Origin of the sequence: Parafrigoribacterium mesophilum (assembly GCF_039652555.1) — a bacterium.
GTDB lineage: Bacteria > Actinomycetota > Actinomycetes > Actinomycetales > Microbacteriaceae > Parafrigoribacterium > Parafrigoribacterium mesophilum.
On sequence record NZ_JBDJAF010000001.1, the window covers coordinates 1,772,362 to 1,886,417 of the forward strand.

Annotated in this window: 109 protein-coding genes, 4 tRNA genes and 1 pseudogene; 64 read left to right on the plus strand and 50 right to left on the minus strand. The window is 64.5% G+C overall.

Features of this window, described 5'->3' with window-relative positions; translation table 11 throughout:
- The 5 genes from ABFX56_RS08470 to ABFX56_RS08490 all read right to left on the minus strand — a co-directional run.
- The coding region (locus ABFX56_RS08470) for an amidohydrolase family protein (RefSeq protein ID WP_346232815.1) at nt 1-488 on the minus strand (488 nt) is incomplete at its 3' end.
- A 13-nt stretch (nt 489-501) separates the two neighbouring features.
- On the minus strand, nt 502-1,380 hold the full coding sequence (locus ABFX56_RS08475; RefSeq protein ID WP_346232816.1) for a polysaccharide deacetylase family protein: 879 nt from the start codon (nt 1,378-1,380) through the stop codon (nt 502-504).
- 43 nt (nt 1,381-1,423) lie between these two features.
- Nucleotides 1,424-2,491 carry an asparaginase gene (locus ABFX56_RS08480; RefSeq protein ID WP_346232817.1) on the minus strand — a complete coding sequence of 356 codons (1,068 nt, stop codon included), beginning with the start codon at nt 2,489-2,491 and terminating at the stop codon, nt 1,424-1,426.
- Between the two features lie 118 nt (nt 2,492-2,609).
- Nucleotides 2,610-3,605, minus strand: a complete 996-nt coding sequence (locus ABFX56_RS08485) for a LacI family DNA-binding transcriptional regulator (RefSeq protein ID WP_346232818.1) — start codon at nt 3,603-3,605, stop codon at nt 2,610-2,612.
- Nucleotides 3,606-4,490: 885 nt separating this feature from the next.
- Nucleotides 4,491-4,577, minus strand: a tRNA-Leu gene (locus ABFX56_RS08490).
- On the opposite strand from ABFX56_RS08490, the gene ABFX56_RS08495 reads away from it, so the two are divergent.
- The 8 genes from ABFX56_RS08495 to pknB all read left to right on the plus strand — a co-directional run bounded on the left by ABFX56_RS08495 (nt 4,548) and on the right by pknB (nt 15,117).
- Nucleotides 4,548-6,197 carry an HNH endonuclease signature motif containing protein gene (locus ABFX56_RS08495; RefSeq protein WP_346232819.1) on the plus strand — a complete coding sequence of 550 codons (1,650 nt, stop codon included), beginning with the start codon at nt 4,548-4,550 and terminating at the stop codon, nt 6,195-6,197. The genes ABFX56_RS08490 and ABFX56_RS08495 overlap by 30 nt on opposite strands.
- Nucleotides 6,198-6,304: 107 nt before the next feature.
- Complete coding sequence (locus ABFX56_RS08500; RefSeq protein ID WP_346232820.1) at nt 6,305-7,036, plus strand: FHA domain-containing protein; 732 nt, start codon at nt 6,305-6,307, stop codon at nt 7,034-7,036.
- Nucleotides 7,033-7,566, plus strand: coding sequence for an FHA domain-containing protein FhaB/FipA (locus ABFX56_RS08505; RefSeq protein ID WP_346232821.1), 534 nt, complete (start codon nt 7,033-7,035; stop codon nt 7,564-7,566). Before ABFX56_RS08500 ends, ABFX56_RS08505 begins: the two co-directional genes overlap by 4 nt.
- Before the next feature lie 4 nt (nt 7,567-7,570).
- A complete protein-coding gene (locus ABFX56_RS08510) occupies nt 7,571-8,815 on the plus strand; it encodes a PP2C family protein-serine/threonine phosphatase (protein WP_346232822.1) in 1,245 nt (414 codons plus the stop codon).
- Complete coding sequence (locus ABFX56_RS08515) at nt 8,808-10,226, plus strand: FtsW/RodA/SpoVE family cell cycle protein (protein ID WP_346232823.1); 1,419 nt, start codon at nt 8,808-8,810, stop codon at nt 10,224-10,226. The genes ABFX56_RS08510 and ABFX56_RS08515 overlap by 8 nt, the downstream gene beginning before the upstream one ends.
- Complete coding sequence (locus ABFX56_RS08520; RefSeq protein WP_346232824.1) at nt 10,227-11,666, plus strand: peptidoglycan D,D-transpeptidase FtsI family protein; 1,440 nt, start codon at nt 10,227-10,229, stop codon at nt 11,664-11,666.
- The gene (locus ABFX56_RS08525) at nt 11,663-13,354 is read left to right on the plus strand and encodes a serine/threonine-protein kinase (protein WP_346232825.1); all 1,692 of its coding nucleotides are present in this window, start codon (nt 11,663-11,665) and stop codon (nt 13,352-13,354) included. Before ABFX56_RS08520 ends, ABFX56_RS08525 begins: the two co-directional genes overlap by 4 nt.
- Before the next feature lie 68 nt (nt 13,355-13,422).
- Nucleotides 13,423-15,117, plus strand: a complete 1,695-nt coding sequence (pknB, locus tag ABFX56_RS08530) for a Stk1 family PASTA domain-containing Ser/Thr kinase (protein ID WP_346232826.1) — start codon at nt 13,423-13,425, stop codon at nt 15,115-15,117.
- Nucleotides 15,118-15,131: 14 nt separating this feature from the next.
- Here pknB and ABFX56_RS08535 read toward each other — a convergent pair whose 3' ends face one another.
- Genes ABFX56_RS08535 through ABFX56_RS08545 form a run of 3 tightly spaced genes read right to left on the minus strand, consistent with a single transcriptional unit; the run spans nt 15,132 to nt 16,711 of the window.
- Nucleotides 15,132-15,779: an anthranilate synthase component II gene (locus ABFX56_RS08535; RefSeq protein ID WP_346232827.1), complete on the minus strand. Its 648-nt coding sequence runs from the start codon at nt 15,777-15,779 to the stop codon at nt 15,132-15,134.
- Nucleotides 15,776-15,934: a hypothetical protein gene (locus tag ABFX56_RS08540; RefSeq protein WP_346232828.1), complete on the minus strand. Its 159-nt coding sequence runs from the start codon at nt 15,932-15,934 to the stop codon at nt 15,776-15,778. Before ABFX56_RS08540 ends, ABFX56_RS08535 begins: the two co-directional genes overlap by 4 nt.
- 3 nt (nt 15,935-15,937) lie before the next feature.
- Nucleotides 15,938-16,711 (minus strand): class E sortase, encoded by a 774-nt coding sequence (locus ABFX56_RS08545; RefSeq protein WP_346232829.1) that lies wholly within the window; start codon nt 16,709-16,711, stop codon nt 15,938-15,940.
- An 80-nt stretch (nt 16,712-16,791) separates the two neighbouring features.
- Between ABFX56_RS08545 and ABFX56_RS08550 the strand changes: the two genes are divergently transcribed.
- Nucleotides 16,792-17,031 (plus strand): cell division protein CrgA, encoded by a 240-nt coding sequence (locus ABFX56_RS08550; RefSeq protein WP_346232830.1) that lies wholly within the window; start codon nt 16,792-16,794, stop codon nt 17,029-17,031.
- 58 nt (nt 17,032-17,089) lie between these two features.
- Here the strand turns inward: ABFX56_RS08550 and ABFX56_RS08555 are convergent, their stop codons facing one another.
- Nucleotides 17,090-17,752: a rhomboid family intramembrane serine protease gene (locus ABFX56_RS08555; RefSeq protein ID WP_346232831.1), complete on the minus strand. Its 663-nt coding sequence runs from the start codon at nt 17,750-17,752 to the stop codon at nt 17,090-17,092.
- A 251-nt stretch (nt 17,753-18,003) separates the two neighbouring features.
- The gene (locus tag ABFX56_RS08560) at nt 18,004-18,543 is read right to left on the minus strand and encodes a peptidylprolyl isomerase (protein WP_346232832.1); all 540 of its coding nucleotides are present in this window, start codon (nt 18,541-18,543) and stop codon (nt 18,004-18,006) included.
- Between the two features lie 121 nt (nt 18,544-18,664).
- On the opposite strand from ABFX56_RS08560, the gene ABFX56_RS08565 reads away from it, so the two are divergent.
- Nucleotides 18,665-19,210, plus strand: a complete 546-nt coding sequence (locus ABFX56_RS08565) for a DNA helicase (protein WP_346232833.1) — start codon at nt 18,665-18,667, stop codon at nt 19,208-19,210.
- A gap of 47 nt (nt 19,211-19,257) precedes the next feature.
- Here ABFX56_RS08565 and ABFX56_RS08570 read toward each other — a convergent pair.
- The 10 genes from ABFX56_RS08570 to dnaA all read right to left on the minus strand — a co-directional run bounded on the left by ABFX56_RS08570 (nt 19,258) and on the right by dnaA (nt 30,386).
- Nucleotides 19,258-19,330 (minus strand) — tRNA-Ala (locus tag ABFX56_RS08570).
- Nucleotides 19,331-19,374: 44 nt separating this feature from the next.
- Nucleotides 19,375-19,448: transfer RNA gene (locus ABFX56_RS08575), tRNA-Ile, on the minus strand.
- A gap of 49 nt (nt 19,449-19,497) precedes the next feature.
- Entirely contained in the window at nt 19,498-19,905 is a 408-nt protein-coding gene (locus tag ABFX56_RS08580; protein ID WP_346232834.1) for a DUF3566 domain-containing protein, read from the minus strand.
- A complete protein-coding gene (gene gyrA / locus ABFX56_RS08585; RefSeq protein WP_346232835.1) occupies nt 19,898-22,561 on the minus strand; it encodes a DNA gyrase subunit A in 2,664 nt (887 codons plus the stop codon). Before gyrA ends, ABFX56_RS08580 begins: the two co-directional genes overlap by 8 nt.
- 93 nt (nt 22,562-22,654) lie before the next feature.
- Nucleotides 22,655-24,637 (minus strand): DNA topoisomerase (ATP-hydrolyzing) subunit B, encoded by a 1,983-nt coding sequence (gyrB, locus tag ABFX56_RS08590; RefSeq protein ID WP_346232836.1) that lies wholly within the window; start codon nt 24,635-24,637, stop codon nt 22,655-22,657.
- A 166-nt stretch (nt 24,638-24,803) separates the two neighbouring features.
- Nucleotides 24,804-25,316: a DciA family protein gene (locus ABFX56_RS08595; RefSeq protein WP_346232837.1), complete on the minus strand. Its 513-nt coding sequence runs from the start codon at nt 25,314-25,316 to the stop codon at nt 24,804-24,806.
- On the minus strand, nt 25,313-26,515 hold the full coding sequence (gene recF / locus ABFX56_RS08600; protein ID WP_346232838.1) for a DNA replication/repair protein RecF: 1,203 nt from the start codon (nt 26,513-26,515) through the stop codon (nt 25,313-25,315). The genes ABFX56_RS08595 and recF overlap by 4 nt, the downstream gene beginning before the upstream one ends.
- A gap of 28 nt (nt 26,516-26,543) precedes the next feature.
- The gene (gene gnd, locus ABFX56_RS08605) at nt 26,544-27,434 is read right to left on the minus strand and encodes a phosphogluconate dehydrogenase (NAD(+)-dependent, decarboxylating) (RefSeq protein WP_346233175.1); all 891 of its coding nucleotides are present in this window, start codon (nt 27,432-27,434) and stop codon (nt 26,544-26,546) included.
- Between the two features lie 41 nt (nt 27,435-27,475).
- The gene (gene dnaN, locus ABFX56_RS08610; RefSeq protein ID WP_346232839.1) at nt 27,476-28,618 is read right to left on the minus strand and encodes a DNA polymerase III subunit beta; all 1,143 of its coding nucleotides are present in this window, start codon (nt 28,616-28,618) and stop codon (nt 27,476-27,478) included.
- Nucleotides 28,619-28,979: 361 nt separating this feature from the next.
- Nucleotides 28,980-30,386 (minus strand): chromosomal replication initiator protein DnaA, encoded by a 1,407-nt coding sequence (gene dnaA, locus ABFX56_RS08615; protein ID WP_346233176.1) that lies wholly within the window; start codon nt 30,384-30,386, stop codon nt 28,980-28,982.
- Nucleotides 30,387-30,650: 264 nt separating this feature from the next.
- Here dnaA and rpmH point away from each other — a divergent pair, with 264 nt between their 5' ends.
- From rpmH to ABFX56_RS08655, 8 genes are all read left to right on the plus strand, one after another.
- Nucleotides 30,651-30,788 (plus strand): 50S ribosomal protein L34, encoded by a 138-nt coding sequence (rpmH, locus tag ABFX56_RS08620; protein WP_346232840.1) that lies wholly within the window; start codon nt 30,651-30,653, stop codon nt 30,786-30,788.
- A gap of 20 nt (nt 30,789-30,808) precedes the next feature.
- Entirely contained in the window at nt 30,809-31,180 is a 372-nt protein-coding gene (rnpA, locus tag ABFX56_RS08625) for a ribonuclease P protein component (RefSeq protein ID WP_346232841.1), read from the plus strand.
- Complete coding sequence (yidD, locus tag ABFX56_RS08630) at nt 31,177-31,536, plus strand: membrane protein insertion efficiency factor YidD (RefSeq protein ID WP_346232842.1); 360 nt, start codon at nt 31,177-31,179, stop codon at nt 31,534-31,536. The genes rnpA and yidD overlap by 4 nt, the downstream gene beginning before the upstream one ends.
- A 9-nt stretch (nt 31,537-31,545) precedes the next feature.
- Nucleotides 31,546-32,520 (plus strand): membrane protein insertase YidC, encoded by a 975-nt coding sequence (yidC, locus tag ABFX56_RS08635; RefSeq protein ID WP_346232843.1) that lies wholly within the window; start codon nt 31,546-31,548, stop codon nt 32,518-32,520.
- A 62-nt stretch (nt 32,521-32,582) separates the two neighbouring features.
- Nucleotides 32,583-33,098, plus strand: coding sequence for a Jag family protein (locus tag ABFX56_RS08640; protein WP_346233177.1), 516 nt, complete (start codon nt 32,583-32,585; stop codon nt 33,096-33,098).
- A 507-nt stretch (nt 33,099-33,605) separates the two neighbouring features.
- A complete protein-coding gene (rsmG, locus tag ABFX56_RS08645) occupies nt 33,606-34,238 on the plus strand; it encodes a 16S rRNA (guanine(527)-N(7))-methyltransferase RsmG (protein WP_346232844.1) in 633 nt (210 codons plus the stop codon).
- Between the two features lie 528 nt (nt 34,239-34,766).
- Nucleotides 34,767-35,612 (plus strand): ParA family protein, encoded by an 846-nt coding sequence (locus ABFX56_RS08650; RefSeq protein ID WP_346233178.1) that lies wholly within the window; start codon nt 34,767-34,769, stop codon nt 35,610-35,612.
- Entirely contained in the window at nt 35,612-36,556 is a 945-nt protein-coding gene (locus ABFX56_RS08655; protein WP_346232845.1) for a ParB/RepB/Spo0J family partition protein, read from the plus strand. Before ABFX56_RS08650 ends, ABFX56_RS08655 begins: the two co-directional genes overlap by 1 nt.
- 39 nt (nt 36,557-36,595) lie before the next feature.
- Here ABFX56_RS08655 and ABFX56_RS08660 read toward each other — a convergent pair whose 3' ends face one another.
- The 5 genes from ABFX56_RS08660 to ABFX56_RS08680 form a co-directional block, all read right to left on the minus strand.
- The gene (locus ABFX56_RS08660; RefSeq protein ID WP_346232846.1) at nt 36,596-37,888 is read right to left on the minus strand and encodes an aminotransferase-like domain-containing protein; all 1,293 of its coding nucleotides are present in this window, start codon (nt 37,886-37,888) and stop codon (nt 36,596-36,598) included.
- A 135-nt stretch (nt 37,889-38,023) separates the two neighbouring features.
- Nucleotides 38,024-38,350 carry a thioredoxin gene (gene trxA / locus ABFX56_RS08665; RefSeq protein ID WP_346232847.1) on the minus strand — a complete coding sequence of 109 codons (327 nt, stop codon included), beginning with the start codon at nt 38,348-38,350 and terminating at the stop codon, nt 38,024-38,026.
- A gap of 41 nt (nt 38,351-38,391) precedes the next feature.
- Nucleotides 38,392-39,369, minus strand: a complete 978-nt coding sequence (trxB, locus tag ABFX56_RS08670; protein WP_346232848.1) for a thioredoxin-disulfide reductase — start codon at nt 39,367-39,369, stop codon at nt 38,392-38,394.
- Between the two features lie 49 nt (nt 39,370-39,418).
- Complete coding sequence (gene murJ, locus ABFX56_RS08675; protein WP_346232849.1) at nt 39,419-41,080, minus strand: murein biosynthesis integral membrane protein MurJ; 1,662 nt, start codon at nt 41,078-41,080, stop codon at nt 39,419-39,421.
- Nucleotides 41,073-43,175, minus strand: coding sequence for a DUF6049 family protein (locus ABFX56_RS08680; RefSeq protein WP_346232850.1), 2,103 nt, complete (start codon nt 43,173-43,175; stop codon nt 41,073-41,075). The genes murJ and ABFX56_RS08680 overlap by 8 nt, the downstream gene beginning before the upstream one ends.
- A gap of 139 nt (nt 43,176-43,314) precedes the next feature.
- Between ABFX56_RS08680 and ABFX56_RS08685 the strand changes: the two genes are divergently transcribed.
- Complete coding sequence (locus tag ABFX56_RS08685; RefSeq protein WP_346232851.1) at nt 43,315-44,745, plus strand: CCA tRNA nucleotidyltransferase; 1,431 nt, start codon at nt 43,315-43,317, stop codon at nt 44,743-44,745.
- Nucleotides 44,746-44,815: 70 nt separating this feature from the next.
- Here ABFX56_RS08685 and ABFX56_RS08690 read toward each other — a convergent pair whose 3' ends face one another.
- Nucleotides 44,816-45,889: an inositol-3-phosphate synthase gene (locus tag ABFX56_RS08690; protein ID WP_346232852.1), complete on the minus strand. Its 1,074-nt coding sequence runs from the start codon at nt 45,887-45,889 to the stop codon at nt 44,816-44,818.
- Between the two features lie 146 nt (nt 45,890-46,035).
- Here ABFX56_RS08690 and rpsF point away from each other — a divergent pair.
- The 7 genes and pseudogenes from rpsF to ABFX56_RS08725 all read left to right on the plus strand — a co-directional run.
- Nucleotides 46,036-46,383: pseudogene (gene rpsF / locus ABFX56_RS08695) on the plus strand (30S ribosomal protein S6); the annotation flags it as partial.
- Nucleotides 46,384-46,515: 132 nt separating this feature from the next.
- Nucleotides 46,516-47,013: a single-stranded DNA-binding protein gene (locus tag ABFX56_RS08700; RefSeq protein WP_346232853.1), complete on the plus strand. Its 498-nt coding sequence runs from the start codon at nt 46,516-46,518 to the stop codon at nt 47,011-47,013.
- A gap of 59 nt (nt 47,014-47,072) precedes the next feature.
- Nucleotides 47,073-47,336 carry a 30S ribosomal protein S18 gene (rpsR, locus tag ABFX56_RS08705; RefSeq protein ID WP_346232854.1) on the plus strand — a complete coding sequence of 88 codons (264 nt, stop codon included), beginning with the start codon at nt 47,073-47,075 and terminating at the stop codon, nt 47,334-47,336.
- A gap of 12 nt (nt 47,337-47,348) precedes the next feature.
- Nucleotides 47,349-47,801 carry a 50S ribosomal protein L9 gene (gene rplI / locus ABFX56_RS08710; RefSeq protein ID WP_346232855.1) on the plus strand — a complete coding sequence of 151 codons (453 nt, stop codon included), beginning with the start codon at nt 47,349-47,351 and terminating at the stop codon, nt 47,799-47,801.
- A gap of 509 nt (nt 47,802-48,310) precedes the next feature.
- Nucleotides 48,311-49,684 carry a replicative DNA helicase gene (gene dnaB, locus ABFX56_RS08715; protein ID WP_346232856.1) on the plus strand — a complete coding sequence of 458 codons (1,374 nt, stop codon included), beginning with the start codon at nt 48,311-48,313 and terminating at the stop codon, nt 49,682-49,684.
- A 133-nt stretch (nt 49,685-49,817) separates the two neighbouring features.
- On the plus strand, nt 49,818-50,543 hold the full coding sequence (locus ABFX56_RS08720; protein WP_346232857.1) for a hypothetical protein: 726 nt from the start codon (nt 49,818-49,820) through the stop codon (nt 50,541-50,543).
- Between the two features lie 2 nt (nt 50,544-50,545).
- Complete coding sequence (locus ABFX56_RS08725; RefSeq protein ID WP_346232858.1) at nt 50,546-50,788, plus strand: hypothetical protein; 243 nt, start codon at nt 50,546-50,548, stop codon at nt 50,786-50,788.
- 8 nt (nt 50,789-50,796) lie between these two features.
- Here ABFX56_RS08725 and purB read toward each other — a convergent pair whose 3' ends face one another.
- Entirely contained in the window at nt 50,797-52,182 is a 1,386-nt protein-coding gene (gene purB / locus ABFX56_RS08730) for an adenylosuccinate lyase (protein ID WP_346232859.1), read from the minus strand.
- A gap of 197 nt (nt 52,183-52,379) precedes the next feature.
- Between purB and ABFX56_RS08735 the strand changes: the two genes are divergently transcribed.
- Both ABFX56_RS08735 and ABFX56_RS08740 read left to right on the plus strand, forming a co-directional pair.
- Nucleotides 52,380-52,667 carry a hypothetical protein gene (locus ABFX56_RS08735; RefSeq protein WP_346232860.1) on the plus strand — a complete coding sequence of 96 codons (288 nt, stop codon included), beginning with the start codon at nt 52,380-52,382 and terminating at the stop codon, nt 52,665-52,667.
- Between the two features lies 1 nt (nt 52,668).
- Complete coding sequence (locus ABFX56_RS08740; RefSeq protein WP_346232861.1) at nt 52,669-54,084, plus strand: hypothetical protein; 1,416 nt, start codon at nt 52,669-52,671, stop codon at nt 54,082-54,084.
- 19 nt (nt 54,085-54,103) lie between these two features.
- Here ABFX56_RS08740 and ABFX56_RS08745 read toward each other — a convergent pair whose 3' ends face one another.
- Nucleotides 54,104-54,499: a phage holin family protein gene (locus ABFX56_RS08745; RefSeq protein WP_346232862.1), complete on the minus strand. Its 396-nt coding sequence runs from the start codon at nt 54,497-54,499 to the stop codon at nt 54,104-54,106.
- Between the two features lie 66 nt (nt 54,500-54,565).
- Here ABFX56_RS08745 and ABFX56_RS08750 point away from each other — a divergent pair, with 66 nt between their 5' ends.
- The 14 genes from ABFX56_RS08750 (at nt 54,566) to ABFX56_RS08815 (ending at nt 66,422) form a co-directional block, all read left to right on the plus strand.
- On the plus strand, nt 54,566-55,669 hold the full coding sequence (locus ABFX56_RS08750; RefSeq protein WP_346232863.1) for a histidinol-phosphate transaminase: 1,104 nt from the start codon (nt 54,566-54,568) through the stop codon (nt 55,667-55,669).
- A 93-nt stretch (nt 55,670-55,762) separates the two neighbouring features.
- The gene (locus ABFX56_RS08755; RefSeq protein WP_346233179.1) at nt 55,763-56,917 is read left to right on the plus strand and encodes a thiamine pyrophosphate-dependent dehydrogenase E1 component subunit alpha; all 1,155 of its coding nucleotides are present in this window, start codon (nt 55,763-55,765) and stop codon (nt 56,915-56,917) included.
- A complete protein-coding gene (locus ABFX56_RS08760; RefSeq protein ID WP_346232864.1) occupies nt 56,914-57,897 on the plus strand; it encodes an alpha-ketoacid dehydrogenase subunit beta in 984 nt (327 codons plus the stop codon). The genes ABFX56_RS08755 and ABFX56_RS08760 overlap by 4 nt, the downstream gene beginning before the upstream one ends.
- Before the next feature lie 9 nt (nt 57,898-57,906).
- On the plus strand, nt 57,907-59,226 hold the full coding sequence (locus ABFX56_RS08765) for a dihydrolipoamide acetyltransferase family protein (protein WP_346232865.1): 1,320 nt from the start codon (nt 57,907-57,909) through the stop codon (nt 59,224-59,226).
- A gap of 108 nt (nt 59,227-59,334) precedes the next feature.
- Nucleotides 59,335-60,243 (plus strand): metal ABC transporter solute-binding protein, Zn/Mn family, encoded by a 909-nt coding sequence (locus ABFX56_RS08770; protein ID WP_346232866.1) that lies wholly within the window; start codon nt 59,335-59,337, stop codon nt 60,241-60,243.
- Nucleotides 60,236-61,060: a metal ABC transporter ATP-binding protein gene (locus ABFX56_RS08775; protein ID WP_346232867.1), complete on the plus strand. Its 825-nt coding sequence runs from the start codon at nt 60,236-60,238 to the stop codon at nt 61,058-61,060. Before ABFX56_RS08770 ends, ABFX56_RS08775 begins: the two co-directional genes overlap by 8 nt.
- Complete coding sequence (locus tag ABFX56_RS08780; protein ID WP_346233180.1) at nt 61,060-61,974, plus strand: metal ABC transporter permease; 915 nt, start codon at nt 61,060-61,062, stop codon at nt 61,972-61,974. Before ABFX56_RS08775 ends, ABFX56_RS08780 begins: the two co-directional genes overlap by 1 nt.
- Nucleotides 61,971-62,381, plus strand: coding sequence for a Fur family transcriptional regulator (locus ABFX56_RS08785; protein ID WP_346232868.1), 411 nt, complete (start codon nt 61,971-61,973; stop codon nt 62,379-62,381). Before ABFX56_RS08780 ends, ABFX56_RS08785 begins: the two co-directional genes overlap by 4 nt.
- Nucleotides 62,382-62,624: 243 nt before the next feature.
- On the plus strand, nt 62,625-62,861 hold the full coding sequence (rpmB, locus tag ABFX56_RS08790; RefSeq protein WP_346232869.1) for a 50S ribosomal protein L28: 237 nt from the start codon (nt 62,625-62,627) through the stop codon (nt 62,859-62,861).
- Nucleotides 62,861-63,028 (plus strand): 50S ribosomal protein L33, encoded by a 168-nt coding sequence (rpmG, locus tag ABFX56_RS08795; protein ID WP_096419968.1) that lies wholly within the window; start codon nt 62,861-62,863, stop codon nt 63,026-63,028. The genes rpmB and rpmG overlap by 1 nt, the downstream gene beginning before the upstream one ends.
- Before the next feature lie 3 nt (nt 63,029-63,031).
- Nucleotides 63,032-63,337 (plus strand): 30S ribosomal protein S14, encoded by a 306-nt coding sequence (gene rpsN / locus ABFX56_RS08800; RefSeq protein ID WP_346232870.1) that lies wholly within the window; start codon nt 63,032-63,034, stop codon nt 63,335-63,337.
- A 178-nt stretch (nt 63,338-63,515) separates the two neighbouring features.
- A complete protein-coding gene (locus ABFX56_RS08805; protein WP_346232871.1) occupies nt 63,516-63,803 on the plus strand; it encodes an HU family DNA-binding protein in 288 nt (95 codons plus the stop codon).
- A gap of 95 nt (nt 63,804-63,898) precedes the next feature.
- Nucleotides 63,899-64,432 carry a hypothetical protein gene (locus tag ABFX56_RS08810; RefSeq protein ID WP_346232872.1) on the plus strand — a complete coding sequence of 178 codons (534 nt, stop codon included), beginning with the start codon at nt 63,899-63,901 and terminating at the stop codon, nt 64,430-64,432.
- 10 nt (nt 64,433-64,442) lie between these two features.
- Nucleotides 64,443-66,422: a bifunctional copper resistance protein CopD/cytochrome c oxidase assembly protein gene (locus tag ABFX56_RS08815; RefSeq protein WP_346232873.1), complete on the plus strand. Its 1,980-nt coding sequence runs from the start codon at nt 64,443-64,445 to the stop codon at nt 66,420-66,422.
- 12 nt (nt 66,423-66,434) lie between these two features.
- On the opposite strand, the gene ABFX56_RS08820 is transcribed toward ABFX56_RS08815, so the two are convergent.
- Nucleotides 66,435-67,430: a hypothetical protein gene (locus ABFX56_RS08820; protein ID WP_346232874.1), complete on the minus strand. Its 996-nt coding sequence runs from the start codon at nt 67,428-67,430 to the stop codon at nt 66,435-66,437.
- 89 nt (nt 67,431-67,519) lie between these two features.
- Between ABFX56_RS08820 and ABFX56_RS08825 the strand changes: the two genes are divergently transcribed.
- On the plus strand, nt 67,520-68,821 hold the full coding sequence (locus ABFX56_RS08825) for an ATP-dependent DNA helicase (protein ID WP_346232875.1): 1,302 nt from the start codon (nt 67,520-67,522) through the stop codon (nt 68,819-68,821).
- Nucleotides 68,822-68,955: 134 nt separating this feature from the next.
- Here the strand turns inward: ABFX56_RS08825 and ABFX56_RS08830 are convergent, their stop codons facing one another.
- The gene (locus ABFX56_RS08830) at nt 68,956-69,600 is read right to left on the minus strand and encodes a biliverdin-producing heme oxygenase (RefSeq protein WP_346232876.1); all 645 of its coding nucleotides are present in this window, start codon (nt 69,598-69,600) and stop codon (nt 68,956-68,958) included.
- A gap of 47 nt (nt 69,601-69,647) precedes the next feature.
- Nucleotides 69,648-70,262: a hypothetical protein gene (locus ABFX56_RS08835; protein WP_346232877.1), complete on the minus strand. Its 615-nt coding sequence runs from the start codon at nt 70,260-70,262 to the stop codon at nt 69,648-69,650.
- A 42-nt stretch (nt 70,263-70,304) separates the two neighbouring features.
- Between ABFX56_RS08835 and ABFX56_RS08840 the strand changes: the two genes are divergently transcribed.
- Nucleotides 70,305-70,820, plus strand: a complete 516-nt coding sequence (locus ABFX56_RS08840) for a DinB family protein (protein ID WP_346232878.1) — start codon at nt 70,305-70,307, stop codon at nt 70,818-70,820.
- Nucleotides 70,821-70,847: 27 nt separating this feature from the next.
- On the opposite strand, the gene ABFX56_RS08845 is transcribed toward ABFX56_RS08840, so the two are convergent.
- Both ABFX56_RS08845 and ABFX56_RS08850 read right to left on the minus strand, forming a co-directional pair.
- Nucleotides 70,848-71,492, minus strand: a complete 645-nt coding sequence (locus ABFX56_RS08845; RefSeq protein WP_346232879.1) for a dienelactone hydrolase family protein — start codon at nt 71,490-71,492, stop codon at nt 70,848-70,850.
- Between the two features lie 162 nt (nt 71,493-71,654).
- Nucleotides 71,655-72,215 (minus strand): YceI family protein, encoded by a 561-nt coding sequence (locus ABFX56_RS08850; RefSeq protein WP_346232880.1) that lies wholly within the window; start codon nt 72,213-72,215, stop codon nt 71,655-71,657.
- A gap of 373 nt (nt 72,216-72,588) precedes the next feature.
- Between ABFX56_RS08850 and ABFX56_RS08855 the strand changes: the two genes are divergently transcribed.
- Together ABFX56_RS08855 and ABFX56_RS08860 are read left to right on the plus strand one after the other, a co-directional pair.
- On the plus strand, nt 72,589-74,166 hold the full coding sequence (locus tag ABFX56_RS08855; protein WP_346232881.1) for a glycosyltransferase family 39 protein: 1,578 nt from the start codon (nt 72,589-72,591) through the stop codon (nt 74,164-74,166).
- 164 nt (nt 74,167-74,330) lie between these two features.
- Complete coding sequence (locus ABFX56_RS08860; protein ID WP_346232882.1) at nt 74,331-75,101, plus strand: enoyl-CoA hydratase/isomerase family protein; 771 nt, start codon at nt 74,331-74,333, stop codon at nt 75,099-75,101.
- Here ABFX56_RS08860 and ABFX56_RS08865 read toward each other — a convergent pair.
- Together ABFX56_RS08865 and ABFX56_RS08870 are read right to left on the minus strand one after the other, a co-directional pair.
- Entirely contained in the window at nt 75,058-76,629 is a 1,572-nt protein-coding gene (locus tag ABFX56_RS08865) for a fatty acyl-CoA synthetase (protein WP_346232883.1), read from the minus strand. The genes ABFX56_RS08860 and ABFX56_RS08865 overlap by 44 nt on opposite strands.
- 14 nt (nt 76,630-76,643) lie before the next feature.
- Nucleotides 76,644-77,474, minus strand: a complete 831-nt coding sequence (locus tag ABFX56_RS08870; protein ID WP_346232884.1) for an isocitrate lyase/PEP mutase family protein — start codon at nt 77,472-77,474, stop codon at nt 76,644-76,646.
- Nucleotides 77,475-77,597: 123 nt separating this feature from the next.
- Between ABFX56_RS08870 and ABFX56_RS08875 the strand changes: the two genes are divergently transcribed.
- A complete protein-coding gene (locus tag ABFX56_RS08875; RefSeq protein WP_346232885.1) occupies nt 77,598-78,254 on the plus strand; it encodes a recombinase family protein in 657 nt (218 codons plus the stop codon).
- A gap of 47 nt (nt 78,255-78,301) precedes the next feature.
- Here ABFX56_RS08875 and ABFX56_RS08880 read toward each other — a convergent pair whose 3' ends face one another.
- The 4 genes from ABFX56_RS08880 to ABFX56_RS08895 are packed head-to-tail and all read right to left on the minus strand — an operon-like array spanning nt 78,302 to nt 82,745.
- Nucleotides 78,302-79,303 carry a LacI family DNA-binding transcriptional regulator gene (locus tag ABFX56_RS08880; protein WP_346232886.1) on the minus strand — a complete coding sequence of 334 codons (1,002 nt, stop codon included), beginning with the start codon at nt 79,301-79,303 and terminating at the stop codon, nt 78,302-78,304.
- A gap of 37 nt (nt 79,304-79,340) precedes the next feature.
- Nucleotides 79,341-80,828: an aldehyde dehydrogenase family protein gene (locus ABFX56_RS08885; protein WP_346232887.1), complete on the minus strand. Its 1,488-nt coding sequence runs from the start codon at nt 80,826-80,828 to the stop codon at nt 79,341-79,343.
- Complete coding sequence (locus ABFX56_RS08890; protein ID WP_346232888.1) at nt 80,828-81,607, minus strand: glucose 1-dehydrogenase; 780 nt, start codon at nt 81,605-81,607, stop codon at nt 80,828-80,830. The genes ABFX56_RS08885 and ABFX56_RS08890 overlap by 1 nt, the downstream gene beginning before the upstream one ends.
- Nucleotides 81,608-81,635: 28 nt before the next feature.
- Nucleotides 81,636-82,745 (minus strand): mandelate racemase/muconate lactonizing enzyme family protein, encoded by a 1,110-nt coding sequence (locus ABFX56_RS08895; RefSeq protein WP_346232889.1) that lies wholly within the window; start codon nt 82,743-82,745, stop codon nt 81,636-81,638.
- 266 nt (nt 82,746-83,011) lie between these two features.
- Here ABFX56_RS08895 and ABFX56_RS08900 point away from each other — a divergent pair, with 266 nt between their 5' ends.
- The 6 genes from ABFX56_RS08900 to ABFX56_RS08925 all read left to right on the plus strand — a co-directional run bounded on the left by ABFX56_RS08900 (nt 83,012) and on the right by ABFX56_RS08925 (nt 89,535).
- Complete coding sequence (locus ABFX56_RS08900) at nt 83,012-84,088, plus strand: ABC transporter substrate-binding protein (RefSeq protein WP_346232890.1); 1,077 nt, start codon at nt 83,012-83,014, stop codon at nt 84,086-84,088.
- 99 nt (nt 84,089-84,187) lie between these two features.
- Nucleotides 84,188-85,738 carry a sugar ABC transporter ATP-binding protein gene (locus ABFX56_RS08905; RefSeq protein WP_346232891.1) on the plus strand — a complete coding sequence of 517 codons (1,551 nt, stop codon included), beginning with the start codon at nt 84,188-84,190 and terminating at the stop codon, nt 85,736-85,738.
- Nucleotides 85,735-86,703: an ABC transporter permease gene (locus ABFX56_RS08910; RefSeq protein ID WP_346232892.1), complete on the plus strand. Its 969-nt coding sequence runs from the start codon at nt 85,735-85,737 to the stop codon at nt 86,701-86,703. Before ABFX56_RS08905 ends, ABFX56_RS08910 begins: the two co-directional genes overlap by 4 nt.
- Nucleotides 86,700-87,698, plus strand: a complete 999-nt coding sequence (locus ABFX56_RS08915) for an ABC transporter permease (RefSeq protein WP_346232893.1) — start codon at nt 86,700-86,702, stop codon at nt 87,696-87,698. The genes ABFX56_RS08910 and ABFX56_RS08915 overlap by 4 nt, the downstream gene beginning before the upstream one ends.
- Nucleotides 87,699-87,736: 38 nt before the next feature.
- On the plus strand, nt 87,737-88,783 hold the full coding sequence (locus tag ABFX56_RS08920; protein ID WP_346232894.1) for a zinc-dependent alcohol dehydrogenase: 1,047 nt from the start codon (nt 87,737-87,739) through the stop codon (nt 88,781-88,783).
- Nucleotides 88,780-89,535 carry an SDR family oxidoreductase gene (locus tag ABFX56_RS08925; RefSeq protein ID WP_346232895.1) on the plus strand — a complete coding sequence of 252 codons (756 nt, stop codon included), beginning with the start codon at nt 88,780-88,782 and terminating at the stop codon, nt 89,533-89,535. The genes ABFX56_RS08920 and ABFX56_RS08925 overlap by 4 nt, the downstream gene beginning before the upstream one ends.
- Before the next feature lie 15 nt (nt 89,536-89,550).
- Here the strand turns inward: ABFX56_RS08925 and ABFX56_RS08930 are convergent, their stop codons facing one another.
- On the minus strand, nt 89,551-90,402 hold the full coding sequence (locus ABFX56_RS08930) for an SMP-30/gluconolactonase/LRE family protein (protein WP_346232896.1): 852 nt from the start codon (nt 90,400-90,402) through the stop codon (nt 89,551-89,553).
- Nucleotides 90,403-90,657: 255 nt separating this feature from the next.
- Here ABFX56_RS08930 and ABFX56_RS08935 point away from each other — a divergent pair, with 255 nt between their 5' ends.
- A complete protein-coding gene (locus ABFX56_RS08935) occupies nt 90,658-91,857 on the plus strand; it encodes an MFS transporter (RefSeq protein WP_346232897.1) in 1,200 nt (399 codons plus the stop codon).
- Between the two features lie 533 nt (nt 91,858-92,390).
- Here ABFX56_RS08935 and ABFX56_RS08940 read toward each other — a convergent pair.
- A complete protein-coding gene (locus ABFX56_RS08940; RefSeq protein ID WP_346232898.1) occupies nt 92,391-92,996 on the minus strand; it encodes a DUF2510 domain-containing protein in 606 nt (201 codons plus the stop codon).
- 707 nt (nt 92,997-93,703) lie between these two features.
- Nucleotides 93,704-97,507 carry a leucine-rich repeat protein gene (locus ABFX56_RS08945; protein WP_346232899.1) on the minus strand — a complete coding sequence of 1,268 codons (3,804 nt, stop codon included), beginning with the start codon at nt 97,505-97,507 and terminating at the stop codon, nt 93,704-93,706.
- Between the two features lie 520 nt (nt 97,508-98,027).
- Here ABFX56_RS08945 and ABFX56_RS08950 point away from each other — a divergent pair.
- The gene (locus ABFX56_RS08950; protein WP_346232900.1) at nt 98,028-98,576 is read left to right on the plus strand and encodes a hypothetical protein; all 549 of its coding nucleotides are present in this window, start codon (nt 98,028-98,030) and stop codon (nt 98,574-98,576) included.
- Entirely contained in the window at nt 98,537-98,908 is a 372-nt protein-coding gene (locus ABFX56_RS08955; protein WP_346232901.1) for a hypothetical protein, read from the plus strand. Before ABFX56_RS08950 ends, ABFX56_RS08955 begins: the two co-directional genes overlap by 40 nt.
- 78 nt (nt 98,909-98,986) lie before the next feature.
- Here ABFX56_RS08955 and ABFX56_RS08960 read toward each other — a convergent pair.
- Nucleotides 98,987-99,060 (minus strand) — tRNA-Gly (locus ABFX56_RS08960).
- An 83-nt stretch (nt 99,061-99,143) separates the two neighbouring features.
- On the opposite strand from ABFX56_RS08960, the gene dcd reads away from it, so the two are divergent.
- Complete coding sequence (gene dcd, locus ABFX56_RS08965; protein ID WP_346232902.1) at nt 99,144-99,725, plus strand: dCTP deaminase; 582 nt, start codon at nt 99,144-99,146, stop codon at nt 99,723-99,725.
- 76 nt (nt 99,726-99,801) lie between these two features.
- Here the strand turns inward: dcd and idi are convergent, their stop codons facing one another.
- Entirely contained in the window at nt 99,802-100,329 is a 528-nt protein-coding gene (gene idi, locus ABFX56_RS08970; RefSeq protein WP_346232903.1) for an isopentenyl-diphosphate Delta-isomerase, read from the minus strand.
- A gap of 83 nt (nt 100,330-100,412) precedes the next feature.
- Between idi and ABFX56_RS08975 the strand changes: the two genes are divergently transcribed.
- Entirely contained in the window at nt 100,413-100,637 is a 225-nt protein-coding gene (locus tag ABFX56_RS08975; protein WP_346232904.1) for a DUF3072 domain-containing protein, read from the plus strand.
- 2 nt (nt 100,638-100,639) lie between these two features.
- Here the strand turns inward: ABFX56_RS08975 and ABFX56_RS08980 are convergent, their stop codons facing one another.
- From ABFX56_RS08980 to ABFX56_RS08995, 4 genes are all read right to left on the minus strand, one after another.
- Complete coding sequence (locus ABFX56_RS08980) at nt 100,640-101,059, minus strand: MarR family winged helix-turn-helix transcriptional regulator (RefSeq protein WP_346232905.1); 420 nt, start codon at nt 101,057-101,059, stop codon at nt 100,640-100,642.
- 132 nt (nt 101,060-101,191) lie between these two features.
- On the minus strand, nt 101,192-102,526 hold the full coding sequence (locus ABFX56_RS08985) for an MFS transporter (RefSeq protein ID WP_346233181.1): 1,335 nt from the start codon (nt 102,524-102,526) through the stop codon (nt 101,192-101,194).
- A 255-nt stretch (nt 102,527-102,781) separates the two neighbouring features.
- On the minus strand, nt 102,782-103,612 hold the full coding sequence (locus ABFX56_RS08990; RefSeq protein WP_346232906.1) for a serine protein kinase RIO: 831 nt from the start codon (nt 103,610-103,612) through the stop codon (nt 102,782-102,784).
- Between the two features lie 318 nt (nt 103,613-103,930).
- Entirely contained in the window at nt 103,931-104,317 is a 387-nt protein-coding gene (locus tag ABFX56_RS08995; protein WP_346232907.1) for a hypothetical protein, read from the minus strand.
- 358 nt (nt 104,318-104,675) lie between these two features.
- Between ABFX56_RS08995 and dnaK the strand changes: the two genes are divergently transcribed.
- From dnaK to ABFX56_RS09015, 4 genes are read left to right on the plus strand one after another with little or no spacing between them, the layout of a single operon-like run.
- Nucleotides 104,676-106,541 carry a molecular chaperone DnaK gene (dnaK, locus tag ABFX56_RS09000; protein ID WP_346232908.1) on the plus strand — a complete coding sequence of 622 codons (1,866 nt, stop codon included), beginning with the start codon at nt 104,676-104,678 and terminating at the stop codon, nt 106,539-106,541.
- A gap of 2 nt (nt 106,542-106,543) precedes the next feature.
- On the plus strand, nt 106,544-107,230 hold the full coding sequence (locus ABFX56_RS09005; RefSeq protein ID WP_346232909.1) for a nucleotide exchange factor GrpE: 687 nt from the start codon (nt 106,544-106,546) through the stop codon (nt 107,228-107,230).
- Nucleotides 107,231-107,247: 17 nt separating this feature from the next.
- Nucleotides 107,248-108,228: a DnaJ C-terminal domain-containing protein gene (locus ABFX56_RS09010; protein ID WP_346232910.1), complete on the plus strand. Its 981-nt coding sequence runs from the start codon at nt 107,248-107,250 to the stop codon at nt 108,226-108,228.
- Nucleotides 108,228-108,650, plus strand: a complete 423-nt coding sequence (locus tag ABFX56_RS09015) for a heat shock protein transcriptional repressor HspR (protein WP_346232911.1) — start codon at nt 108,228-108,230, stop codon at nt 108,648-108,650. Before ABFX56_RS09010 ends, ABFX56_RS09015 begins: the two co-directional genes overlap by 1 nt.
- 125 nt (nt 108,651-108,775) lie before the next feature.
- On the opposite strand, the gene ABFX56_RS09020 is transcribed toward ABFX56_RS09015, so the two are convergent.
- A complete protein-coding gene (locus ABFX56_RS09020; protein ID WP_346232912.1) occupies nt 108,776-109,441 on the minus strand; it encodes an AmiS/UreI family transporter in 666 nt (221 codons plus the stop codon).
- Nucleotides 109,442-109,450: 9 nt separating this feature from the next.
- Complete coding sequence (locus ABFX56_RS09025; protein WP_346232913.1) at nt 109,451-110,182, minus strand: cysteine hydrolase family protein; 732 nt, start codon at nt 110,180-110,182, stop codon at nt 109,451-109,453.
- Nucleotides 110,183-110,433: 251 nt separating this feature from the next.
- Between ABFX56_RS09025 and ABFX56_RS09030 the strand changes: the two genes are divergently transcribed.
- Nucleotides 110,434-111,558, plus strand: a complete 1,125-nt coding sequence (locus ABFX56_RS09030) for a class I SAM-dependent methyltransferase (RefSeq protein ID WP_346232914.1) — start codon at nt 110,434-110,436, stop codon at nt 111,556-111,558.
- 279 nt (nt 111,559-111,837) lie between these two features.
- Nucleotides 111,838-113,997 (plus strand): ATP-dependent Clp protease ATP-binding subunit, encoded by a 2,160-nt coding sequence (locus ABFX56_RS09035; RefSeq protein WP_346232915.1) that lies wholly within the window; start codon nt 111,838-111,840, stop codon nt 113,995-113,997.
- Nucleotides 113,998-114,056 lie beyond the last annotated feature (59 nt).

Genomic DNA, 114,056 nt, shown 5'->3' on the forward strand with positions numbered 1-114,056 from the left:
ACAGTGTCGACAAATGGCCGGTTGATGATGTGTCCCGACACGTTCGCCCGGATTCCGAGATCGTCGTAAGCGCGAAACACCGCATCCAACTGATCCATCGACTGTGCCGGCAGCTCGATGACATCGTCGACAACGGTGGTCACACCGTTTCGAAGCGCCTCCATGCCGACCAGCATGGTTCGCAGATAGATGAGCTCTGGCGAGATCCTTTGAGCATTCAGGATCGGGTACGCGTAGAGCATCCAAAGCTCAAGCGGGAGGTTGTCATAGCGGCCCTTGAACAAAGCCTCCTGGGAATGAAGGTGCGCATTGACGAGCCCGGGCGCGACAAGCTTCCCCCGCCCATCCAGAACAGTCTCGTCCGCTTTCGGCACGAGGCCGTCGCCGATTTCGGCGATGAGGGCGCCTTCCAACCTAATGTCGCCCCGGTAGGGGGTGGAGTTGTGATCGGGGTCGAACCCGAGGATCTCGCAGCCTTGAATCAACACGGTCCTGCTCCTTTCACGATCGTGGATTGCGGGCGATGAAGTCGTCGGCGATCTCGTCGAAGGTCGACCACCGAACCCCCTCGTGCCCATTGATGTGTTCGATGAGTCGTTCCAGCATGAGCAGGACCTGGGGACGACCCGAGACATCAGGATGAATGGTCATGGTGAAAGCGGCACTGTCCATCTCGCGATAGACCCAATCGAATTGGTCACGCCACATTTGCTCAAGATGGCGCGGGCTGACGAACCCGTGGCTGTTGGGGCTGCCTTTAATGAACATCATGGGCGGCAGGTCGTCGAGGTACCAGTTCGCGGGTATTTCGACCAGGCTTGTTTCCTGGCCGCGCACGAGCGGTTTCATCCAGGTGTCGGCCGGTTGCGAGTAGTCGATATTGGTCCAGGAATCACCCACGCGCACGTAATACGGGCTGAAGTCATTGTGCATGAGCGAATGATCGTATTTGATGCCGCGTTCCAAAAGCAGTTCTGCCGTTGCCGGAGAAAACTCCCACCACGGCGCGACAGCACCGGTAGGGCGGCTGCCGGTAACACCTTCGATGAGTCCTATGCAACGGTCGAGGATCGCGCTTTCCTGGTCGCGGGTCATCGCGATCGGGTTCTCGTGTGAATAACCATGCACGCCGACTTCGTGGCCCCCATCCACGACCATTCGCGTCTCATCTGGAAAGGTCTCTATGGAGTGTCCTGGGATGAACCACGTCGTGCGAAGGTCGTGTCGCTCGAACAGCCGAAGAAGGCGCGGCACGCCCACTTCACCAGCGAACATTCCGCGGGAGATGTCGTCAGGGGAGTTTTCACCTCCATATGACCCGAGCCAGCCGGCAACGGCATCAACGTCGACGCCAAACGCAACACGTATTTCCTTGGTCATTGCAGAAATCCTTTCAATAGCGGGAGATCAGGGGGTAAAGCGATTAGATTGCTCGGCGGTGAAGTTCCTGTCGGACTCGATCCGGGTCGTGAAAGCGGGCAAGTAATGCGATCAGGAGAATCCGAGCCTGCGGCGGTCGCAGCGTGGCGATGAGCTCAGCACCCGCGTCCACCAAGTCGCTACCGCCGCCTGCGCCATAGAGGGCCGCCACCGGCCCCGCCGCGACACGAGTTGAAAACGCGACCACCATCCCAGCCGCAGTGAGCCGGGTGACCTCCGCGCAGAATCTTGGGTTTACATTCCCGGCGCCGACGGCTTCGACAACGACGCCGGTGGCCCCCGCCGCCTCGACGGCGCGAAAAGCCGTCGCATCGGCTCCTGGATAAAAGGGGACAATATCGACTCGCACTCCCGCAAGGCTCAGCGATTCCAATTCCAGCGGCACTGGTCGCCGCGGTGCGCTGGTCAGAACGAAGCAGCCTTGCCGCACATATCCGACCGGACCTGAAATCGTCGACGAGAAGGCCGCAGACGCAAGGGTGTTCGTCTTGCGGGTTGCGGCAGCCGCGAAAACTTGCCCGTCGAAGACAATGAGCGCACCCAGTCCGCGAGCACTTTCGTGACTGGCCACCGCCACCGCGTCCGCCAAATTGCGCGGTCCGTCGGTATCCGGTGCGTCGGCCGGCCGCTGTGCGCCGGTAAAGACCACCGGTCGTGCATCGTCGTGGACGAGGTCGACGAGGTACGCGGTTTCTTCCATCGTGTCGGTTCCATGCGTCACCACCACCCCGACGACATCCTCTGACAGCAGTCCCTGGCGGACCCTACGGGCGATTTCGAGCATGTCTTCGGGCTCCAGCAGGTAACTGCCGACGAGCATGATGTCTTGTGCATCCAGCGTCACGCCGTTGAGCGACTTCGAATTCCCGACACTGTGAAACCGGGCAAGCAAGTCTCCAGCCGTGTCGGTAGCGACAGAGGAGCCGCGGTCCGAACGTCGCGATGCGATCGTTCCACCCGTTGTGAGAACAAGCACTCTTGGAATCGGCATTGACCCTTCAGCGATGGGGTTGTGCCTTCCGGCCACCTGTCTTACGCCTTCGTAGACCACCCTCGCGGAACAACCTACAGGAACACAAACGGTCGCGCAACCGTTTGTGTAGGAATGAGTGAGTCGGGAGTCTTCTCCCATCCTGGCTATGCAGCCGACCGCACCGCCTACTGAGCGATTAGCCTTCGGATCCGCGCCCAGAGGATTCGCGCACTATGAGTTCAGGGGGCAGTTGTTCCGATGCCACGGTCTCTCCGCGCATGAGGTCGTGTAGCTTTTCCAATGCACGACGTCCCATCAGGTGCATGGGAGAACGAACGGTCGTCAACGGAACAGATGCTTCGGCGGCCAGGGGTATGTCGTTGTATCCGACCAGGGCCACGTCAGTTGGAACATGCAAACCATGGTCACGCAGCACGCCAAGCGCGCCGAAAGCGGCAAAGTCGTTGGTCGCAAAAATGGCGTCCGGTACCGGCCCAGACTCGAGCATCTTTTCGGCGGCGGCCCTCCCGCCCGGCGCGTCGAACTCACCAAAAACTATTCTGCTGCTCGGGATCACCAGGCCGGCCTCCCGAAAGACATCAACCAGTCCTCGAGTACGATCCTGCGCCGTAGAAGCAAACGGCAGTCCCGCGAGGACGGCAACATCACGGCGACCACTCCCAAGGAGATGTTCACCGACAAGCCTCCCTCCGACATAGTCGTCGCAAGTGACCGCAATGTGCGTGCCGGAGTGTCTGCTCACAAGCACGAAGGGGATACTTCGACCGGCAAGTTCGTCGAGGTACGGGTCGTCCAGACGCGCGTCGCCAAAGATGAGGCCGTCGACACGTCGTTGGAGCATCATGTTTGCACGCGCACGCTGATTCTCGAGTTTGTTGAGTGAGTTGGTGACGAAGGTCGCCAGACCCCTCTCGATCGCCGCTTCCTCGATACCTTCGTAAACCGTTGCAAGCACGAAGTCCTGGAGTCGAGGGACTATAACGCCAACCAGGTTCAAGCGCGACGTCCGTAAACTCGCAGCGTACGGGTTAGGCGCATAGTCAAGCCGCCTGGCCGCCTCGCGGATGCGCTGCTCGGTGTCGGGCGCGGCCCAGAGGTGAACATCCTGCTCAGGGGCGTTCAACACTCGAGAGACGGTCGATACATTCAATCCGAGTTCGTCGGCGATCATCCGGAGAGTCGGCGTCGGACGGCGCTTGGGCAAAATCACAACTCCCCGAATCCTGCCGGAGGAAGCACGGAAGGCTCCGTGCATCCAGCCACTTTTTTGTCCTCATGCGTGGGCGGCTACGAGGTTATCTTAGGTGATCGAACTCCGGTCAACCTGCCCGGGCGGAACGCCGCCGAAGACGAAGAATTCCTCGCCGCCGCCTTCGAACGGTGACGTTAGCTTTGTGCTGCTTTCAGGAGCGTCTCGTCGAGGTCCTTGATCCCCCCAACATCCGAAACCTCTCGCACTACCCCCAGACGTTCACAAGACGAACCCTCCGCGGGCGGCGCTCAAGCGGATGCTTTATCGGGCGACTTGGCTGAAGGACTGTTCGATTGCGTAGTTCTGCCACGCGTCGCAGTGAGGCCTGGGCGGAAGGACCGAGTTCGGACCATGCTAAGTCGCCTTGATCAGGTAACGCGCGCTCTATATTGCGTCGGTGGTTGCGCACGGCGAGTAGTGCCACAGTCAAGATCTCGTTTCGCAAGCTCCCTTACCGAACTGCACCGCGGCCGACCCTCAACGACCAAGAACAAGTACGAAACCATCGAACAGATGGAATTCGAAGAACTCGAAATGATTGAGGCCGAACTCCTCGCCGACGGAATCGAACCTCCACCGCGCTGACCTCGTTCAGCCCGCGCACCACATTTCCCAGCTCGACCAGAACGCATCAGCCTGCCCTCGTGGCGGGCTTTTCGTGTTTCGGCACCCATCAACGCGTTCCGAACGCCGCCAACGCGGCCAGAACAGTATGAAAATAGGGACCAGATCGAGATTTCTCCCGATCTGGCCCCTATTTTTGCAACGTCCGAAGTCGAATACCTCTAAAGTGCGACTTCGTCTTGGTGCGCGAGGGGGGACTTGAACCCCCATGCCCTCACGGGCACACGGACCTGAACCGTGCGCGTCTGCCAATTTCGCCACCCGCGCCAATCATGCGAGATTACCACAGCCAGCACAGGCACTCTTCCGGCTATCGCACGTGGCGCACTTGCAACAACCGAGTTGAAAAAAGTTATCCACAAGCTTGCACAACTGCTCCGAATGTGTATTCGATTGTGCGAGAATTGGATCATGTCCGAAGTCGCCGAATCCCTAGCCTCGTTAGAGACAATGGCAGAGTCTCTACCTGCCGATTCTTCGCACTTCGACACACTTTCTGACGAGGAGCTTCTCGACGTTCCGGCACGTGCGTCTCGAATACAGAGACGAATCAATGCCACGGTTGCGATGGCGGCTGGTGAAATCGCACGCCGCTCCCGGCACGAACTGGGATACGCGGGATTGGCGCAACGCTCGGGATTCCGCACTCCGGCAGGGCTGATTCAGAACGTCACAGGAGACAGCACTCGAGAGGCGTCAAAGCTCGTACGAGTCGGCATCATGATCCACCAGGCAGAGGACGCCAAGACGGAGGCGAACAGACCCGGCGTCTCCATAGATGGTGATCAACCGCTCCGTCCTGGCAGCGAGCCCGCAAAGCCGTGGCTCGCACCGATCGCCGAAGCAGCGGCGGCAGCGGTCATTTCCCTCGAAGCGGCGGAAGCGATCCGCATCGGACTAGGCGAGCCATCCACGGATATTACGGAACTGACACTCACGGATGCTGCGGCGCGCCTCGTCGAATTGGCAAAGACCCTTAACGTCGACGAACTCGCCAATCGAGCACGGGCTCTTCGCGATGACCTGGATGAGGCCGGCATAGCGGAACGGGAGGCCGAGCGCCGACAGCGAAGGTCGCTACGGGTGTTCCTGCAACCGGACGGAATGACCAAGCTGGTGTGGCTGCTGGACCCGGAATCCGCCGCGATCGTGACTGCAACCTACGACCAACTCACCTCACCGCGACGAGGCGGTCCGCGCTTCGTGGATCCAGCAGAACAGTCGCGTGCCGACGCCATCACCTCAGATCCGCGCACCACCGAACAACTCGCCCACGACGGCTTCCTGCAATTGCTCACGATCGGCGCCGACGCCGCCCCCGACAGCGTGATCGGCACAAACCGTCCTGCGGTGCGGGTTCTGGTGACCGAACAGTCGTTACGCGAGGGCGCAGGGCATGGTCGAATCGAAGGTCAGCTCGACCCGGTGTCGATTGCAACCGTTCAACGGGCCTTGTGCGACACCGGGGTCCAACCCATCGTCTTCGATGACGCCGAACAGCCCCTCAACGTCGGCCGGGCGCAGCGCCGGTTCAACAAGCGTCAACGGATCGCCCTGGCGACCCGTGACGGCGGCTGCATGTGGCCGGGGTGCAACCGGCCGGTCTCATGGACCGAAGCACACCATATCAACGAGTGGAACCGGGATCACGGGAACACCGATGTGATCGATGGCATCCTGCTCTGTCGCCACCACCACATGCTGCTCCACGACAACGGCTGGCGTATCACACGCTCCGGTGCGCGCTACTGGCTCATCCCGCCCCGTCTGCAGGACCCGTCGCAGACGCCGCTCGCGATGCCGTTCAAGAGCGCTGCACTGGCCGACCTGGTGCGCGAGAGTTCCACCCGCGCCAAGCGGCGAACCGTCATAGAACCATCAGGGTAGGACTGTGTCCATTTACCGTCACAGGGTGTGCCAGTGCACAGAAACAGCCCAGTCTGGGCCCCACCGACTAACATCGTGATACGTACGCGCACGCTGAGAGGGATTTCTTGGGGCTACTGGACAACTTCGAAAGAGGTCTTGAGCGGGCGGTCAACGGCGCCTTCGCCAAGACCTTTAAGAGCGGTCTGCAACCGATCGAGATCACCAGCGCCCTGCGCCGGGAACTGGACACCAAGGCGGCAGTGGTCTCCCGCGATCGCATTCTGGTGCCGAACAAGTTCACCGTACGGCTCAGTTCCGTCGACCACGAACGGATGACCGCGATCGGCCCGGCCCTGATAGACGAGCTGACCCAGCTCGTGCAACAGCACGCCACCGCCCAGCACTACCAATTCCCCGGCGGAATCAGCATCAAACTTGCCGAAGACCCGGCGCTCAGCCAAGGCATGATCCAGGTCGACTCGGTCAACATCAAGGGCACCGTGCAATGGACGCCCGTGCTCGACATCGGCGGCAAGCGGTATCCGATCACCAAGTCCCGAACCATCATCGGTCGCGGCAGCGACGCGGATGTCGTCGTCGACGACACGGGAATCTCCCGCAAGCACGTCGAAGTGCTCTGGGACGGCTCCCGAGCCGAAGTCAACGACCTGGGCTCGACTAACGGCTCCCAACTCAACGGGGTACCGGTGAAACGCGCACCGCTTCCCGCCGATTCGGTGATTTCGGTCGGTCGAACCCGTATCGTTTTCCGAGTGTTGGCCCAATCGTCGTCGATCGACCAGTTCTCCGACCTCCGGGTCGATCCGTCAACGCGCGATGACGGTGGTCGTCGGTGAGCGAACTGACACTGCTGCTCCTGAGATTCGGGTTCCTCCTTCTTCTCTGGGCTTTCGTGTTCGCCGTCGTCTACGCCCTTCGTTCCGACCTCTTCGGCCAGCGCGTGCGACGGATGCCCCAGGAAGGACAGGCGGCATCCCCCTTTCCCGCAGCCGGTCGCCCTACAGCGGCACCTGCTGCGCAGCCCGCCGCGCGAGCCGCCGGTCAGAGCCCGAGTGACGCACCGGCAACTGCCACCTCGGCGAAACGGCTTGTCATTACCTCCGGAGCCAAAGCCGGCATGGAACTCCCACTCTCTGGCGACCCGCTCACCATCGGACGCTCGGGCGAAAGCGGCCTCGTGATCCGGGACGACTACACCTCGACGCACCACGCCAGACTGCTGCTCTGGGGCGACGACTGGGTGCTGCAAGACCTCGACTCCACCAACGGCACATTCCTCGACGGCGTGCGCGTCACGGTGCCTACCCACGTTCCGCTGAATACCCCCATCAAAATCGGCACGACCAGTTTCGAACTGCGGCGGTAGCCGGATGCCGACAACGGGCAAGAGCGCCGCGGTTTCCCATGTAGGAAAGATCCGCGCGAACAACCAGGACTCCGGTTACGCCGGCAGTCGGCTATTTGTCGTGGCCGACGGGATGGGCGGCCACGCCGGCGGCGATGTCGCCTCGGCGGTCGCACTGCGCCGTGTTATGGAGACCGACAAGGACTATGCCTCCGCCCACGACGCCCAATACGCCTTGCAGTCGGCCTTCATCGCGGCGAACACACTTCTCGCCCAAACGGTCTTCGAACACCCCGAACTCATGGGAATGGGCACAACAGTAAGCGCCATTCTCCGAGTGGGCGACGAAGTCGCGATCGCGCACATCGGTGACTCTAGGATCTATCTACTTCGCGGCGGCGAACTGTCCCAGATCAGCGCCGACCACACCTTTGTGCAACGACTGGTCGACTCCGGACGAATCACGCCGGAAGAAGCGGCCGTGCATCCGCGGCGCTCGGTGCTCATGCGGGTGCTCGGTGACGTGGACGCCACGCCCGAAATCGACACCACCGTGCAGGCTGTGCAGCCGGGTGACCGCTGGCTGATCTGTTCCGACGGACTCAGCAGCTACGTCTCGGACGAGAAGATCCGTGCGGTGTTGCAGTCGGCAGCGACCGCTCAGGATGCGGCGCAGCGGCTTGTCGAGGAAAGCCTTAGCGTTGGCGCGCCGGACAACGTCACCGTGGTCGTGGTCGACATCGACGAGACCGGCGACTCCTCCACCGCACCCGCGGAGGTCGTGGGATCCGCGGCGCAGCCGTTGTCGTTCGAAAACGACTCCTCCCGGCGCTCCCTCCGCCTGCCCACCCTGCTCCTGCATCCGCTCAAGGTCACCCTGCAGGAGGACAGCCACTTTGAGCCGGAGTCGGACGAATATCTCAACGAACTCATTGAGGAAGACAAACGACGCTCGAAACGGCGGCGGATCAGCTGGCTGATCGGCATCGGCCTGGCCGTTATTGCGATTGCGGTGGCCCTCGTGTTCGGTTACCGGTGGACGCAAACCCACTACTACGTGGGCGCCGACGGAGAATCGGTTGCTATCTTCCAGGGCGTGCAACAGAACATCGGGCCGATCTCGCTGCACAGCGTCTACGAAGAGACCAGCCTGCGGCTGGACGACCTGCCGGCCTACTGGCGCGACAGCGTGGTCAACACGATCAGCGCCGACAATCTCGACGACGCCAAGGCGATCCTCGACCGACTGAGCAACTCCGCACATGACTGACAGCCAGAACACCGCAGCAATCGACCGACCGACGCCGGCCAGCCCTCGCGCCGCATTCACCAGTAGCATCAAGCTCACGCTGCGTGTTCCGGCCAAGCTCCGCAACCTGGAGCTCGTGCTCTTGTTGTTCGCCTGCGCGATCAACGGCGCCGCCGCGGTTCTCGTGCAGCTAGGCGCGCTCGGTGCTGTGCACCTCGATGTGATCTTCCAGGGCGCCGGTCTTGCCGTGCTCGCCTTGGGTATGCACGTCGCCCTGCGCTTCGTCGCCTCCCAAGCAGACCCGTTCATCCTCCCCATCGTCACCTTGCTCAATGGGTTAGGCATCGCCGAGATCTACCGCATCGACATCGCGCACGGGGTTTCCGGTTGGGAGGCTGCCTCGGTCCGGCAGATCGTGTGGACCGCGATGGCAATGGCCATTGCTCTCATCGTCATCATCGTCATCCGAAACCACCGCGTGCTGCAGCGTTACCGCTACATTGCGATGTTCACCGGCATAGCCTTGCTGCTGTTGCCGATGCTGCCTTTCATTGGCGCTGAGAAATTCGGTTCCCGGGTCTGGATCGACATCGGACCGTTCTCGTTCCAGCCGGGAGAACTGGGCAAGATAGCGCTGGCAATCTTCTTCGCCGGATACCTTGTCGAAAGCCGAGACAGTCTCTCGATGGTGGGCAAGAAGTTCCTCGGCATGCGCTTCCCCCGGGCCAGGGACCTCGGCCCCATTCTTGTGACTTGGGCCGCCGCGATGGCGGTGCTCATCTTCCAACGGGACCTCGGCACTTCCCTGCTCTACTTCGGCCTGTTCCTGGTGATGATCTACGTCGCCACCGGCCGACTGAGCTGGGTGATCCTCGGATTAGGGTTGTTCCTCGCCGGCGCCGTGGTCGCTGGCCAGGCGCTCGGCTACGTCACTTCCCGCTTCCACGGCTGGCTCGACGCGTTCAGCCCCGACGTCTATGACCGGCAGGGCGGCAGCTATCAGCTGGTTCAGGGGTTGTTCGGCCTGGCGCACGGCGGACTGCTCGGCACCGGGCTGGGTGAGGGGCGACCCACGATCGTTCCCCTGGCCGAAAGCGACTTCATCGTCGCGAGCCTCGGTGAAGAACTCGGCCTGGCTGGTCTGTTCGCCATTCTCGCGCTGTACCTGCTGTTGGTCTCCCGTGGCATGCGGGTCGGTTTCGCCGGGTCGGATGACTTCGGCCGGCTGCTCGGCGTCGGCCTGGCCTTTGTCATCGCGCTGCAGGTATTCATCGTCATCGGCGGCGTCACCCGGGTGATCCCGCTAACCGGACTGACCACACCGTTTCTGGCGGCCGGAGGCTCGTCGCTGGTAGCCAACTGGATCATCGCCGCGCTGCTGCTGCGCCTGTCCGACACCATCCGAAACCAGCCGAGGCTGGTGGTGGGCTAGATGAACAAGGAACTCAAGAGAATCAGCACGGCGGTGCTGGTGATGTTCGTGGCACTGCTGTGCTCCAGCACCGTGATCGGCGTGTTCCAGGTCGACAACCTCCGCGTCGACAGCCGCAACGTGCGCACCATGTACGACAGTTACTCCGCCGAACGCGGCCCGATCCTGGTTCAAGGACAGCCGATCGCGGAGTCGAAACCCTCCGACGACCAGTACAACTTCCAGCGCGTTTACACGAACCCGCAGCTCTACTCCGCCGTCACCGGATACTTCACCCTCAATCAGGGCACCACCGGCGTCGAGTCCGCCCTCAACGATCACCTCAGCGGAACCGCTAACGACCAGTTCCTGGACAAGGTCAATGCCATCCTCACCGGCGACAAGCCCAAGGGCGCCGCGGTCGAATTGACCATCGATCCGGTCGCACAACAGGCCGCCTGGGATGCGCTCGGCAACTACAACGGCGCCGTCATCGCCCTGAACCCGAAAACCGGCGCGGTGTTGGCCATGGTCTCTAAACCAGCCTTCGACCCCAATCCGCTGGCATCCCACAACACCAAAGACGTGATCGCCGCCTACAAAGCACTCCTGGCCGATCCGACCGACCCTCTGGTGAACCGCACCATCGCCGGCGACCTGTACCATCCCGGATCCGTATTCAAGCTGGTGGTCACCTCGGCGGCCATCGACAGCGGCAAGTTCACCGCGGACAGCCAGTTCCCCAATCCGCCTACTCTGCAACTGCCGCTGAGTTCGTCCGTGCTGCACAACGCGGAAGAAGGCACCTGCGGTGGCACGGCGACCATTTCCATCGCCGATGCGCTGCGTCAAAGCTGCAATGTTCCATTCGCCCAGATCGGCGCGGCAGTCGGGCAAGACACGATCGGCAGTTACGCCAAAAAGTTCGGCTTCGGAGACCGAATCAAGGTTCCGATGCCGGCAACCCGGAGTGTGTATCCAAAGAACATGGATGCGCCAAGCGTCATGCTCTCCTCGTTCGGACAGGGTGATGTGCGGGTCACCCCGCTGCAAATCGCGATGGTGACAGCCGGCATCGCCAATGGAGGGACTCTGATGCAACCAACAGTGGTCAAGACCGTGACTGCCCCGAATCTCAAGGTGATCCAGCCGTTCACGCCCAGCGTCTACAGTCAACCGATCAGCGCTCAGAGCAGTGCGACGCTGCGACAACTCATGGTGAACAACGTCAACAATGGCGCTGCCAGTAATGGGAGAATAAGCGGAGTCGACGTGGGCGGCAAAACCGGAACAGCGCAGAACGGGCAGGGACGAGCGAACACTCTCTGGTTCACCGGATTCGCCCCCGCGAACGATCCACAGATCGCCATTGCAGTCGTCGTCGAAAACGGGACTGGTTTCGGTAATCAGGTAGCTGCACCAATTGCGAGGAAGGTAATAGAGGCGGTGCTGAACAAATGAGACCCACTAGCGGCCTCACTTTCGGGGGACGGTACCAACTTTCCAGTCGCATCGCCATCGGCGGCATGGGCGAGGTGTGGGAGGCCACCGACCTCGTCATCGGTCGCACCGTCGCGATCAAGATCTTGAAGGACGAATACCTGGGTGACCCTGGGTTCCTCGAGCGGTTCCGCGCCGAGGCGCGGCACGCGGCGCTGGTCAACCACGAGGGCATCGCGAACGTCTTCGACTACGGCGAAGAAGATGGCAGCGCTTACCTGGTGATGGAGCTGGTGCCCGGCGAAGCGCTGTCGACCATCCTCGAACGCGAGCGGGTGCTCTCCACCGACCGGGTACTGGACATCGTCGCGCAAACCGCTGCGGCGCTGCACGCTGCCCATTCAGCGGGTCTCGTGCACCGCGACATCAAACCGGGCAACCTGCTGATCACCCCGGACGGCCGCGTCAAGATCACCGACTTCGGCATCGCCCGCATCGCCGACCAGGTGCCGCTGACCGCCACCGGCCAGGTCATGGGCACCGTGCAGTACCTGTCCCCCGAGCAGGCCAGCGGACATCCGGCCTCCCCCACCACCGACATCTACTCGCTCGGCATCGTCGCCTACGAGTGCCTCGCCGGCCGTCGGCCGTTCACCGGCGAATCGCAGGTTGCCATCGCCATGGCTCAGATCAACGAGGCGGCACCGGAGCTGCCGGTCACCGTCTCGGAGCCGGTGCGCAACCTCGTTTACTCGTCCATCGCGAAGAACCCGGCCAACCGGCCGGCCTCTGCGGCCCACCTGGCCAGAGCGGCTCAAGCTCTCCGTCGTGGGGATGTGGCCGCCGCCGCCGCCGCCGTCCCCGGTGTCGTGGGCACCGGATCACTGGCGGTGCTGCGCAACCCGTCCGACAACGACCAGGCCACCCGTCTGCTCACGACGGCATCCCCGGCCGCAGGCCCCACGCGGGCGCAAGCGGCCGCCGCGGCGAAAAAGCGCAGGAACCCGTGGACCTGGCCGCTGATCGCGCTGATCGCGCTGATTCTGCTCGTGGTGCTGGCCGGAATCATCCTGGCGCTGCAGCAGCAGAAGACCCCGGTCCCGGTAAGCCCGTCACCGTCCGTCACGTCGAGTTCGCCGTCCCCGTCCCCGACGCCCACACCCAGCCCCACCGTCACCACGGTCAGTATCGTCAAAGGGGACTTCGTCGGCAAGACGGCCGACGAGGCCCGTGACCTGCTCCAGAGCCTGGGCATGATCGCCGACGTGCAGGAGGGATCCAGCGCGCAGAACCCCAACGACGTGGGCAAGGTCTACGACGTCAACCCCACCGGGAACCTCGACAAGGGCACCCAGGTCACGGTCAAGGTATGGTCGGCGATGCCCGAACCCACGGCACCGAGCGCACCGACGGTGAAATCCGCCGACCCGCCCGCCAACGGCGGCGTTTACGTTCCGGGAAGCAAGGTCACCGTGCAGTGGGATGACTACAAGGGCTGCCCGGCGAGCACCAGCCTCACCGCCTACCGGGTGAGCGTGAATGGGCAGCCATCTCCTGACAATCCGATCCCGGCAACGACGAGAACGACCACCTTCAACCTGCCGGCCGAGCCGGGCGACACCACGGTCAGCTATCTGGCCGAGTGCTCGGGCATCCAGTCACCGGCATCCCCGACCCTCACCCTGAAAAGTGCCGTCCCGACTCCGTAGCAGGAAGTGAAGTTGTCGCCACCGGTTACACTGGCAAGGGATTACCGAGGCCATCCGGGAGAGCGCACGTGACAGAAGGTACTCGCCTGCTCGCCGGCAGGTACGAGGTCGGGGCACTGATTGGGCACGGCGGCATGGCCGACGTGCACCTGGGCACCGACACCCGACTGGGGCGACGGGTGGCCATCAAGCTCCTGAAGCCGTCCCTGGCCACCGATCCGAAATTCCGCATCCTGTTCCGTGAGGAAGCGCAGAAGGCCGCCAGGATGGCGCACCCCACCATCGTGCGGGTATTCGACGCCGGCGAGGAGACGATCCGCGAACCGAACGGCCACGAGACCCAACTGCCGTTCATCGTCATGGAGTACGTGGACGGCCGGCTGCTCAAAGACATCATCGCCGACGGCCCTCTCGAGCCGAGAGAAGCCATCCGCATCATCTCCGGAGTGCTCACCGCGCTGGAGTACAGCCACCGCGCACTGCTCGTGCACCGCGACATCAAGCCGGGCAATGTCATGGTCACCCAGAACGGCCAGGTAAAGGTGATGGACTTCGGCATCGCCAGAGCCGTGTCAGACAACTCCGCGACCGTGGCCGATACCAGTGCCATCCTGGGCACGGCCCAGTACTTCTCCCCCGAGCAGGCGCGCGGCGAGACAGTGGATGCCCGCACCGACCTGTATTCGACCGGTGTCGTGCTGTTCGAGTTGCTCACCGGCAGGCCGCCGTTCCGCGGCGACCGCCCGGCCGCGGTGGCCTACCAACACATCAGCGAACAGGCTCCCGCGCCCAGTAACCTGAATCCTCGCATCTCCCCCGCCCTGGACGCCGTGGTGTTGCACTCGCTCAGCAAGGACAAGTTCGACCGTTTCCAAACCGCCGGCGAGTTCCGCGCCGACCTGGAAGCGGCGGCCGCCGGCAACGTGCCGGTGCATAAACCGGTCGCCGACTTCAACGCCACGCTGTTCGGTGTGAACCCGCACGCGGTCGCCGGCTCCGAAGCCACAATGCGTCAACTGTCGGCCACCAACGATGAACGTCTGGTCCGCACGCAGACTCGTCCGCCGGTCGCCTGGATCTGGGCGGGCGTCACCATCGTCGCCGTGATCATTGCGGCGGTGATGTTCTGGGTGCTCACTTTCCAGCAGACTGCCATCGCGCCAGACCTTTCCGTGGAGGTACCCGGCGTCGTCGGGGCGCAATACGAGAACGGCGCGCAAACGCTTACCAAGCTGGGCCTGGTACCCAACCGGTTCGGCGTCTCCAGCGACACCGTCCCCGCCGGAGTGATCACCCGCACCGATCCGGAATCCGGAACGGTCGTCGGCAAGCGGCAGGTGGTCAAGGTGTGGGTTTCGTTGGGCAAGAACCCGGTGACCGTACCAATGCTCCGCAACATGCCGGAAGCGAACGCGATCTCAACCCTCGAGGCGGCAAAACTCAAGTACGGCCAGACCGACAGCGACTATTCGGCCACCGTTCCCGCCGGCATCGTCCTACGCAGCGATCCGGATGCCGGGGCGAGCGCCCATGAGGGCGACACGGTGAACCTGTTGGTCTCCAACGGCATGGTGAAGGTTCCCACGGTCACCGGCCTACCGATCGGCACCGCGACGGCGACGCTGACCGCACTGCAGTTGGACGTCACCGCCCGGCAGGACAAGGACTGCACCGGCGAAGCCGTGACCTCGCAGTCCCTGCCCGCCGGAGACCAGCCGCAGCGGTCCAATATCACCATCACCTACTGCAGCGGCACGGGCTGAGCCGCGGACCTAGCTCACGTCGGCGTGCCCAGGTTGACCAACGGCACCAGGTGTCGTGCGGTCTCCCGCGCTTCGGGAAGCCCCACGACGGCCAGCCAGTTGGCCAACATCAGGTAGCCACCCTCGGTGAGCACCGACTCCGGGTGGAACTGCACCCCGAACACCGGCGCAGAGTCGTGCCGCAGCCCCATGATCGCGCCGTTCTCGGTGCGTGAGGTGACAATGAGCCTCTGCGGCACGGTGGCATCCACCACGGCGAGGGAGTGATATCGGGTGGCGCGGAACGGCTGCGGCACACCGTGATAGAAGTCACTCTCATCGTGCGTGACCAGCGAGGTCTTGCCGTGCATGATTTCCGGGGCGTTGGTCACCGTCGCGCCGAGCGCTTCGGCAATCGCCTGATGCCCCAGGCAGACTCCGAGCAGCGGAGTTCCGCTGGCCAACGCGGCGTGCACAAGCGGGATTGAAACACCGGCTGCGGCCGGGGTGCCGGGTCCTGGCGACAGCAGTACGCCGTCGTACTCGGCAAGCCGATCAGTGGCCTCCTCGGCGGTGAAAGCGTCGTTGCGCAGCACGGTCGTCTCTGCGCCCAGCTGCAGCAGGTACCCGTTCAGCGTGTAGACGAAACTGTCATAGTTGTCGATGACGAGGACCCGGGTCATGGCTCCACCGTGACGTCGTTGACGTTGACGAACGTGTTCAGCCACGGGAAGACCCATTCGACCAGCACGGCCAGCACGATCGCAAGCAATACCAGCAGTTCCAGGATGCGCACCCACACCGGTCCGGGCAGGATGCGCCACAATGCTCCGTACATTCTCTAGCTTCCTTTCAGAACAAGTGCGGCGATCTCGGCTGGCGGGCCGGCCGACAGCGGCTGCCATGAGTCGAAGACGCTGTACGCCACGATGCGTTCGGCCGCCGAAAGCTTGGGGTTGCAGCTGGTCATCGTCAAGAGCCGGCCGGTGGTGGCTGCCGTCTTCGATTGCGGAACGGGGTTCTTCACTCCGACGCCGTTCGGATAGACGTACTCGGTGTTGCGGTAAACGTAGGTGTAATAGCCCTGTTCGGTCTGCACGTAGATCCGGTCACCGACGCGGAGAGTCGCGATCGAGTTGAACGGGGCACCGTGCGTGGTGCGGTGTGCGGCCACGGCAAAGTTGCCGATCTGCCCAGGCATCTGGGTGCCCGGGTAGTGGCCGATGCCGTTCTTATTGAGGACCTTTACCGTACCCACTCCTTCGGCGATGGACCTGGCGTAGTCGGGTCCGAATCGCGGAATATACATGATGGCGAACTTGGTAGCCTCCGTCGGCTCGGTGGCCACGACAGGTTCTCCGTACGACACCGGCTGCGTCGGCGGGGCATCCGGTGGCGTCGGGGCAGCCGGGAGATCCGCCACCCAGCTGTGTGCGAGTTCCGCCGCCGAGGCGTTCTGCTGCCCACCGACGATGACGTCATTGAGCCAAAGCTGCCAGCCGAGGAAGAGAAGGACCAGAACTCCCGCCGTCACCAGCAGTTCGCCCAACACCCCAATGAGGCTGAGCCGGGGCCGTTCGTGCCGGCGGCGCGACGGTCGCAGCTCATCGCTCATGTGGTCGATTCTAGGCGCTGGAACCGGCGGTTACTGCCCCGCGCCCGGAGCCCCAGGGCGGTTTCCGATAGAATCGGCAAATGGCCACATCGAAGACGAATGCTGCGCGCCCGGAAGACCACCACTCCGGGAATAACGTCCCCAACCCCGTGTGGTTCAAGCCGATCATGTTCGGGCTGATGCTGCTCGGATTGGCCTGGATCATCGTGTTCTACGTCAGCCAAGGTACCTTGCCCGTTCAACAGCTGGATCAGTGGAACATTCTCGTCGGGTTCGGCATCCTCTTCGTCGGATTCCTGATGACCACACGCTGGCGCTGACCCTCGGCAATTACACCGCTGTAACTATCCCCACTGTGGACAGGCCTGTGGATAACTTCTAGCCGAACAGCCGAGCGGGCAGCCAGGCGACCCCGGCAACGGTGAGCAGCACGAGCCCCACCAGAACGCCGATGAGCAGCAGTACCTGGCGGTTCTGCTGGCGGGGCTGCCGGGTCTTCACCAGCACGAGGGCAACCAGACCGCCGACGAGAAGGCCGCCGACGTGGGCTTGCCAGGCGATTCCGGGGATGATGAACCCGGCGACCAGGTTCAACCCGATCACCACCATCAGCTGAACGCTATTGCCGCCGAGGCGACGCTGGATCACGAAGAACGCCCCGAGCAGCCCGAAGATCGCTCCGGAGGCACCGAGCACCGCGATGCCGGGGGCAATCAGCAGCACCCCTACCGAGCCGCCCAGGCCGCTCAGGAGGTAGAGGGCGAGGTAGCGCCACCGGCCGAGCGCGCGCTCCAGGATCTGGCCGAAGATGAGCAGGGAGTACATGTTGAGGGCGATGTGCAGGATCGATCCGTGCAGGAACAGCGTCGTGATCATCCGCCACGGCTCGAATTGGGTCCACGGCGGGAAGTAGAGGAAATCCTGCGTCACGCTGCCGTTCGACGGCCCGCCGGTGAGATATTGCGCTAAGAAGACGAGCCCGCAAAGCGCGATGACGCCGTAGGTCACCACCGGCGAGTCTGTGCGTGTGCCGCGACGCACGGCCGTGAGGATAGCGGGTTTGCGCTTCGGCGCACTTTGCCTAGCCTCGTTCACGCACTCGGGGCAGTGCACCCCCACCGCGGCCTGAGTCTGGCACTGCGGGCAGATGGTCCTGCCGCAGCGTTGGCAGAGCACGAAGCTTTGACGATCCGGATGACGATAGCAGAAGTTCGCGGGATCGCTCGACGCGTCACTCACGCGGCGTGCACCTGGAATATCGGCATTCCCACTCCCGCTGTCGCGGCCTTGGCTCAGACTTCCTCGACGGTGACGCTTTGGATGACGACATCCTCCAGCGGACGGTCCCGGCCATCCTTCTTGACGTTCTCGATTTCCTTGACCACCGCCTGGGATTCCGGGTCTTCGACCAGGCCGAAGATGGTGTGCTTGCCCTGTAGCCAGGTGGTGGGAACGGTTGTGATGAAGAATTGCGAGCCGTTGGTGCCGTGTCCGGCCTGCTTGCCGGCGTTGGCCATGGCGAGCACGTACGGCTTGGTGAAGTCGAGTTCGGGGTGGATCTCGTCGTCGAACTGGTAGCCGGGACCGCCGGTGCCCTGTCCCAGCGGGTCACCGCCCTGGATCATGAAGTCGTCGATGATGCGGTGGAAGATGACGCCGTCGTACAGTTTGTCCTTGGAGACCTTGCCTGTGGTGGGGTGGGTCCACTCGATCGTTCCGGTGGCGAGCCCGACGAAGTTCGCGACTGTCTTCGGCGCGTGGTTCCCGAGAAGGTTGACCTTGATGTCGCCGTGATTGGTGTGCAGGGTGGCTACGTGAGTGTGGAGAGACATGGGTTTATTGTTTCACACGCCGTGTGCGGTATCAGCGTTCACACAGGCAGTACGGGTTTGCTGCCGGTAGGCAGTGCGAGGATAGTTGTGGTTTCGAGCAACACTTTGAGGGAGGTTTCTGATGGGAATGTCACGGAAGCGCCGGCGCGGACTGAAGCGGCTCAGGGGAAGCGCCTCCGACCTCTGGGAGGACCAGCGCGACGTGCTGGATCGCGCCACCAAAGTGCTGGGTGAAGCCCGGCGTCAGTTGGTCAGCGTTGGTCGCGAGGAAGTCGTCCCGCGGATGAAAGACACCGCGGTTAACCGCGTACTGCCGAGCGTTGCCACGGGCATCGTGACCACCAAACGGGCCGCGCGCAGTGCCAAAGAGAGGTTTTCCGACGAAATCATCCCGGCGGTGACCGGTGCGTTCGGGTCGGCGTTGACTATGGCTGAGCTGGCGAAGGACTCTAGGGTGCGCGAAGCGCTCGATCGCGTGACCAGGCGTAAGGCGCTGCCTCCGGAGAAGTCCTCAGGCCCCGGTCGTTTCATCCTGATGAGCGTCGGAGTGGTCGCCCTCGCCGGCGTCGCCTATGCGGCATGGCAGACGCTGCGTTCGGATGATGACCTCTGGGTGGGCGATGAGGCCGACGGGTTCGACGAGCCGCACCCGGTTCCGGCCCTCTAGCGATCACCGCCCTCTGGCGACCACGGACCTCTGGCGACCACGGACCGTGGAGTCTAGGGGAATCGAACCCCTAACCTCCGCCTTGCAAAGGCGGCGCTCTGCCAATTGAGCTAAGACCCCGGGAAACCGAGTCCCCCGCGCACCATGGGGATCCGGCACACCGGTGGGGATACCAGGACTTGAACCTGGGACCTCTTCGTTATCAGCGAAGCGCTCTAACCGCCTGAGCTATATCCCCATAAGGGCAGATTCGAGGTTATCGCATCCGCCGCTATTTCTTGTAATCGTTAGTTATTGGTGAAGCCCACCAGGACCCCGCCGGTGATCCGCACCGTGAAGTTGTACAGCACCGCCACCAACGCGCCGAGCACCGTGCCGACGACCACGTTGAGCAGCGCCACAATCGAGGTGAACAGCATCACCTTGACCAGCGAAAAGCTGCTCATCACGTCGAACCCGGGTTCATCGAGAATGCTCTGCAGGAGCGAGTTGATCTTGTCGAAAATACTCGTCGAGTCCAAGAACATCCACACCAGGAACGTCGCCACGATCATGACGATTCCCAGGCACACCGTGACCAGGAACGCGAGTTTCACGACCGACCAGAAGTCGATGTACACCAGCTTGAGGCGCACCTGCTTGGTTTGCACAGCGCGTTGCGACTTGCGCTGAAGCTTCTCGGCGACGCTACTCATCACTGGTTTCGTTCATTTCGGCTTCGTCCTTTTCCGGGGTGATCGGCTCGCCCTCGGTCTCGGGTTCCCCAGTCGGCTCCAATTCGGCGTCGGCGATCTCCTCGCCGTCGTCCTCTGAAACATCCTGGCTGTCCAGGTCGCGTTCGCTGTTCTTCGCTACGGCGATGATCTTGTCGTCGTCCTCGAACCTGGCGAACACGACACCCATGGTGTCGCGACCCTTGGCCGGAACTTCGGCCACCGCAGAGCGTACCACCTTGCCGCTGGCAAGAACCACAAGGACCTCGTCGTCGTCCTCGACCATCAGTGCACCGGCGAGGTCGCCCCGCGCTTCCTGGAGTTTCGCAACCTTGATGCCCAGTCCGCCACGATTCTGCACACGATACTGGTCGATGGAAGTGCGCTTGGCGTACCCGCCGTCGGTGACGACGAACACATATCCAGTGGACTCGCTGTCGCCGTCCGACGGGACGACTGAGGCATCCAGTAGCTGGTCGTCGTCCCTGAAGTGCATGCCGATCACACCGGACGTCGCGCGGCCCATCGGGCGCAGGGCCTCGTCGGATGCGGTAAATCGGATCGACATCCCCTTGCGCGAGACCAACAGTACGTCCGAGTCCTCCTCCACCAGCATTGCGGACACCAGTTCGTCGTCGTCGCGCAGGTTGATGGCGATGATGCCGCCGGAACGGTTCGTGTCGTACTCGCTGAGCAGAGTTTTCTTGACCAGCCCGCCCTTGGTGGCCAGTACCAGGTAGCTGGCCGCCTCGTAGTCGCGGATCGCCAGGATCTGCGCGATCTCCTCGCCCGGCTGCAGCGGCAGCAGGTTCGCGATGTGCTGGCCCTTGGCGTCCCGGCCGGCCTCCTGCACCTCGTAGGTCTTTACCCGGTACACCCGGCCGGTGTTGGTGAACACGAGCAGCCAGTGGTGCGTGGTGGTCACAAAGAAGTGTTCGACCACGTCGTCGGCCCGCAGCTGCGCACCACGAACGCCCTTGCCCCCGCGGTGCTGGCTGCGGTACTTGTCGCTGCGGGTGCGCTTCAGGTAGCCGTCACGGGTGACTGTGACCACCATCTCCTCCTCGGGGATGAGGTCTTCCACATTCATGTCGCCGTCGAAACCGAACATGATCTCGGTGCGACGGTCGTCGCCGTATTTGTCGATGATCTCGGTGAGTTCGGTGCTCACGATGTCTCGCTGTCGCTCAGGCTTCGCGAGGATGTCGATGTATTCGGCGATCATCCGCTCCAGTTCGGCGGCCTGGTCCTGGATTTTCTGGCGTTCCAGTGCGGCGAGTCGGCGCAGCTGCAGGTTGAGGATGGCGCTGGCTTGCAACTCGTCGACATCCAGCAACCCCATGAGGCCTTCGCGGGCCTCGTCGACGGTCGGTGAGCGGCGGATCAGGGCGATGACCTCATCCAGGGCGTCCAGTGCCTTGAGGTAGCCACGGAGGATGTGCGCGTCCGCCTCGGCCTTGCGCAGCCGGAAGGCGGTGCGCCGCACAATGACGTCGATCTGGTGGTCGACCCAGGCCGTGATGAAGCCGTCAATGGCGAGCGTGCGGGGAACACCGTCGACGATGGCGAGCATGTTCGCGCCAAAGTTCTCCTGGAGCTGGGTGTGCTTGTAGAGGTTGTTGAGCACCACCTTCGCCACCGCGTCGCGCTTGAGCACAATGACCAGCCGCTGGCCGGTGCGCCCCGAGGTCTCGTCACGGATGTCCGCGATCCCGGAGATTCGGCCTTCCTTGACCAACTCGGCGATTTTCAGCGCGAGGTTGTCCGGGTTCACCTGGTAGGGCAGTTCGGTGACAACGAGGCAGGTGCGTCCCTGCAGCTCCTCCACGTTGATCACGGCGCGCATCGTGATAGAACCGCGGCCGGTGCGGTAGGCGTCCTGGATGCCCTTCAGGCCAAGGATGCGCGCGCCGGTGGGGAAGTCCGGGCCTTTGATGCGATGGATGAGCGCCTCGACGAGCTCTTCCTGCGTTGCTTCTGGGTTCGCGAGGTACCAGAGTGCGCCCTCGCCCACCTCACGCAGGTTGTGCGGTGGGATATTGGTGGCCATGCCAACGGCGATACCGACGGAACCGTTGACCAGCAGGTTCGGGAACCGGCTGGGCAGCACGAACGGTTCCTGCGTGCGGCCGTCGTAGTTGTCCCCGAAGTCGACCGTCTCCTCGTCGATGTCCCTGACCATCTCCAGGGCCAGCGGCGCCATTTTCGTCTCGGTGTACCGCGGCGCCGCAGCACCGTCGTTGCCTGGCGAACCGAAGTTGCCCTGTCCCAGCGCCAGTGGGTAACGCAGGCTCCAGGGCTGTACCAGGCGCACCAGTGCGTCGTAGATAGAGGCGTCGCCGTGCGGGTGGAATTGTCCCATCACCTCGCCGACCACGCGGGCACTCTTGGAGAACGCCTTGTCCGGGCGGTATCCGCCGTCGAACATCGCGTAAATCACCCGGCGGTGCACGGGCTTCAATCCGTCGCGGACCTCGGGTAGTGCCCGGCCGACGATCACACTCATCGCGTAGTCCAGGTAGGAACGCTGCATCTCCAGCTGGAGGTCTACCTGGTCGATCTTGTCGTGCGCGGTGTTAATCTCCGGCCCGGCGATGTGGTCGGCAGGAGCCTGCGTGTTGTCTGTTTCGTCAGCCATGAATTCTCTGTTCTTCGGGTGTACCGGTGATCGAGTCTGTCAAGATGGTCGCGGTCGTCGCGACTGTCCAGCCTGTCGAGACCACCGCGGTTATCAAATGTCCAGGAAGCGGACGTCTTTGGCATTGCGCTGAATGAAGCTGCGGCGCGAGTCGACGTCCTCTCCCATCAGAGTGGAGAAGATCTCGTCCGCCGCGGCCGCGTCGTCCAAGGTCACCTGGAGCAGCGTGCGGGTCTGCGGGTTCATGGTGGTCTCCCACAACTCCTTGTAATCCATCTCGCCCAGACCCTTATAACGCTGGATGCCGTTGTCCTTCGGAATACGTTTTCCGGCCGCGAGCCCGGCCTCGAGCAGCGCGTCCCGCTCGCGATCCGAGTAAACGTACTCGTGCGGTGAATTGCTCCACTTGAGCCGGAACAGCGGTGGTTGCGCCAAGTAGACGTAGCCGAGGTCAATCAGCGGTCGCATGTAACGGAACAACAGTGTGAGCAACAGGGTGGTGATGTGCTGGCCGTCCACATCGGCATCGGCCATCAGCACGATCTTGTGATACCGGGCCTTGTCGGAGTCGAACTCTTCGCCGATTCCGGCGCCGAACGCGGTGATCATCGCCTGCACCTCGGCGTTGCCGAGTGCGCGGTCCAGCCGGGCCTTCTCCACGTTGAGGATCTTGCCGCGCAACGGCAGGATGGCCTGCGTCTCCGGGTTGCGACCCTGCACTGCGGAGCCGCCGGCGGAGTCACCCTCGACGATGAAGATCTCCGAGATGCTCGCGTCGTTGCTTGAGCAGTCACGCAGCTTTCCCGGCATGCTGTTGGATTCCAGCAGCCCCTTACGGCGGGTCTGTTCACGCGCCTTGCGGGCGGCCATCCGCGCGGCCGACGCCTGCAGCGCTTTCCGGATGATATCGCGGGCCTGCGGAGGGTTGCGGTCGAACCAGTCGGTCAATTGGTCGCCGGTGATCCGCTGCACAAAGGACTTGGCCTCGGTGTTGCCCAGTTTCGTCTTCGTCTGGCCTTCGAACTGCGGCTCGGCAAGTTTTACCGAAATGACCGCGGTCAGGCCCTCGCGCACGTCGTCGCCGGTGAGGTTGTCATCCTTGTCCTTGAGGATGCCTTTTTCTCGCGCGTACTTGTTGACGAGTGTGGTCAACGCCGCACGGAATCCCTCTTCGTGGGTGCCGCCCTCGTGCGTGTTGATGGTGTTCGCGTAGGTATGCACGCTTTCCTGGTACGAGTTCGTCCATTGCATGGCGACCTCGACCGAAATCTTGCGGTCGGTGTCTTCTGCCTCGAAGGAGATGATCTCCGGATGCACCACCTCGATCTTTTTGGCGGAGTTCAGATACTCGACGTAGTCGACCAGTCCCTTCTCATAGAGGTAGACGACCTCGACCGGCTCGGCGGCGCCATCCAGCCCGCGCTCATCGGTCAGCGAGATGGTGAGGCCCTTGTTGAGGAACGCCATCTGCTGGAACCGGGCTCGCAGCGTCTCATAGTCGAACTGGGTGGTCTCGAAGGTGTCCGCGCTCGGCCAAAATGTGATGACGGTGCCGGTACCAGAGTCGGCCTCATCCTTCGACAGCGGAGCTTGTGGAACTCCATGCCGGTAGGACTGCCGCCAGGTGAATCCGTTGCGTCGCACCTCGACGTCCAGCTGACTGGAAAGCGCATTGACTACCGAGAGACCGACGCCGTGCAGGCCACCGGACACCGTGTATCCGCCACCGCCAAACTTACCGCCGGCGTGCAGGATGGTCAGCACCACCTCGACGGTCGATTTGTTCTCGTGCTTGTTGAGCCCAACCGGGATGCCGCGGCCGTTGTCGCAGACCTGGATGCCACCGTTACGGAGCATCACTATCGAAATGGTGTCGCAGTATCCCGCCAGAGCCTCGTCAACGGAGTTGTCGACCACCTCGTACACCAGGTGGTGCAATCCGCGCGGGCCGGTAGAGCCGATGTACATGCCTGGCCGCTTACGGACCGCCTCAAGCCCTTCCAAGATTTGAATCTGGTCTGCGCCATAAGAGGGGCTGGTGTTGTTGTCTGCGGGCGACTGCGCGGTAAGTGACATAAAAAGGCTGGCTCCTGCCGGGGTAGATCATCTGTCGTTCCTGGCCCGGCTTCTGGATGCAGTAGCTGCCTCGGCGACGGTTCCAGTCTATCAAACGCCCTGTGTCAGGAAGCCGAAATCGGCCGTCTGGGGACTTCGTTTCTCGCGACCCACCTATTTTGTCCAGTCATCCGTAAGTATCGCGTGGACCGCGCCCTGGAATTGATCTGGGACCTCTTTTCCACGAGGGGACGTTGGGTCCCACAAATCGCACTTGAGTAATCCCTGCATCAGGGTATCGGGTGCTGATTTGGCCCAGGACGACGCTGCGCATCAGTCGCAGTTGGGTCGCCCACGCTGTGGAATCGCACCGAACGCTCAAAATGCCGTCCTCGATCCCCACCGGGGTGGAATGTTCGGCTGTTTCAGCTCCGGCCAGTTCAGCCCAAGATGCCAGCAGCTCGGATTTTGCCAGCGGTGAATTCCAGCCGAGCTGCGCGGTGAGCGCATCAACCACCGAGGACAGCGACTGTGGGTCCCGCCCGGTGCTGAACGGTACGCTGGCCCCTGGTTTTTTCCTGGACCGCTTGCGGGCGTCGCTAGACCTCGACGCGCCATCGCCGAACACCCGCCGAAATCTCAGATAGACCAGTCTCGGCTCCGACTCCGTGCCGGGTGTGTCGTGGTTGTCCTCGTTCATCGCATCCGCTCCAGCTGCTCGGGGGCGTCGACGATGGTGCCCGCGACGACGTGCACGGTGTTCCCGGTCAATTCTCGGGGCACCTCGTCGAACACTGCGGCAGTGATGAGCACCTGGGTGAAACCGGTCACCGCCTCGGCCAGCCGGGATCGCCGGTGTTCGTCCAATTCGGCGAAAACATCGTCCAGAATCAGTACCGGGTCACCGAGCGACGATTCACGTCGCAACAACACGGCGGAAGCAAGTTTGAGGGACAGCGCGAAAGACCAGGATTCGCCGTGACTGGCATAGCCCCTGGCCGGCAAGTCATTCAGGCCGAGAATCAGATCATCGCGATGCGGACCCACGAGGGTGACTCCGCGTTCGAGTTCGTTGCGGCGCACCGTGGCCAACTGCTGACGAAACGCGGCCTCGATGTCGCTATCGGCACTCGTGTTGGATGCCTGCGAGGCGGTGTGGATCCCTGGCTCCATCCCATCGTCACCGGCTTCCGAACCACCACCGAAGATACTGAGTGAGCTGGTCAGGTGTGCGTGGTGGTCAGCGCCGGCGACTGAAAGGTACGCAGCCTGCACTTCGGGAAGCAGTGCGGCCACCAGCTGGGCACGAGCCGCGATAATTTGAGTTCCGAGAACGATCAGGCGCTCATCCCAGATGTCCAGGGTGGACAGTTGCGCTCCCTTCGCACCGCTCGCCCTGGCCGATTTCAGGAGGGAGTTGCGTTGCCGGAGCACACGATCGTAGTCGGCGAATACGCCGGAAAATCGAGGGGAACGCAGCATCAGGAGCTCGTCGAGGAAGCGGCGCCTTCCCGAGGGTTCACCTCGGATCAGGGCGAGGTCTTCCGGGGCGAACAACACACTGGAGAAGTATCGAGGAAGTTCACGCACCTTGATCGGAGACCGATTGATCTGCGCCCGGTTGGCTGAGGACCGGTTGAGTTGCACTTCCACGAGCACCTGTCGTTCGACGTGCCGTAGTTGTACTCGCACGACGGCAGAATCCCTGCCTTGCCGAATCATGGCGTGGTCGCTGGAGACCCGATGCGAACCGAGCGTGCTCAGGTAGCCGAGCGCCTCGACGAGGTTGGTCTTGCCCTGCCCATTGCTGCCGACGACGAGATTCGCCCCTTCGGTGAATCCGACGTCCGCGGTGGCGTAATTTCGAAAATCGGTAAGACTCAACCGATCGACGATCATGGCAACGTGCTTTCTGCGACCGAAGCGATCAGTCCGCCTTCTTGACCGCGTGTCCGCCGAATTGTGCGCGAAGAGCCGCGACGGCCTTCATGGCCGGTGATCCCTCTTCTTGGCGCGAGACGAACCTGGCAAAGATCGACGCGGCGATCGTCGGCACGGGGACCGCGTGAGAGATGGCTTCTTCGATGGTCCAGCGTCCCTCGCCGGAGTCTTCGACGTATCCCTCGATGTCGTCGAACTCGGGATCCTGCTCTAAAGCCCGTACCAAGAGTTCCAGGAGCCAAGATCTCACGACGGTTCCTCGTTGCCAGGCTTTGAAGGTTCCGGTGACGTCCTTGATCAGGTCGGACCGGGCATCGAGAAGTTCGTATCCCTCGGCAAACGCTTCCATGAGCGCATATTCGATGCCGTTGTGCACCATCTTCGCATAGTGGCCGGCACCGATTTCTCCGACGTGGACGAACCCCTCGTCACGCGGACCCTCTGGCCTAAGCGCGTCAAAGATCGGCAGCGCCCGCTGCACGTCGTCTGCGGCACCACCAACCATTAAGCCGTAGCCATTCTTCAGCCCCCAGACACCGCCTGACACCCCCGCATCGACGTAGTGCACGCCGACCTTCGCCAGTAATTCCGAGTGAGTGAAGTCATCGGTAAACCGCGAATTCCCGCCGTCGATCACCAAGTCGCCAGGCTGGAGAATCGTCGCGAGCTCTGCCATCACGGAATGTGTGATCGCGCCGGCGGGCACCATCACCCACACCATCCGGGGAGTGGGTAATGCCGCGACCAATTCCTGCAGACTTTCGGTATCGGAAACCTCTGGGTTTCGGTCGTAACCGGTCACCACGATGCCATGATCGCGAAGGCGCGTGCGCATATTGCTACCCATACGACCCAGACCGACGATTCCTAGGGACACAGTGTCGTTCGACATGTTTGTACTTCTTCTTTCAGGCCTTTTCAGCGCAGTAGAAGGTTGGGTTGGAGAAGGTATTTGTAATTGTCCGCGCCGGGCTGGTCCTTCGACGATTGGCTCGTGATCAGTACAGGCCCGGGCTTGTTCGGATTCTCGGTCTTGGTGAACGAGATCCGCACGAACTCGGAATGCACCGCGGACAATCCATCCAGTAAGAACTGCGGCTTGAGCGAAACCACGGTGTCCCCGCCGCTCAAATGTGCGTCGATGGTCTCGGATGCCTGGGCCTGTTCCGACCCGATCGCCTCTAGTACCAGATCGTCCAGGCTGAAGCTGAAGCGCAGCGCCGCTTCACGCTCAAGCACGAGCGACACCCGGCGTACCGCCTCGATGAGCTCGGCGGTGTTCATCACTGCGTAATTATCCACTGACTCGGGGAAGAGGCGCTTTACCGGGGGGAAGTTTCCCTTGATCAGCAGCGAGGTGACCTTTTTCTTGTCGGCACTGAACGAGATGAGTTCACGTTCGTCACCGCGCGCGACGGTCACCGAGATCGTGGCGCTATGCCCAAACGTCTTACCCACTTCTTGTAGCGTGCGCGCTGGCACCAGAGCGCTGACAGTTTCCGCCGATTCATCCGAGTCCCAATCAACATCGCGCACTGCGACGCGATATCGGTCCGTAGCGATGAGACTCAAGTTTCCTTGAGAGATTTCCAACTGCACGCCCGTGATCACCGGCGTCACGTCGTCGCGCGACGCCGCAACCGCCACTTGAGCGACCGCTGTCGCAAACTCTTCTCCAGGGAGAAGGCCCGAGCTCCCCGACACCGTGGGCAGGGTCGGGTATTCCTCGACAGGCATGCTGAGCAGCGTGAAGTGAGCGGAGCCGCACACGACTGAGATCTTGGTGTCTTCGGTGGCAAACTGCACGGGTGCAGCCGGCAGCCGGCTGGCGATATCGGCCAGCAGGCGCCCAGACACGAGGATACGACCGGGTTCCTCCACGTCCGCAACAATCGTCGTCTGTGCCGACACTTCGTAGTCGAAGGCCGAGAGCGTAAGACCGGTGTCTGAGGTTTCGATCAGCACACCGCTCAGGATGGGCAGGGTAGTGCGCTGAGGAAGAAGCTTCACCGCAAACGAAACCGCCTCGCTGAAGACGTCACGATTGACCTGGAACCTCATGGCTCACCCCTTGTCAAGGAAATTGTTGTGTGGGGCTTAATACTGGCACAGGCCACGCAAGCCCTTTCCCAAAGGTTATTTCCGGGAAGCTCATTGGATTTAAAGAGTTAATCGTAGTAACCGCTGTGGGAACTGTGGATAACCTCCCGTCTGTCAACCATCGTCGGAGAACTACAACGGTGTGAGATGTGCATCAGCTGTGGGCGTTGTCGTGGGATGACCGTTGTCATTCCGAGGGGAAGCGTCACTCATTCCACAGGAGCAGCATCCGATTTCACAAGCATTCCGCTTAAATCCGGCCGTTGTCCACAAGTTCTCCACAGGCTGTGAATTGGTGATGCGTCAAGTTCTTCTGGTTTTGTCAGCTCTTGTTGTAGCGGTGGTTTTGCTTGATTCGGCTTGTCAGCTCGGTGACCTGGTTGTAAATGGAGCGACGTTCCTTCATGAGTTCGCTGATCTTCTTATTGGCGTACATCACCGTGGTGTGGTCGCGGTTTCCAAAGAGTTGTCCGATCTTTGGCAGTGACAAATTGGTCAATTCGCGGCACAGGTACATGGCGATCTGGCGGGCGGTGGCGATGGCCTGCGAGCGCGACGATCCGTAGAGGTCGTCCACCGTCAGTTTGAAGTACTCGGCGGTGTGATTAATGATGTCCACCGGAGCAATAACGTTGTCCTCGTCCAGTGTGATGAGGTCTTTGAGCACGGTTTGTACCAGGCTCAGATCCACCTGGGTGCGATTGAGACTTGCAAAGGCCGTGACCCTGATGAGTGTTCCTTCGAGTTCCCGGATGTTTGAGGAAACCTTGGAAGCCATGTACTCGAGGATGTCGTATGGAACCTGCAACTTCTCGCTTTGCGCCTTCTTGCGCAAAATTGCGATGCGGGTTTCTAGATCGGGCGCTTGGACGTCGGTGATCAGCCCCCACTCGAACCGTGACCTCATCCTGTCTTCGAAGCCGGTCAAGTGTTTCGGAGGCAGATCGCTGGTGATGACAACTTGCTTGTTGTGATCGTGCAGGGTGTTGAACGTGTGGAAGAACGCTTCCTGAGTGCTGTCCTTGCCTTGCAGGAACTGAATGTCGTCAATGAGTAACACGTCGATGTCGCGGTAACGGGACTGGAAAACCGATGCTCTGTTGTTGGCGATCGAGTTGATGAAGTCGTTGGTGAATTCTTCCGAGCTGACGTACCGTACCCTGATGCCCGGGTAGAGGCTCTCGGCGTAATGTCCGATCGCGTGTAGTAGGTGCGTCTTGCCGAGGCCGGAGTCGCCGTAGATGAACAGAGGGTTGTAGGCCTTGGCCGGGGCTTCGGCGACGGCCACCGCAGCGGCGTGTGCGAAGCGGTTCGATCCGCCGATGACGAAATTATCGAAGTTGTACTTCGGATTGAGGCGTGAATCCGAACGACGCCCAGAGTCCATCGGTGCGACAGGCTGCTCGATGTACGGCTGCTCTACCGGCTCGGGCACTCGGCGGAGAAAGTCTTGTGCAATCTCCGGGTTCACGACGATGGCGAAATTCGTCGCCGGATGTTCGTCGCCCAGAGCCGAGATCGCGTTTAAGAGCGGTAATCGGATTCGCTGCTCCAACATTCCTCTGGTCAGGTCGTTGGGTACCTCGAGGTAGAGAGTGCCGGCCATGACACCCTTAGGCTCAACCAGGCTTAGAAATCCCTGCAATTGCGGGGTGATCCGATCATCGGCGACCAGAGTGGACAGCACAGATTGCCACAGTTCTTGTGTCGAATCGATTCCGTCGACCATGATGCCTCTCGAAAATGTGGTTGCAGGGTTACTCACAGGGTTATCCACCGACTGTGCGGTCACCCCACCTTAGTTTGTGAAGCGGACGCGCGAAATATCTTGTTTGTCCAACTGGGGATAAGCTAGAAGACGCATCCGCTGAGATTTGACGCCGGCTCGCAAAGCCCGTATTTTTAGTCAGTTGACTTGGCCCCGCGGGCTACCATTACTTTTCTGGGCTTCAGTGCTGGCCCCGTAGAGTTCCAACACTGTGGAGAACTAACAATGAGCAAACGTACTTTCCAACCGAACAACCGTCGCCGTGCCAAGGTGCACGGGTTCAGGTTGCGCATGCGCACCCGCGCCGGCCGCAGCATTCTCGCCGCCCGCCGTCACAAGGGCCGCGTCAAGCTGTCCGCGTAGCACCGATCCCCACGCCGGCGGTGCTCGCGAGAACCCACCGCGTTATCCGCGCCGAAGAATATCGAGGTACGGTTCGACGCGGTAGGAGGATCACTTCTTCACACTTTGTCGTATACCTGCGCAAGCGTGCTGATGACGCGCCGGTGCGGTTCGGGTTCATCGTTTCCAAGACAGTCGGGAACGCGGTGACGCGCAACCGGGTTCGTCGACGCCTCAAGGCGGCGTGTTTCAGGCTGTTGGCAGACCTGGCTCCCGGAAACGACATCGTGGTACGGGCTCTCCCGGGAGCGGCTCAGGCGGACTGGGCTACCCTTCTGCATGAAGTTCGGACCGCCCTCGAGCGTGGACTTGCCATGACGACAGAACTACCCGCGTCGGAAGGGAAGGCATGATGATGCGAGCACTCACGTTTCTTCTGCTCCTCCCCCGCAATCTTTGCGTGGTGATCCTGCGCGCCTACCGCGCGGTTGTCTCACCCCTTTATGGCGATGTGTGTCGCTACTATCCGTCCTGTTCGGCATATGCACTTGGCGCCATTCAGCGATACGGCGTGTTTGGGGGTGTCTGGCGCGGTTCGCTACGAATCGCCCGATGTCACCCCTGGGCAATCGGCGGTGTAGACGATGTCCCCGAACGCCGGATCGAGAAATACCGAATCACCCGCTTTGGTTTTGTCACCGCTGCTGTCGGACCAGCAATCTCGCCCTCGCACGACTTTCACCTCTCGCACGGCCATGGAAAGGGCTAACCGACACGCATGGACATTTTCGCATTTTTTGACACCCTTCTATGGCCGATCAAGTGGGCGATCGAGGTCATACTGGTGGCCTTCCACACCGTCTTCGAAGCGGTGGGCATGGATCCGGACTCCGGTCTCACCTGGGTGTTGTCCATTGTGGGGTTGACCCTTGTCGTGCGTGCCGCGTTGATTCCCATCTTTGTGAAGCAGATCAAGAGCCAGCGCAAGATGCTCGAAGTCGCACCAGAGTTGAAAAAGATTCAAGATAAGTACAAGGGCAAGAAAGACCAGTTCTCTCGTGAAGCGATGTCGCGCGAGACGATGGCGATGTACAAGAAGAATGGCACGAACCCATTGAGTTCGTGTCTGCCCCTTCTGTTGCAGATGCCCGTGTTCTTCGGGCTCTTTACGGTCCTTCGCAACGCGCAGATGGACAAGCCTGGTGTGGGGTTGCTGAATCCGGATCTGGCACGGTCCTTCGGCGACTCCGAGTTGTTTGGGGCTCCTCTGCGGCTGGCCATCAGCACGGCTAGCGAGGCCACCGCGCCCAATGGCCAGATGCTTGTCATCATCATCGCGTCCATCATGGTGGTGCTGATGAGCGCTTCCCAGTTCATCACACAGCTGCAGATCATGTCGAAGAACCAGTCAGCGGCTGCGAAGGAAAGCCCCATGTTCAAGCAGCAGAAGATGCTGCTCTATGTACTCCCCCTGGTTTTCGCGTTCTCCGGTTTCACCTTCCCCCTCGGCGTCATGTTCTACTGGCTGGTGTCGAACTTTTGGACCATGGGGCAGCAGTTTTTGGTCATCCGCAACATGCCGACTCCCGGGAGCGAAGCGGAACTCGCCCGAGAAGCGCGGCTGGCCAAGAAGCGGCAACGGAGGGGTTTCACGGTGGTCGAGGACGGCCAGCCCGACACCGTCGTGGAGCCGCCTCGGAATCCGCAGCGTAAGCAGCCCGTGAATCCCAAAAACCGGAAGAAGAAGCGCTAGTGGCGACACCGGTGGACCGACCATTTTCGAGAGAGGAACGCACAGTGACCGATGAGAGCACCGTGACCCAGCAAGATGCACCGGCCGACGCGGACGCGGTACCGGTAGGGGGAAGCACTTCGAGCGACCTCGATAACGAGGGCGACGTCGCCGCCGACTACATTGAAGAACTCCTTGACATCGTTGATCTCGACGGAGACATTGACATCGAAGCACGCGATGGCCGGGTGTATCTCTCCGTGGGGTCCGCAGCGGAAGGTGACCTGCGCCTTCTCGCCAAGCCGGAAACAGTGAACGCCCTCCAGGAACTCACGAGGATCGCGGTGCAGACCAAGACGGGTACCTACTCGCGGTTGATTCTCGACATCGGCGGATCGCGTGCTGCTCGGCAGGCGGAACTCGCGTTGCTAGTGGACCGGGCAATTACCCGGCTCGAGGCCGGCGCACAGTCCGCGTCACTGCCGCCGATGTCGTCGTACGAGCGCAAACTCGTGCATGACATCGTTGCCTCGCGCGGCTACGTGTCCCAGTCTGAGGACGAGGGTCGCGAGCGTCACACGGTGATCACCGCCAGCTAGTATCCGGGGCGAACGCCATCCAGTGTTTCACGTGAAACATTCCGGCTCGCCTTCCCTCTCCGGTGGTCGAGTTTGTCGAGAGTGGCACTACTCTCCGGGTGCAGTGGTCTAGGCCGTCGAGACCCTTGCAGTGGTGCGTCGTGATTTCGACAGGCTCAATCACCGCTGTGGCGGGTCTTCCCCGGTGGTCGAGCTTGTCGACGGCGGTACCGCCGTTTCTGGTTCCGGTGGTCGAGCCTGTCGAGACCCGGTTCGCTCCCCCGGTGGTCGAGCACGTCGAGACCGTGTAGTGGTGAGCCGAGATTTCGACAGGCTCAATCACCGGTGTGCCCGGTCTCCCCCGGTGGTCGAGCTTGTCGAGACCCCTGTAGTGGTCTGTGGTGATTTCGACAGGCTGAATCACCGGTGTTGTCAGGCACGAGTGATTAAGGCATTCGGTGTTCGCGCCTTGGTGAGAGGTGCTCGCACGGGCTGGGAGAATAGATCGGTACGTCAAGAAAGGAACCCGTGTCACTTGATGAGCTAGAGGCAGAGCCGGCGGTTGTGTCATCACTTTTCGGATCCCAGGTCGATACCGCGCGGATCTTTGCAAAGGATTTGGCTCTGAAGGGCGAAGAACTCGGACTTATAGGCCCGCTGGAAGCTAAACGGCTCTGGACGCGCCACATTGTGAACTCGGTGCTCCTGGCGCCGTTGCTGCGTCCCGGCCTAGTCGGAGACGTCGGCAGCGGAGCGGGACTCCCCGGTCTGGTACTTGCTATCGCACGGCCGGACGTGAGCTTCGTTCTCATCGAGCCAATGGAACGGCGGGTCAGCTGGCTACAGGACGAGAGCGTGCGGCTCGGCTTGGACAATGTGACAGTCTTGCGGGCACGGGCGGAGGATGCGCAGTTGAAACACCCCTTGGACCAAGTAACGGCACGGGCCGTGAGCGCACTGTCCAAGTTGATCCCAATCTGCGTGCCGCTGGTTCGGTCGGGTGGAGAGTTACTGTTCCTCAAGGGCAATTCGGTCGACGCCGAGGTCTCCGCGGCGGGCAAGGTAATCAAGCGTCAGCGATTATCAGAAGTCGAGGTGTTGATTCTCGGTAACGGCATGGCGACCGAAGTGACGAGGGTCTTCCGGGCTAAAGTTGATTGACCCGCGACCAAGGACCCGAAAGCCGGTGAACGCTGAATGAGCAGACGTGACTCGTCGCAACCCAGTCGGTGGTCGCGAGTGTTTCACGTGAAACATTCCGACGCGATCGAAGCGAGTGACAACACCGAAGCCACCGAATACCCCGAAGGTGTTCAAGAAACGGCAGACCTTGGACTAACGGACGCAGCAGGGGATTCTCTTGACTCCGCCGCTACGTCTGAGACCGAAGCGGTCACTGTGTCGGCCCCGGTCGTTGTCGCCGAGCGACTCGAGGGGGAGACGGAGTCGCTGGAGAGCCCCGAAGCCGCAGTGAACACTGAGCTGGAGGTAGGTGAATCCGCACAAAGCGAAGTGGACTCAGACGACGCGCTGGCCGAGCCGTCCAGCCCAGATGCCGACTTCGCCGCAGAGGCGGAGAGCGTCCCTCCCGCAGAGGCCGAACTCCTTGCGGCTTTGGATCTCGACGTTGAACCCGTCAGCACGAAAGCCGGGCATAGCGACGACGAGTCGACACCACTCGCACGTGAACTGACCGAAATCACGCGTCGGCGCCGTGCGCTGGCCTCCCAACAGCTACCACTTCCGGCCACTACCAGGATCTTCACCGTCGCCAACCAAAAAGGGGGCGTGGGAAAGACAACCTCCACGGTCAACCTCGCGGCCGCCCTGGCCCGCCAGGGGGCCAGGGTCTTGGTCATCGACCTCGACCCACAAGGCAACGCGTCCACGGCGCTCGGGGTCGAGCACCGGTCGGAGACCGTGAGCGTCTACGACGTCATCATCAACGACGACCCGATGGCTAGCGCAGTACAGAAGAGCCCGGAATTCGACGCGCTATTCTGCTTGCCCGCCACGATTCATCTGGCCGGCGCAGAAATCGAACTCGTTTCTCTGGTCGCGAGGGAGCAGCGCCTCCACACCGCGCTGGAGACCTTCCTTGCCGAGAGCGCGCAGCCGTTCCACTACGTCTTCATTGACTGCCCGCCGTCACTCGGGCTGCTCACGATCAACGCGTTCGTTGCTGCCAATGAAGTACTGATCCCGATTCAGTGCGAGTACTACGCCCTCGAGGGTCTCAGCCAACTGCTCAACAACATTCAACTGATCGAACGGCACCTCAACCCGAAACTCGCGGTCTCCACGATCCTGCTCACGATGTTCGATTCACGTACCAATCTCGCCAATCAGGTGGCCCAAGAGGTGCGGGATCACTTTCCCGATCAGGTGCTGTCCACACTGATCCCGCGTTCGGTGCGGATTTCTGAAGCGCCGAGCTACGGTCAAAGCGTCATCAGCTATGACGGCAACTCGTCCGGATCGCTTTCCTATCTCGAAGCAGCGGCTGAAATCGCTAGACGTGGAGTTCCTCAATAATGGCAGCACAGAAACGCACCGGGCTCGGCAGGGGCATCGGAGCGCTCATTCCCACCGACGACAGCGACGCCGAACGACCGGTAGACGTGTTCTTTCCGAGCAAGGCGGGGGAGGAGCGCTTGGTGTCCGTGCCGGGGGCCCGCCTAGCCGACCTCTCCCCGTTGGACATCGTTCCCAATGCTGCCCAGCCGCGCACCAACTTCGACCAGGAAGACCTGGACGAACTCGTGGCCTCGATTCGCGAAGTCGGGGTTCTGCAGCCCATCGTGGTCCGACCGATTTCCGGCGCCGGCCGCGAGGAGCCACGATTCGAGCTGATCATGGGGGAGCGCCGCCTGCGCGCGAGCAAGCAACTCGGTCTCGCCACCATTCCGGCGATCATCAAGAACACAGCTGATGAAGCAATGTTGCGCGACGCGCTGCTGGAGAACCTGCATCGTGCCGACCTGAATCCACTTGAGGAAGCCTCAGCATATCAGCAGCTGTTGGCGGATTTCGGAATCACCCAAGAGGAACTCGCGACGAAGATCGGCAGGTCTCGGCCACAGATCAGCAACACGTTGCGCCTGCTTCGGTTGCCGGCAGGGGTGCAGGCACGAGTCGCCGCAGGCGTGTTGAGCGCCGGGCATGCCCGCGCCATCCTTTCTACTGGCGATGATGATTCGATGGAACGACTGGCTGACAAGATCGTGAACGAGGATCTGTCCGTGCGGGCCGCCGAGGCGGCCGCCAGCCGCGGCCTGAAGCCGGCGAAGGCCACCAAGCCAGCCCCAGGCAGGCGCCAGGGCCAACTCGATGAGATTGCGACCCGACTGGGTGACCGACTGGACACCAGAGTGAAAGTGACGCTGGGGTCCAGCAAGGGCGCCATCGTCATCGATTTCGCCACGGTGGGAGATCTCAACCGTATTCTCGCCGAGCTGGGTGAGCCAGGATTCGCCTGACGGCCCGAACTGCGGCCCGCCTCGCCGCCGGGCGCTGAGCTAAGCGAGATTCGGTGGTGGACCGTCCAGGGTGAGCCCGGACGACACAAGTTCGATCGGCCCTGTGCGAGCAAGGAGTTCACTTTCGGCTGAGATGACTCTGCTGAGCCGCCGGACGCCTTCGCGGATGAAATCGGGAGTCGGGTAGCAGAACGACAGGCGAAGGTCTCGGTGGCCGTTGCCGTCGGAATAGAACGCCGTTCCCGGGGTGTAGGCCACCAATTCGCTGACCGCCCGCGGCAGCATCGCTTTGGAGTCGAGCCCTTCCGGCAGGGTGAGCCAGACGTAGAACCCGCCGCCGGGGACGGTCCAGGTGAGGTCCGGAAGGAACTCCTGCAGCGCACCCAGCAAGGCATCGCGACGGGTGCGATAGACGCCGCGGAAGGTGTCGATCTGCCCTTGCCAGTCGGCCGTAGAGAGGTACTCGTTAATGATCAACTGGGTGAACGAGCTCGGGCACAACACCGCGGCCTCATTCTCCAAAATGAGCTTGTCCCGAATCCAGTGCGGGGCTAAGGCCCAACCGACTCGGAACCCGGGCGCTAGGGTCTTCGAAAAGGTACCCAAGTAGACGACACCGTCCTGGGAGAGCGAACGCATTGCCGCCGGGGGAGGCGAGTCGAAGTACAACAACCCATATGGATTGTCTTCAAGAACGAGGATGTCGTTGGCCTTGGCGATCTCCAGTACCTCGGCGCGGCGTTGCTGGCTGAGGGTAACGCCGGCCGGATTATTGAACGTCGGCACCGTGTAGAGAAACTTGATGCGTTTGCCGACAGCCCTTGCGCGGGCGATGTGCTCGCGCAGCGCATCAGGGATGAGGCCGTGTTCATCCATCGGCACGTGTTGCACCTCGGCCTCGAAAGAGCGGAAGACCACCAGCGCGGTGACGTAGCTGGGCCCCTCCGCGAGTACCAGGTCACCCGGATCGAGGAACAGCTTGGACACGAGCTCGAGGGCGTTCTGCGATCCGGTCGTGACGACTACGTCTTCGGCGTTCGCTTGAATGCCCTCAAGGGCCATCACCTCGACGATGTGCTCCCGGAGTTCGGGAACTCCTTGACCGGAGCCGTATTGCAACGCCTGGGCGCCCCGTTCGCGGATCACATTGTCCATGGCGCCGGCCACCAGTTCGGTGGGCAGCGCTGAGACGAACGGCATGCCGCCAGCCAATGACACAACTTCAGGCCGCGAAGCCACCGCGAACAATGCACGCACTTCCGAGGCGTTCAGTCCGGCGGTACGAGCGGCATACGCGTGCTGCCAGGGGTCGAGGTCATTCTGTGTCGTCATACAATCCCGATTCACTCCGAGCCGCTGCAGGCTCTCGGCCCCGCGGCTTCCGAATTTAAGAATACGGGTACAGACGCCACTCGGCCGTCTCCCAAAGGGGACGGCCGAGCCGGTCGTGCAGGGGCGCGGTATCGACTAACGCAAGAACTCTGCGAGGTCGGACTCCAGTGCCGGCTTCGGCTTCGCGCCGATGACCGTCTTTACCACCTCGCCACCGCGGTACACCTTCATCGCGGGGATGGAGGTGATCTGGTACTTTGCCGCCGTTTGCGGGTTTTCGTCGACGTTGAGCTTCATGATGGTGAGCTTGTCGGCGTTCTCGGCGCCGATTTGGTCGAGGATCGGGCCAACGGCGCGACACGGGCCGCACCATTCCGCCCAGAAGTCCACCAAGACTGTCTTGTCGGAGCTCAGCACCTGGTCGGCAAAGGTCGCATCGGTGACGTTGATGGCGTTGAACATTTTTTCTCTCTTTCTTTCGAAGGGTGCCTCGGGCCGAAGACTCAGGCGGGAACAGCTTGGGATTCGGGTACCGGCACCGCCTGAGCAATCAGCTGCTTCGGCAACGACGCCAGGTAGTGCTCGGCGTCGAGAGCAGCGACGGTTCCGGAGCCGGCTGCGGTCACGGCTTGTCGATACACCGGGTCGATGACGTCTCCGGCGGCGAAAACACCACTCAGATTGGTCCGCGATGTGCGCCCGTCGACCTTGATGGAGCCGTCCGGCGCGAGATCAAGCTGGCCATGGATCAGGTGCGTTCGCGGATCGGAACCAATCGCGATGAACAGACCACTCAGATCCAGAGTGGATTCCTCACCGGTCACGCTATTGCGCAGACCCACCCCGGTCATCAACTCGTCGCCGTAGACACGCTCCACGGTGGTATTCCACAAAAACTCGATCTTCGGGTCGGCTAAGGCCCGTTCCTGCATCACCTTGGACGCTCTCAGTGTGCCGCCCCGGTAGATCACGTACACCTTGTCGGCGAAGCGAGTGAGGAAAGTCGCCTCTTCCATTGCCGAGTCACCGCCGCCGACGACGGCGATCGTCTTCTGTCGGAAGAAGAACCCATCGCAGGTGGCACACCACGAGACGCCATGGCCGCTGAGCTTGTCCTCGCCTTCGATGCCCAGCTTGCGGTAAGCCGATCCGGTCGCGTAAATGACCGCGAGGGCCTCTTCCACAACGCCCGACCCTAAGGTGACCTTCTTGACTTCCCCAGCAAGATCCACGTTCACGGCATCGTCGAACACGATCTCGGTACCGAAGCGCTCGGCCTGTGCCTGGAAGTGGGCCATCAGCTCGGGACCTTGGATACCGTCCGGGAAGCCCGGATAGTTTTCGATTTCGGTGGTCTTCATGAGCTCGCCGCCGGCTTCCACCGAACTGGCGATGAGTAGAGGCGCAAGATTCGCGCGTGCGGCGTAGATGGCGGCGGTGTATCCCGCGGGACCCGAACCGATGATGATTACTTGGCGCAACTGGAGGCTCTCCTTCTCATTGCCCGGTACAACTCATAATATTGGCGATCTATTCCGTGTTACCTGGGCGGAACCTGGCAGCGATCATGCCGGCCACGGACGTCAACTCGGGGTTCCGGACGAGCAGCAGCAATCCGGCATACACCGCCGCCATGACGGCGCCGATCAGCGCGATAGAGGCGAGAGCTTGCAATCGCCCCGAAAGCACGAAACCGTCCGGCGAAATCCCGCCGAGCATGACCAGCACACCGATACCGGCCCCGCCGGAGATCAAGGCGAGCCCGAAGTACTGCAGATGGCGTTTGAGCACGAGCGCGCCGTCCATTCCCCCGAGCCGCCGGCGAACCAGGACGATGGCGATCACGGCCTGGACGGTGCCGGACAATGCCGTCACCAGCGCGAGGCCGACACCGATCCACTGCGCAGGAAGAGCCGCGCACGCCACGGCACCCGCGATATAGACCACCGAATAGGCACACTGCATGAAAAACGTGGTGCGGGTGTCGTCCAGGGCGTAAAACACGCGTTGGATGACGAACAGCGCGCTGTAGAGCACCAACCCGGGCAGGTAAGCCAGGATGACATTGCCGGTGGCGAGCACGTTGCCGTATTTGTCCTCGAAGAACCGCGCGAACGGGTAGGCGACTACGGCCAGAGCAACCATGGAGAAGACAATCAGCAGACCGATGCCGCGCAACGATGATGAGAGGTCCGCCCGCACGGCGACGAGGTCACCGCGCGCCGCATGGCCGCTCATCCGAGTGAAGTAGGCGGTGGCGATCGAGACCGCCACCACCGAGTGCGGCAGCATGAACACGAGCCAGGATGCGCCCAGGGTGGCCACCGAGGCTCCCTGCGCCGATCCGAGAGTGGCGACCCTGGTGGAGACCAGCGCACCGAGCTGCATGACGAGGATCATCCCGAAGAGCCATCCGGCGGCTCGACCGGCGGCGCCCAGTCCCACACCCCGCCAGCGGAACTCGGGTCGGTAGCGCAGTCCGGCACGCCGCCAGAACAGGAACAGAACGAGTGCCTGCGCGGCGATGCCCAGGGTCGCGGTCCCCGCGAGCAGGAGTATCCGGTCGAGGCCCCACCCTTGTGCGGAACTGTTCGATTCGGCGCCGCCGAACAGCATCATGAAGATGACCAGTCCGGCGATGGACACGACGTTGTTGAGCACTGGCGCCCAGGTGAACGGCCCGAACATATTCCGCGCGTTCAATACCTCACTGAGCAGGCTGTACAGCGCGTAGAAGAAGATCTGCGGCAGACACCAGTACGCGAAGGTGATGGCCAGGCTCATGGCGGCCGGGCTGAAGCCCTTCCCTCCGGAGGCCGATTGCTGCACATAGAGGGCGACGAGCCCGGGCGCGGCCAGAGTCGCCGCGATCGTGACGACGAGGAAAATTACGACGCCGAGCGTGATGATGCGGTTGATGAACCGCTGCCCACCGTCCTCGTTCAGGCTGGCCCGCACGATCTGCGGCACGAGCACGGCGCTGAGTACGCCGCCGGCGACGAGGGCGTAAATGTTGTTCGGCAGCTGGTTGGCCGCGCCGAAGGCATCCGCGCTGGCACTGGAGAGTTGCCCGATCGCGGCCGCGAGCACCACCACCCGAACGAAGCCCAGGATGCGCGAAACGATCGTTCCCGAGGCGAGCAGCGCGCTTGCTCGGCCCAGCCCCGAGGAGGTCTCGGCAGCGCTACTCATGAAGCTCCACGGCCTCCACCGACGCCGCCACCGGCTCGCGTCGTGCGCGACGCCGCTTGGCGATGTTGCGCCAGATGCCGAAGCCGAAGACGGCCACCAAGAGTCCGGCGATGATGCCGGTGGCGAGTTTCTCCCAGTCCGCCTGCACGTTGACCTGGACCAGGGTCGGGAGGGAGACCTGAACGCCGGTGGCGCTGGCCAGTGACACACCGAGCGACACCTCGCCGTTCGCGACCGATTGCACCGGGATGTACGCCCGCGACTGTGAGTTGGCCTCGATCGTCAGCGGCACGTTGTTCTTCATCACGTTGAGGATGGCGCGCTGCGGACGGACGCTGACATACACGGTCACGGGATGATCCAGCGCGTTGCTCACCGTAATCGGGAGATTGCCGTTCTCGGCCACGAGGTTGATCGGGCTGCCTTCGGCGATGGAGATGGATGTCGTGATCCCCTGGCTGTCCGTGAGGAACTTCGCGGCCCCGTTTTGCCATGCCCCCAGGGCCGAATCCCAATTGTGCGACAGCACGGCCAGGAGTGCCAGGCGGCGCGGGCCGGTGACGAGGGTGGGATCGGTGAGCACCGAGGAGAATTGGCTGACGGCGCCCTCGGAATCCAGCATCGCCTTGACCAGACCCAGTCGCTTCGCCTCTTCGGGCTTCGGCACCAACGAGGTACCCGGCCCCGCCGTAGCCAAGGCGCGAGACAAAGTGGTCGGCGGGGCCCAGGGGAGGCCTTGCAGCGCGGTCATGGTCTGCGCGAGCCGGAAGGTGGTCGAGGGCACGTCGCGACCCAAGGTGACGAGCACCGTACCTGGCGCATCCGTCGGGTCGGCTCCGGCCAGCGCAACCATGGACGAAAACTCACAGATGGCGTCCCGCCAGGACAGGTCGTCCGCGGCGGCCACCGCCTCACGCAACAGCACGGACAATGCGCTCGTCGCCACGGCCACCGGGTGGCCGCCGACACTGGCCATCACCGGTGGGATCGGACTGGATTTGGGTACTACAACGTTGTCGGAGGAGAGGATGGCGGTGGTCAGTCCGGCTTCGGCGAACTTGTCCAAATTCTTGTCGGCAACGGTGTTGTCGCCCGGCCAGGCGATCGCCGGGATGGTGTAGTCCCAGTCCAGCAATTGGTCCGAGGTCGGGAGCGTGGGTACCGGAGTGGCTGACGGGCTCGGACTGGACGTCGCTGACGCGCTAGGTTGCGGGCTGCCGGTCGGTGCGGGCGCGAACCGGTTCGGGTCGATCGGGAAGGAGATCGGATCCAGCGGCGGGATGCCACCGGCCTGCGCGAGAGCGGCGATATCCGAGTCGGCGTAACTGAGTTCAAAGGTTTCGTTGGGTACGGTTCTCAGCCGCTCGAGCCAGGCAGTCGCTGACGGCGGCGCTTCCGTGCCCAGAAGGCGGATCGACGCGATGATTCTCGGGTCGATGCCGATCGCGACCTGGCTGCCTGCCAGCCCGGAAAGCTGCCGGTCCAGCACGCCGCCCGGCGCGGTGTATGCGGCCAATTGCGCGCTGTCGAGAAGGCCGACGGCTTCAGCAGGCACGGTGATCGGCATCACGACGGCCACCGCTGTCGCGGGCACGTCGGCGGGATGCCAGACGATGCTGGTGCGGGCCTGGGAGGCATCCATTCCCTCGGCGGTCACCGTCACCGCGACGGCGTGCACTCCCCAGGGCAGCCCGTCCAGGCTGAGCGTGGCCGCGGGCACGATCAGCGAGTCTGTTCTGGTCTCCCCGCGCAGCAGGTCGGGAAGCGGTTGCTGTAGCAGCACGGTGTCGGCGACGCGGTGTTCGTCGGCGGCCGGATGCATCCAAGACGACAATGCGGAGACGGACGGGATGGCGGCGCGCTGCAGAGACACCGTGATGGTGGCGCCCGATACCGCCGCCGGAGTCGAATTCGTCACTCTGCTGGCAATAATCAGGTCTTCGCCGGGACCCAGGGCACCGGACTGCAGCGGCGCGGCGGTGACGGTGAGCATGGAGGGCACTACCGGAACGTCAACCGCCGGCAGCGCGGCAGCAGGGAGCCCAAGACCGAAGGCGGCCATCGCCAATGCAAGAAGCGGGGGAAGCAGCCTCACGGGCATGGACCGACCAGGAGAATTCGCTCGGTCAGCATGCATCAGATTCTAGGGCGTGGTCGCTGGGATACGGCTGGCGGCACCCCGGAACGCACTGCGCCGGCGGAGCAGCTCATGGTGCTCGATAGTCTGGGACACTATGGAAAATGTCGCTTCGGCCATCGCGCGCCTGGACCAACTCGCGGCATCCGAACACATCGCACGACTCGCGGATGCCTTTGCCAGCGCCGGCCACGAACTCGCTTTGGTCGGCGGTTCGGTGCGGGACGCGTTCCTGGGCGCCCGGCTGCACGACCTGGACTTCACGACCACGGCGGTGCCCGACGAGATCCTTGCCATCATCGCCCCGATCGCCGATACGCACTGGGACATTGGGCGGGCGTTCGGCACCATCGGCGCGCGGTTGGGTGAGCACACCGTTGAGATCACCACCTACCGCGCCGACGTGTACGACGGAGAAACGCGCAAACCGGTCGTCGAGTTCGGCAGCACCCTGGAAGGCGACCTCGTTCGGCGCGACTTCACCGTCAACGCGCTCGCGCTGCGCCTGCCGCAGCGAGTGCTGGTCGACCCGTCCGGGGGAGTGGACGATCTGCTGGCCGGCCGGCTGACCACGCCGGGTTCGCCGGAAACCTCCTTCGGCGACGACCCGCTCCGGATGCTGCGCGCCGCACGGTTCGCGTCGCAGCTGGGCTTCGTTGTCGACGACGCCACGCGGCAGGCGATGGTGGACCTTGCCGACAAACTGGACATCGTGTCGGCCGAGCGCATCAGCGACGAACTGAGCAAACTGCTGTGCACCCCGGCGCCGCGTGCCGGACTCGAACTGCTGGTCGACACCGGGCTCGCCGCCCGGGTGCTGCCCGAGCTGCCAGCGCTGCGGCTGCAGATCGACGAGCACCATCACCACAAGGATGTCTACGAGCACAGCCTAATCGTGCTGGACCAGGCGATCCAGCTGGAGCGCGAGCGCCACCCCGACTCGGCGCCGGACCTCACCCTGCGGCTGGCGGCACTGTTGCACGACATCGGCAAACCGGCCACGAAGCGACTTGAATCGGGCGGCGTGGTGACGTTCCACCACCACGACGTGGTCGGGGCGAAGCTGGCGGCGAAACGGTTGCGGGCATTGCGTTACGACAAGCAGACGATTGCCGAGGTGTCCCGGCTCATCGAATTGCACCTGCGATTCTTCGGATACACCGAGGGCGCCTGGACCGACGCCGCCGTCCGGCGTTACGTGCGAGACGCCGGCCCGCTGCTGGAACGGTTGCACATCCTCACCCGAGCGGATGTGACGACCCGGAACGTGCGCAAAGCGGACCGGCTGTCGTTCGCGTACGACGACCTGGAGGCCCGCGTCGCGGCGCTCGCCGAGGCGGAGGGGATCGCGGCGGTGCGGCCCGACCTGGACGGGGAGGCGATCATGGCGATCCTCGGGCTGAAGCCGGGACGCGACGTAGGGGAGGCCTACCGCTTCCTGCTCGAGATGCGCCTGGACGAGGGCCCGCTCGGCACCGATGAGGCAACGAAGCGGCTCAAGGCGTGGTGGGCAGGCCGCCAGCATTAGTTCCCGTTCCGGCTATCTGTGCCCGCCCGGCCGGGAACAGATAGCCGGAACGGGAACAGTTGCGGTGGGCTCAGCGCGCGGTGTCGCGGATGAACTGTTCGAGCAGCTCCCGGGCCACCGGATCCGGGTACTGCTTCGCCGGCGACTTCATGAAATACGCGGACGCCGCCTCCAGTGGCCCGCCGATCCCGGCATCCAGTGCGATCTTCGCGGCACGGATGGCATCGATCACGACCCCGGCGGAGTTCGGCGAGTCCCACACCTCCAGCTTGTACTCCAGCGAGGTCGGGGAGCCGCCGAAGCCGTGGCCTTCCAGGCGCACGAAGGCGAGCTTGCGGTCGTCGAGCCACGGGATGTGATCGCTCGGCCCGATGTAGACGTTGTGCGGGTCGAGTTCCACGTCGATGTTGCTGGTGACCGCCTGGGTCTTGGAGATTTTCTTGGACTCCAAGCGCTTGCGCTCCAGCATGTTCTTGAAGTCCATGTTGCCGCCGACGTTGAGCTGGTAGGTGCGGTCAAGCACGATTCCGCGTGACTCGAACAGGCGGGCGAGCACCCGGTGAGTGATCGTGGCGCCGAGTTGACTCTTGATGTCGTCGCCGACGATCGGGATGCCCGCCGCGACGAACTTCGCCGCCCACTGCGGGTCGCTCGCGATGAACACCGGCTGGGCGTTGACGAGCGCGACACCGGCATCCAGCGCGGCCTGCGCGTAGTGCTTCGCCGCCTGGTTCGACCCGACCGGCACGTAGCAGACGAGCACATCGGCCCCGGAGTCCCGCAACACCTGCGCGGTGTCGACAACCGGGGCATCCGACTCGGTGATGGTCGCCCGGTAGTACTCGCCGAGACCATCGAGAGTCGGGCCGCGCTGCACCGTGACGCCGGTGGCGGCTACCTCCGCGAACTTCAGCGTGTTGTTCTCGCTGGCCCAGATCGCGTCGGCCAGATCCGTGCCTACCTTGAGCGAGTCGACGTCGAACGCCGCCACGAACTCAAGGTCACCGACGGTGTACTGGCCGAAGCGGGCGTGCATGAGTCCTGGGATGGGCTCGTCCGGATCGGCGTCCTTGTAGAAAGTGACTCCCTGCACGAGTGAATTGGCACAGTTTCCGACACCGGCGATGGCAACCCGAAGGCTCATGGACTACAGCTCCTTGATAGATGTGGTGTTCTCTGACTACACTTGGCAGGTTGCGCCCCATCGAAATCGACGAGGCGCGACTTATGCCACAACCCTCCTGTCACAGAACGTCTGTGACCGTTAAGTCCGAAGGAGGTGGGTTAGTCATGCATCAGTACGAACTAATGGTGATCCTCGATCCAGAGATCGATGAGCGCACCGTTGCTCCCAGCCTAGACAAGTTCCTCGGCGTAATCCGCAAGGATGGCGGAACCGTCGACAAGGTCGATATCTGGGGCCGTCGTCGCCTCGCCTACGAGATCAACAAGAAGACCGAAGGCATTTACGCCGTTGTCAGCTTGACCTCAACCGGGGAAGCCACCAAGGAACTCGACCGTCAGTTGAAACTGTCCGAGGCCGTCATGCGCACCAAGGTGTTGCGCGCCGAGGAGGCCATCGCCCAGGTCGCAGAAGCCGCGAAGCTCTCGGCAGAGAAGGCGGCCCGCAAAGCCGCTGCCCCCAAGGCGCCGGCCGCTGCCGCGAGCGATGCGAAGTCGCCGGCGGCGAAGGTCGCTGCCAGCAGCGCGCCGTCACCGGCCACCCCGAAGCCGGCGGCCGCGAAGCAGCCGCAAGCCGCGGAGTAACTCATGGCCGGCGAAACGATCATCACCGTCGTGGGCAACCTCACCAGTGATCCCGAATTGCGCTACACGCAGAACGGGCTGGCGGTCGCCAACTTCACCATCGCATCCACGCCCCGCACCTTCGACAAGGCCAGCAACGACTGGAAGGACGGCGACGCGTTGTTCCTTCGGGCCAGCGTCTGGCGCGATTTCGCCGAGCATGTCGCCGGCTCCCTTACCAAGGGTTCTCGCGTCGTCGCGACCGGGCGGCTTCGTCAGCGTTCGTACGAGACGAAGGAAGGCGAGAAGCGCACCAGCATCGAGCTCGAGATCGACGACATCGGTCCGAGCCTGAGGTACGCCACCGCCCAAGTCACGCGCACGTCGTCTTCGCGCGATTCAGGATCCCGCGGCCAAGTGGCCGAAGAACCCTGGGCCGCCTCGGCTCCGGCCGCATCGACGGGGCAGTCCGGCGACGTGTGGAACACGCCGGGTAGCTACAACGACGAAACGCCGTTCTAACCCGCGTCCCAGACGCGAACCATTAGTTTTTTCGACACGAGAAGAAAGACAGAACAACTATGGCTGGAAAGTCAAGCGGCGACCGCCGCAAGCCCCTGAGAGGCGCGAAGGGCGGCAAGAACGCCGCTCCCGCGAAGGCGATCAGGGTCGGCGTCATCGACTACAAGGATGTCGCAACCCTGCGCAAATTCATCTCGGAGCGGGGCAAGATCCGTGCCCGCCGAATCACCGGAGTCTCCGTTCAGGAACAGCGGCTCATCGCCTGTGCGGTCAAGAACGCACGCGAGATGGCCTTGCTGCCCTACGCCGGCTCAGGCCGCTAGGAGGAGGAACACATGTCTAAATTGATTCTCACGCACGAGGTCACCGGCCTCGGCGCTCCAGGCGACATCATCGACGTCAAGAACGGCTATGCCCGTAATTACCTGATCCCCTCGGGTGTTGCCGTGGCGTGGACTCGCGGAGGCGAAAAGCAGATCGACTCCATCAAGGCGGCACGCGCCGCCCGCGAGCACGCGACGCTGGAAGAGGCGCTCGACCTCAAGGCGCGCCTGCAGGCAGCCACTGTCACGATCACCGTCAAGGCTGGTGCCGGCGGCCGCCTGTTCGGTTCGGTCAAGACGTCGGACATCGCCGAGGCGGCTGCGGCCGCGGGCCTGACCGGCCTTGACAAGCGCAAGATCGAGATTCCCACACCGATCAAGGCGACGGGACGACACGAGGCCACGATCAGCCTGCGCGATGACATCGTGGCGACCATCAGCATCCAGGTGGTTGCGGCGAAGTAGCAACTGGTTTCACGTCAGGTAGCGGCGGGAGCACTCCCGCCGCTACCTCACGTTAACGGTGTTGTCCACCCCAGATCAACATTTCGGACCAACCCTCAACCCGCACTGTAAACATGTTTTTGCACACAGTGTGAAAGAACTGAAAGCCCTGGTCAGTGGACGTATTTCCCAAGAAATTACATCACTGTCCACAGGAGTTTCCACAGCTTGTTCACACAACTTCCCGGCGTTTCTCCCCGACTGTCCACAGACCGTTCCACAGGGTGACTTGTACACGGTCCCTGTTGCTTCCTAGGGTGAAGCTGCTCTCCCAGAAATTGCCGGTCTCGTGTTTGAGATTCACCGATGTCGGTGGTCGCCACTACAACGAAGACCATGGCATGGATCTGTGGCGTTCCCATTTCTGCAGCTGACTCCTGCGCTGTGGTTGGTCAAGAAGCCATTGCGCATCACAGCGCGGTGGTGAGCCGAAGAGCAGTGGTGGGTCGAAGAATGAAGGGTGGCTGGGGATGTCGATAGCGCATCTGGGGCTGGCGTCGCCAAGCCCCTCGAGCGAGTACCGACAGGCCGACCGCACACCACCGCACGACCTGCTGGCGGAACAAAGCGCGATCGGCGGCATGCTGCTGAGCAAGGATGCCGTCGCCGACGTGGTGGAGAGCGTCAGAGGCGTTGACTTCTACATCCCCAAGCATGAAATCATCTTTGACGCGATCCTCACGCTGTACTCTCACGGCGAGCCGACCGACGTCATCGCCGTCACCGACGAACTGACCAAGAGCGGCGAGATCTCCCGGGCGGGCGGCGCCGAATACCTGCACACGCTCACCGGCCTGGTGCCCACCGCCGCCAACGCCGGCTTCTACGCCGGCATTGTCGCCGAAAAAGCCGTGCTACGCCGCTTGGTCGAGGCCGGCACGCGCATCGTGCAGATGGGCTACGCCAGCGAGGGCGAAGTCGTCGATCTGGTCAACAACGCGCAGGCCGAGATCTACGGTGTCACCGGCGGGGTGGATGCCGAGGACTTCGTTCCGCTGACCACGGCGGTGACGACGGCCATCGACGAGATCGAAGCGGCCAAGGGCCGCGACGGCATGATGACCGGAGTTCCCACCGGCTTCGCCGAACTCGACGAACTGACCAACGGGCTGCACCCTGGGCAGCTGATCATCGTCGCCGCCCGCCCTGCGCTGGGCAAGTCGACGCTGGCACTGGACTTCGCCAGGGCGGCGTCGATCAAGAACGACCTGCCCTCGATCATCTTTTCCCTGGAGATGGGCCGCAGCGAGATCGCCATGCGACTACTGTCCGCCGAATCGGCGGTGCCGCTGCAGAACATGCGCAAGGGCACAGTGGATACCCGCGACTGGACCACGATCGCGTCCACCCGCGGCCGGATCAACGATGCGCCGCTCTACATCGACGACAGCCCCAACATGACCCTGGTCGAGATCCGAGCGAAGTGTCGCAGACTGAAGCAAAAGGTCGGCCTCAAGATGGTCATCATCGACTATCTGCAGCTCATGACTTCCGGCAAGCGGGTCGAGTCCCGCCAGCAGGAAGTCAGTGAGTTCTCCCGGGCACTGAAGCTGCTCGCCAAGGAGCTCCAGGTGCCGGTGATCGCTCTGTCGCAATTGAACCGAGGACCCGAGCAGCGCCAGGACAAGATGCCGGCGCTGTCCGACCTTCGTGAATCAGGATCCCTCGAGCAGGACGCCGACGTCGTCATCCTGCTGCACCGCGAGGGTGCGTATGAGAAAGACAACCCGCGCGCGGGGGAAGCAGACTTCATCATCGCCAAGCACCGCAACGGGCCGACCCGTACCATCACCGTCGCGTTCCAGGGGCACTTCTCGCGGTTCCAGGACATGGCGACCATCTAGCCACCCGAGGGATGCGGTTTCGGACCAGTGTGGCCACCGCGGCGGGCGGTATCGTCCCAAAAGCTATCGCTCGCCGCCGGTTTTCTGACACGTAAACTTGGTGCGGAGATAAATCGTGTCGGGAAGAGGATTCGTGTCCGCTGACAGGGACAACGCAGCGCCGGGCCATGCCGTCCCAGGCCCCGACGCGCCTGAAAGCGCCGCGCCTGAAAGCGCCGCGCCTGAAAACGATGCACCTGAAAACGCCTCGCTTGAGAACGACGCGACTCGAAACGCACCGGACGGCGCCGCCACCGCGCCGCGTCGCTCCTACTGGCCGGTGCCGCTGGCCAGGGCCGTGCCCGCGGGCATCCTGGGGCTGTACATCACCTTCTCCGCCGACCATTCCGCCCAGCTCGGCCTCATTCTGTTCGGTGCCTTCGCGCTGGTCTCCGGGGCGATCATGCTCCTACTGCGAGATCGATTCGCCGACCGGGTCGTGCGGGTCAATGTCATCGTCCAAGGGGTGCTGGCGGCGCTTCTGGGGGCGATGGCGCTCCTTTTCAACGGTGGCGGGCTGGGCCTTCTCTTGCTGCTGCTCCCGGCGTTCATGGCGATCACCGGATTCCTTGAGCTGTACAGTGGCCTGCGCGCTCGCCGGCACCCCGGGGTGTCACGGGACTGGCTGACTGTGGGTGCCTTCACCGCTGTGGCCGCCCTGGTGTTCCTGCTGATCCCGCAGGACTCCGTGCTGGCCATCGGTCTTCTGGGCGCCTACGGCATCCTGTTGTGCGTGTACCTGATCATCGGCGCGCTCTCGCTCAAGTGGGGCACCCAGAACGTGCGCGGGGCAGCTGCGCCCGCGGAGAGGACGAACTGATCATGGTAGTTCCCACCATGCGAGACCGGATGCGTCCGGCCGAGCTGCTCGGACTGTCGGCGGTGTTCGGCGCCTTCGCCGGCCTGGTCGTGCTGATGACGACTCGGGACATCATCCTTGCGCTGATCTTCTTCGGCGTCGCGTTCATCCTCTCGGTCGTCATCATCGCGATGCTCGTGCTGGCGATGAAACCCAATCCGGGTGAAAAGATCGAACTGGCCGAACAGGACGACAAGCCCAACTGACGTGCCAGCTACCGTGCCGCGTACTCCACGAGGTCGCTGGCCAGGCCGACGTAACCGGCGGGGGTGAGCGCCAGCAGCCGGTCCTTCGCCTCGGCGCCGATGTCGAGACCGGAGACGAACGCCGCCAACTCCTGCCGGCCGATGTGCTTGCCGCGGGTCAATTCCTTGAGCATGGCGTACGGGTCGGAGATCGACGAGCGGCCGGCCGCCACCTCCGCCCGGATCACGGTCTGGATCGCCTCGCCGAGCACTTCCCAGTTCGCGTCCAGGTCGGCGGCCAGCTTCGGCAGGTTCACCGCGAGCTCCGGAAGACCGCGCAGGATGTTGTCCATCGCCAGCAGCGAATGGCCGAAGCCCACTCCGACGTTGCGCTGAGTGGTGGAATCGGTGAGGTCGCGCTGCAATCGCGAGGTGACCAGGGTCTGCGCGAGCAACTCCAGGATCGCCGACGACAATTCGAGGTTGGCTTCCGCGTTCTCGAACCGGATCGGGTTGATCTTGTGCGGCATGGTCGACGAACCGGTGCTCCCGGCCGGCGGGATCTGAGTGAAATAGCCCATCGAAATGTACGTCCACACGTCGGTGCACAGATTGTGCAGCACCCGGTTGACGTGGCTCACCTTGCTGTACAGCTCGGCTTGCCAGTCGTGCGGCTCGATCTGGGTGGTGAGCGGATTCCACATCAGCCCCAGTGAGGACACGAACTCCTGTGAGATGGTGGCCCAGTCCTGGGCCGGATCGGCGGCCATCTGCGCCGCGAAGGTGCCGGTCGCCCCGCTGAACTTACCCCAGTAATCGGTCGACTCGACCTGCGCGGCGAGACGGCGCAGTCGAGCGACAAAGACCGCGAATTCCTTCCCCACCGTCGTAGGGGTCGCCGGCTGCCCGTGCGTGTGCGCCAGCATCGCGGTGGCCCGGTGGCTGACGGCACGCTCGTGCAGCGCGTCGATCACCCGGTGCAGCTTGGGCAGCCAGACCTCCCGCACCGCTGCACCGATGGTGAGCGCGTAGGCGAGGTTGTTGATGTCCTCACTCGTGCAGCCGAAGTGGGTGAGTTCGCTGATCCGGTCAAGATCCAGGTCCGCCAGCTTGGCGCGGACGAAATACTCCACCGCTTTGACGTCGTGCCGGGTTGTCGCCTCCAGCTTTGCCAACTGCGCGATGTCATCCTGGCCGAAGTGCGAGACCAGGCCGCGCAGCGCCCGCACCTTCGCATCGGGCAGTGGGCTGGATCCGAAGAGGGAGTGGTTGGTCAGGTACAGCAGCCACTCCACCTCGACGTGCACCCGCGCCCGGTTCAACGCCGCTTCCGACAATTGCTCGCTCAGGCCGGACACCGCAGTGCGATAGCGGCCGTCCAGGGGACTCAGCGGCTGTTCTGGCAAGGCAGTCATGTCGGGGCTCATCGCACCATTGTCCCGCAGTTGGGCGGCATCCGACGGTCACCGCGGCGCGGGCAGCGGATGGCATCCACTCCTCTCCCACACCGTGGCCGCCGCCACCGGCTTCGCACAGCGCGGCCCACCGCTGCAGCTGCCGGGCAGACCCGTGCGGCACACTTTTCCAGACCGAGGCAGACGGGAGGAGGGACATGGAACCGGTGGGCATCTCCGGCGCGGCGGTGAGCGCCCGGGAGTCGCTGCGCATCGCGCTGGAACGGCAGGAAGAGTCGCTGGCAGCGCTCGCACGTCACTTCGAGCAGACCCTCGCCACCTCGTCGCCGCCCAGGCTGCACGACCAGTGGAACGGCGTAGCCGAGCGGTTCTACGCCGAGGCGGCTGAGCGGCTGCGTCGTGACCTGGAGCTGGTGGCCGAGCATCTGCAGAGCGCGCTGGCCGACACGCGCCGGGCCCGCAATACCCTGGCGCAGGGCGGGTGAGATGTCGGACGATCTGGCGATCGGCGGGCCGGGAGCGGTCTCCGTGGTCACCACGAAGCTCAAGGCGGCCGCCCGGCGCCTTGACAGCTTGAGCGGCGACGTCGGTGCGATCCGCCGGCAACTGATCGTGATTGACCGCACGGTCACCGCCTCCGCGCTGCGGAGCGTGGATGCTCCGCTCAGCGCCATCGCGGCGGAGCGAGCGATCGACGCCGCCGATGCCGGCCTCATCCGGTGCGCTGGCGCCAGTGCCCGGTTGGCCCGGTCGCTGGATCAGGCGGCCGACCGGTACGCGTTCGCCGAAACCTTCGCCGCCCGGGCCGCGCAGTGCCTGGCCGCCCTGTTCGGCTACGACCTCGGCTTTTTCCTTCCCCTGCTCGCGCTGATGGCGCTGCCCGCCGCAAGCGCAGTCGGCAGCGCTCTGGCTCTCAAGCTGGCCACGATGTCGGAGGCGCAGCGGCGGGCCGTTGTCAGCGGGCTGACCCACTGGGCGGCCTCGCACAAGGCGCTACTCAGCGACCCTCAGGTCGTCGAGCTGGTGCGCTTGACCGCCATGAGCGCCGATGACGTCGGCGCGGGAGCACTGCATGTGCCGTTCGGGCTGTCGCACCTGCTCGGCGACGAGGGACTGGGCATCCTCGGCCTGGACACCTCCGCGGCGACCGTGGCTGGACTCGCCGCACCGTTCGGGGCGCTGCGCGAGACCCCGGTCACCGTGCGGCGGGTGGGCACAGTGCGCGGCGGCACCGTCGCCACCAACGTCGAGGAGCGGGCCGGTCGCATCCCCACCCACGGTTCGCAGGTGCGCATCGACCGGATCAGCGCACCCGGCCAGGCCGACCGCTTCGAGGTCTACCTAGCCGGAACCTCGGATTTCTCGCTCACCCCCGGCACCCAGGCCTGGGATATGACCAGCAACATCAGCGCGGTCGCCGGAACTGGAGCCGGCTCGTACCGCGCGGCGCAGCAGGCCATGGCGCTCGCCGGGATCACCCCGGCCTCCACCGTGGTCTTCACCGGCTACTCGCAGGGCGGGCTGGTCGCCGCCCGGCTCGCGGCCTCAGGCGAATACCGCACCGCCGGCCTCATCACCCTCGGCGGACCCGTGGGGCAGATCCCCGTGCCGGGCGCCGTGCCCTACGTGGCCCTGGAACACCGTGAGGACCTCGTGCCGGCCACCGGCGGCACGTTCACGTCGTCGCAACCGGTGCTCGTGCGTCGGTCGCTGTTCGACGGACAGCCGCCGGTGTCACCGCTGGTGTTCCCGGCACACGAGTTGAGTCGCTACCGGGAGACCGCCCACCTGGTGGATGCCTCGGACGACCCGCGTCTCACCGCCGCGCTGCGCTCGATCAACGGGCCAAGCCGCACGGGCGCCACGGTGACCTCGATGTTCTACCTGGCCAGCCGTGAGTGAGGTCGTAGCGGCGAGATTTCTAGCGCCGGCCCACGATCGGACGCACCAGGATGCCGATCAGCCAGCTGAGGAAGCCCAGGACGATGGCCCCCAGCACGCCCCACCAGAAGTTCTCGACGTGCAGTCCGAAGCCCAGCGCATCCGAGATCAGGCTGACGAGCATCAGCAGCAGCCCGTTGACGACCAGCGCAATCAGACCCAACGTGAGGATGTACACCGGGAACGCCACGATGCGGACGAAGTCGCCGATGACACCGTTGACGATGCCGAAGATCAGCGCCACCAGCAGATAGGTGAGCACGACGGCCAGGGTGTCGCCGGGGGCAAACGGCGTCACCATGACGCCGGCCACGATGAGCGTGGTGAGCCAGAGGGCGATCGCGTTGATGACCAGACGCACCAGGAATCTCTTCATTCCCCAACTATGCCCGTGTGTCACCGAGCCGTGCAACGCGAGGACCGCGGTGAATAGACTCGAACGATGAGCACTAAAGACTCGCCGCGCGTCCGATTCCGTCCCGAGATCCTCGCCGTGCAGCCCTACCGCCAAGGCAAGACGGCACCGGCCGACGCCTTCAAACTCTCCTCCAACGAGAACCCGTTCGAGCCGATCCCCGCCGTGATCGAGGCCGTCGCCACCGCCTCGGTCAATCGCTACCCGGATGCCTCGGCACACGAGCTCAGCCAGCGGCTCGCCGAACGCGCCGGTGTACCGATCCAGTCGGTGCACGTGGGTTCCGGTTCGGTCGCGCTCCTGGCCCAGTTCATCTCCGCCGCCGCCGGACCCGGGGATGAGGTCGTCTACTCGTGGCGGTCCTTCGAGGCCTACCCCGGCCTGGTGACCGTGTCCGGCGCCACCAGCGTGATGGTGCCGAACCTGCCCGACGGCCGGCACGACCTACCCGCCATGGCGGCAGCGATCACCGACCGCACCCGCGTGGTCATCGTGTGCTCGCCCAACAATCCCACCTCCACCATCGTCACGGTGGAAGAATTTGCCGACTTCATTGCCGCCGTGCCGCCCACGGTGCTCGTGCTGCTTGACGAGGCCTACGCCGAATTCGTCACCGATCCGGCGGCCGTGAACGGACTCACCCTGCTCGGGCGGTACCCGAACCTCGTCGTGCTGCGCACCTTCTCGAAGGCCTACGGGCTCGCGGGGCTGCGCGTCGGCTATGCGCTCGGGGACAGCTTTCTGCTGGATGTCGCCCGGGCGGCCGCGATCCCGCTGTCGGTCACCGAGCCGGCGCAGCGCGCCGCCATCGCCGCCCTCGACCACGAGCCGGAACTGCTGGAGCGCGTCGCGGCGATCTGCGCACAGCGCGACGAGGTGTGGCGCTCGCTGGAAGCCCAGGGGTGGCGCATCCCGAAACCTCAGGGCAACTTCGTCTGGTTGGCCACAGGGGAAGCTACCGCCGAGGCCGCCGAAACGTTGCTGCGTCACGGGATCGTGGGGCGCGCGCTGGGCGCTGACGGCATCCGTGTCTCCATCGGCGAGAGAGAATCTGTGGAAAAACTCCTCAGTGGTGCGGCCGAGGTTGTGAAGAACCTCACAAGGATGCCCGCCGTCACGGCGATAGATTAGTGAATTGACGCGAATCGGCGTCGCGTGGGCACGCTGGGGCCGGCGTAGCAAACGACCTGACACCCCGAGGTGACCGTGGCAGAATCCGAGACGATGGTGCAGTTGCTGTCCCCGGAAGGCGTACTGTGCACGAACGGCTCGGCGGCAGAGTACCTGCCGTACATCGATGCGCTGAGCGATGACGCGCTTCGCACGTTCTACCGCGACATGGTGGTCACCCGCCGATTCGATGTGGAGGCCGCGAACCTGCAGCGGCAGGGCCAGCTCGGGCTGTGGGTGCCGAGCATGGGCCAGGAAGCCGCGCAGATCGGTTCGGCGCACGCCGCCCGCAGCCAGGACCACCTGTTCCCGGCGTACCGGGAGCACGCCGTCGGCATGGTGCGCGGCGTCGACGTGCTCGGAATCATCAAACTGCTGCGCGGCACCACCCACGGCGGCTGGGATCCGTCCGCCACCGGGAATTTCCACCTCTACACCCTCGTCGTCGGCTCGCAGTCGCTGCACGCCACCGGATACGCCATGGGCGTCGTCTTCGATGAGCACACCGCGACCGGGAATCCCGACGTCGACGAAGCGGTCATGGTCTACTTCGGCGACGGCGCCACCTCGCAGGGCGACGTCAGCGAGGCGTTCGTGTTCGCCGCGAGCTTCCAGACGCCGCAGGTGTTCTTTCTGCAGAACAACCAGTGGGCCATCTCGGTGCCGGTGAGTGTGCAGTCGCGCACCCCGCTATACCTGAGGTCGTGCGGCTTCGGCGTGCCCGGGGTGCAAATCGACGGTAACGATGTGCTCGCGAGCTACGCGGTCACCGCGAAGAACCTGGATGCCGCTCGCTCCGGAGGCGGCCCCCGCATGATCGAGGCGCTCACCTACCGGATCGGCGCGCACACCTCCTCCGATGATCCGACCAAGTACCGGGAGGACAGTCAGCTGCAGTACTGGCTGGCCCGCGATCCGATTGCCCGCTACGAGACGTGGCTGCGCTCCCGCGGGGAAGGTGATCGGTTCTTCTCCGACGTGCGCACCGAGGCGGAGGACTTCGCCGCCGACATCCGCCGCCGCACACTGGAGTTGCCGTCGCCGGAGCGCGACACGATCTTCGACTTCGTCTATTCCGAGCCGCATCCGGTGATTGACGAGCAGAAACACTGGCTGGCCGAGTATGAGGCGAGCTTCACTTCGACGGGGCTCAGTACGAGCACTTCGGCGGGGCTCGGTACAGGCCCGGCGGCAGGCGGTGCCGCGTGAGCGAATTGGCTGAACTGCCGCTGGCGAAGGCGCTGAACGCCGGGCTGCGCAAGGCGCTGGAGGATGATCCCAAGGTGCTGCTCATGGGCGAGGACATCGGCCCGCTCGGCGGAGTGTTCCGGGTCACCGAGGGGCTGCAGCAGCAGTTCGGCTCGCGGCGGGTCATCGACACGCCCCTGGCGGAGGCTGGAATCGTCGGCACCGCGATCGGTCTGGCGATGCGCGGGTTCCGGCCGGTGTGCGAGATCCAGTTCGATGGATTCATCTTCCCCGGCTTCGACCAGATCACCACTCAGTTGGCCAAGATGACCAACCGGCACGAGGGCCGGGTCAGCATGCCCGTCGTGATCCGGGTGCCCTACGGCGGCCACATCGGCGCGGTCGAGCACCACCAGGAAAGCCCCGAGGCGTACTTCGCACACACTCCGGGACTGCGCCTGGTCAGCCCCAGCACCCCGAACGACGCCTATTGGATGATCCAGGAGGCGATCGCCAGTCAGGATCCGGTGCTGTTCTTCGAGCCCAAGAGCCGCTACTGGCACAAGGGCCCGGTCGATTACAGCGCCGCCGCGCTGCCGCTGCACGCCAGCACCGTGGTACGCCGCGGTACCGACGTCACGCTGGTCGGCCACGGCGCCATGGTGAGCGTGTTGCTGCAGGCGGCGGAACTCGCCGCCGCGGAGGGCACGAGCGCCGAGGTGCTCGACCTGCGCTCACTGTCGCCGGTGGATTACGCACCAATTTTCACCTCGGTGCGCAAAACCGGTCGAATCGTCATCGCCTCCGAAGCGCCCGGATTCGTCAGCATCCCGTCCGAGATTGCTGCTACCGTCGCCGAGAAGGCGTTCTACTCGCTGCAAGCGCCGGTATTGCGCGTGTCGGCCTTCGACACGCCGTTCCCGCCGTCCAAGCTGGAGGACGTATACCTCCCGGACGTCGACCGCGTGCTCGAGGCCGTCGACCGGGTGCTGGCTTACTAAGGATCGCTCATGACCACTGCAGAGTTCGCGCTACCGGATGCCGGGGAAGGCCTCACCGAGGCCGAAATCGTGTCCTGGCGGGTCGCCGTGGGGGAGAGCGTCGACGTCAACCAGGTGCTCGTCGAGATCGAGACCGCGAAGTCGCTGGTCGAGCTGCCGTCACCGTTCGCCGGAGTGGTCACCGCCATCCTGGTCCCCGAGGGGCAGACGGTGGCTGTGGGCACCCCGATCATCGCCGTGGAGACCGCGGGACCGGTTGCTGGCGCGGTCGATGGCGTCGTGGATCCGGCCGAGAAGGCGCCGGAGGGTGACGCCGTCGCGGACACTGCGGGCAGCATTTCCTCCGAGACCGACGACACCACCCCCGAGGGATCCGGCGCGGTGCTGGTCGGCTACGGCAGCCGAGGTCCGGCCCGGTCCAGACGCAGGACCCGCACGACACCGGTGCCCGAACGGGTCATCGCCGGGTCCGCGGTGCTGGCGAAACCGCCGGTGCGCAAGCTGGCCAAGGACCTCGATGTCGATCTGGCCGCTGTCACCCCCACAGGTCCGGTTGGCGAAGTCACCCGCGACGACGTGATGCGCCAGGCCTCGCAGGTCAGCGTGTTCCGTAACCTGCAGACGCCGGACTGGTCCAACGAGCGCGAGGAGCGCATCCCGGTCAAGGGCGTGCGCAAGGCGATCGCCTCTGCCATGGTCTCCAGCGCCTTCAGCGCACCGCACGTGAGTTTGTTCGTCGATGTGGATGCCACGCGCACGATGGAGTTCGTGGCGCGGCTCAAGGCATCCGCGGACTTCGCCGGCATCAAGGTGTCGCCGCTGCTCATCATGGCCAAGGCGATGATCTGGGCGGTGCGCCGCAATCCCACGGTCAATGCCCAGTGGACGGACCGCGAAATCATCGTCAAGCACTACGTGAACCTGGGCATCGCCGCAGCGACCCCGCGCGGACTCATCGTGCCCAACGTCAAGGAAGCCCACAGCCTCTCGCTCGTGGATCTCGCCTCTGCCCTGGAGCAGTTGACCATCACCGCGCGCGAGGGCAAGACCTCCCCGGCCGACACCGCGGGCGGCACCATCACCATCACGAACATCGGCGTGTTCGGCATGGACACCGGCACGCCGATCCTCAATCCCGGCGAGGTGGGCATCGTCGCGCTCGGCACGATCAAGAAGAAGCCGTGGGTGGTCGACGGCGAGGTGCGGCCGCGGTTCGTCACCACGCTCGGCGCGAGCTTCGATCACCGGGTGGTCGACGGCGATGTCGCCAGCCGTTTCCTTGCGGATGTAGCGAGCATTATCGAGGAACCGGCGCTGCTGCTCGACTGACACCTCGCCCTGCGCAGCCCCACCGAGGTCCCCGCCGATTTGGCGCACAGCGGAGCGATGGCCGATACTTATTGATAACGAGTTTCATTACGCGAGGAAGCCCACCGCATGCGCGCAGCACGCACGACTGGAATTGTCGTCGCCGGGGTCCTTGCGGTCTCGGCGCTCGCCGGATGCGCGTCGACCGCGGTGCCATCCCACCAGGACGGCAGAATCGCCGTCGTCGCCTCCACCAGCGTGTACGGCGACATCGCCAGGGCGATCGGTGGTGACGCCGTCGCGGTGACCGCCCTGATCACCGACCCTGCCCAAGACCCGCATTCGTTCGAGGCGAGCGCGCAGGACCAACTCGCGGTGGCCAAGGCGCAGGTCGTGGTCGAAAACGGCGGCGGCTACGACGACTTCGTCGACTCGCTGCTGTCCGGATCAGGCGCGCGCCCCGAGGTGGTCAACGCGGTGACCGCCTCGGGCCTGGACCAGGACGCCGACGGGTTCAACGAGCACGTTTGGTACGATCTCCCGGCGATGCGCAAGGTCGGCGAGCGGCTGGCCGCCGCCTTCTCCACCCTGGAACCGGCCCGCAGCGACGACTTCACCGCCGGCGCAGCTGCCTTCACCGCCGCGCTGGCCCAGCTCGAACGCGACGCCGCGACCGTGAAAGAGGACCACGCGGGCGACGGTGTCGCGGTCACCGAACCGGTGCCGCTCTACCTTCTGGCAGCCTGCGGGCTGGTGGACAAAACGCCGGCCGCGTTCAGTCGGGCGGTCGAGGACGGCAGCGGAGTCGCCCCGGCGCTGATGCACGCCACCCTTGAGCTGTTCACCGAAAAGCGGGTGCGGTTGCTGGTCTACAACGCGCAGACCTCCGGGCCGGAAACCGAGCAGCTGCGCGCCGCGGCGAAGGCATCCGGCATCCCGACCGTTGCCGTGACCGAAACCCTGCCGCAGGACGCCACCTACCTGAGCTGGATGCGCGACAACCTCGCCAAGGTGAAGGCGGCGTTGACCCATGGCTGACTCGCCGGTGCTCAGCCTGCGCTCGGCCGGACTCGCCTTCGGTGACCGCCAACTGTGGCGCGGCCTCACGCTCGATGTGCACGCCGGCGAGTTCCTCGCGGTGCTCGGACCGAACGGCACCGGCAAATCCAGTCTGCTCAAAACGATCCTCGGCCAGCAGCCGCTGAGCTCCGGCAGCATCTCCTTCCTCGGCGAACCGGTCACCAAGGGCAGCCGCCGGATCGGCTACATCCCGCAGCAGAAGCTGATGGAGCCCGGCACTCCGTTGCGCGCCCGCGACCTGGTCACCTTCGGCGTCAATGGGCAACGCTGGGGGCTGCCGATCGCTACCCGCGCACAGCGTCACCGGGTCGACGAGGTGCTCGAGGCGGTCGGTGCCACCGCCTACGCCAACGCCCCGGTGGCCACTCTCTCCGGTGGCGAGCAGCAACGCATCCGGGTCGGCCAGTCCATCGCCGGCCAGCCTCGACTGCTGCTCTGCGACGAGCCCCTGCTCTCCCTGGACCTGCACCACCAGCGCTCCGTGAGCGAACTGATCGATAAGCAGCGCAGGGATTTCGGTACCGCCGTGGTGTTCGTCACCCACGACGTCAATCCGATCCTCGGCATGGCCGACCGGGTGCTCTACCTCGCGGGCGGGCGGTTCCGGATCGGCACCCCTGACGAGGTGTTGCGCAGCGAGGTGCTCTCCTCCATGTACGACACGCCCGTCGAGGTGATCCGCAGTCGCGGGCGCATCGTCGTGCTTGGCGCCCCCGAGGGCTACGGGGTACACGACCACCTCGAGCACCACATCTACGAACAGTCGGAGACGTGATGCTGCACGCCCTGCTGATGCTGGATGCGTCTGGCGACTTCTGGTCGCAGATTTTCGGCTTCGCCAACTACGGCGAACTGCTCGTCCTGGTCAAGAACTCGATCCTCGCCGGCGCGCTGCTCGGCGTCGTTGGCGGGCTGATCGGTCCGTTCGTGATGACCCGCGACCTTGCCTTCGCCGTGCACGGTGTCAGCGAGCTGTCGTTCGCCGGCGCCTCCGCGGCGCTGCTGATCGGCACGGACGTCGTCACCGGCTCGATCGTCGGCTCGCTGCTCGCGGCGCTGCTGATCGGCATCCTCGGTGTCAAGGCCAAGGAACGCAATTCCATCATCGCGGTGCTGATGCCGTTCGGCCTCGGCCTCGGCATCCTGTTCCTGGCCCTGTACAAGGGGCGCAGTGCCAACAAGTTCGGACTGCTGCTCGGGCAGATCGTGTCTGTGGACAACCCGCAGCTGGGCATGCTCGCCCTGATTTCCGGAATTGTCGTGTTCGGGCTGCTGATCATCTGGCGGCCGCTGAGCTTCTCCAGCATCGATGCGGATGTCGCCAGGGCGCGTGGCGTGCCCGTGACGACGATCTCCATCCTGTTCATGATCCTGCTCGGGCTGGCCACCGCGGTGTCGATCCAGATCGTCGGCGCGCTGCTTGTCCTTTCGCTACTGGTCACCCCGGCCGCCGCGGCCATGCGGGTGACTGCCTCGCCGTTACTCACGCCGTTGCTCAGCGTCGTGTTCGCCGTCGTGTCGGTGGTCGGTGGCATCCTGTTGGCGCTCGGTGGCGGGCTGCCGATCAGCCCGTACGTGACGACGATCTCCTTCCTCATCTACGTGGTGTGCCGGGTGATCGGCCCGCGGCGGCTACCACGCCGCCACTCGGCCGAGTCGCACGCCATACCGGTAAGGGCGGTGCCATGAAACGCAATACCTGGCAGCGTGAAGCCGTTCGCGACGCGCTCGGCTCCAGCGACGCATTCGTCAGCGCTCAGAGCCTGTTTTCGGAACTGCGCGAGACCGGCAACACGATCGGGCTCGCCACGGTGTACCGGGCGCTGGCCGACCTCGCTACCGGCGGGGAGGCCGATTCCTTGCAGTCGGCCGACGGCGAAACCCTCTATCGAGCCTGCACAACCGGGCACCATCACCACCTGATCTGCCGTCGGTGCGGGGCCACGGCGGAGATCAAAGCGGATGCCGTCGAGCGCTGGGCGCAGACGGTCGCAGCCGAACACGGCTTCACCCAGGCCGAACACGTGGTCGACGTGTTCGGGCTGTGCGCCTCCTGCAGTACAGCACTGCGGGCCGCTCCGCCGCGCCAGCGATAGCCTTCCGGACGAGATCACCCGCCGCGGCGGGGCCTCTCGTCCGGAAAGGCATCGTTCGGCGCGTGCGGGCTGAGTTGCGCGGGCCCTCCGCATCGCATAGTGTTGATCGTTGGCCCGCGGCATCTCCGTGTGGCCCGTGCGCCTCTGCCACCTTCCTTCGCCCGTCGAGGGGAATCCGGTGGAACAAGCGTGCCGACAAGTGACCTTGGGTAGGGCGTCAGCCCTACGGTATGGAGGAAAATCATGGCAGCTGTCTGCCAAGTGACCGGAGCCGTTCCCGGCTTTGGGCACAACATTTCACACTCGCACCGCCGCACCAAGCGGCGTTTCGACCCGAACGTGCAGAAGAAGACCTACTTCGTCCCCTCGCTGCGCCGTAACGTCACGCTCACCGTCAGCGCCAAGGGCATCAAGGTGATCGATTCCCGTGGCATCGAATCAGTGGTCAAGGACCTCCTGGCCCGTGGGGAGAAGATCTAATGGCCAAGCAGCAGGATGTCCGACCCATCATCAAACTACGGTCGACGGCCGGCACCGGGTACACCTACGTGACCCGCAAGAACCGCCGCAACGACCCCGACCGCCTGGTGCTGAAGAAGTACGACCCGGTCGTCCGCAAGCACGTTGAATTCCGCGAGGAGCGCTAAAGCATGGCAAAGAAGAGCAAGATCGCGAAGAACGAGCAGCGCAAGGTCATCGTCGCGCGCTACGCGGCGCAGCGACTGGAACTGAAGAAGGCGCTGGTCGACCCCGCCTCCACCGACGAGCAGCGCGAAGCCGCTCGCGTCGGCCTGCAGAAGCTGCCCCGCGACGCGTCGCCGGTGCGTCTGCGCGGCCGCGACGCCATCGACGGACGTCCGCGTGGGTACCTCAGCCAATTCGGCGTGTCCCGGGTCCGGTTCCGGGATATGGCTCACCGGGGCGAATTGCCCGGCATCACGAAGTCAAGCTGGTAAATTGTCATTCGGCTCGTGCCCGGAAATCCGGGGCCAGGAGCCGAATCACAGTGTGATAAGAACACTGTGTAACGTTCCACAAGCTCAAAACTGATCCAAACGCTGATCGGTGCAGAGCGGCCGCTCGTTTGAGCCGGCCACTTGGCGCCGCCGGCACGACGTCCGAGGAGGACACCCAATGGCTGACAAGTCGCTAAACCGTACCGAGCTCGTCGCGGCAGTTGCCGCCGAGTCTGGCCAGAGCCAGGCAGCAGTGAACGGCGTCCTCGACGCCCTGTTCAGCACGGTCGCCAGCAATGTGCACGACGGCAACAAGGTTACGATCCCCGGCTGGTTGGCATTCGAGCGCACTCACCGCGAGGCCCGCGCCGGCCGCAACCCCTCCACGGGCGAGGCCATCGAGATCAAGGCCGGCTACGGAGTCAAGGTCAGCGCCGGTAGCAAGCTGAAGGCTGCCGCCAAGTAGCATTCGCACCACCTCGAAGGGGACGCGCGCCGTGAGGCGCCCGTCCCCTTCCTCGCGTTATCGCGGATGTCGGTGGCCCGTGGCATGGTCCCGCCATGCACATCCAGTCCCCGTGGGTGGACATCATCCTCGAGGAGTTCTTCGAAGATGTGCTCGCCGACCAGAAGCGTGTCGCTCGCGGCCGGACCATCCGGGTGCGGAACCGGCTGGTCGCCTTCGTCGACGAACGGATCGGTGCGGTGCTCCCGCCGGAGGACCTGGTACTACTCGGCCTGGAGCGGCAATTCAATCCCGCGGCGGGGGTCGCGCAGGTGGCCAGGGCAGCCCAGCTCGTGATGCTGCTGGCCGACTTCGTCGCCGTCGAGAACCTGCTGCCGGTTCGCCTCGACGCCCGCGCGCAAGTGCGCCTCGTGCGCGAGCTGCTGTTGTCCGTGGGCGGACTGTACGATCGCCGGGCACTCGCCGAGGTGGTGCAACGGGTGTACCGCCAATTGCGTGGCGCCGAAGCCCATCTGGGTTCGTGGCTGATGGCGGAGCAGCACGCCGCCGCGCTCAGGGCCCAAGCGGCGCGGCGGGCCTACTTTGAGCGAATCCAGGGTCGGGGACCAGACCCGCCCGCATCCGCATAGGCTTGAGGTCGTGCCAAGGCTTGTTCGCATCGCCGGCCCAGCAGTCGTGTTGGGCGTCGCGTTGCTGTCGCTGTTTGCCGGCTTGCAGTTCGGCGGCGGTGCCGCGGCGTCGCCGCTGTCCGATCCTGGGGCGGCGGTGCGCTACGGACTGCCGATCGCCACGCTGTTCGTCGACCTCAGCGCGGCGGGCACCATCGGTGCCCTGGTGCTGGTCTGCTTCGCGTTGAGCCACAACGAGCCCGAATTCGAACGCGCCCTCGATGTTGCCGCCGGTTCGGCCGCGGTCTGGGCGGTGTCCTCGGCCGCCACCGGATTCTTCACGTTCCTCAGCATCTACCAGGAGCCGGTGTCGTCCGGCGGCCGCTTCGGCGAGCTGCTCGGCAACTTCCTCACCACGATCGCGCCCGGCCAGGCGTGGCTGGCCACCACGCTGATCGCCGCCGTCACCACCGTCTTGTGTTTCGCGGTGCGCAGCCACACGGCACTCGTGTTCGTCACGGTGTTCGCCGGTGCGGGGCTCATCCCGATCGCCCTCCAAGGACACAGCGCCGGCACCGCAGGCCACGACGCCGCCACAACGAGCCTGGGTCTGCACCTGGTCTTCGTGGCGGTGTGGCTCGGCGGTCTGCTCACCATCGTTCTGATCCGGGGTGCTCTGGTGCCCGGCCGAATCGGCCCGGTGATCAGCCGGTATTCGACACTGGCCCTCGTCTGCTTCCTGGTAGTGGCGGCCTCAGGCGTGGTGAACGCGTCGCTGCGGCTGGGCGACTGGCCGGCGCTGCTCACCCCGTACGGCATCCTCGTGCTCGTGAAGGTAGCCGCCCTGGGCGCCCTCGGGTTCTTCGGACTCGCGCAACGGCGCTTTCTGATCGAGCGAATGCAACGGGCCGTCGGCGGGGCGCGGTATTTCTGGTGGCTCATCGTCGCCGAACTCGGATTCATGGGACTGGCATCCGGAACCGCCGCCGCCTTGGCCCGCACCGCGACGCCGGTACCGCAGGTGAAGATCACCACCACACCGGCCTTCATTCTCACCGGCGAGGCGCTGCCACCGGAGCTCACCCTGCCGCGGTACATCACGCAGTGGCGGTTCGATCTGCTCTGGGTGCTGGTGATCGCGTTCTTGGCGTTCTTCTACCTCGCCGGAGTGTGGCGGCTGCGCCGCCGCGGCGACAGTTGGCCGGTACACCGCACGATCCTCTGGCTGGCCGGGCTGGCGTTGCTGTTCTACAGCACCAACGGTGGTGTCAACGTCTACGAGAAGTACCTGTTCAGCGTGCACATGTTCATGCACATGATGTTGACCATGATGGTGCCGTTGCTGCTGGTGCCTGGCGCGCCGGTCACGCTGGCGATGCGGACGGTGCGCAAACGCCTGGACGGCAGCCGGGGTGCGCGCGAGTGGATTCTGTGGGTCGTGCATTCCAAGGTGGCCGGAGTGCTCACCAACCCGGTGGTCGCCGCGGGCATCTTCGCCGGGTCGCTCTGGGTGTTCTACTACTCGCCGCTGTTCCGGTGGGCGGCGACCGACCACATCGGCCACGAATTCATGGTCGTGCACTTTCTGCTCTCCGGCTACATCTTCGTGATGGTGCTCATCGGCATCGACCCGCTGCCCAAGCGGGCACCGTACCCGATGCGGCTCATCGTGCTGCTGGGCACCCTGGCCTTCCACGCGTTCTTCGGTCTCACGCTGATGACCGGGTCCGGTCTGCTGCTGGCCGACTGGTTCGGTGCGATGGGTCGCACCTGGGGCGCGAGCGCGATCGTCGACCAGCAGGTCGGCGGCGGCATCGCCTGGAGCGTCGGCGAGATTCCTACCGCGGTGCTTGCACTGACGGTCGCCTATCTGTGGTTCCGCAGCGATTCGAAAGAAGCCAGGCGGATGGACCGGCAGTCCGACCGTTCCGGGAATGCCGATGTTGCCGACTACAACGCAATGCTGGCCCGGCTGGACACGGTGCCGGATGACCGTCCGCCGGTTCGGTGATGGTCGCCGTTGTTACCGCGCGGTGATGGTGGGAACGCCGCTGTCGGAGAACGTGATCGAGTAGCTGATCGTGAACGGCACATCCTGGTCGAAGGTGGACAGAGTGCCGTCGAACAGCGATCGCACCTTGACCTTCAGGTGGGCGGCGCCCGGCGTCTGCGGAACCTGCCATTGCCCGATCGCCGGCCCGGGAACGATGGCCAGCTTCGGGTAGCTCGTCATCGACCACACTGGTTCACCCTCGATGCGGTTGTCCATGTGCTGACCGAACGGGCATCCGGTGGGCAGCAGCACCTTCTGCGTCGTGCACTGCTTCAGCTGCGCGTCGAGCTGCTTTTGCAGTTCCTTCACGAACGCGGCGCCCGCCTGGATGTTGACCTCGGCGGCGACGTTGTCCGGTTGGGTTACCGCGACGGCGGTGGGTTTGGCCGTGAAATACGTCGAGGAGTGTCCCAGCACCACCGAGGCCGGCGTGAGCACCCGTAATTGGGTCGGTTCGGCGGGTTTTGGCGAGCTGAGCGGGATGCCGTTGGCAGTAAACGACGCGGCGTGTTGCGGTGTGACGGTGAGCAGACCCATCGGCGAGACCCGGAAGCGCCACGAGGAGAAGAAGCCGAGATGAACGCCCGCGCGCTCCACAACGAACCGGGACCGCTCCCGTTTGCCGGTGAACGAGTAGCTGTAGACCAGGCGGTGCGCACCGTCGCCACTCACCGTGTCGCTCTCCAGGCTGATGCCCTTGAGCGAGCCGAGCGCGGCGGGCACCAGCAGGTCATCCGAGCCAGACGCTGGCCGAGTCACCCCGGGGGTTGCCATGGCCGCACTCACGTCGTGACGCGCCAGGGCATTCAAGTAAGAGCCCACGAATCCACTGGCGCTGTACAGGGTTGAGTTGAGCACGGCTACGGTTCCCGCGAAGGCCGCGATGGTGAGCCCGACGAGGAGGATGAAGGTGACGGTCAGGCGGCGGCGGGAGCGATTCGTGTCCTCCCCAGCCGTCTGTGTCATTGCATTATCCTAAGCCGGGCCGGCATGCGGGCCGCGGTACGAGGCAACGGGTAGATTGGAGAGCCCGTCCAAGCGCGCGAAGGATGTCCGTGGCTCAGTTCCAGCTCTCCGCCGAGCAGGCGGCGGTGTACGAGACGATCGAGAGCACCAGGGAGCACATCTTCGTCACCGGCCGGGCCGGCACCGGCAAATCGACGTTGCTGAACCACCTGTCCTGGAACACCTCGAAGCAGGTGGTGATCTGCGCGCCGACCGGTGTCGCGGCGCTCAACGTCGGCGGTCAGACGGTGCACTCGCTGTTCCGGCTGCCGATCGGGGTCATCGCGGCGCAGAAGATCGAGCAGGACGGCCGCCTGCGCAAGCTGCTGAACAGCATCGACACGCTTGTCATCGATGAGATCTCCATGGTGAACGCCGACCTGCTTGACGCGGTCGACCGCAGCCTGCGCCAGGCCAGGCAACGGCCGGCCGAGGCGTTCGGGGGAGTGCAGGTCGTCCTGTTCGGAGACCCCTACCAACTCGCCCCGGTTCCCGGGGATGCCGATGAGCGTGCCTACTTCTCGGATCAGTACCGTTCGATGTGGTTTTTCGACGCCAAGGTGTGGAACGAGGCGACCTTGCGCATTTTCGAGCTCAATGTCATCCACCGTCAGCACGAGGAAGAGTTCAAACTCATGCTCAACGCGGTGCGGCACGGGCAGGTGACCGCGGAGATCGCCGGCCGGCTCAACGCCACCGGCGCTCGCCCGGCACCGGCAGATGGTGCGATCACTCTGGCCACGAGGAACGACACCGTCGGCAGTATCAACGCGCGCGAACTGCACAAGCTGCCCGGGCGCATCCGCACCGCGAAGGCGGAGATTAACGGCGACTTCGGCGGCCGCAATTACCCGGCGGACGAGTCCCTCGAGCTCAAGGTGGGCGCCAGGGTGATGTTCCTGCGCAACGACCCCGACCAGCGCTGGGTGAACGGCACCGTGGGCACGGTCGTGCAGATCGCTTCGACGGTGTTCGTCGAGGTGGACGGCGAGGTGCACGAGGTGCAGCCCGCCGTGTGGGAGAAGTTCAAGTACTCCTACCAGACCGCGACCAAGAAGCTCACCCGCGACATCGTGGCCGAGTTCACCCAGTTCCCGCTGCGGCTAGCCTGGGCGGTTACCATCCATAAGTCTCAGGGCAAAACCTACGACCGTGCCATCGTCGACCTTGGCCAGCGCTCCTTCGCCCCTGGCCAGACCTACGTGGCGCTGAGCCGGATCTCACAGCTGGAGGGTCTCTACCTCACCCGCGCGCTGCGACCCAGCGACATCATCGTGGATCAGAACGTGCGTCGATTCATGTCCCTGGCTCAGGCGATCCCCGGCATCGCTGCCGGAACAGTGCCGGCCTGAATCCCGCCCAACGCCCGCCCCAACTCCACCCCCGACGCCAACCCGTTTGAGACCCGTTTCAAGGAGAAACTGACCCTCCGGCACCTGATCTCGGGCATCCACTGCCCTCGGAGACAGAAACTCCGTGAAACGGGTTAGTGCGAGTTAGCCTTGGCCGACTGCAGCTCGTCGAGCACCTCGGTGGCGTAACGATAGGCGAGCAGCACTTCGTCGACGACGCGCTGACGGTCCTCGTTGCTCCACCCCATCGCATCCAGGCGCGCCCAGTAGGCCTCCTTGAATGACTTGGGGCGCAGGATCTGGTCGAAGAGGTAGAACTCGACCCCGTCGCTGTCGAAGCCGAACTGGCGTTGCATCAGCGTGCGGATGATGTGACCGTCGGAGAGGTCACCGAGGTAGCGCGTGTAGTGGTGGGCCACGAAACCGGCGTCCCAGGTGGCGGCGATTGTGTCGATGCGGTGCACGTAGTGGCGGGTCGAGGAAAGCGGGGTGATGGTGGCGCGCCAGTTGTCTCCGAGGAGGTACCGCAGGTCGCGGGTGAGCGCGGGCACTCTGACCAGGGCGGGCGTGATGAAAGGCCCGGCAACCGGGTCGTTCTTCATCCGCCCCGCCGCACCCTCCAGCGCGGTGTAGACGAAGTACTGCTGCACCAGCAGTGCGGTGTAATCGTCCCGCGTTCCGTTACCCTGCATTAAATCCCGCATGAAGGGGCCGCTACCGACTCGCTTGCGCGTTTCTAAGGTGCGTTCCCTGAGCGCCTGGGAAAACGGTGTGGTCATGGACACTCTGGCTCGGTTCTCGGGGGAATGTTCAGCCGAACTCTACTCTAATGAGCCCCGTGTTCGGGCGTAAATTGCTGGGTGTCCGCTACCTGTAGCCGCCACGAGGCGGTCTCGGACAACGCCGGTGCGACCAGGGCGGACACCATCAATCCCGCCGCAACCAGGCTCAGCACGGATGCGCCGCGCACGTCGGCGCGGTCGCTGCCGGGGTGCAGTGACGACGCCCGGCGCGGTGCGCGCAGTCGCACGCTCAGTCCAGCGGCGATGAACAGGTCGAACAGTGTGGCGGTGCCCATCGGAAGAAACGGGAGCGCGAAACTGTCCGCGGGCGCACCGCTGCCCAGCTCACCGCTGACGAGCATGAGCACCCAGCCCACGACCGGGACCAGCGCGGCCCATCGAGCAAAGCGCGGCACGGCAGTCCGGTTGATGACGAGCCCAATCAGGCCCCAGGCCAGTTCGGCGATCGCGGCGATGGCCAGGAAGCCGCACGCTACGCCTGCCGCGCCCGGCGGCACGTCGGTGAGGCGACTGGCCGTCGCCAACGCCAGTGTGGCGTGAACGATTCCGGCCCCGACACCCGCCAACACTGGCCACGGGCTCAGCGGTCGGTGCAGCGAACGCGTTTCCGGGACGGGGTCATCACGGAATGTCGGCACGCCATCAACCTAGCCGCTGCCGCAACAGGGCATCATGGGAGGATGCCGATTGTTCCCGACACCAAGGACTGGACCTGGGTGCTGCGTCGCCCCTGCCCGCAGTGCGGGTTTGACGCCGCTGCCTTCGAGCCGCGCGAGGTCGCGGGGAAGATCCGCGCGAACGCTAAGCAATGGCCGGCGGTGCTGCAGCGGGCGGATGCCGCCGTGCGGCTACATCCCGACGTCTGGTCCGCGGTGGAGTACGGCGCACACGTGCGCGACGTGCTACGGCTGTTCAAGTACCGGGTCGCGCTCATGCTGCAGAGCGATGATCCGACCTTCCCCAGCTGGGACGGCGACGCGCTCGCGGTCGCGGAGCGTTACAGCGAACAGGAGCCGGTGAGGGTGGCGGCCGAACTGGAGCAAGCGGCGGCCGAGTATGCGGCGGAGCTCGACTCGGTGCCGGAGCACGCCTGGTCACGCACCGGACGGCGCGGCGATGGCGCGCTGTTCACCGTCGCCTCGCTGGCGCTGTACTCCGCGCACGATCCGATGCATCACCTCTGGGATGTGCACTGACCGTCGCCCAGGCCGAGCGCCGCGAGTTCAGTCCAGCAAGTACTCCTCGAGGAAGCTCACCGTGCGGGCGTACGCAAGGGCGGCCGCACGGGTGTCCACCCGGTCGGGGAGGTCGGCATTGGCGAACGAGTGTTGCGTTCCGGAATAGGTGAACTGGGTGATCGGAGTGCCGTGATCCTTGGCCCGGTCGACGAAGGATTCCGGATCTTCGGTTTCCGCCCATTCGTCCACCTCCGCGAGTTGGAGCAGAACCGGGCAGGGGATCAGGCCCTGTTCGGTCGCGCGCAGGCTCGCGTAGTACGCCACGACGGCATCCGTTGAGCCGCCCTGCGCGTGCAGCAGGGTCAGCCAACCGCCCATGGAAAAGCCGATCACACCGACTCGGGGCGAGCCCTGCGCGCGCGCGCCGAGGATGGTGTCGTCGATCTGCGCGAGAGCGGTGCGCAGGTCGAGTTCGCCCATGAGGCGGGCGGCTTCGGCTGGGTCGGTGGTGGTAACGCCGTTGAAGAGGTCGGGCACGACGACACGGAAACCGCGACGAGCGAGACCTTCCGCGTAGGGGCGCAGCCACGGCAATCTGCCGTACCAGTCGTGCAGCAGGACGACGAGCGGATTGCCCTGATCGCCGTAACCGAGCGACGCCGCGGAGGGGAACGGGGTGAGATCGCTCATGCGGGCCTTCCGGGTTGGGCGCCGCGCTGCGGGCAGCACACCCGGCTCCAGCATATACGCGTGCTCTGCTCGCGTCTGGGAAGGCGAGCGATACCTTTCCGGTCATCGGATGCCGCCGCGGCGGGCGATCTCGTCCGGAAGGGTATCGCTCGCGGTCGGATGCTACTTCTGCAGCACCACTTCGATGTCGATCTCGACCTTAACCTTGTCGCCGAGGGTCATCCCGCCCGCCTCGATCGCGGCGTTCCAGCTGACGCCGAAGTCCTGGCGGTTGATGGTGGTGGTGGCGGTGGCGCCGGCCCTGGTGAGGCCGTAGGGGTCGGTGATCACGCCGCCGAACTCACCGGTCAGCGTCACCGGCTTGGTCACCCCACGAAGGGTGAGCTCACCCTCGACCGTGAAGTCGTCGCCGTCCGCGTGGAGCGCGGTGGAGCGGAAGGTCATCGTCGGGAACTCATCGACGAGGAAGAAGTCGCTTGTGCGGAGGTGGTTGTCACGGTCGGTTTGGCCGGTGTTGACGGAGGCTACGTCGATGACGGCCTCGATGCTGCTGTCGTGCGGGTCCTCCGCGGTGACGATTGTGACGTCGAACCTCTCGAAGGTGCCGCGCACCTTGCTGATCATGAGGTGCTTCACCGTGAAGGAGATCTTGGTGTGAGCCGGATCGACCTTCCAGGTGCCTTGGATGTATGTGGGTGTGGTTTCGATGGTGTTGGTTGTCATAACTCTATGCAAGTGCATGGACCTCGGCGGTATTCCCAAATTGGTGACATGTCACAAAAAGTGTTTTCCTCACCTGCTATTCCTTCTCTGCCTCCACGGAAATTCAGGAGGTTGCGTCACCGAGCGGGCAGCGGTGGCAGATTCCGAGGCCGGCGGTTCCCACTAGTCACGCCACTTCCTGAATTTGCGAGGCCCTGTTCGAGACGGCCGCGGAGGTGTGCTCGGCGCGACGGCCTACGAGCACTACGATGCGCGGTCCGAGCCCGCGTAGAAACGCCAGGGAACGGACCACACTGACACTGCTACACGACTGACGCTGCCAGGTGGGTCGTGTCCTGGGCATTTTCTAAGCCGACCGGCCTCTACTGTGGTGATGGATCGTCTCCACTCGACGCTGACGCGACCGATGCGCCCGGAGGTCGGCGGCGCATCCGCCCGCGACATCGGCACGGCAGCGTCTCTGGGTGCCCTTGCCACCTTGGTGTCGCTGCTGGGCTCGTGGATTCCGTCGCTGTGGGGCGATGAGGCCGCGAGCGCGATGTCTGCGCAGCGGTCGATCCCGTCGTTGTTCCGGATGCTCGGCCAGGTCGACGCCGTGCACGGCGCCTATTACCTGGGGCTGCACGCCTGGGTGAAGGTTGTCGGCACGTCTCCGTTCTCGCTGCGACTGCCGAGTGCCTTTGCCGTCGGACTGACGGTGATGGCCGTGGTCGTGCTGGTGCGCCGGTTGTCGACGCCGCGGGTGGCGATCGCCGCGGGCATCCTCTGCGCAGTGCTGCCCCGCGTCACCTACATGGGCGAGGAAGCCAGGTCGTTCGCGTTCAGTTCCGCCATTGCCGCCTGGCTCACCGTGCTGCTGGTCGAGGCGGTTCGCCGGAGGCCCGGGTCGGCGGTGCTGTGGATCGGTTATGGCGTGCTGCTGACGCTCGGAATCTATCTGTTCCTTTTCGTCACCCTGTTCGCCGTGGTGTACCTCGCCGTGCTTCTGGGTGCGCGGCTCTCGGGTGCGGACCGGCGCGCGCTCCTATGGCGCTGGGCGGCGGCGACTGGGGCCGCCTTCGTCGCCGCGATGCCGCTGTTTGCGCTAGCGCTACACGAGCGGGAACAGATCGCCTATCTCACCACGGCGCCGCAGATCACGTTCGTGACGATCGCGCTCGGACTCTGGTTCGGCAACGCGTGGTGGTTCGCTGCCGCGGCGTGGCTACTGCTCGTCGTGGTTGGCGTGGACGCTGTCGTTCGGATGGTGCACAGCCGAAGGGACCGCATTTCGGCGGCGCCGGGGGTGAGCCTGGAACTGGTCGCGGGTGCCTGGCTTCTGGTGCCGTCCGTGCTGCTCATCATGAGCCACTTCGTACTCGAGGACTTCACGGCACGCTATCTCTCGTTCTGCGCTCCGGCGGCTGCCATCCTGATAGCCGTGGCGGTGGACCTGCTCGCGGCACGGTTCGCGCCCGCACACGACACCGCGAAGGCGCCAGAGTCTCGGATGTTCCTGGCCGGGGTGCTCCTGTTGGTGGCACTCGCCGTGCCGGTGTACCTGAGCCAGCGCCAGCCGTTCTCGAAGAACGACAGCGACTGGGCTCAAATCTCGGCGACCCTGGCGCGGCATTCGACGCCGGGCGACGCGGTGGTCTTCGATGAGACGGCGCGGCCGTCGCTGCGGCCGCGCCTTGCGATGCACACCTACCCCGACGGCTTCGCCGGACTTCGGGACGTCACGCTCGAGGTACCGTTCCAGCGCAACCGCACCTGGTACGACAAGGCCTACCGGGTCGAGCGGGCCCTTGAGCTGGGTCGATTCGCTGGTGTCGACCGGGTATGGCTCGTCGAATACTCGGATGGGATCGCCCCCGACAGTTATGGACTCCCGGCCCTCCGCGCGGCGGGATTCTCGGTGGTGCAACGCCTTGACGGCCATCGCAGCGTCATCCTCGAGCTGGCCCGCTGATCCCGTTTCACGGAGTTTCTGTCGCCGAGCCCCCGGCCCACAAGCATCCGGGGTGCCAGAAACAGAAACTCCGTGAAACGGGTTGGTGGGGCGGCGGGTGGGTAGCCTGAGACGGGTGTATCTGAGACGGGTGTAGTGAGACGGGTGTAGGGGAGGCGTGCGGAATGGTTCGGCTGGATGTTGGGGCGGGGGTGGCCCGCCTGGTTCTGGACCGCCGCGCCGACGCGAACGCTCTGGACCTGGATTCGGCCCGGGATGCGCTCGGCGCGCTGCGGACGGCGGAGAGCGACCCGAGTGTGCTCGTGCTGGCGATCACCGGTGCCGGGGACTTCTTCTGCGGCGGCGGGGATGTGAAGGGCATGGCTGCAGCGGATGACCCGTCCGCCTTCCTGACCGAATTGGCCGATGCGGTACACGAATTCGTGTTCGCTCTGGTCACCTCGCGGCTCTTCGTGGTGGCGGCCGTGAACGGGCCGGCAGCCGGCGGCGGGCTGGGCCTGGTACTGGCCGCCGACTACGTGATCGCCTCGGAGCGCGCCCGGTTCCTCGGCGCCTACGCGGCCATCGGGCTCACGCCGGACTCTGGTGTTTCCTACTTGCTGGCCCGGGCGGTGGGTCATCGGCGTGCCATGGAACTTCTGCTCACCGGCCGCAGACTGTCGGCACCCGACGCGCTCCAGTGGGGCCTGCTCAACGAATCCGTGACCCCCGAGGACTTCGATTCGCGAGTGTCGGCGCTCTGCGAGTCGATCGCCGCTGGCGTGCCCGAGGTGCTGGCCGAAACCAAGAAGCTGATGGGCCAGGAGCACCTTGAGGAGTATCGCGCGCACCTGGCGCAGGAGTCGGCGACGATCGCGCGGATGGCCGCGCATCCGCAGTCCGCGGCGCTGATCAGGCGGTTCGCGAGCCGTAATTCTGGCGCATCACCCGCTTGAGCAGTTTGCCGGACTGGTTGCGCGGCAGCTCCGACACGAAGCTCACGTTCTTGGGTACCTTGAATCCGGCGATGCGGCTCTTGACGTGGGCGGTCACGTCGGCTCCCGAAAGTGTTGCACCGCTCTTGAGCACAACGACCGCCGTGACGGCCTCGATCCAGCGGTCATCCGGCACGCCGATCACGGCGACCTCCGCGACCTCGGTGAGTTCGTAGATGCAGTCCTCGACCTCGCGCGGGGCGACCAGTTCGCCGCCGGTGTTGATGATGTCCTTGATCCGGTCCACCACCTGGATGAAGCCCTGCGCGTCCTTGGTGACCTGGTCGCCGGAACGGAACCAGCCGTCTTGGAACGCGGCCTCGGTCGCTTCCGGCTTGTTCCAATATCCGGTGAAGAGGTTCGGCGAGCGGTACTGAATCTCGCCCGGCTCGTCGACGCCGGCTGCGGTGCCGTCGGCGGCGACCACGCGCGCCTCCACGAACACGATGGGACGCCCGCAGGAGGCGGGACGCGCGTCGTGCTCCTCCGGACGCAACACCGTGGCCAGCGGCCCCATCTCGGATTGGCCGAAGCAGTTGTAGAACCCGATGTTCGGGTAGCGCTGCCGTAGCCGCTGCAGCACCGTGACCGGCATGATCGACGCGCCGTATTGCGCCTTGGTGAGCGAGGACAGGTCCCGGGTGTCCAGGTCGGGGTGATTGGCCAGCGGCACCCACACGGTCGGCGCGAGGAACAGCGACCCGATGCTCTCCTCCTCGACCAGGCGCAGCATTTCGGCGACATCCGGCCGCTGCATCAAGCGGATGCGCGCACCCAACGCCAGATAGGGCATCGCGAACACGTGCATGGCCGCGGAATGGTAGAGCGGCATGGCGATCAGGGGCCGGTCGGCGGCGGTGAAGTCGAGCGCGATGATGCAGGAGACGTACTGGTGCACCAGCGCCGCCTGTGTCATCATCGCGCCCTTGGGTTGTGACGTGGTTCCCGACGTGTAGAGCAACTGGGCGAGGTCGTCATCGCTGACCTCTACGTTTACCGGTGACGCGTCGCCGTGCTGCGCGGTGTGCAGCACCGATTCGGCGGCCGTTCCCTTCGTCTCGTCGGGGAACATCGGCAGAACGGTCTGGATGTCGGCGGCCTGGCCGGCGCGCCGGATATCCGCGACCAGCGGCATCAGGTCGTTGTCGGCTACGAGGAGGCTGCTCTGCGAGTCCTCGAGGAGGTAAGACAGCTCGTCGCCCTTGAGTGCGAAGTTCACCGGAACGTGCACCAGCCCGGCGCGAGCGCAGGCGAGGAACAGGATGAGGTAGGCATCCGAGTTCTTGCCATAGGTGGCCACGCGGGAGCCCGGGGTCGCGCCGAGGTCGAGCAGCCGGTGCGCGACCCGGTTGACGGCGTCATCCAACTGGGCGTAGGTCCAACTGCGGTCCTCGAACTCCAGCGCGGTGGCCGGCCCGTTGATCGAGACGCTGCGGCGCAGCAGGGCGCCGATCGTGTTGGCGCGGGTGGCGGTGGTGATGGCGCTCATCGGTGAGGTTCCTCTTATTCCTTGGCTGGAGGGTTGATCGCAGCAACAAGTTGTGCGTGCCCTTGGGCCGCGTCGTTCAGGTAGCCGAAATTGCCGTGTTCGAGCAGTTCGGCGCCGGCGCGGGTCAGCGCGGCGAACGACGCGAACGCGAATCCGCCACCGACCGAGATGCGGGCGACGGATGCTGCCGCCAGCTCCGCGACGGAACCGAGCCCCGGACGCGCCAGCACGTTGACCGGCAGATCCACGGCGGAGATCACGCTGCGCACATCCTCGAGGCGGGTCAGTCCCGGTGCGTAGAGCACGTCGGCGCCCGCCTCCTGGAACGCCTGTAGCCGGAGAATCGTGTCGTCCAGGTCATGGATTCCGTGGATGAGGTTTTCGGCACGCGCGGTCAGCACGAGCGGGACATCTGGCTCGTGGGCGGCCTGCACGGCGGCGGCGATGCGCTCGGCGGCGAGTTCGATGGGATAGATCGGCGCTTCCGGATTGCCGGAGAAGTCCTCGATGGAGCAGCCGGCCAGGCCGGTGGCCGCGGCGGCGCTCACCGTGGCGAACACGGCGTCGGGGGCCGCGCCGAACCCGTGTTCCAGGTCGGCGGACACCGGCACCTCCACCGCGTCGGCCAGGGCGGCGGCGTGGGCGATCGCCTCCTCGCGGCTCACCTCGCCATCCGCTCGGCCCAGAGTGGCGGCGAACCCGCTGCTCGTGGTAGCCAGAGCTCGGAAACCCAGGGTGGCCAGCAGCTTCGCCGATCCGAGATCCCACGGATTCGGGATGAGCAGCGGCGTGCCGGGAACGTGCAGGGCTAAGAAATCTTGTCGAACTTCGTTGATCGTCCGCATGGCTCTGAGCTTAGCTTCGGCTTTGTCCGCTTGGGGGAGCCCGACCGCTCACCGGCCTCCAAGAGATCTTAGGTAGTCTTGCCGTCGTCGGGGGACAATGAAGGTGTGTGAGGAGGGTGCAACGTGACCAGAATCGGCTATATCTGGGTGGGCCCTTTTGAGCACAATGCCGACTTCCAGCGGGACATCCTTCTCAAGCGAGGTGTGGATCTCATACTGGAAGACATCAGCGTGGGTTCCAAGGCTTCACGGCACGCCCTTACTGCCGCGTTGGACCGCCTGGTCAGCGGCGACACATTAGTGGTTTGGAGATTGGATCGGTTGGGCAACACCCTGCCCAACATCCTGGCGCTCATGGAGCTGCTCGGCAATCGGAACATCGCCGTTGTTGCCGTCGTGGAAGACATCGACACCCTCAGCGGTTCGGCGGTGTCGCTGCTGGGAGTCGTCTCCTCGTTTATCGAGTTGGAGCGCTCGCTCGCCCGGGAACGAACCGTGGTTGGCGTCTATTCGGCGAGGGCTCGTGGACACGTTGGCGGCCGGCCGCGCGCATTGTCGGCGATGAATGTCGAGAGAGTGCTCATCATGAAGGAACAGGGTGTGCCGGTGCGGGACATCGCGCGTGAGTTGGGCACCTCCAGAGCCACGATCTATCGCGCCCTGGCTCCGCAGACGGACGAGCAGCCCCCAGCGGCGGCGGAGCTGCATTCAAGCAACCAGCCCCAGCCACGGCCCACTCGCGGGTCTGCCCTTTCCAATCTCGATCTCGCCACATCCTGACGTCGACCCGAGGCCGGCCCCGAAGCGGGAAGGACCCCGGTCGCCGGCTAGCGTCCTGCAGCTGGAGGTCGTCCTGTCGAGGACCGTTCGATGATGGCAGCGTCGTGCCCGAGGAGCATATCTCTCGGAGGCTCGCCCTGTAGCTGCTCGACGAGGGCGTCCACCGAGGCGCGACCCAACTCCAGGAGCGGCAGCGCCATGGCTGACAGCGATGGTTCGAGGAATTCGGCGACCGGTAGGTCGTCGTATGAAAGTACCGAAACATCTTCCGGAATCCGGATGCGCAGCGAGTGCAGCGCCTTGAGCGAGCCCACCGCCTGCTGGAATGTCCCGGCATAGATGGCCGTGATGTCCGGATGCTGCTCCAGCAGCTGTCGCGTCCCTCGGTAGCCGCCCTCCACGCTGTAGGCCACGTGCACGACCATTGGTGCGGGCTCGCCCGCTGCCACCGCGGCACCGACGAAGCCGGCCTCGCGTTCGCGGGCGGGCATCAGCTCGCCGGGGCCGGAGATGTGCCCCAGCTTGCGGTGTCCCAGTCGGTACAGATACTGGTATGCAATCGCGCTGGCTCCCGCCAGGTCGATGCTCACGTTCCGCCGTGAGTTCGGAACCGACCGGTTGACGAAGACGTGCGGGATGTTGTCCAGTCGGCCGGGTGCCAGCAATGGATGGCCCTCCCGTGATGAGGCGATCAGGAGTCCCTCGACCCGGCCCGCGCTCACCAGATCCGTGTAATCGGATTGCGCGTGCGAGTCCTCGGTGTCCTCCGCCAGGAGCACGACGTAACCGTGCTCCCTCGCTCTCTGGTACGCACCGCGCGCGATTCTCGCGTAGACGGCATTGGTGAGGTCCGGGATGAGCAGCGCCAACGCATCCGGACGCGCCCCGGCGAGTGCCTTTGCGCCGGCATGCGGTTCATAAGACAGGGCCGTTGCCTGGTCCAGGATGCGGGTGCGCGTCTCATCGCGGATGTGCAGCGACGGGTCACCGTTGAGGACGCGCGAGACCACGGATTTCGTTACCCCGGATGCCGCAGCGACGTCGACCAATCGGGCCCGCCCGCGGGACTTCTTTATAGCTCGACCGCTAGACAGTTGCAGCCCTTCCATAACGAAGGTACACCGACTTGCGCCGGGTATAGCGTTCGAACCCGTGTTGACCGTCGTCGCCGCCCAACCCGGACAATTTCCATCCCGTGTGGAAGCCTTGCACCTCTTCCGGCCCGATCCGATTGACATAAACCTCGCCGAATTCGAGGTCATCCGTGGCCGACATCGCGGTACGGATGTCTTCGGTGAAGACGTAGGAGGTCAATCCGTACTCGGTCGAATTGGCCCACTCCATGACCTCATCGTAGGTGTCGAACGGAATGATCGGCAGCACCGGGCCGAACACCTCCCGCTGCATGACCGGCATCTCGTTGGTGACACCGGTGAGCACGGTCGGGGCAAACCAGAAGCCCCCATCGTGCTGCATACCGTCCGGCGTGCCGCCGCCCAGCTCCAGGCGCGCCCCGGCGGCGACCGCCGAATCGACGAAGTCCTTGACTTTATCCCATTCCGCTTGCGAAACCTTCGGCCCCATGTCGGAGGAATCCAACAGCGGGTCGCCCACCTTCAGTGTGGCGACCTTCGCCACGAACCGGGAGACGAACTCATCGTAGACGCCGCGTTGCACGTAGGTGCGCTCGTTGCAGGTGCACACCTGACCGCAGTTGGCGAACCGCGCGCTGAAGGCCTCGTCCACCGCGAGGTCGAGGTTCGCGTCGTCGAACACGATGAAGGGCGCCTTGCCGCCCAATTCCAGCGAGACCGGGATGATCCGCTGGGCGGTCTGCGCCAAGATCTCGCGTCCAGCGCGGGTCGAGCCGGTCACGGTCACCATGTCGACCAGGGGATGCTCCACCAGTGCCTTGCCGACAGTGCGTCCGCCTCCGGTAACGACACTGACCAACCCGCGGGGCAGGCCGGCCAGTTCACACACCTTGGCCATCGCCAGCGACGACAGCGGCGTCAGCTCGCTGGGCTTCACGACGATGGCGTTGCCGGCCATGAGGGCCGGTGCCACCTTCCTGGCAAAAATGGCGGCCGGGAAATTCCACGGAATGATCGCCGCGACAACGCCGACCGGCACCTCGCGCACGAGGAGTTGCTCACCGGATGCCGAGGGCGCTACGACGTCGCCGGTCGTGCGGAACTTCTGGCTGATCGCGTAGTCGAAGAATGCGCCGACGCCGCCGATCTCGCCACGCGCCTCGGTGATGGTCTTGCCCTGCTCGGCGACGACGATTTGCGCCAGTTCTTCGGCGTGTGCTTCGGTCTGCCGCACGATCTCCTGCAGCACCGCGGCCCGCTTTGCGTACGATAGCCGCCCCCATTCCCGCTGCGCGCGGTGTGCCTCCGCGACGGCGGCCTCGACGTGTGCCTCGGTCGCCTCCGGTACCGCGGCAAGCACGCGGCCGGTGGCGGGATTGTCGACCGGGCGGGTGTGCTCGGTGCGCACCCAGTCGCCGGCCACGAGCATGGCCGGGCTGGCGCCGAGCAGCGAGGTGTCGCTGAACAGAGTCACGCTCATCAGCTCATCACCATTCCGCCCTCAACGTTGTACGTCTGCGCCGTGATGTAGTTGGAGCCTGGCCCGGCCAGGAAGATGGCCAGCGGAACGATGTCGGACGGCACGGAGGTGCGACCCAGCGGCACGCCGCTGGCCGCCTCCTTGAACGTCTCGCCCTCGGCTTTGCCGGTGATCTCGCCGAACTGCTTGTCGACGGCCTTCCAGTACGGGGTGTCCACGATGCCGGGCGCCATCGCGTTGACGTTCACACCGTAAGGTGCCATCGCCAACGCGACGGACTGGGTGATCGAGATCACCGCGGCCTTGGACGCGCAGTATGCGCTGACCAGGGCTTCGCCGCGCCGGCCGGCGATGGACGCCATGTTGATGATCTTGCCGCTCTTTTGGCGACGCATCGGTTCGCACGCGGCCTTGGACAGGAAGAACAGGCCGCGCACGTTGACGTCGAAGATCCGGTCCCACTCGTCGGGCTCGGTCTCCCACACGGCTTTGATCATGCCGATTCCGGCGTTGTTGACCAGGATGTCCAGGCTCCCATGCTCGGCAACGATCTCGTCGACCAGCACCTTCGCTTCTGCGGTGTTCATGACGTTGAGCGACTTCGCCGAGGCGCTGCCACCGGCCGCCGTGATCTCCTCGACGACCGCGTTCGCGCCCTCGAGGTTGATGTCAGCGATGATGACGTGGGCGCCCTCGCCCGCGTACGCCACAGCCATCGCCCTGCCCATTCCGGATGCGGCTCCGGTGATCAGGGCGATCTTGTTGTCGAGTGTTCCCATGTGCGTGTTTCTCCTTTGTGGTTGATGTTTATCGTGCGGGTGAAAAGCTCGAATCAAGGTGGGGCTGCAGGGCGGCGAAGTCCAGGTCGATCCCGTGACCCGGCGCATCCGGCGCGATCACGCAGCCGTCGACGATGGGCATCGGGTTCGCCATGTAGGCGCCGAGGGTGAACCCGTGAGCCTCCATATAGGTTCTGTTCGGTGCGGCGGCCAAACAGTGCACGGTGAGGTCGTGCACTCCGTGGCTGGTGACGCGCAGGTTGTGTGCCTCGGCGAGGACGGCGATCTTGCGGAACATGGTCATCCCGCCACAGTTGCTCACGTCGGGCTCCGGGTAAGACAGCGTATCCGCGCTGATCGCGGCGCGGAACTCGTGCAGCGTGTGCAGGTTTTCGCCGCCGGCGATGGGCATCCCGCCGTCGCGGAGGATGCGCGCGTAGCCGGGCAGGTCATCTGGAATCGTCGGCTCTTCCAACCAGACCAGGTCGAACTCGCGCAGCGCCCGTGCCGCCCGGATCGACTCGTCGACGCTCCAGCGCATGTTCGCGTCGACCATCAGCGGGAACCCGTCACCCAGGTGGGCCCGCATCCGGCTGACCCGCTCGATGTCTTCGCGCACGTCCGGGCGCCCGACCTTCATCTTGATCGCCCGGAACCCCTCGGACAGGAACCGGTCGGCTTGGGCGAGCAGGGCTTCGGTGCTCAGTTGCAGGTCGATCCCTCCGGCATAGACGGGGACCTTGGGGTCGTAGCCCCCGAACAACTTCCAGAGTGGCGCGTTCAGCCGGTGTCCCTTGAGGTCCCACAGCGCGATGTCGACCGCGGAGATCGCGGACGTCTGGTGTCCGCCGCGTCCGGCGTAGTGCAGGTGCCACCACATTTTCTGCCAGAGCGCCTCGATCCGGTCCGCGTCCTGGCCGATGAGCACCTCGGTGAGGTAGCGGTTGATCATCACGGACACCGCTTCGCCCCCGGCGTTGACCGTGTAGGTGTAGCCAACCCCCTGGGCACCGTCGACGTCCCGAATGGTGACCGTGACCAGTTCGAAATAGTCCATGTCGCCGTGCGTGCTGTCCGTGAGCTTGGTCGCAAGTGGAATTCGGTAGAGATCCGCCGCGACGGACTCGATTACGGCCACTGGGTGCCCTTTCGCTAATTCCGGCACCGCTCTAGTAAACCGGTTTTCTTCTGTGCTATACCTTACTGCGGGAACGTTTAGTGTCAAGCTGCTCCGATGCGAACCCGCATCGGAGCCGGCTGGCCGGGTTCTCCTTCGGCAGTTCCGGACACGATTTTGCAACAATGTGTCCGGGAGCGTTTCGGGTTCCGGAGCGACTGCTACGTTTTGACCGTCTCGGCGCGCGTTGGGACGAGAACCGCATCGACAAGGAAGTTGGGTTTTAGATGAGAACGAAACACAAAGGGCTGTCGTTCGCCACGGGCTTGGCCTGTGTGGCTGCGCTCGGCATGGTGCTCACCGGATGCACGAGTCCCGGGTCCGCTGCCACGACGGACACGAATTCGGCTGACACGCAACAGCAGGTCAAGACCTCGGACGGACCGCAGTGCACGCTGGCGGATTATGGTGCGCAGAAGCTCGATCTGAAGGACGCCGTCGTCGGCTTCTCGCAGTCGGACAAGGAAGAGAATCCGTTCCGCATCGCTGAGACGCAGTCGATCACTGAAGAGGCGGCGAAGATCGGGGTGAAGAAGTTCATCAAGACCAACTCGCAAGGCACGCTCACCAAGCAGATCTCCGACATCCAGGACATGATCTCCCAGGGCGCCCAGGTGCTCATCGTCGCGCCGTTGAACTCCGACGGCCTGGAGCCGGCGCTGGCGCAGGCACGGGCGAAGAACATCCCGGTGCTGACCATCGACCGGAAGATCAACGCGACCGCGTGCAAGGACTACGTGTCCTTCCTGGGCTCCGACTTCGTTGAGCAGGGCAAACGCTCCGCCGACCAGTTGATTGCCGGCACCGACGGAAAGGCCACCGTCGCCATCCTGCTCGGCTTGTCCGGCAACGGCGTGACGACCGATCGCACCAAGGGCTTCCTGGATGAGATCGCCGCCAAGGCTCCCGGGATCAAGGTGGTCGCTCAGCAGACCGCGGACTTCGCCCGGGACAAAGGCCAGTCGGTGACCGAGCAGCTGCTGCAGGCGCACCCCGACATCACCGCGATCTACGCGGAGAACGACGAGATGGGCCTCGGCGCCCAGGCCGCTATCATCGCGGCCGGCAAGGCTCCTGGCAAGGACATCCAGATCTACTCGATCGACGGCACGAAGAACGCGGTGCAGCAGATGGTTGCCGGCGCCTACAACGGAGTGATCGAGTCCAACCCACGGTTCGGACCGCTCGCGTTCAAGACGCTGCAGGCGTTCCTTTCTGGAGAGCCGGTCGGTCAAGACATCATCATTGAGGACAAGGCGTACGACCCCGCCAACGCCGCGGAGAATGTAAATCTGGCGTACTAGCAGTCGGAGTAACACAACCGGGCTGGCGGCGGGAGACCGCCGCCAGCTCACCGCGCAGCGGTTCAGTGAAAGTCCAAGATCGTGACAGGGAGGTCCGTCGTGAGCGAGACGATGCCCGTGCTTGAAGCGCGGAAGGTCACCAAGAGGTTTGCCGGCGTAACGGCGTTGGACACCGTGGATTTTGCCATCCACCCCGGTGAGTCGCTGGCTCTCATGGGAGAGAACGGCGCGGGCAAGTCGACCCTGATCAAGGTGCTCACGGGTGTCTATCAACCGGATGACGGCCAGCTGCTGTTCGAGGGCGAACCGGTGGCGTTCGCTCGCCCACTCGACGCGCAACGCGCCGGGGTGAGCACGATCTACCAGGAAGTGAATCTGGTGCCGCTGATGTCGGTGGCGCAGAACATCTACCTGGGCCGCGAGCCGAAGAACGCTCTCGGTCTCATCAACTTCCGCAGCATGTACGCCGATGCCCGGCAGCTGCTGGACACCTACGGCATCGCCGTGGACGTGCGCCGGCCGCTGCGCAGCCTCGCGCTCGGGGTACAGCAGATGGTGGCGTTGGCGCGCGCCGTGAGCATCAACGCACGTGTTGTCATCATGGACGAGCCAACGTCGTCCCTCGAGGCGCGGGAGGTCGAGACCCTCTTCCGCGTGATCGGGATGTTGCGCGAAAAGGGTATTGCCATTGTCTATGTCAGCCATCGGATGGACGAAAGCTACCGCGTCTGCGAGAGCATCGTGGTGCTGCGGGATGGCAAGATCGTCCACCGTGGCCTGCTCGCGGAGCTGCCCCGCGTGGAGTTGGTTTCCATGATGCTGGGCCGATCGGTGGAGGGCAAGCGCGGCGGAGTGACCGCGTTTTCGGCCGCCCGTTCCACCGACGCGCCCCCGGTGCTGGTCGCCGAGGATCTCAGCCGCAAACATCAAATCGACGGCATCGCCCTGACCATCCGCCCCGGGGAGATCGTCGGGTTGGGCGGGCTGCTCGGGTCGGGGCGTTCCGAGACGCTGAAGGCGATGGCCGGTGTGATGCAGCTGGATCGCGGCCGGGTGCTGGTGGACGGTGCGCCGGTGCGCAGCGGGTCGGTGTCCGCGGCGATCCGCGCCGGCATCGTGATGCTGCCGGAAGATCGCAAGAGCGAGGGCATCGTGCCGAACCTGTCGGTGCGTGACAACATTGTGCTGGCCGCGCTCCCGCGGCTGTCCCGCGCCGGGTTCACCTCCCGGGCGAAGCAGGATGCGATCGCCGACGTCTTCATGAAACGGCTGCACATCAAGGCGTCCAGTCCCGACCAGGCGGTGTCTGAACTGTCCGGCGGCAACCAGCAGAAGGTGATGATCGCCCGGTGGCTGGCCATGAGCCCGAAGGTGTTGCTGCTGGACGAGCCGACTCGCGGCATCGACGTCGGGGCCAAGGCGGAGGTGCAGGCGCTGATCGATGAGCTGGCCGCGGAAGGGTTGGCCATCGTGTTGGTGTCGTCGGAAGTGGAGGAAGTGGTGGAGGGTTCCGGCCGCGTCGTTGTGCTCCGGGACGGTTCGGTCGAGACCGAACTGACCGGTGTGATGGTGGATGAGGAGCATCTGGTGGCCGCCCTGGCCGGAGGCTCCGTTGAGCAGGAACCAGTGGCGACCGGAGTCGACGCATGAGGGCGGCCGCCGCGTCGTGGACGCTTCCCGATCGCGGGACCGTGGTCAGCTTCCTGCTGAAGTACGGTGTCTACCTCGCCATCGCGATCCTGCTCGTGTACAACTTCTTCTTCACGCCGAACTTTTTCGAATTCGGCAATTTCCGAACCCAATTCGTTCAGGTTGTTCCGGTGCTGATCGTCGGGCTGGGGATGGCGTTGGTGATCGGGGCCGAGGGGATCGACCTGTCCGTCGGCGCGGTGATGGCGCTGGCGGCGGCGGTGATACCTCTTTACCTGGGTTACGGGTTCTTTCCGGCCGTGCTCATCGCCGTGGCCGCTGGCGCACTGATCGGAGTGGCCAATGGTGCCATGGTGGCGTTCATCGGCGTGCAGCCGATTGTGGCGACGCTCTCCCTCATGGTCGCCGGGCGCGGAGTGGCCTTGCTGGTCGCCCACGAGCAAATGAAGCAGGTCATCGACCCCGGCATCCTCGCCATCGGCCGCGGCGACCTGTTCGGAATCCCCTGGAACGTCATCATCGCCCTGGCCGCCATTCTCGCCACTTACGTCCTGGTGAACCGCACGACGTTCGGCAAACAGCTGGTCGCGATCGGCGGGAGCCGGCGGGCGGCCGAGCTGTCCGGACTGCCGGTGAAGCGCATCCTCATGATCATTTACATCCTCTGCGCCGTCCTCGCCGCGATCGCCGGGGTGATCGGCACCGCGCGATTGGGCGCCTCCGTTCCGTCCACGCTCGGCAACCTGATCGAGTTGTCGGCCATCACGGCCGTCGTGATCGGCGGAACACCGCTCACCGGCGGCCGGATCCGCGTCGTCGGCACGGTGGCCGGGGCGCTGCTGCTCCAGTTCATCAGCGCAACGTTGATCAAGCACAACGTGCCGGATGCCTATTCGCAGATCGCGCAAGCGCTCATCATCCTGTTCGCCGTCTATATTCAGCGCGGAAAGGCGGCAGTCCGATGAGCACCACCGTCGCAGCCGGTCCCACCACCGACAGCCAAGCCAAGCGCGAGCGGATCGCGGGGCTGGTGCAGCGGTACGGCGCCGCCATCGTGCTGGTCGTACTCGTGATCACCGGAGCGTTCGCGTTCCCCACCTTCCCCACCGGCAGCAACTTCAACAACATCGCGACGCAATCCTCGTTCCTGCTCATCGTCGCCATCGGTGAGACGTTCGTCATTCTGGTGGGCGGCGGCGGCATCGATCTGTCGGTCGGGTCGATGTTCGCTCTGGGTGGGGTGCTCGCGGCGTACGGATCGGCATTCGGCCCGTTCGGTGCCTTCCTCTTGCCGCTGGTGGTGTGCGGGCTGGTCGGTGCGTTCCAGGCATTCCTGATTGCCTACGCCAAGATGGACCCTTTCATCGTCACCCTGGCGGGACTGCTCGGCATCCGGGGTCTAGTGTTCGCCATCACCAACGCGGGGGCCGACACTCCTCTTATTAAGGATGCCGGCACCGTCGCGGTGGGACAGGGGCACGTGTTCGGACTGCGCTGGCCCGTGATCATCGCCATCGCCATCGTCGTGATCGGCTCGATCATCCTGGCACGCTCCCGCGGCGGGCAGTCGGTGCTCGCTATTGGCGGGTCGGAGAGCGCCGCCACGCTCATGGGGCTTCCAGTGGCGCGGGTGAAGTTCACCGTGTACGTCCTCAGCGGACTCTGTGCCGGGTTCGGTGGTGCACTGAACGCGGCGTACTCCTCGTCCGGTGTTCCAGCCGTGGGCGTCGGACTAGAGCTCAGCGCCATCGCCGCGGTCGTGATCGGGGGCACACTGCTCTCCGGTGGTCGGGGAGACCTCATCGGCACGACCGCGGGCGTGCTGCTGCTCAGCGTCATCCAGAACATGATCAATCAGGTCGGGTCGCTGAGCTCCTCGGTGCAAAATGTCGTCTCCGGAGCGTTCCTGGCCATCGTGGTGGTCATCCAGACCGTGCTCTCCAGAACCCAACGCCTCTAATCGCAAAATCAGACACCACAGGGAAGGTTCCACGCTCCATGCAGACCGCTAGTTACACCGGCAACCACACCATCGAGATCGGCACCGGCACACCGGCCGCGCCTACGGCAACCGAGGTGCGGATCGAGGTCGCCTACACCGGCATCTGCGGCACAGACCTGCACATCCTGCATGGCTCGATGGACTCGCGGGTGAAGTTGCCGATCATCATCGGTCACGAAATGTCCGGGGTCATCGCCGGCGTCGGCGACCAGGTGACGCAGTGGAATGTCGGGGACCACGTAACCGTGATGCCGCTGGATTGGTGTGGCCATTGCCCGGCCTGTCGCGCGGGAAACCAGCACGTCTGCCAGAACCTGAACTTCATCGGCATCGACTCGCCCGGCGCCCTGCAGGGAAGCTGGAACGTGCAGCAGGATGTGCTGGTGCGGTTGCCGAAGGACCTTCGGCTCGACCATGCCGCGCTGGTGGAACCCACCGCGGTGTCCGTGCACGACGTGAGGCGCTCTGGGCTGGTGGCCGGTGAGAAGGCGGTCGTCATCGGTGGCGGGCCGATCGGGGTTCTGATCGCGACCACGGCGCGGCATTTCGGGGCCGACGTCGTGGTGATTGAGTTGGACGAGAACCGACGCAAGGCGATCGCCGACCTCGGGTTCCCCGTCTTGGATCCCCGTGCGGATGACCAGGCCGAGTGGGTGAACCGATGGACGGACGGCGCCGGCGCGGACGTCGTCTTCGAGGTATCCGGGTCGGCGGCAGCGGTGCTCGCCTCGACGGAACTCGTCAAGGTGCGCGGGCGACTGGTGGTGGTGGCCATCCACCCGGAGCCCAGGCCAATCGACCTGAAGCGTCTGTTCTGGCGGGAGCTGACCATCATCGGCACGCGGGTGTATCAGCGGGAGGACTTCGACAAGGCGGTGGAGATGCTCGCGGAAGGGGTGGTTCCCGCGGACCTGCTGATCACGCGCATCGAACCGCTGTCGGCGACCGCTGATGCGTTCGCGGCGTTGTCGTCCGGGCAGGCGATGAAGATCCTGATCGACTGCCAGTCCGACGCGAACGCGCCAGCCGGAGCGGCCGCGTGAACCCGTTCGACCTCACCGGGAAGCTCGCCGTGGTGACTGGCGCACGGCGCGGGATCGGCCTGGCGATGGCGGAGGGCCTCGCCGCGGCCGGAGCGGACATCATCGGAATCAGCGCCAACCTCGAGCCCACGGGGAGTGAGGTCTCCCGGCGAGTGGAGGCACTGGGCCGGCGCTTCACCGCCCTGCGCGTGGACTTCGCCGATCGCGGCGCAGTGACGGAACTGGCGGAGGACCTCGCCGGCCGTCCGGTGGACATCCTGGTGAACAACGCCGGAACGATCGAGCGCGCCCCTGCGGCCGAGCATTCGGACGAATTGTGGGACCGCGTCATCGCGGTGAACCTCTCCGCGCAGTTCGTGCTGGCGCGCGCGGTTGGTGGGTCGATGCTCGCGCGGGGCCGAGGCAAGATCATTTTCACCGCGTCGCTATTGAGCTTCCAGGGCGGCGTAAACGTGCCCGGCTACACCGCGGCGAAATCCGGCGTGGCCGGCCTCACCAAGGCGCTCGCGAACGAATGGGCCGCGCGCGGGGTCAATGTGAACGCGATCGCGCCGGGCTACATTGCCACCGACAACACGCAGGCGCTGCAGGACGACCCGGCCAGATCCCAGGCCATACTCGACCGGATTCCGGCGGGGCGGTGGGGCAGCGCCGACGATCTTGCCGGTGCCACGGTGTTCCTGGCCAGCAGTGCTTCGGACTATGTCAACGGCATCATCCTGCCGGTGGACGGCGGCTGGCTCGGGCGCTGACGCGGGTCAGGCGGGCTACACCGCGCGGGCCGGTGGAGCGCCGCGGAACGGAGCGACGTCCGGGCCGGTCGTGTCGAGCTCGACGCGGAAGACGCGGCCCGCCAGCGGGTGGCACTCGCTCGCGGCCTGGTCGTAGCCTTCCTGCGAGGTGGTGATGAACAGGGTGCGGCAATCGGCGCCGCCGAAGGCGCAACTCGACACCTGCGGCGCATCCACGGTGACGACCGCAAGCAGTTCACCCTGCGCGGAATACCGGTGCACCGCGTTGCCGCCCCACAGTGCCACCCAGAGGCATCCGTCGTCGTCGATGCACATCCCGTCCGGCGCCCCGAGCTCGGACTCGATTTGCACCACGGTCTGCTGGTCGCGAAGTTCGCCGTCCGCGGTGACGTCGAACCGGTCGATGCGTTGGGTGGGCGTGTCGATGAAGTACATGGTGCGGCCATCCGGCGTCCATGCTGAACCGTTGGAGATGGTGAGCTTCGTGCGCGCGACGGTTGTCCGTCCGTCGGTGGCCAAGCAGTAGAGCGATGCCGCGGCCGGGGTCTTCGCCCAGGCCATCGAGCCCGCCCAGAACCGTCCCTGGGGGTCGCATTTGCCGTCGTTCATGCGCAGTTGCTTCGGATCGATCAGCGATTCTCCCACCGGGGTGACCACGCCGACGTCGGAGAGGTGGCAGAACCCGCTGCCGGCTGCCAGCATCCACCCGCCGTCCGCGGACACCAGCGGAACGACCGCGCCCACCGTGACGCCGGTGTGGTATGTGGTCGCTAGCGCGAGTTCGTCAGCCTCGTTCTGCCGGGCGAGATGCACCAAACCCGCGAACTGGTCGACCCATAACAGGGCTTGGTGGCGAACGTCCCACATGGGGCCCTCGGCGTGTTCGGCTCGGATGAGGTCTGTTGGCGTGGCTGCGTAGCTTTTCGTGGTGGGACCTCCGGCTGGTTCGGCGGTGCGAGTGGGCCGCCGTAGCAATTCTGGCTTCGCCGGGCCGCGTTTCCGGCGGGACTCGCCGAACGCCGAGTGGCGAGCGCAGCGCGGCCGTTGAGTAGGTGGATCGGTCGGCGAAATGATCTAAGTGGCCGTCTGTGACGTTATGATCGCTCTCATGCGGGACAGGGAGTGACAGGCAGCGAACGTCGACTTCCCGCACTCGCCGGGCGCAGCAAGCCGTCCGGCTGGGCCCTGGGTGCCCTTTCCGCCGGGCAGGTCGTCGGCTGGGGAATCTTGTACTACGCGCCGATCGTTGCGGCACCGGCGGTCGCACAGGACACCGGGTGGACGCTTCCGCTGACGATGGCCGCGATTTCGGCTGGACTCGTTGTGTCGGCACTGTCCGGAATTCTCGTCGGCCGGCTGATCGACCGGTGGAGTCCGCGCGCGGTGATGTCGTGGGGATCGATCGTCGGCACGGCGGGCCTGGCGGCTGCGGCCTTTGCGCAGAACCTGGTCTGGTTCTTCGCCGCCTGGCTGGTCGTCGGGATCGCACAGTCCGGAGTCCTCTACCAGGCGGCCTTCGCCGTTGTCACCCGTCGATACGGCGCCAGGCGGTACGGCGCGCTGACCATCCTGACGCTGGCCGGCGGGCTCTCATCGACAGTGTTCGCGCCGATCACCGCCGCACTGCTTGGTGTCTGGGGGTGGCGTGACACCCTGATGATCCTAGCCGGGGTGCTCCTTGTCGTGACGCTGCCCCTGCACTGGTTCACGCTCGAGAAGCGCTGGGCATCCGAGGCGAAGCGGGGCGACCCGCCGATCGCGTACAACGTCTCCGCCGTCATCAGAACCCGTCAGTTCTGGATGCTCACCGTCGCCATGGCACTGCTCACGCTATCCCTGTTCAGCGTCACCCTCGCCATGATTCCGCTGCTCATGGAAAAAGGGGTCAGCTACAGTACCGCAGCGCTGGCGCTCGGCCTGGTCGGTGCCGGTCAAGTAGTCGGCCGTCTGCTGTTCTTCGTCGCACCTCACGGCAGGCGGCCATGGGTGCCAATAGCGGTGGTCGCCGCTGTGTCGGTGGTTCTGCTTGCGGGCATCGGATTGATTCCTGGCCCGTTGTGGTTGTTGATCGTGGTGGCGGTCCTCGCCGGTGCGGTGCGCGGTTCCCACACCCTGATCCAGGCGTCGGCGGTCGCCGACCGTTGGGGCACCCAGAACTATGGTGCGATCAATGGGGCGTTCAGCGCTCCGATTACCGTACTCATGGCTCTTTCCCCCGCCCTCGGCCCGATCATCGCAACCGGGTTCGGCTCGTATTCGGTCATGGCGCTTGTGATGGGCGCACTGGGTCTCGTCGCTCTGGTCATCGCGCGGGGGAGCTAGAACGCGGGGCGGGAAATGTTCCGGTCGCAGTGCGTGTCGGTTCGCGTTGCTCGGGGGCTACTCGACTCGCTTGAACCCGGCAGCAGCGTCACCATGAGGCAGCGTGTCATGACAGGCGGTTCTTGGCGGTTTTCTCAACTAGTGTCGACAATCAGCCATCTTCAGATTAATCACCGGATTTCGACCCAATCTGGGCCATTGAGCAAGTCGCGGATAGAAGAGCCGATCGACTTAGGTTGGATTTTCCTCGGGTAAGAGAAGATTCGGCAGGTAGCTTCTAGTTATTGGAGGCGAGGATGCGCAGGTAGGGGGGGCATTTCGGGCAGCCTTTGATTTTGCGGCGGTTGGGCCCGGACTGCTCGGGATGGGTGGAACTCGGTGGTGAGGAATGCGTCAGTAGTCGCGAAGCCATCAACCGACGCTATGAGCACTTTGTAAGAGCAGATCTTGCAGTTGTAGCCGTGAGTTCGTCATTCGTCCGAATTCAACAGCTGTGCACCCTTCGGGCACAGCCGATCCGCCGGAGTCAGAACTCAGTGAACGCTGTAGTCGGTCAGGCTGGGTAGCGAGGCGAACGCGGTGGACATCATGGCGACGACCAGATAGATGCTGAAGCCTAACGTGATCACGATCGTGGCGATCGCGACCCACATCGGAGCGGCCCCGCGGCCGGTGCGGCGGCGGACGACGACCGAGCGGCCGATGACGTAGACGTTGATGTACAAAAACGCCCACGCCCAGGGGAATGGCTTCGGAACCAGGCGCTGGTTCAGCGCGCGCCAGTCGAGGTAGGCGAACCAGACACACAGGCCGTAGAGGATTACGCTGCCGAGACCCCCGAAGAGAAACCCGGGCGAGGAGAGGGTCCGGAATGAGCTCATGCCGGTCGGATCGCTGGGCTGCGCCGTCGAATCCCAGCCGATGAAGAGGAGCCTGACCGATGACAGCAACGGAAGCACGAGGATGAGCCACACCCACACGGTGTTCCACTTCGTGCCCTCAGGCGCCCGCAGTTCGGCCGCGGACGCCGTGAGCGTGTACGGGGTCGAGCGCACTTGGGTCCAGGCGAGACCGTCCCACCACCGTGACTGGGTGGCGTCGTCTGGGTCCGGATACCAACCTGCTGGAAGATTCGTCATTTCTTGAGGCTAGTACTGGGGCACCACGGGCGCGCGGCGACGACGAGCGCGACGGTCACGGATGGTGGCACATGTCGCTGTTCGAGATAGGCAGGGATAGTTCCTAGCTGCGGCCACCTCCGGCAACTTCCAAGCGCAGACAAGAACATGTAGTCCGCGCCCATACTCGGCAAGCCAGAGGGTCCACGTGCAAGGAAACTCGTCCACGCTTACCGCGCGCGAAACGGAGACGGACGCGGCCCAACGCCGGCCGTTAGTCCAAGGAACAGTGATTGAAGGCCAATGTCATTGATTATCGACAGTGGAGCGAGCGACGGGAATCGAACCTGTCACTGAAATGCCCTGAAGCCCGTATTTGTAAGGAAATTCGGGGGACCTGCGCGGCTGTTTAGTCCCGGGTGGTCCCGTTTCCGGCAAGATATGTAGGCGCACCTACATATCTGAACCACAAGCCCGGATATGTTTGCTCTGAATCTGGTCCGGTTTCTTGCCTCGCCCGCTGTAGGTGCATGGCAGTTCTCGAGCTTCCAAGTAGTTTCTGCAACTCACGTGAGCCTCAAGGCAAAGGCTGTCGATAATCAGCGATCGTTGGGCTTCGCTCACGAATCCTTGGACCACGGCGCACGCGCGGGCATGGGCAAAAGCCCGAGCGGGTCGGTGCAGGTATCGCCCATCCGGCCCGCCCGAAGCCTCAGCAGTATCCCCGGTTACCGTGCTGTTCTGCGGCGGCGAGCGAAGATGAGCGCTGCACCGAACAGGATCAGCAGGAGCGCCCCGCCGGCGAGTCCGTCGGTGGGTGTGTTGACGCCAGTGGCGGCCAGAGTCGACTCAGGACCCGCAGAGGACAGGTAGCTCAGCTCGCCGGTGCTGCTGACCGTGAGGTACACCACGCTGGTGACCGCCGAACCGTCCGGCGCCGTCCCCGCGAGGGTCAGGGTGTGAGTCCCCGCCGGGATGCTGACCGGTAACGAGAACGTGCCAGCAACAGTTCCGTCGCTGCCCACAATCCCAGAGGCAACAATTGTCGGAGTGGAATGCAGCACCAGAGTCCATGGTGAGTTGGCGAGCAGCCCCGAACCCTTGACGTTCACAGGCGCGTCACCGAACGGAGAACCGACCGCCAGATCCACAGACAAGGCAACCTTCGGTGGCACCGTCCCTGCCGGGGTGACCACAGGCGGGAACAGCACCGGCGGGACAACCACTGGCGGGACAACCACTGGCGGGACCGTCACGGCCCACTGGGCGTAGAGGGAGATGTCGGCGGCGACCGGGCTAGTGAAGTCCCAGGCGGTGCCGCCGGTAGCGGCGGTGAACCAGCCATTGAAGACGTGACCGGCCCAGGTCGGCGCGGTCGGCTCATCCACCGGGCTGCCGGAGTTGAGTGTCACCGACTTCGGCGCGGTGCTACCGCCTGCCGTGTCGAAGGACACCGTCGCCAGCGTCGTCCACTGCGCGTACAGGGTGGTGTCTGCGGTGACCGCATCGCCGAAGTCCCAGGCGGTCCCGCCGGTAGCGGCGGTGAACCAGCCATCGAAGGTGTGACCCGCCCAGGTCGGCTCCGTCGGCTCATTCACGGTGTCGCCGGAGTTGATCGTGACCGGAGCCGGCGTCGTGCTACCGCCGGTCGTGTCGAAGGTGACCTGCGCGAGCGCGGTCCACTGAGCGTACAGGGTGGTGTCTGCGGTGACCGCATCGCCGAAGTCCCAGGCGGTCCCGCCGGTAGCGGCGGTGAACCAGCCATCGAAGGTGTGACCCGCCCAGGTCGGCTCCGTCGGCTCATTCACGGTGTCGCCGGAGTTGATCGTGACCGGAGCCGGCGCCGTGCTACCGCCGGTCGTGTCGTAGGTCACATCAGCCAACGCTTGAGTCTTGTAGCCATCCCACATGCTGGTGAACCCGTTTTCGGCGTCGGGTGCTCCGTATTGCGCGCGATAGAAGACTGTCAAGGTGTCATAGTAGATACCGAATGCGTCCATGCCTGCAAATGTGGGAGCTGCGCCCGAGAACTTTACCGACGTCAAACCGTCATTATCGGCGAACGCCCAGTCCCCGATGTAGGTGACACCGTCCGGGATCGTCACCGACGTCAAGCTGTTGTCTTCGAACGCCCAGTCCCCGATGTAGGTGACGCTGTCCGGGATCGTCACCGACGTCAAGCCGCTGTATGCGAACGCGTCGGTACCGATGTGGGTGACGCTGTTCCCGATGACCAGCGACGTCAAACCGCTGAATTCGAAGGCAGCATTCCCGATACTGGTGACGCTGTCCGGGATGGTCACCGACGTCAGGCCCGGACCGGAGAACGCTCTATCCCCGATGCTGGTGACGTTGTAGACGATGCCGTCGATGGTCACTGTCGATGGGATCGAGAAGGTGGTCGCGGTGCCCGTGTAGCCGTCGAGGGTCGCTCCGGCGGCGACATCACTGCTGTCGGCGCTGTAGGTAACGCCGTCCGAGGATGTGAAGGATACCGGACCTGTCCACTGCGCGTACAGGGTGGTGTCGGTAGTGACCCGGCTGGTGAAGTCGAAGGCGGTGCCGCCGGTGGCCGCGGTGAACCAGCCGGTGAAGGTATGGCCGGTCCAAGTCGGATCGGCCGGGCGAGTTGTAGTCCCGTCAGAGTTGACCGTCACCGGAGCCGGAGCGGTGCTGCCGCCGGTCGTGTCGAAAGTGACGGTAGCCAGCGCGTAGCTGCGGTAGGCATCCGGAGTTCCGGCTGGGGTCCAGTTCGGAGAAGTGAACCCGCCATTACCAACGACAGACGAGTCGTATTCCGGTAGATAAGACACGACAACATTCCAAAAAAGCATTCCGTCATGTAGCGCTTCAAAACCCATAACCGGAGCCGCTCCCAAGAACCGCACCGAGGCCAGGGCGTAATTACTGCCGAACGCCAGTGACCCGATGCTGGTGACACTGGCCGGGATGGTCATCGAGGTCAAGCTGTTTTGCTCGAACGCATGGTCTCCGATGCTGGTTACGCTGTTCCCGAGGGCCACCGAGGTCAAGCTGTTGGTCCCGAACGAACCTTGACCGATGCTGGTGACACTGTCCGGGATGCTCACCGACATCAGTCGATTGTTCTTGAACGCCCAGTCACCGATGCTCGCGACACTGCCCGGAATGGTCACCGAGGTCAGGATGTTGCTGGAAAACGCGTCATCACCGATGCTGGTGACACTGTTCGGAATGGTCACCCCACTTAGGTTCTTTGACCTGAACGCCTCCGCGCCGATGCTGGTGACGTTGTACTCGACGCCCTCAATGGTCACCGTCGCAGGGATCGCTACAGTCGAAGGTCCGGAATATCCGCTGACGGTCGCGCCGGCCGCAATGTTTCCGCTGTCTGCGGTGTAGGTGATGCCGTTATCGATGGAAGTGACCGTACCCGAGATCCAATGCGCGTACAGAGTGGTGTCTGTGCTGGTTGGGCTGGCGAAGTCCCATTCGGTGCCGCCGGTTGCTGCGGTGAACCAGCCGGCGAATGTGTGGTCCGTCCAGGTCGGATTCGCCGGTCGAGGCGCAGTCCCGTCGGGCTTGACAGTCACCGGCGCCGGGGCGGTGCTGCCGCCGGTCGTATCGAAAGTGACGGTAGCCAGTGCGAAAGTGGTGTAGTTATCCGGAGTCCAGGTCGGGGAGGTGAACCCGCCGGGAAAGACAGACGAGTCGTACTTCGGGAGATACGACACCACCAAATCGGCAGGGTCGCCGAACGCGGCCGAGCCTAACGCGGCCGAGCCCATCAGCGGGGCCGCTCCCAAGAACCGCACCGACCGCAAACCGTTGGCTACGAACGCATCATCCCCGATGCTGGTGACACTGCCCGGAATAGTCACCGAGGCCAGGCCATTGGAGGAGAACGAATACGCGCCGATTCTTGTGACACCGTCTGAAATCGTCACCGAGAGCAGTTGATTTCCCGCGAACGCATCATCCCCGATGCTAGTGACACTGCCCGGAATAGTCACGGAGGTCAGGATGTTGCTGGAAAACGCGTCATCACCAATGCTGGTGACACTGTTCGGAATGGTCACGGAGGTCAGGGCGCCGGTTGAGAACGCACCCACTCCAATACTGGTGACACCGCCCGAAATGGTCACCGACGTCAGTTGGTGGTTGTAGTAGAACGCATACTCCCCGATGCTAGTAACACTGCCCGGAATGGTCACCGAGGTCAGCGCATTGCCTTCGAACGCATGGTATCCGATGCTGGTGACACTGTTCGGAATGGTCACCGAGGTCAGATTGTGGTAGGAGAGCCCCCAGATGCCGGTGACGTCATATACGACGCCGTCGATAGTCACCGTGGCTGGGATCGACACGGCTGTCGAGCTCCCCGAGTAGCCGCTGACGGCCGCGCCGATCGAGCTATTTGAGCTGTCGACGTTGTACATGATGCCGGCCGAGTCGGTGAAGGATAGGTAAGTCGCGGATGCGCCCGGCACCACCCCGAGCACCATCAGCGCCGCCACACTCACAGCCGCTAACGGCTTCAACCATTTATGCATAACGCTCATGTTACTGTGCCACTTTCTGTAGGGCGTTCCGGTGAAACGATGCCGCCGCTCGTGTCGAGAGAAGGCCTCTGCTAGGTTCTATGCGGCGATCCGCCGCATGTAGTGTCCAACTGCACCTATGCGCGGCACCACATGCCGACTGTGGTTGCCGACCTGCCGTGTCTGTCGTTGAGACATTTCCTGTCGATAATTGGTGATCGAACCGTGCCGGATTCCGGCCACCGCCCGGTCGTTGCCTCGCAGGATTGAGCGCGTGCCGGCCCCAAGACTGCTGAGTGAACTGATGCCCCGAGACGTGTGGCCTCTCGCGCATGTCTGGACTTTTACGCCCATATCGGACCAGGGGAATGCTGAAGTCGCGCTTACTGGTCGCTGCCGGTCGTCTCATCGCGATCTGGACTTGTTCTGTCGGTCTGAGAATCGGTGCGGTCGTGACTAGCTTGCACAGGGCAAAAGGAGGGAGACGATTCCAGGCGAGGTGAGGCGCAACTGCAGCAGATAGTGTGAAGCTGTGTCCTCCTGGTCCAGGGTTTCCAACTTTGACCTCGTCGAGTCGCCTGCAGGAACCGATCTGGTTGTCACCGGAGACTGGTCACCGAAGGCCTCCAGGGCGCTGTCCGGCGGGGCAGCAACGGGGCTCGTGCTCAATTACGCCAAAGGCTACCGGGAACGGAGCCTGGACTTCCTCGAAAACTGGCCGATAACCAGGATCCGAATCCTCGCCCGCACCATCACCGATCTGACACCGGTGTACAGGATGGCTGCCACACTCGAATCGGTCAGCGTCATCACCGCGCCGAAAGCCACACTCGACCTCGCGCGCTTGCCGAGACTCACGCACCTTGAGGCCGGCTGGGAACAGGTGGAGTCCAGCATCGGGGCGGCCGTTCACTTACGCGAGCTGTATCCGACGTCCTATAACCCGAGGGACCTCAGCCCGCTTTCGCAAAACCGGCAGTTGCGTCTCATTTCGATGAAGGACCGGCCCTATATCGAAAGCCCGGCATTGATGCTTTCCCGATGCTGGAAATTCTGGGGATCTACTCGGCACGGGGATTAAGCGACCTGTCCGATCTAGCATCGGCATCCGCGCCACGGCATTTACGAGAGCTACAACTCGAATCGGATCGCCGCGTTACCCGACTCGGTGAGATCGGTACCGCTACCGATCTCGAGTTTCTCAACATCAGCGAACTTGGCGAGATCGAGTCCTTAGCGCCGGTCGAAGGGTTGAAACGACTAGACACGTTGTACTTGTACGGGTCAACACGTGTGATGGACGCCGATCTCACTCCGTTGATGGAGCTGCCTCTGCTGGAAGATCTAAGAATCATGAACCGGCGGGAATACACTCCATCGGTTGCGCAAGTAGAGGCGCACATTTCACGCTGACCTTAGCCTTGAAGGGTCCTAGGTTCCGTGAGACAAGTCCAGGCATGCGTGAGATCTGACAAGACGGCAAGAATCTATTGGAGCGAGCGACGGGAATCGAACCCGCACTACCAGCTTGGGAAGCTGGAGTTCTGCCATTGAACTACGCTCGCGCATCCGGTGTCTGGTCCGTCCAAACAAGCGGACAGATACCGGCTCGCGCAATCCTACCAAGCCGCTCGGATAGTCTCTTGTCATGCTGCTATCGGACCGGGATATCAAGGCGCAACTCGACTCTGGACGGGTGGGCCTCGATCCCTACGACCCCGACATGGTGCAACCCTCGAGCATCGACGTGCGGCTCGACAAGTATTTCCGGCTGTTCGATAACCACAAGTATCCGTTTATAGACCCGGCCGACGATCAGCCCGAGCTGACGCACCTCGTCGAGACGGAGTCCGGGCATCCGTTCATCTTGCACCCCGGCGAGTTCGTGCTCGCCTCCACCTACGAGCAGATCACCCTGCCGGATGACATCGCCGCCCGCCTCGAGGGCAAGAGTTCGCTCGGCCGGCTGGGTTTGCTGACTCACTCCACCGCCGGCTTCGTCGACCCTGGTTTCTCGGGCCACGTCACGCTGGAGCTCAGCAACGTCGCAACGCTGCCGATCAAGCTGTGGCCGGGCATGAAGATCGGCCAGTTCTGCTTCTTCCAACTCTCTTCGCCGGCCGAGAAGCCCTACGGCGTTGGCGCGAATGGCTCGCGTTACCAAGGTCAGCGCGGGCCGACGGCGTCGCGGTCGTTCCTGAACTTCCATAAGACGGATGTGACGCGGTAGCTACTCTGCCGCCCTCGACGCTCGCAGAGCTCGCTCGTCAGGGGATGAGAGCTCAGCGGGCTAGCATCCCGAGAGTTCAGCGGGTCAGGGACCAGCCGTTCAGCTGCAGGACCAACCACGGGCTGAACGCGTACGGTGCCGCGGCAACCGCGGCACGCAGGTCGGCGGGGGCGACCCATTTCCACTCCGCCACTTCCGCGATGTTCGCCGTAACGGCATCCGTCGTCACCGCACTGAAGACGGGGCAGATTTCGTTCTCGACGATGCCGGATGCGTCTACCGCCCGATAGCGGAAGTCCGGCAACACCGGCTGGAGATCTGTGATCTGCAGGCCCAATTCCACCACTGCACGGGCGGTCACGGCGGCTTCGACGCTCGAACCGGGCACCTGATGTCCGCAGAACGAATTAGTCCATACCCCCGGCCAGGTCAGCTTCGACAGCGCCCGCCGGGTCACGAGTACGCGGCCCTCGGCGTCGAAGACGTGACAGGAGAACGCCAGGTGCAGAGGCGTGTCGACGCCGTGCACCGTGCGCTTCTCGGCGGTACCGAGTGGATGCCCGGCATCGTCCACAAGAACCACGAGTTCCGGATCGACAATCATATGCGTCGAGGTTAGCATTCCGGGCTTTGACCACTGGATTGCGACGACTACCCACCGATTCGCGCCCGGCGTAGCGTTGAACCATGGCAGCAGACGACGAGAAACTCGGCGCGGTCGACCCCGAGAACGCGGCGGTGAAGAATCCGGAACAGTGGCTTACCGGCGACGAGCCGATCACCGCCGCGCAACGCAGCTACCTCGACACGTTGGCCAGAGAGGCGGGGGAGGAAATCCCAGCAGACCTCACCAAGGCGCAGGCGTCAGAGCAGATCGAGCGGCTGCAGAAGAAGACCGGGCGGGGCCGCTAGGACTAGCCTTCCCAGCCCAGGTTGCGCGCCATCCGCTCAAGCGCATTCAGGGTGGCGGCGTACTCCTCATCGTCGAATCCGTTGGACACCGCATCCCGGATTCCCTGCACGACTGTGGAGAGCCGATCGTAGGCCACCCGGCCCTGCTCGGTTATCGAGTAGGTGTCGCCGGCGACGGTGATCCATCCGCTCTCGACGAGCTCTGCGAGGTGGGCTGCGGAACTGTCCTCGCTGTCGGCGTCCAGGAACGGGGCGATCTCGCCGTTCAACTGCTCGAGAGTGGCATCCTCGCGTGACAGCGCTCCGAGCAGCTGCCACTGCCGGCGGGTGACGCCGTGCTCCTCGAGGGTCTCGTCGAACCGATCGTCGATCAGCTGGTCGACGAGCTTGAGCCAGTATCCGATGGGACGCGACGCTGCCATGGGGTTGAGGATACGCCAGGGGGATGCGGTTTTGCAGGAGGTGGGACGTGGGACGGGGGACGGGGTCTCGGCGGGGCTCGACCACCGTGGGGCTCGACCACCGGTGGGGGCTCGACCACCGGCGCGACGGAGTCAGTCGATGACTGACTGCTTCGCCTTGACCGGCAGCATCAGGAGCAGGCCGGCGAACAGCACGAGCACGATGCCGATGATGCCGAACCTGGTGTCGCCGGTGGCGCCCACAAACAGGCTGAACAGGCCCGGTGCCAGGAAGCTCACCGCGCGTCCGGTTGTCGCGTACAGCCCGAAGATCTCACCTTCACGGCCGGGCGGGGTGATCCTGGCCAGGAAGCTGCGACTGGAGGATTGCACCGGGCCGACGAACAGGCTCAGGAACAGCCCAGCGATCCAGAAGCCGCCCTGGGCGGTCCCGATGAACAGCACCGCGGTGCCCGCGAGCACCAGCCCGAGCAACGACCAGATGATGACGTTCTTCGCGCCGACCCGGTCGTCGAGCCAACCGCCGAGGAACGTCCCCAGACCGGCGACGACGTTCGCGGCCACCGCGAAGTAGATGACCTCGGTCGCCGAGAACCCGAACACCTGGGCCGCGACGATGGCGCCGAACGTAAATACGGCGGCGAGGCCATCCCGAAACACGGCGCTCGCGAGCAGGAACATCAGCACCTGTGGGCTCTTTTTCCCCAGCGCCGCAATGGTGTTCCACAGCTGCCGGTAGCTGGCCGCAATGCTCACCCGGTTCTCGCGCGCCCGCGGCGGGATCTCCGGCACCCGCAACAACACCGGTAGCGCGAAGATCGCGAACCAGATGGCGGAGACCATGATCGCCAGGCGGATGTCCAGCGCACCGCCGGCCGCGCCGGTGGGCACCGTGAGCAGCCCGTTGCCATGCGGGTTGCCGAAACTCTGGATGAACAACACCAGCAGCATGATCAGCAGCACGATCCCGCCGACGTAACCCATGCCCCAACCGAAACCAGAGACCCGCCCGATCGTCTTCGGCGTGGAGACCTGCACCAGCATGGCGTTGTAATTCACGCTGGCGAACTCGAAGAAGATGTTGCCGGCGGCCAGAAGCGCCGCCCCGAACACGAGGTATCCGGGCGCGGGGGCGACGAAGAACATCGCCAGCATGGCGAGCACGACCAGGCCGGTATTGATCCCGAGCCACAGCTTGCGCCGACCGGAGCCGTCCGAACGCTGTCCGAGAATCGGGGCGAGCAGGGCGATCAGCACCCCGGCGATCGTCAGCGCCGTACCGATCAGGGTGGCGTTGCCGGCCTTCGCCGCGACCAGTGCCGGATTGCGGGAGTCGTCGCCGGCCGCGGCCAGGATGTCCGGATCGACGAACAGACCGCTGGCCAAGTAGGTGCTGAACACGAACGTGGTGACCACGGCGTTGAAGGCCGCCGAGCCCCAGTCCCAGAGCGCCCAGGCCCGCACCATCCGGCCCGGAATCGGTCGATCCTCCAGGTACGCGTGGGCGGCGATAACCACGGCGCCGTCGTCGCCGATCAGCGGCACCCGTTTTTCCCCCTGTGTTTCGGAGGATGCAGCATCATTGTCGGCTGTGTCACCCGTCATGCTGACAGGCTAGTGGTCAGCGCCGCCGCCCGCGTAGGAATGCGCCCGCAGGTCACGGATGTGCTCTGGCACCTCGCGCAAACGTTTCGGCAGGGCTCGGCCGCCGTTGCGCGCCGGTCAGCGGTACAGGTCCGGCAGGAGCGCGGCGAAGACCTCTTCCGCGTCGCACGACACCCCGCGGCGGGTGAACCACTGGCACACGTTGACGCAGTCGCGGTGCAGCAGGGACATGCCGTTCGGATTGCTCACCACCTCCACCAACTGTGGCAGGTCGATCACCACCACGCGGCCAGCGTGCACGAGTAGGTTGTATGCGGAAAGGTCGCCATGGGAGAGGCCGGCGGCGGCGAATTGGTGCAGGATGTCCACGACCTGCTCGAGGTATCCGGCAAGCACGCCTGGATCCATGCGCACCTCCGCAAGCCTTGGCGCCGCGGCGAGGTCGTCGCCGATGAACTCCATCAGGAGCTCGGTGCCGTTGACCTGCACCGGGTAAGGGACCGCCATGCCCTGCTCGTACATCCGGCAGAGCGCTTCGAATTCGGCCATCGCCCAGCGCCCGGCCGAGACCGTTCGGCCGTACGCCGAGTTCTTGGCGACGGCGCGGGTGTCGCGGGTGTTGCGCATCCGCCGGCCCTCCTGGTACTGCGCGGAGCGGTGGAAGTCGCGGGTTTCGCGACCGCGGTACCGCTTGGCGGCGAGGATGCTGCCGGTCTCACCGGGAATTGCCCGCTCGATGAGGAAGACATCCGCCTCCTTGCCGGATTTCAGAATGCCCAGTTCGGTGTCGAACGCGCCGGCGGAGGTGACGATCCAGTCCGGGAACGGCTGCGGACCGCGCTCGGAGGGCGTGACGCTCGTCCAGGTGGACCAGCGTTGGTCCTCGCCGGGTTCGAGCCGGGAAAAGGTGGGGATGGTAAAGGCGGGTGCAACTTCGTCGAATGACACGGTGACGCTCCGAGGACAGGAGGCCACCCGCGGATGTTAGTCGGCGGCCTCAAAGAGGAAGGGGATGCTAGAGGGCACGGCAAAGACAGCCATGGCGCTACCTCCTTCCGTCTCGGTGTGCGTTGAGTCTAGTTGTACGTGCGCGCTCGCGTCGAGGGCGAGGCGGGAACGGCTCTGCCCACCCGGCAAATGTTTCCGTTTCGGCTAAGTGTGCCCGGCGCAACAGGAACACTTAGCCGGAACAGGAACAGTTGTGTTAGACCACGGCCTGCCGCCACCAGGTGGGGTTGGGTGTCGTGCTTGCCGGCTCGGTCACGGCTACTTCTTTCGATTCGCCGGTGGGCTGAGCGGCACCGCGACCGGGCCGCCGCCGAGGTTGTGCAGGGCGACGATGGTGGACTCCGCCCAGGTACAGCGGTGCGCGATGACCTGGGGGAATGGTTGGTCCAGCACGGAGAACTCTCCCCAGGCCAACTCCGGGCATTCGCGGTAGCGGCGGGTGAGGAAGATCATGAAGTTCGGCAGCGACTCCGGGTCGCGCTTGGCATCCGCGACGTTCACGTTCTCTGGTCCGTAATCGCCCTCCGCCAGCTTCGACGGCAGCGCGGCCGCATCGGCGTTGGAGAAGCCGCCGTTCTCCCCCGCTGTCCATTGCATGGGGGAGCGCACCGCCATCCGGCCCGGCGCCGACAGGTCCTCGCCCATGCCGATTTCCTCGCCGTAAAACAGCGCGGGCGTGCAGCGAGAACTGCAGCGCGTACACCATCCAGATGCGCATCCGTCAGCTCCTCGGATGGCTCGTGGCGCGACCAAGTACGGTGATAGCCATCCACTTCTGTCTAGTACCGCATGCCGGATTCGGCCTCGGTTGTCAGGGTTGAGTCAGGTTGGCTCAAGTTTTTGGGTTTCGGCTTGACAAGTAGTACCGGATGCCGCAACATTGAGTACGCAAGGCTCAAGTCTTGCCATGGTCCCCGAGGCTCTCGAGGGGATCGCACCCCAGGCATGAACAGAACGTCCCTTCGAGAACCTCAGGGAACGTAACGTAAGGAGAACAGAGCGCATGGCTCGAGCAGTAGGAATTGACCTCGGAACCACCAACTCGGTGGTGTCCGTCCTCGAAGGTGGAGAACCCACCGTGATCGCCAACGCTGAAGGTTTCCGCACCACCCCGTCCGTGGTGGCCTTCACCAAGGACGGCGAGGTGCTGGTCGGCGAGACCGCCAAGCGCCAGGCCGTCACCAACGTCGATCGCACGATCGCCTCCGTCAAGCGCCACATGGGCACCGACTGGACCGTCACGATCGAGGGCAAGAAGTACACCCCCCAAGAAATCTCCGCGCGCATCCTGGCCAAGCTCAAGCGCGACGCCGAACAGTACCTGGGCGAGCCGGTGACGGATGCTGTGGTCACCGTGCCCGCGTACTTCAACGACGCCCAGCGCCAGGCCACCAAGGAGGCCGGCGAGATCGCCGGCCTGAACGTGCTGCGGATCATCAACGAGCCGACTGCGGCCGCGCTGGCCTACGGCCTGGACAAGGGCAAGGAAGACGAACTCATCCTGGTCTTCGACCTGGGCGGCGGCACCTTCGACGTGTCGCTGCTCGAGGTGGGCAAGGACGACGACTTCTCCACCATCCAGGTGCGCGCCACCGCCGGCGACAACAAGCTGGGCGGCGACGACTGGGACCAGCGCGTCGTGGACTACCTGATCAAGAAGTTCAAGGACACCACCGGCGTCGACGTCTCCGGTGACAAGATCGCCAAGCAGCGACTGAAGGAAGCCGCGGAGCAGGCCAAGAAGGAGCTGTCCTCATCCATGAGCGCCAGCATCCAGTTGCCCTATCTCTCGCTCACCGAGAACGGCCCGGCCAACCTCGACGAGACGCTGTCCCGCGCCAAGTTCGAGGACCTCACCAGCGACCTGCTCGAGCGCACCAAGCAGCCGTTCCGTGACGTGATCAAGGAAGCCGGCATCAAGGTCGGCGACGTGGCGCACGTCGTGCTCGTCGGTGGCTCCACCCGGATGCCCGCCGTCGTCGAGATGGTCAAGTCGCTCACCGGCGGCAAGGACCCGAACAAGGGTGTGAACCCTGACGAGGTCGTCGCCGTCGGCGCCGCACTGCAGGCCGGCGTGCTGAAGGGCGAGCGTAAGGACGTTCTGCTCATCGACGTCACCCCGCTGTCGCTCGGCATCGAGACCAAGGGCGGCATCATGACCAAGCTGATCGAGCGCAACACGGCCATCCCGACCAAGCGCAGCGAGACCTTCACCACGGCCGATGACAACCAGCCGTCGGTGGCGATCCAGGTGTTCCAGGGCGAGCGCGAGTTCACCAGGGACAACAAGCCGCTGGGCACTTTCGAGCTGCAGGGCATCGCCCCGGCGCCCCGCGGGATCCCGCAGGTCGAGGTCACCTTCGACATCGACGCCAACGGCATCGTGCACGTGTCTGCCAAGGACAAGGGCACCGGCAAGGAGCAGTCGATGACGATCACCGGCGGCTCGTCGCTGCCGAAGGAAGACATCGAGCGGATGGTGCGCGAGGGCGAGGAGCACGCCGCGGAGGACAAGAAGCGCCGCGAGGCCGCCGAGACCCGCAACGTCTCCGAGCAGCTCGCCTACTCCACCGACAAGCTGCTCAAGGACAACGCGGACAAGCTGCCCGACGATGTCAAGACCGACGTGCAGGCAGATGTCGACGCGCTGAAGAGCGCGCTCGCCGGAGATGACGACGACGCGGTGAAGACCGCGTTCGACAAGCTCAGCGAGAGCCAGCAGAAGATCGGCCAGGCGCTGTACGCGCAGGGCCAGACCGACGCGGCCGCCGGTGCCCCGTCCGAGGAGACGCCCGAGGGTAGCGCCCCGAGCAACGACGACGAAGACATCGTGGATGCCGAAGTCGTCGACGACGAAGAGACGAAGTAGCGATGGCGAACAAGAATAAGAAGTCGTCCGGCAGTCCCGGTGACGACAACCGCAATGAACAGAATCAGGACGAGCCCGTCGTGCGTGACAAGCGCCGCATCGATCCGGAAACGGGCGAGGTGAGGCATCCGGAGTCTGAAACCACAGGACCGGCGACGGATGCCACGGCGGAGAACGACGGCACGGATTCCTTCACCGAGGAAGATCTCGCGTTCCTCACCGATCTTGCCGCGGAAGGCGACATCGCTGACGCGGTGGTCGCGCCGGAGAGCAACTTGGCCGCCGAACGGCTGGCGGATCTGCAGCGGTTGCAGGCCGAGTACGTGAACTATCGCAAGCGGGTACAGCGTGACCGCGAGACCGCGCGCGAGAACGCGATCGCTGAGGTCGTCAAGGGTCTGCTGCCGATTCTCGATGACCTGGACCGCGCGCACGCGCACGGCGACCTCGAGGGGACCCCACTGGACCTCGTCGCGCAGAAGTTGCGCGCGAGTTTCGAGCGGTACGGACTCACCGCGGTGGGAGCCAAGGGAGACGTGTTCGACCACAACCTCCACGAGGCGATCTATCAGCAGCCCAGCTCGGATGTCACCGTCAACACGGTGGCCGACGTGATCGAGTCGGGCTACCTGCTCGGTGAGAAGCTGCTGCGTCCTGCGAAGGTTGCCGTCGACGTTCCGGCGCAGTGACGGGCGGGGTGTAGCTCGTGGCTAGCCAGGATTGGTTCGAGAAGGACTTCTACGCGGTACTGGGCGTGCCCAAAGACGTCTCCGCCGCGGATCTCAAGAAGGCCTACCGAAAGCTGGCCAGGAAATACCACCCCGACTCCAACCCCGGGAATGCCGCCGCGGAGGCCCGCTTCAAAGAGATCAGCGAGGCCAACGCGGTGCTCTCGGATCCGGAGCAGCGTCGCGAGTACGACCAAATGCGCGCGCTGGGTCCGGGGCGACCGCGGTTCACCGCCGGTGGAACCGGCCAGCAGGGCGGCTTCGAGGACATCTTTGGCGGCATGTTCAACCAGCCGGGGCAGCGGGGGGCGCGGCAGCAGCCCGGATTCGACGATATCTTCAGCAGCATGTTCGGCAGCGGCAACTTCGGCCAGCCCAGCGGCGGCTTCCGGGGGGCCGGCGGCCCCACCAAAGGCCGCGACTACACCGCCACCACCACGCTGGACTTCACGACGGCGATCAAGGGCGACACGATCAAGCTCCAGCCCGCGTCGGGCAAGCCGATCAGCGTCAAGATCCCGGCCGGAGTGAGCGACGGGCAGAAGATCCGGCTGCGTGGCAAAGGTGAGCCCAGCGAGGATGGCGGCCCACCCGGCGACCTCACCTTGACTGTCTCGGTGCGCAAGCATCCGGTCTTCGAACGCGACGGACTCAATCTGCGGGTGGATGTTCCAGTGACGTTCGTTGAGGCCACCCTCGGCGCGACGATCGAGGTGCCCACGCTGGGCGGTAGCCCGGTGAAGCTGAAGGTGGCACCGGGCACGCCCAGCGGACGAGTGCTGCGAGTCAAGGGCCGCGGCGTCGCGACGGCCAAAGGCACCGGCGACCTGCTGGCCACCATCCACGTCGCGGTGCCGAACCACCTGACGGCAGCAGCACTCGAACATCTGGAGGAGTTCGCCAAGGCCATGCCGAAGGAGAACCCCCGCGACGACCTCATCGCCAAGGCGCGCAGCTGATGGACGAGAACAGCCCTCTTTTCGCCATCTCGGTCGCTGCCGGGCTGGCCGCGATGCATCCGCAGACCCTGCGGCAGTACGACCGGTTGGGGCTGGTATCGCCGACCCGAACGGTCGGCAAGTCCCGGCGTTACACGATGCGCAACGTGGTGCAGCTGCGGGAGGTCGCCCGGCTCAGCGCCGAGGGTGTCAGCCTCGAGGGCATCCGGCGCGTCTTGGATTTGGAGAATCAGGTGTCGGAGCTGGCCGCCCGCGTGCAGGAGTTGGAGTCGGCGCTGGCCGACGAGATGCTCAGTCGCCCGGGGCACCGGATCTTCGCCGCCGATGAAGCCGGTGGTGTGGTCTCATTGCGTGCAGGTACCAGGACGCGCCGGCCGACACAGGTGGTGTTGTGGCGCCGGCAGCCCTGGCACGACCACTGACCGGGCCCCCTTCGCACGCACCCACCTCGCCCCACCTCGCCCCGTTTCACGGAGTTTCTGTCCGCACAGGCTGGACTGACAGGCATCCGGGCCGGTTGAAGACAGAAACTCCGTGAGATGGGCGCTCAGGCGACGGGTACGGCTTCCGCCGGGACGGCATCGGGCGCCACGGTGCCGGCCGGGTTGTCTGAGGCATCCGTCGGCCGTGCGATCGACGAACGCGTGAACGCGACGCTGATTGCGGTCAGCGCAAGGAGGGCGACGAACGCAGCGGCCCCGGCCGCCGGCGTCGTGTCCCAGGCGCCGTTCAAGAGGAACAATCCGCTGATCGAGCAGCTTGGGATGCCCAGCCAGACCAGGAACCAGGCCGTGAACCGGCTGAGCGAGGCCTTGTCCAACGCCATGAGCAGGAAGAACAACGCCCACATCGCCGCCCAGCACAACCAGATCACCGCGAAGACCGGGTCCGTGGCTAACGTGACGGCGGCCTCGTACAGCGCGACAGCGGCCACGAAGGCGCTGAACCAGCCGAGCCCCTGTGGCTCCAGGTTCAGGAAGATGCCGAGGCCGTAGTACAGGTACGTGAATCCGAACAGGTAGGTCGGCCAGGTGGCGTTGATGATCGCCTGGTCGCCGCCGCTTTGAATCAGGATGATCGTGGGCAGCAGCACCTGCAGAGCGCCGACGAACAGGTTCAGGACGGCGGCACTTCGGGTCGGCACGATGTTCAGGATCACCAGGCCGTTGACCAACAGCACGATGCCGACGAAGAAGAGTCCGGCGTTTCCCATGATGGTGCCCTAACCCTTGAGCAGTTCGACGAATGTGTCGGAGGAGATCACCGGGGCGAAGAACTGGTTGATCCGCTGGAAGGCCGTTGCCTCGAACTCCGGCTTCTGGCATCCGGTGGCGTCGCCGATCACGATCGGGAGGTAGCCGTGGTCTCGGGCGGCGCGCGCGTTGCCTTCGATGCACCAGTCGGTGTGGATGCCGGTGATCACGAGCACCTGAACGCGCTTGCGAGAGAGTTCGAGCGGTAGCCCGGTCCCGGTGAACGCCGTCTGCAGCGCGCACTCGTAGAACTCGTTGTCTCCGGGCCGCACGAGCTCGCGCAGTTCGCCGACCAGCTCGTTGTCCCACGCGATCTGCTCCTCGGTGGCATCCAGCCCACCGGTCCAGGCCTCGTATTGCACGCGGTCGAAGTCGGTCTGGGGGTACTCCTGGCGAAAGACGGTGTAGCCGATCCAGTTGAAGGAGACGAAGTTCGCCGCCTCGCGGGCGGCAAGGACCGATTTCACCGTTGCCGGCAGGCTGCCGCGTAGGTCGTGGCGCTCGGCGAACTGCACTCCGCCCGGCTTGTAGAGCGAGTTCGACTGGCTGACCGACAGGAAAGCGGCGGGCCGGGAGAGGATCTCGCGCAGGTCGAGTTTCTTCCAGTGGTCGGCGAGTTCGGGGATCGCGGCAACGTTGCTTGACGGGTAGCCCAAATCGGTGTCCGCCGCGGCGAGGGGCCGGGTATCGGTGAGTGTCATGTTTCGTCCTTTTCCAGTGGCTGCACCGCCAGCGTAGAGATTTCGGTCGCTTGGTGATCGGATGTGACCGATGATTGCGTCGCATTACGGTTTGTTGCGTGGCGGCGCCCACCGTCGGTCCCGTTTCACGGAGATTTTGGCCCGCTGGAGGCTGGAGCCGGGAACCGAGGGTCTGGATGACAGAATCTCCGTGAAACGGGGTGGGAACGGAGCCGGCTGGGCGTTGCGGAGGGGAGCCGGTACCGTGACGTGTGACTGAATTTTCGTTCGAGCTACTGCGCCGTCGCCCCGACGTCGAGGCGGAGAACCTCTTCGCGGTGGATGCTGCGGACCGGCTGCTGCTGGACACGGCCGCTGCCGCCTTGGCGGCGTGCGCGCCCGGCGAGATCGTGACCGTGGGCGACCGCTATGGCGCCGTTACGCTGGGTGCCGCGGCGGCCGGATCCTCCCGGCTTCGAGCGCATCAGGACGCGCGCTCCGGCGAGCTGGCCCTGGCGAACAACGCCGCCCAGTTCGGCCTGAGCGACGCGTACCGCTCCCTTCCTCTGGGTGCCGAGCTGCTATCCGGCGCCCGCGTCGTGCTGCTGCGGATGCCGCGCAGTCTTGATGCGCTCGAGGAGATTGTCGACGGGGTCCTGCGACACGCGTCGCCCCAGGTGACCCTCTACGCGGCCGGGATGGTCAAGCACATGGCGCTGACCATGAACGAGGTGCTCGCTCGCGGGTTCGCCGAGGTGCATGCCGGGCTCGCGCGGCAAAAGGCGCGGGTGGTGGTGGCATCCGGCGTGGGCACCGCCCGGGCCGGGAGTGAGTGGCCGCGACGTGAGTTCCACCGCGACCTCGGGCTCTGGGTGTGCGCGCACGGCGGCGCCTTCGCCGGGACCCGCGTGGACATCGGCACCAGATTTTTGCTCGGCTTCCTGGACCACGCGAAGCCGGATGCGACATGGGCAGTCGACCTCGGCTGCGGAACCGGGGTTCTCGCATCCGCCCTCGCCACAGCACGGCCGCACCTGCAGGTTTTGGCCACCGACCAGTCGGCGGCGGCGGTTGCCTCAGCGGAGGCCACCGCCGAGGCCAACGGTGTCGTGGAGCGGGTGCACGTGCTTCGCGACGACGCTCTGGCGCTTCAGCCGGATACCTCGGCCGAGCTGATCGTGCTGAACCCGCCGTTCCACCTGGGCGCGGCGGTCCACGCCGGGGGAGCGTTGCGCCTGTTCCAGGACTGCGCCCGGGTGCTGGCCCCGGGCGGCGAACTGATGACGGTCTTCAACTCCCACCTGCGCTACCGTTCCGCACTGACCCGTCTGATCGGTCCGACCCGCCAGCTCGGCCGCAACTCGAAGTTCACGGTGACCGTCTCCACCCGGCGGTAGTCCGCCGCCGGACCACACGCATCCGATCTCCCGCCCCCGCCACTGCGCCCGCCGCCATCCCGTTTCACGGACTTTCTGTCTTCGACCGGCCCGGATCCCGATTCGCAGCACCCTGAAGGTCAGAAACTCCTTGAAACGGGTGGGGGCGAGTTGGGACCCGGAGGGTGGCGGAGGTGGGGGTGCCTCGACAGGGGGAGTTGCCGGCAGTAGCGTTGGGACCGAGGATCAGCTAAAATTGAGTCAGCTCGACTCAAGTTTTGAACTTTCGGGAGAAATTCGATGGCAAACATGCAGGGCGCCCCGGCGTCGAACGAGGAGCAGAAGACCGCCCTCGAGCAGTTCGGGGTGGACCTCACCGAAATCGCACGCGCCGGCAAGCTGGATCCGGTGATCGGACGGGATGCCGAGATCCGGCGGGTGAGCCAGGTGCTGACCCGCCGCACGAAGAACAACCCGGTACTGATCGGCGAGCCGGGCGTCGGCAAGACCGCCGTGGTCGAGGGCCTCGCCCAGCGCATAGTCGCGGGCGACGTGGCCGATTCCCTCAAGGACAAACGCCTGGTCGCACTGGATCTCGCCGCCCTGGTCGCCGGCGCGAAGTACCGCGGCGAATTCGAAGAACGGCTCAAGGCCGTGCTGAAGGAGATCAACGACGCCCAGGGCGAGATCATCACCTTCGTCGACGAGCTGCACACCCTCATGGGCGCCGGCGGCGGCGAGGGCTCGGTGGCGGCATCCAACATGCTCAAGCCGATGCTCGCGCGCGGCGAACTGCGCCTGATCGGCGCCACCACCCTGGACGAATACCGCCAATTCATCGAGAAGGATGCCGCGCTCGAGCGCCGCTTCCAGCAAGTCTTCGTGGGCGAGCCGAGTGTCGAAGACACCATCGCGATCCTGCGCGGACTCAAGGAACGGTACGAGGCGCACCACAAGGTCACCATCGCCGACACGGCGCTGGTCGCCGCCGCCGCGCTGTCGAACCGGTACATCAGCGGCCGCCAGCTGCCCGACAAGGCCATCGACCTGATCGACGAGGCCGCGTCGCGGCTGCGCATGGAAATCGACTCCGCCCCGGTGGAGATCGATGAGCTGCGCCGCAGCGTCGACCGGCTGAAGCTGGAGGAACTCGCGCTCAAGCGCGAGAAAGACGAGGCCAGCAAGGAACGGCTCGCCAAGTTGCGCGAGGACCTCGCCGAACGCAGCGCAAACCTCAAGGAACTCGAGGCGCGCTGGGAGAAGGAACGAGCCTCCCTCAACCGGGTCGGCGAGCTCAAAGGCAAGCTCGACTCGCTGCGGATGCAGGCGGACCGGGCCCAGCGCGAGGGTGACCTGGAGAAGGCGTCCCGGCTGCTGTACGGCGAGATCCCGGTGATCGAGCGGGAGGTGACCGAGGCGGAGAAGTCCGAAGCCGACACCCCGCTGATGGTCAACGATCAGGTCACCGCCGAGGACATCGCCGCGGTCATTGCCATGTGGACGGGCATCCCGGTCGGCCGCCTGCTGCAGGGCGAGACCGAGAAGCTACTGCACCTGGAGTCCGAACTCGGCAAACGGCTGGTCGGACAGAAGCAGGCGGTGCGCGCGGTCGCCGAAGCGGTACGACGCTCGCGGGCGGGCATCGCGGATGCGGACCGGCCCACCGGGTCGTTCCTGTTCCTGGGTCCGACCGGCGTCGGTAAAACGGAACTCGCGAAGACCCTCGCCGCGTTCCTGTTCGACGACGAGAAGGCCATGATCCGCATCGACATGAGCGAATACGGCGAGCGGCACTCTGTCGCCCGGTTGCTCGGTGCCCCTCCCGGCTACATCGGCTATGAGCAGGGCGGCCAACTCACCGAGGCGGTACGTCGCCGGCCCTACTCGGTCATCCTGATGGACGAGGTGGAGAAGGCGCACACCGATGTCTTCGACGTGCTGCTGCAGGTGCTCGACGACGGCCGGCTGACCGACGGTCAGGGCCGCACCGTGGACTTCCGCAACACCATCCTGATCCTCACCTCGAACCTCGGCAGCCAGTTCCTGGTCGACCCGACGCTGAGCTGGGAGCAGAAGGAGACCGCGGTGAACGACATGGTGCGCCAGGCGTTCAAACCGGAATTCGTCAACCGGCTCGACGACATCGTGGTGTTCTCGCCGCTGTCCACAGAGGACCTCGCCGAGATCGTCGAACTCTACATCGACAGGCTCACGGCACGGCTCGCCGGCCGCCGACTCGACCTGGCAGTGACTCCGGATGCGCGCGCCTGGCTGGCCGAGCGCGGCTACGACCCGATCTACGGGGCGAGGCCGCTGCGGCGGCTGATGCAGCGCGAAATCGACGACTCGCTGGCGACGGCGTTGTTGGCCGGCGACATCCGGGACGGCGACGTCGTGCGCGTCGACCTGGCGGACGACGGTGAACACCTCACCGTGACTCCGGCGCTGTTGACCGTTTAGCCGCTTTCATCATTCAGGAGGCCGCGTGGCGGGTGGGGCGGATGTGGACGGTGTGCTGC

Bases quoted from the DNA above. Each gene is read 5' to 3' on its own strand.
- ABFX56_RS08475 (WP_346232816.1), bottom strand. From the start codon at position 1,380: ATGACCAAGGAAATACGTGTTGCGTTTGGCGTCGACGTTGATGCCGTT.
- ABFX56_RS08485 (WP_346232818.1), bottom strand. From the start codon at position 3,605: ATGATCGCCGACGAACTCGGATTGAATGTATCGACCGTCTCTCGAGTG.
- ABFX56_RS08510 (WP_346232822.1), top strand. From the start codon at position 7,571: ATGCCGACAACGGGCAAGAGCGCCGCGGTTTCCCATGTAGGAAAGATC.
- ABFX56_RS08515 (WP_346232823.1), top strand. From the start codon at position 8,808: ATGACTGACAGCCAGAACACCGCAGCAATCGACCGACCGACGCCGGCC.
- ABFX56_RS08520 (WP_346232824.1), top strand. From the start codon at position 10,227: ATGAACAAGGAACTCAAGAGAATCAGCACGGCGGTGCTGGTGATGTTC.
- ABFX56_RS08525 (WP_346232825.1), top strand. From the start codon at position 11,663: ATGAGACCCACTAGCGGCCTCACTTTCGGGGGACGGTACCAACTTTCC.
- ABFX56_RS08535 (WP_346232827.1), bottom strand. From the start codon at position 15,779: ATGACCCGGGTCCTCGTCATCGACAACTATGACAGTTTCGTCTACACG.
- ABFX56_RS08540 (WP_346232828.1), bottom strand. From the start codon at position 15,934: ATGTACGGAGCATTGTGGCGCATCCTGCCCGGACCGGTGTGGGTGCGC.
- ABFX56_RS08545 (WP_346232829.1), bottom strand. From the start codon at position 16,711: ATGAGCGATGAGCTGCGACCGTCGCGCCGCCGGCACGAACGGCCCCGG.
- ABFX56_RS08550 (WP_346232830.1), top strand. From the start codon at position 16,792: ATGGCCACATCGAAGACGAATGCTGCGCGCCCGGAAGACCACCACTCC.
- ABFX56_RS08560 (WP_346232832.1), bottom strand. From the start codon at position 18,543: ATGTCTCTCCACACTCACGTAGCCACCCTGCACACCAATCACGGCGAC.
- ABFX56_RS08565 (WP_346232833.1), top strand. From the start codon at position 18,665: ATGGGAATGTCACGGAAGCGCCGGCGCGGACTGAAGCGGCTCAGGGGA.
- ABFX56_RS08580 (WP_346232834.1), bottom strand. From the start codon at position 19,905: ATGAGTAGCGTCGCCGAGAAGCTTCAGCGCAAGTCGCAACGCGCTGTG.
- gyrA (WP_346232835.1), bottom strand. From the start codon at position 22,561: ATGGCTGACGAAACAGACAACACGCAGGCTCCTGCCGACCACATCGCC.
- gyrB (WP_346232836.1), bottom strand. From the start codon at position 24,637: ATGTCACTTACCGCGCAGTCGCCCGCAGACAACAACACCAGCCCCTCT.
- ABFX56_RS08595 (WP_346232837.1), bottom strand. From the start codon at position 25,316: ATGAACGAGGACAACCACGACACACCCGGCACGGAGTCGGAGCCGAGA.
- recF (WP_346232838.1), bottom strand. From the start codon at position 26,515: ATGATCGTCGATCGGTTGAGTCTTACCGATTTTCGAAATTACGCCACC.
- dnaN (WP_346232839.1), bottom strand. From the start codon at position 28,618: ATGAGGTTCCAGGTCAATCGTGACGTCTTCAGCGAGGCGGTTTCGTTT.
- dnaA (WP_346233176.1), bottom strand. From the start codon at position 30,386: ATGGTCGACGGAATCGATTCGACACAAGAACTGTGGCAATCTGTGCTG.
- rpmH (WP_346232840.1), top strand. From the start codon at position 30,651: ATGAGCAAACGTACTTTCCAACCGAACAACCGTCGCCGTGCCAAGGTG.
- yidD (WP_346232842.1), top strand. From the start codon at position 31,177: ATGATGATGCGAGCACTCACGTTTCTTCTGCTCCTCCCCCGCAATCTT.
- yidC (WP_346232843.1), top strand. From the start codon at position 31,546: ATGGACATTTTCGCATTTTTTGACACCCTTCTATGGCCGATCAAGTGG.
- ABFX56_RS08655 (WP_346232845.1), top strand. From the start codon at position 35,612: ATGGCAGCACAGAAACGCACCGGGCTCGGCAGGGGCATCGGAGCGCTC.
- ABFX56_RS08660 (WP_346232846.1), bottom strand. From the start codon at position 37,888: ATGACGACACAGAATGACCTCGACCCCTGGCAGCACGCGTATGCCGCT.
- trxA (WP_346232847.1), bottom strand. From the start codon at position 38,350: ATGTTCAACGCCATCAACGTCACCGATGCGACCTTTGCCGACCAGGTG.
- murJ (WP_346232849.1), bottom strand. From the start codon at position 41,080: ATGAGTAGCGCTGCCGAGACCTCCTCGGGGCTGGGCCGAGCAAGCGCG.
- ABFX56_RS08685 (WP_346232851.1), top strand. From the start codon at position 43,315: ATGGAAAATGTCGCTTCGGCCATCGCGCGCCTGGACCAACTCGCGGCA.
- ABFX56_RS08690 (WP_346232852.1), bottom strand. From the start codon at position 45,889: ATGAGCCTTCGGGTTGCCATCGCCGGTGTCGGAAACTGTGCCAATTCA.
- ABFX56_RS08700 (WP_346232853.1), top strand. From the start codon at position 46,516: ATGGCCGGCGAAACGATCATCACCGTCGTGGGCAACCTCACCAGTGAT.
- rpsR (WP_346232854.1), top strand. From the start codon at position 47,073: ATGGCTGGAAAGTCAAGCGGCGACCGCCGCAAGCCCCTGAGAGGCGCG.
- rplI (WP_346232855.1), top strand. From the start codon at position 47,349: ATGTCTAAATTGATTCTCACGCACGAGGTCACCGGCCTCGGCGCTCCA.
- dnaB (WP_346232856.1), top strand. From the start codon at position 48,311: ATGTCGATAGCGCATCTGGGGCTGGCGTCGCCAAGCCCCTCGAGCGAG.
- ABFX56_RS08725 (WP_346232858.1), top strand. From the start codon at position 50,546: ATGGTAGTTCCCACCATGCGAGACCGGATGCGTCCGGCCGAGCTGCTC.
- purB (WP_346232859.1), bottom strand. From the start codon at position 52,182: ATGACTGCCTTGCCAGAACAGCCGCTGAGTCCCCTGGACGGCCGCTAT.
- ABFX56_RS08735 (WP_346232860.1), top strand. From the start codon at position 52,380: ATGGAACCGGTGGGCATCTCCGGCGCGGCGGTGAGCGCCCGGGAGTCG.
- ABFX56_RS08740 (WP_346232861.1), top strand. From the start codon at position 52,669: ATGTCGGACGATCTGGCGATCGGCGGGCCGGGAGCGGTCTCCGTGGTC.
- ABFX56_RS08745 (WP_346232862.1), bottom strand. From the start codon at position 54,499: ATGAAGAGATTCCTGGTGCGTCTGGTCATCAACGCGATCGCCCTCTGG.
- ABFX56_RS08750 (WP_346232863.1), top strand. From the start codon at position 54,566: ATGAGCACTAAAGACTCGCCGCGCGTCCGATTCCGTCCCGAGATCCTC.
- ABFX56_RS08755 (WP_346233179.1), top strand. From the start codon at position 55,763: ATGGTGCAGTTGCTGTCCCCGGAAGGCGTACTGTGCACGAACGGCTCG.
- ABFX56_RS08765 (WP_346232865.1), top strand. From the start codon at position 57,907: ATGACCACTGCAGAGTTCGCGCTACCGGATGCCGGGGAAGGCCTCACC.
- ABFX56_RS08770 (WP_346232866.1), top strand. From the start codon at position 59,335: ATGCGCGCAGCACGCACGACTGGAATTGTCGTCGCCGGGGTCCTTGCG.
- ABFX56_RS08775 (WP_346232867.1), top strand. From the start codon at position 60,236: ATGGCTGACTCGCCGGTGCTCAGCCTGCGCTCGGCCGGACTCGCCTTC.
- ABFX56_RS08780 (WP_346233180.1), top strand. From the start codon at position 61,060: ATGCTGCACGCCCTGCTGATGCTGGATGCGTCTGGCGACTTCTGGTCG.
- ABFX56_RS08785 (WP_346232868.1), top strand. From the start codon at position 61,971: ATGAAACGCAATACCTGGCAGCGTGAAGCCGTTCGCGACGCGCTCGGC.
- rpmB (WP_346232869.1), top strand. From the start codon at position 62,625: ATGGCAGCTGTCTGCCAAGTGACCGGAGCCGTTCCCGGCTTTGGGCAC.
- rpmG (WP_096419968.1), top strand. From the start codon at position 62,861: ATGGCCAAGCAGCAGGATGTCCGACCCATCATCAAACTACGGTCGACG.
- rpsN (WP_346232870.1), top strand. From the start codon at position 63,032: ATGGCAAAGAAGAGCAAGATCGCGAAGAACGAGCAGCGCAAGGTCATC.
- ABFX56_RS08805 (WP_346232871.1), top strand. From the start codon at position 63,516: ATGGCTGACAAGTCGCTAAACCGTACCGAGCTCGTCGCGGCAGTTGCC.
- ABFX56_RS08810 (WP_346232872.1), top strand. From the start codon at position 63,899: ATGCACATCCAGTCCCCGTGGGTGGACATCATCCTCGAGGAGTTCTTC.
- ABFX56_RS08820 (WP_346232874.1), bottom strand. From the start codon at position 67,430: ATGACACAGACGGCTGGGGAGGACACGAATCGCTCCCGCCGCCGCCTG.
- ABFX56_RS08830 (WP_346232876.1), bottom strand. From the start codon at position 69,600: ATGACCACACCGTTTTCCCAGGCGCTCAGGGAACGCACCTTAGAAACG.
- ABFX56_RS08840 (WP_346232878.1), top strand. From the start codon at position 70,305: ATGCCGATTGTTCCCGACACCAAGGACTGGACCTGGGTGCTGCGTCGC.
- ABFX56_RS08845 (WP_346232879.1), bottom strand. From the start codon at position 71,492: ATGAGCGATCTCACCCCGTTCCCCTCCGCGGCGTCGCTCGGTTACGGC.
- ABFX56_RS08850 (WP_346232880.1), bottom strand. From the start codon at position 72,215: ATGACAACCAACACCATCGAAACCACACCCACATACATCCAAGGCACC.
- ABFX56_RS08855 (WP_346232881.1), top strand. From the start codon at position 72,589: ATGGATCGTCTCCACTCGACGCTGACGCGACCGATGCGCCCGGAGGTC.
- ABFX56_RS08860 (WP_346232882.1), top strand. From the start codon at position 74,331: ATGGTTCGGCTGGATGTTGGGGCGGGGGTGGCCCGCCTGGTTCTGGAC.
- ABFX56_RS08865 (WP_346232883.1), bottom strand. From the start codon at position 76,629: ATGAGCGCCATCACCACCGCCACCCGCGCCAACACGATCGGCGCCCTG.
- ABFX56_RS08870 (WP_346232884.1), bottom strand. From the start codon at position 77,474: ATGCGGACGATCAACGAAGTTCGACAAGATTTCTTAGCCCTGCACGTT.
- ABFX56_RS08885 (WP_346232887.1), bottom strand. From the start codon at position 80,828: ATGAGCGTGACTCTGTTCAGCGACACCTCGCTGCTCGGCGCCAGCCCG.
- ABFX56_RS08890 (WP_346232888.1), bottom strand. From the start codon at position 81,607: ATGGGAACACTCGACAACAAGATCGCCCTGATCACCGGAGCCGCATCC.
- ABFX56_RS08900 (WP_346232890.1), top strand. From the start codon at position 83,012: ATGAGAACGAAACACAAAGGGCTGTCGTTCGCCACGGGCTTGGCCTGT.
- ABFX56_RS08910 (WP_346232892.1), top strand. From the start codon at position 85,735: ATGAGGGCGGCCGCCGCGTCGTGGACGCTTCCCGATCGCGGGACCGTG.
- ABFX56_RS08915 (WP_346232893.1), top strand. From the start codon at position 86,700: ATGAGCACCACCGTCGCAGCCGGTCCCACCACCGACAGCCAAGCCAAG.
- ABFX56_RS08920 (WP_346232894.1), top strand. From the start codon at position 87,737: ATGCAGACCGCTAGTTACACCGGCAACCACACCATCGAGATCGGCACC.
- ABFX56_RS08930 (WP_346232896.1), bottom strand. From the start codon at position 90,402: ATGTGGGACGTTCGCCACCAAGCCCTGTTATGGGTCGACCAGTTCGCG.
- ABFX56_RS08940 (WP_346232898.1), bottom strand. From the start codon at position 92,996: ATGACGAATCTTCCAGCAGGTTGGTATCCGGACCCAGACGACGCCACC.
- ABFX56_RS08945 (WP_346232899.1), bottom strand. From the start codon at position 97,507: ATGCATAAATGGTTGAAGCCGTTAGCGGCTGTGAGTGTGGCGGCGCTG.
- ABFX56_RS08955 (WP_346232901.1), top strand. From the start codon at position 98,537: ATGCTGGAAATTCTGGGGATCTACTCGGCACGGGGATTAAGCGACCTG.
- dcd (WP_346232902.1), top strand. From the start codon at position 99,144: ATGCTGCTATCGGACCGGGATATCAAGGCGCAACTCGACTCTGGACGG.
- idi (WP_346232903.1), bottom strand. From the start codon at position 100,329: ATGATTGTCGATCCGGAACTCGTGGTTCTTGTGGACGATGCCGGGCAT.
- ABFX56_RS08975 (WP_346232904.1), top strand. From the start codon at position 100,413: ATGGCAGCAGACGACGAGAAACTCGGCGCGGTCGACCCCGAGAACGCG.
- ABFX56_RS08980 (WP_346232905.1), bottom strand. From the start codon at position 101,059: ATGGCAGCGTCGCGTCCCATCGGATACTGGCTCAAGCTCGTCGACCAG.
- ABFX56_RS08985 (WP_346233181.1), bottom strand. From the start codon at position 102,526: ATGGTGCGGGCCTGGGCGCTCTGGGACTGGGGCTCGGCGGCCTTCAAC.
- ABFX56_RS08995 (WP_346232907.1), bottom strand. From the start codon at position 104,317: ATGGGCGAGGACCTGTCGGCGCCGGGCCGGATGGCGGTGCGCTCCCCC.
- dnaK (WP_346232908.1), top strand. From the start codon at position 104,676: ATGGCTCGAGCAGTAGGAATTGACCTCGGAACCACCAACTCGGTGGTG.
- ABFX56_RS09005 (WP_346232909.1), top strand. From the start codon at position 106,544: ATGGCGAACAAGAATAAGAAGTCGTCCGGCAGTCCCGGTGACGACAAC.
- ABFX56_RS09015 (WP_346232911.1), top strand. From the start codon at position 108,228: ATGGACGAGAACAGCCCTCTTTTCGCCATCTCGGTCGCTGCCGGGCTG.
- ABFX56_RS09020 (WP_346232912.1), bottom strand. From the start codon at position 109,441: ATGGGAAACGCCGGACTCTTCTTCGTCGGCATCGTGCTGTTGGTCAAC.
- ABFX56_RS09025 (WP_346232913.1), bottom strand. From the start codon at position 110,182: ATGACACTCACCGATACCCGGCCCCTCGCCGCGGCGGACACCGATTTG.
- ABFX56_RS09035 (WP_346232915.1), top strand. From the start codon at position 111,838: ATGGCAAACATGCAGGGCGCCCCGGCGTCGAACGAGGAGCAGAAGACC.